General features: G+C 33.7%; 104 protein-coding genes (1 of these 104 only partly in view). 36 read left to right on the top strand and 68 right to left on the bottom strand.

The window, feature by feature from the left end; genetic code table 11:
- The 4 genes in view from ACFSC2_RS23130 to ACFSC2_RS23145 are tightly spaced (at most 17 nt apart) and all read right to left on the bottom strand, a layout consistent with a single transcriptional unit that may run on beyond the window.
- A protein-coding gene (locus ACFSC2_RS23130) for a CheR family methyltransferase (RefSeq protein ID WP_379813469.1) crosses the window boundary here: on the bottom strand, window positions 1-559 show its 5' portion. The gene continues 251 nt to the left of window position 1, outside the view; 559 of the gene's 810 nt are visible here — the first part of the coding sequence; the start codon lies at window positions 557-559; its stop codon lies off the left edge, out of view.
- A gap of 7 nt (window positions 560-566) precedes the next feature.
- Window positions 567-932 carry a response regulator gene (locus tag ACFSC2_RS23135; RefSeq protein WP_379813470.1) on the bottom strand — a complete coding sequence of 122 codons (366 nt, stop codon included), beginning with the start codon at window positions 930-932 and terminating at the stop codon, window positions 567-569.
- 17 nt (window positions 933-949) lie between these two features.
- Window positions 950-4522, bottom strand: coding sequence for a response regulator (locus ACFSC2_RS23140; RefSeq protein ID WP_379813471.1), 3573 nt, complete (start codon window positions 4520-4522; stop codon window positions 950-952).
- A 16-nt stretch (window positions 4523-4538) separates the two neighbouring features.
- Window positions 4539-5753 (bottom strand): hybrid sensor histidine kinase/response regulator, encoded by a 1215-nt coding sequence (locus ACFSC2_RS23145; protein WP_379813472.1) that lies wholly within the window; start codon window positions 5751-5753, stop codon window positions 4539-4541.
- A gap of 391 nt (window positions 5754-6144) precedes the next feature.
- On the opposite strand from ACFSC2_RS23145, the gene ACFSC2_RS23150 reads away from it, so the two are divergent.
- Window positions 6145-6993 (top strand): SDR family oxidoreductase, encoded by an 849-nt coding sequence (locus ACFSC2_RS23150; RefSeq protein ID WP_379813473.1) that lies wholly within the window; start codon window positions 6145-6147, stop codon window positions 6991-6993.
- 274 nt (window positions 6994-7267) lie between these two features.
- Window positions 7268-7528: a SemiSWEET family sugar transporter gene (locus ACFSC2_RS23155; RefSeq protein WP_379813474.1), complete on the top strand. Its 261-nt coding sequence runs from the start codon at window positions 7268-7270 to the stop codon at window positions 7526-7528.
- A 97-nt stretch (window positions 7529-7625) separates the two neighbouring features.
- On the opposite strand, the gene ACFSC2_RS23160 is transcribed toward ACFSC2_RS23155, so the two are convergent.
- A complete protein-coding gene (locus ACFSC2_RS23160) occupies window positions 7626-8453 on the bottom strand; it encodes a hypothetical protein (protein ID WP_379813475.1) in 828 nt (275 codons plus the stop codon).
- A gap of 258 nt (window positions 8454-8711) precedes the next feature.
- Window positions 8712-9053 (bottom strand): hypothetical protein, encoded by a 342-nt coding sequence (locus ACFSC2_RS23165; RefSeq protein WP_379813476.1) that lies wholly within the window; start codon window positions 9051-9053, stop codon window positions 8712-8714.
- Between the two features lie 216 nt (window positions 9054-9269).
- Between ACFSC2_RS23165 and ACFSC2_RS23170 the strand changes: the two genes are divergently transcribed.
- Entirely contained in the window at window positions 9270-12479 is a 3210-nt protein-coding gene (locus ACFSC2_RS23170) for a PAS domain S-box protein (protein ID WP_379813477.1), read from the top strand.
- Here the strand turns inward: ACFSC2_RS23170 and ACFSC2_RS23175 are convergent.
- The gene (locus ACFSC2_RS23175) at window positions 12476-12904 is read right to left on the bottom strand and encodes a response regulator (protein WP_379813478.1); all 429 of its coding nucleotides are present in this window, start codon (window positions 12902-12904) and stop codon (window positions 12476-12478) included. The two genes, ACFSC2_RS23170 and ACFSC2_RS23175, sit on opposite strands and share 4 nt — an antisense overlap.
- A gap of 210 nt (window positions 12905-13114) precedes the next feature.
- Between ACFSC2_RS23175 and ACFSC2_RS23180 the strand changes: the two genes are divergently transcribed.
- Window positions 13115-13615, top strand: coding sequence for a pyridoxamine 5'-phosphate oxidase family protein (locus ACFSC2_RS23180; protein WP_379813479.1), 501 nt, complete (start codon window positions 13115-13117; stop codon window positions 13613-13615).
- Window positions 13616-13717: 102 nt separating this feature from the next.
- Here ACFSC2_RS23180 and ACFSC2_RS23185 read toward each other — a convergent pair whose 3' ends face one another.
- From ACFSC2_RS23185 to ACFSC2_RS23195, 3 genes are read right to left on the bottom strand one after another with little or no spacing between them, the layout of a single operon-like run.
- Window positions 13718-14434 (bottom strand): DUF72 domain-containing protein, encoded by a 717-nt coding sequence (locus tag ACFSC2_RS23185; protein WP_379813480.1) that lies wholly within the window; start codon window positions 14432-14434, stop codon window positions 13718-13720.
- Window positions 14431-15162 carry a DNA-formamidopyrimidine glycosylase family protein gene (locus ACFSC2_RS23190; protein WP_379813481.1) on the bottom strand — a complete coding sequence of 244 codons (732 nt, stop codon included), beginning with the start codon at window positions 15160-15162 and terminating at the stop codon, window positions 14431-14433. The genes ACFSC2_RS23185 and ACFSC2_RS23190 overlap by 4 nt, the downstream gene beginning before the upstream one ends.
- Window positions 15163-15219: 57 nt before the next feature.
- On the bottom strand, window positions 15220-15795 hold the full coding sequence (locus tag ACFSC2_RS23195) for a YciE/YciF ferroxidase family protein (protein WP_379813482.1): 576 nt from the start codon (window positions 15793-15795) through the stop codon (window positions 15220-15222).
- A 190-nt stretch (window positions 15796-15985) separates the two neighbouring features.
- Between ACFSC2_RS23195 and ACFSC2_RS23200 the strand changes: the two genes are divergently transcribed.
- Entirely contained in the window at window positions 15986-16531 is a 546-nt protein-coding gene (locus tag ACFSC2_RS23200; protein WP_379813483.1) for a hypothetical protein, read from the top strand.
- A 74-nt stretch (window positions 16532-16605) separates the two neighbouring features.
- On the opposite strand, the gene ACFSC2_RS23205 is transcribed toward ACFSC2_RS23200, so the two are convergent.
- The 7 genes from ACFSC2_RS23205 to ACFSC2_RS23235 all read right to left on the bottom strand — a co-directional run bounded on the left by ACFSC2_RS23205 (window position 16606) and on the right by ACFSC2_RS23235 (window position 22206).
- On the bottom strand, window positions 16606-17253 hold the full coding sequence (locus tag ACFSC2_RS23205; RefSeq protein ID WP_379813484.1) for a DUF5661 family protein: 648 nt from the start codon (window positions 17251-17253) through the stop codon (window positions 16606-16608).
- A gap of 83 nt (window positions 17254-17336) precedes the next feature.
- Window positions 17337-17498, bottom strand: a complete 162-nt coding sequence (locus tag ACFSC2_RS23210; protein WP_134146008.1) for a DUF1328 domain-containing protein — start codon at window positions 17496-17498, stop codon at window positions 17337-17339.
- A gap of 66 nt (window positions 17499-17564) precedes the next feature.
- Entirely contained in the window at window positions 17565-18662 is a 1098-nt protein-coding gene (locus ACFSC2_RS23215) for a DNA topoisomerase IB (protein WP_379813485.1), read from the bottom strand.
- 40 nt (window positions 18663-18702) lie between these two features.
- Window positions 18703-18942, bottom strand: coding sequence for a DUF7218 family protein (locus tag ACFSC2_RS23220; protein ID WP_379813486.1), 240 nt, complete (start codon window positions 18940-18942; stop codon window positions 18703-18705).
- A 326-nt stretch (window positions 18943-19268) separates the two neighbouring features.
- Window positions 19269-19814 carry a hypothetical protein gene (locus ACFSC2_RS23225; protein WP_379813487.1) on the bottom strand — a complete coding sequence of 182 codons (546 nt, stop codon included), beginning with the start codon at window positions 19812-19814 and terminating at the stop codon, window positions 19269-19271.
- 16 nt (window positions 19815-19830) lie between these two features.
- Window positions 19831-21267, bottom strand: coding sequence for an FAD-binding oxidoreductase (locus tag ACFSC2_RS23230; RefSeq protein ID WP_379813488.1), 1437 nt, complete (start codon window positions 21265-21267; stop codon window positions 19831-19833).
- Window positions 21268-21333: 66 nt separating this feature from the next.
- Window positions 21334-22206, bottom strand: coding sequence for an XAC2610-related protein (locus tag ACFSC2_RS23235; RefSeq protein ID WP_379813490.1), 873 nt, complete (start codon window positions 22204-22206; stop codon window positions 21334-21336).
- A gap of 147 nt (window positions 22207-22353) precedes the next feature.
- Here ACFSC2_RS23235 and ACFSC2_RS23240 point away from each other — a divergent pair, with 147 nt between their 5' ends.
- Window positions 22354-22941 carry a DUF4142 domain-containing protein gene (locus ACFSC2_RS23240; protein WP_379813491.1) on the top strand — a complete coding sequence of 196 codons (588 nt, stop codon included), beginning with the start codon at window positions 22354-22356 and terminating at the stop codon, window positions 22939-22941.
- 230 nt (window positions 22942-23171) lie between these two features.
- Here the strand turns inward: ACFSC2_RS23240 and ACFSC2_RS23245 are convergent, their stop codons facing one another.
- The 7 genes from ACFSC2_RS23245 to galA all read right to left on the bottom strand — a co-directional run bounded on the left by ACFSC2_RS23245 (window position 23172) and on the right by galA (window position 32553).
- Window positions 23172-24521, bottom strand: a complete 1350-nt coding sequence (locus tag ACFSC2_RS23245) for an amidohydrolase (protein WP_379813492.1) — start codon at window positions 24519-24521, stop codon at window positions 23172-23174.
- 85 nt (window positions 24522-24606) lie between these two features.
- The gene (locus tag ACFSC2_RS23250; RefSeq protein ID WP_379813493.1) at window positions 24607-25479 is read right to left on the bottom strand and encodes a helix-turn-helix domain-containing protein; all 873 of its coding nucleotides are present in this window, start codon (window positions 25477-25479) and stop codon (window positions 24607-24609) included.
- Window positions 25480-25624: 145 nt separating this feature from the next.
- Window positions 25625-26608, bottom strand: coding sequence for an aldo/keto reductase (locus ACFSC2_RS23255; protein WP_379813494.1), 984 nt, complete (start codon window positions 26606-26608; stop codon window positions 25625-25627).
- 98 nt (window positions 26609-26706) lie between these two features.
- Window positions 26707-27759, bottom strand: a complete 1053-nt coding sequence (locus ACFSC2_RS23260) for an NAD(P)-dependent alcohol dehydrogenase (RefSeq protein WP_379813495.1) — start codon at window positions 27757-27759, stop codon at window positions 26707-26709.
- Between the two features lie 208 nt (window positions 27760-27967).
- Window positions 27968-28372: a cupin domain-containing protein gene (locus ACFSC2_RS23265; RefSeq protein ID WP_379813496.1), complete on the bottom strand. Its 405-nt coding sequence runs from the start codon at window positions 28370-28372 to the stop codon at window positions 27968-27970.
- 309 nt (window positions 28373-28681) lie between these two features.
- Complete coding sequence (locus ACFSC2_RS23270) at window positions 28682-29551, bottom strand: helix-turn-helix domain-containing protein (RefSeq protein WP_379813497.1); 870 nt, start codon at window positions 29549-29551, stop codon at window positions 28682-28684.
- Window positions 29552-29739: 188 nt separating this feature from the next.
- Entirely contained in the window at window positions 29740-32553 is a 2814-nt protein-coding gene (gene galA / locus ACFSC2_RS23275; RefSeq protein ID WP_379813498.1) for a beta-galactosidase GalA, read from the bottom strand.
- A 212-nt stretch (window positions 32554-32765) separates the two neighbouring features.
- Here galA and ACFSC2_RS23280 point away from each other — a divergent pair, with 212 nt between their 5' ends.
- Window positions 32766-33146 carry a hypothetical protein gene (locus ACFSC2_RS23280; protein WP_379813499.1) on the top strand — a complete coding sequence of 127 codons (381 nt, stop codon included), beginning with the start codon at window positions 32766-32768 and terminating at the stop codon, window positions 33144-33146.
- Window positions 33147-33407: 261 nt separating this feature from the next.
- Here the strand turns inward: ACFSC2_RS23280 and ACFSC2_RS23285 are convergent, their stop codons facing one another.
- Window positions 33408-33896, bottom strand: coding sequence for a TlpA family protein disulfide reductase (locus ACFSC2_RS23285; protein ID WP_379813500.1), 489 nt, complete (start codon window positions 33894-33896; stop codon window positions 33408-33410).
- Window positions 33897-34168: 272 nt separating this feature from the next.
- Here ACFSC2_RS23285 and ACFSC2_RS23290 point away from each other — a divergent pair, with 272 nt between their 5' ends.
- The 3 genes from ACFSC2_RS23290 (at window position 34169) to tyrS (ending at window position 37223) form a co-directional block, all read left to right on the top strand.
- Window positions 34169-34471, top strand: coding sequence for an ArsR/SmtB family transcription factor (locus ACFSC2_RS23290; protein ID WP_306157868.1), 303 nt, complete (start codon window positions 34169-34171; stop codon window positions 34469-34471).
- Window positions 34472-34478: 7 nt separating this feature from the next.
- On the top strand, window positions 34479-35585 hold the full coding sequence (locus ACFSC2_RS23295) for an NADH:flavin oxidoreductase (protein ID WP_379813501.1): 1107 nt from the start codon (window positions 34479-34481) through the stop codon (window positions 35583-35585).
- Window positions 35586-36017: 432 nt separating this feature from the next.
- Window positions 36018-37223, top strand: coding sequence for a tyrosine--tRNA ligase (gene tyrS, locus ACFSC2_RS23300; protein ID WP_379813502.1), 1206 nt, complete (start codon window positions 36018-36020; stop codon window positions 37221-37223).
- 41 nt (window positions 37224-37264) lie between these two features.
- Here the strand turns inward: tyrS and ACFSC2_RS23305 are convergent, their stop codons facing one another.
- From ACFSC2_RS23305 to ACFSC2_RS23335, 7 genes are all read right to left on the bottom strand, one after another.
- Window positions 37265-37786, bottom strand: coding sequence for a hypothetical protein (locus ACFSC2_RS23305; RefSeq protein ID WP_379813503.1), 522 nt, complete (start codon window positions 37784-37786; stop codon window positions 37265-37267).
- 110 nt (window positions 37787-37896) lie between these two features.
- Complete coding sequence (locus ACFSC2_RS23310; RefSeq protein WP_379813504.1) at window positions 37897-39042, bottom strand: acyltransferase family protein; 1146 nt, start codon at window positions 39040-39042, stop codon at window positions 37897-37899.
- Window positions 39043-39165: 123 nt separating this feature from the next.
- The gene (locus ACFSC2_RS23315) at window positions 39166-39813 is read right to left on the bottom strand and encodes a DUF1349 domain-containing protein (RefSeq protein ID WP_379813505.1); all 648 of its coding nucleotides are present in this window, start codon (window positions 39811-39813) and stop codon (window positions 39166-39168) included.
- A gap of 290 nt (window positions 39814-40103) precedes the next feature.
- A complete protein-coding gene (locus tag ACFSC2_RS23320) occupies window positions 40104-42320 on the bottom strand; it encodes a glycoside hydrolase family 3 C-terminal domain-containing protein (protein ID WP_379813506.1) in 2217 nt (738 codons plus the stop codon).
- Between the two features lie 206 nt (window positions 42321-42526).
- Entirely contained in the window at window positions 42527-44113 is a 1587-nt protein-coding gene (locus tag ACFSC2_RS23325; protein ID WP_379813507.1) for a DUF6377 domain-containing protein, read from the bottom strand.
- A gap of 235 nt (window positions 44114-44348) precedes the next feature.
- Complete coding sequence (locus ACFSC2_RS23330) at window positions 44349-46610, bottom strand: acyl-CoA dehydrogenase family protein (protein ID WP_379813508.1); 2262 nt, start codon at window positions 46608-46610, stop codon at window positions 44349-44351.
- Window positions 46611-46848: 238 nt separating this feature from the next.
- On the bottom strand, window positions 46849-47763 hold the full coding sequence (locus ACFSC2_RS23335; RefSeq protein WP_379813509.1) for an EamA family transporter: 915 nt from the start codon (window positions 47761-47763) through the stop codon (window positions 46849-46851).
- Between the two features lie 110 nt (window positions 47764-47873).
- Here ACFSC2_RS23335 and ACFSC2_RS23340 point away from each other — a divergent pair, with 110 nt between their 5' ends.
- Entirely contained in the window at window positions 47874-49295 is a 1422-nt protein-coding gene (locus ACFSC2_RS23340; RefSeq protein ID WP_379813510.1) for an aminotransferase-like domain-containing protein, read from the top strand.
- 228 nt (window positions 49296-49523) lie between these two features.
- On the opposite strand, the gene ACFSC2_RS23345 is transcribed toward ACFSC2_RS23340, so the two are convergent.
- From ACFSC2_RS23345 to aspA, 5 genes are all read right to left on the bottom strand, one after another.
- Window positions 49524-50471 carry a bestrophin family protein gene (locus ACFSC2_RS23345; RefSeq protein WP_379813511.1) on the bottom strand — a complete coding sequence of 316 codons (948 nt, stop codon included), beginning with the start codon at window positions 50469-50471 and terminating at the stop codon, window positions 49524-49526.
- Between the two features lie 33 nt (window positions 50472-50504).
- A complete protein-coding gene (locus ACFSC2_RS23350; protein WP_379813512.1) occupies window positions 50505-51242 on the bottom strand; it encodes an adenine nucleotide alpha hydrolase family protein in 738 nt (245 codons plus the stop codon).
- Between the two features lie 83 nt (window positions 51243-51325).
- Window positions 51326-52708 (bottom strand): ATP-binding protein, encoded by a 1383-nt coding sequence (locus ACFSC2_RS23355; protein ID WP_379813513.1) that lies wholly within the window; start codon window positions 52706-52708, stop codon window positions 51326-51328.
- Between the two features lies 1 nt (window position 52709).
- Complete coding sequence (locus ACFSC2_RS23360) at window positions 52710-53384, bottom strand: response regulator transcription factor (protein ID WP_379813514.1); 675 nt, start codon at window positions 53382-53384, stop codon at window positions 52710-52712.
- 486 nt (window positions 53385-53870) lie between these two features.
- A complete protein-coding gene (aspA, locus tag ACFSC2_RS23365) occupies window positions 53871-55280 on the bottom strand; it encodes an aspartate ammonia-lyase (protein WP_379813515.1) in 1410 nt (469 codons plus the stop codon).
- A 157-nt stretch (window positions 55281-55437) separates the two neighbouring features.
- Between aspA and ACFSC2_RS23370 the strand changes: the two genes are divergently transcribed.
- Window positions 55438-56016, top strand: coding sequence for a pentapeptide repeat-containing protein (locus ACFSC2_RS23370; RefSeq protein ID WP_379813516.1), 579 nt, complete (start codon window positions 55438-55440; stop codon window positions 56014-56016).
- 298 nt (window positions 56017-56314) lie between these two features.
- Here the strand turns inward: ACFSC2_RS23370 and ACFSC2_RS23375 are convergent, their stop codons facing one another.
- From ACFSC2_RS23375 to glyA, 4 genes are all read right to left on the bottom strand, one after another.
- On the bottom strand, window positions 56315-56812 hold the full coding sequence (locus ACFSC2_RS23375; protein WP_379813517.1) for a GNAT family N-acetyltransferase: 498 nt from the start codon (window positions 56810-56812) through the stop codon (window positions 56315-56317).
- A 1-nt stretch (window position 56813) separates the two neighbouring features.
- Complete coding sequence (locus tag ACFSC2_RS23380) at window positions 56814-57854, bottom strand: GMP reductase (RefSeq protein ID WP_379813518.1); 1041 nt, start codon at window positions 57852-57854, stop codon at window positions 56814-56816.
- A 239-nt stretch (window positions 57855-58093) separates the two neighbouring features.
- Window positions 58094-58687: a MiaE family protein gene (locus tag ACFSC2_RS23385; RefSeq protein ID WP_110346392.1), complete on the bottom strand. Its 594-nt coding sequence runs from the start codon at window positions 58685-58687 to the stop codon at window positions 58094-58096.
- A gap of 148 nt (window positions 58688-58835) precedes the next feature.
- Window positions 58836-60110 carry a serine hydroxymethyltransferase gene (gene glyA, locus ACFSC2_RS23390; protein ID WP_379813519.1) on the bottom strand — a complete coding sequence of 425 codons (1275 nt, stop codon included), beginning with the start codon at window positions 60108-60110 and terminating at the stop codon, window positions 58836-58838.
- A gap of 109 nt (window positions 60111-60219) precedes the next feature.
- Between glyA and fahA the strand changes: the two genes are divergently transcribed.
- Entirely contained in the window at window positions 60220-61503 is a 1284-nt protein-coding gene (gene fahA / locus ACFSC2_RS23395) for a fumarylacetoacetase (RefSeq protein WP_379813520.1), read from the top strand.
- A 190-nt stretch (window positions 61504-61693) separates the two neighbouring features.
- Here the strand turns inward: fahA and ACFSC2_RS23400 are convergent, their stop codons facing one another.
- Complete coding sequence (locus ACFSC2_RS23400; protein WP_379813521.1) at window positions 61694-62878, bottom strand: endonuclease/exonuclease/phosphatase family protein; 1185 nt, start codon at window positions 62876-62878, stop codon at window positions 61694-61696.
- 204 nt (window positions 62879-63082) lie between these two features.
- Window positions 63083-64123 carry an agmatine deiminase family protein gene (locus ACFSC2_RS23405; protein ID WP_379813522.1) on the bottom strand — a complete coding sequence of 347 codons (1041 nt, stop codon included), beginning with the start codon at window positions 64121-64123 and terminating at the stop codon, window positions 63083-63085.
- 167 nt (window positions 64124-64290) lie between these two features.
- Here ACFSC2_RS23405 and ACFSC2_RS23410 point away from each other — a divergent pair, with 167 nt between their 5' ends.
- The 3 genes from ACFSC2_RS23410 to ACFSC2_RS23420 all read left to right on the top strand — a co-directional run bounded on the left by ACFSC2_RS23410 (window position 64291) and on the right by ACFSC2_RS23420 (window position 67960).
- Entirely contained in the window at window positions 64291-64836 is a 546-nt protein-coding gene (locus tag ACFSC2_RS23410; protein ID WP_379813523.1) for a hypothetical protein, read from the top strand.
- A 137-nt stretch (window positions 64837-64973) separates the two neighbouring features.
- A complete protein-coding gene (locus ACFSC2_RS23415) occupies window positions 64974-66491 on the top strand; it encodes a choice-of-anchor I family protein (RefSeq protein ID WP_379813524.1) in 1518 nt (505 codons plus the stop codon).
- Between the two features lie 203 nt (window positions 66492-66694).
- Complete coding sequence (locus ACFSC2_RS23420) at window positions 66695-67960, top strand: OmpA family protein (RefSeq protein ID WP_379813525.1); 1266 nt, start codon at window positions 66695-66697, stop codon at window positions 67958-67960.
- A gap of 131 nt (window positions 67961-68091) precedes the next feature.
- Here the strand turns inward: ACFSC2_RS23420 and ACFSC2_RS23425 are convergent, their stop codons facing one another.
- A complete protein-coding gene (locus ACFSC2_RS23425; protein WP_306157815.1) occupies window positions 68092-68982 on the bottom strand; it encodes a carbon-nitrogen hydrolase in 891 nt (296 codons plus the stop codon).
- Window positions 68983-69164: 182 nt separating this feature from the next.
- Here ACFSC2_RS23425 and ACFSC2_RS23430 point away from each other — a divergent pair, with 182 nt between their 5' ends.
- Window positions 69165-72173, top strand: coding sequence for a DUF7619 domain-containing protein (locus ACFSC2_RS23430; RefSeq protein ID WP_379813526.1), 3009 nt, complete (start codon window positions 69165-69167; stop codon window positions 72171-72173).
- Between the two features lie 93 nt (window positions 72174-72266).
- Here ACFSC2_RS23430 and ACFSC2_RS23435 read toward each other — a convergent pair whose 3' ends face one another.
- The 3 genes from ACFSC2_RS23435 to clpB form a co-directional block, all read right to left on the bottom strand.
- Window positions 72267-72677, bottom strand: coding sequence for a hypothetical protein (locus ACFSC2_RS23435; RefSeq protein WP_379813527.1), 411 nt, complete (start codon window positions 72675-72677; stop codon window positions 72267-72269).
- A gap of 339 nt (window positions 72678-73016) precedes the next feature.
- Complete coding sequence (locus ACFSC2_RS23440; RefSeq protein WP_379813528.1) at window positions 73017-73901, bottom strand: DUF808 domain-containing protein; 885 nt, start codon at window positions 73899-73901, stop codon at window positions 73017-73019.
- Window positions 73902-74323: 422 nt separating this feature from the next.
- Window positions 74324-76924: an ATP-dependent chaperone ClpB gene (clpB, locus tag ACFSC2_RS23445; protein ID WP_379813529.1), complete on the bottom strand. Its 2601-nt coding sequence runs from the start codon at window positions 76922-76924 to the stop codon at window positions 74324-74326.
- 205 nt (window positions 76925-77129) lie between these two features.
- Here clpB and ytxJ point away from each other — a divergent pair, with 205 nt between their 5' ends.
- Window positions 77130-77519 (top strand): bacillithiol system redox-active protein YtxJ, encoded by a 390-nt coding sequence (gene ytxJ, locus ACFSC2_RS23450; RefSeq protein ID WP_379813530.1) that lies wholly within the window; start codon window positions 77130-77132, stop codon window positions 77517-77519.
- A 108-nt stretch (window positions 77520-77627) separates the two neighbouring features.
- Here the strand turns inward: ytxJ and ACFSC2_RS23455 are convergent, their stop codons facing one another.
- Window positions 77628-78791 carry a hypothetical protein gene (locus tag ACFSC2_RS23455; protein WP_379813531.1) on the bottom strand — a complete coding sequence of 388 codons (1164 nt, stop codon included), beginning with the start codon at window positions 78789-78791 and terminating at the stop codon, window positions 77628-77630.
- On the bottom strand, window positions 78788-79774 hold the full coding sequence (locus ACFSC2_RS23460; RefSeq protein ID WP_379813532.1) for a DUF2157 domain-containing protein: 987 nt from the start codon (window positions 79772-79774) through the stop codon (window positions 78788-78790). The genes ACFSC2_RS23455 and ACFSC2_RS23460 overlap by 4 nt, the downstream gene beginning before the upstream one ends.
- Window positions 79775-79994: 220 nt before the next feature.
- On the opposite strand from ACFSC2_RS23460, the gene ACFSC2_RS23465 reads away from it, so the two are divergent.
- Window positions 79995-81047: a pectate lyase family protein gene (locus ACFSC2_RS23465; protein WP_379813533.1), complete on the top strand. Its 1053-nt coding sequence runs from the start codon at window positions 79995-79997 to the stop codon at window positions 81045-81047.
- A gap of 50 nt (window positions 81048-81097) precedes the next feature.
- Here ACFSC2_RS23465 and argH read toward each other — a convergent pair whose 3' ends face one another.
- The 11 genes from argH to ACFSC2_RS23520 all read right to left on the bottom strand — a co-directional run bounded on the left by argH (window position 81098) and on the right by ACFSC2_RS23520 (window position 95060).
- A complete protein-coding gene (gene argH, locus ACFSC2_RS23470; protein ID WP_379813534.1) occupies window positions 81098-82378 on the bottom strand; it encodes an argininosuccinate lyase in 1281 nt (426 codons plus the stop codon).
- A 186-nt stretch (window positions 82379-82564) separates the two neighbouring features.
- Complete coding sequence (locus tag ACFSC2_RS23475; protein ID WP_379813535.1) at window positions 82565-83635, bottom strand: M20 family metallo-hydrolase; 1071 nt, start codon at window positions 83633-83635, stop codon at window positions 82565-82567.
- 266 nt (window positions 83636-83901) lie between these two features.
- Window positions 83902-84675, bottom strand: coding sequence for an acetylglutamate kinase (argB, locus tag ACFSC2_RS23480; RefSeq protein WP_379813536.1), 774 nt, complete (start codon window positions 84673-84675; stop codon window positions 83902-83904).
- A gap of 87 nt (window positions 84676-84762) precedes the next feature.
- Window positions 84763-85716, bottom strand: a complete 954-nt coding sequence (locus ACFSC2_RS23485; protein ID WP_379813537.1) for an N-acetylornithine carbamoyltransferase — start codon at window positions 85714-85716, stop codon at window positions 84763-84765.
- 91 nt (window positions 85717-85807) lie between these two features.
- A complete protein-coding gene (gene proB, locus ACFSC2_RS23490; RefSeq protein ID WP_379813538.1) occupies window positions 85808-86569 on the bottom strand; it encodes a glutamate 5-kinase in 762 nt (253 codons plus the stop codon).
- A 173-nt stretch (window positions 86570-86742) separates the two neighbouring features.
- Window positions 86743-87936, bottom strand: coding sequence for a glutamate-5-semialdehyde dehydrogenase (locus tag ACFSC2_RS23495; protein WP_379813539.1), 1194 nt, complete (start codon window positions 87934-87936; stop codon window positions 86743-86745).
- Window positions 87937-88093: 157 nt separating this feature from the next.
- Window positions 88094-89233 carry an aspartate aminotransferase family protein gene (locus ACFSC2_RS23500; RefSeq protein WP_379813540.1) on the bottom strand — a complete coding sequence of 380 codons (1140 nt, stop codon included), beginning with the start codon at window positions 89231-89233 and terminating at the stop codon, window positions 88094-88096.
- Window positions 89234-89381: 148 nt separating this feature from the next.
- Window positions 89382-90359, bottom strand: coding sequence for an N-acetyl-gamma-glutamyl-phosphate reductase (gene argC, locus ACFSC2_RS23505; RefSeq protein WP_379813541.1), 978 nt, complete (start codon window positions 90357-90359; stop codon window positions 89382-89384).
- The gene (locus ACFSC2_RS23510; protein WP_379813542.1) at window positions 90352-91545 is read right to left on the bottom strand and encodes an argininosuccinate synthase; all 1194 of its coding nucleotides are present in this window, start codon (window positions 91543-91545) and stop codon (window positions 90352-90354) included. Before ACFSC2_RS23510 ends, argC begins: the two co-directional genes overlap by 8 nt.
- A 61-nt stretch (window positions 91546-91606) precedes the next feature.
- A complete protein-coding gene (locus ACFSC2_RS23515; RefSeq protein ID WP_379813543.1) occupies window positions 91607-92242 on the bottom strand; it encodes a GNAT family N-acetyltransferase in 636 nt (211 codons plus the stop codon).
- Between the two features lie 553 nt (window positions 92243-92795).
- The gene (locus tag ACFSC2_RS23520; protein WP_379813544.1) at window positions 92796-95060 is read right to left on the bottom strand and encodes a M1 family metallopeptidase; all 2265 of its coding nucleotides are present in this window, start codon (window positions 95058-95060) and stop codon (window positions 92796-92798) included.
- A gap of 183 nt (window positions 95061-95243) precedes the next feature.
- Between ACFSC2_RS23520 and ACFSC2_RS23525 the strand changes: the two genes are divergently transcribed.
- The 3 genes from ACFSC2_RS23525 (at window position 95244) to ACFSC2_RS23535 (ending at window position 97318) form a co-directional block, all read left to right on the top strand.
- Window positions 95244-96095: an aldose 1-epimerase family protein gene (locus ACFSC2_RS23525; protein ID WP_379813545.1), complete on the top strand. Its 852-nt coding sequence runs from the start codon at window positions 95244-95246 to the stop codon at window positions 96093-96095.
- A gap of 9 nt (window positions 96096-96104) precedes the next feature.
- The gene (locus ACFSC2_RS23530; protein WP_379813546.1) at window positions 96105-96653 is read left to right on the top strand and encodes a GNAT family N-acetyltransferase; all 549 of its coding nucleotides are present in this window, start codon (window positions 96105-96107) and stop codon (window positions 96651-96653) included.
- Window positions 96654-96763: 110 nt separating this feature from the next.
- Window positions 96764-97318, top strand: a complete 555-nt coding sequence (locus ACFSC2_RS23535; protein WP_379813547.1) for a DUF3575 domain-containing protein — start codon at window positions 96764-96766, stop codon at window positions 97316-97318.
- 2 nt (window positions 97319-97320) lie between these two features.
- Here ACFSC2_RS23535 and ACFSC2_RS23540 read toward each other — a convergent pair whose 3' ends face one another.
- Both ACFSC2_RS23540 and ACFSC2_RS23545 read right to left on the bottom strand, forming a co-directional pair.
- Entirely contained in the window at window positions 97321-97545 is a 225-nt protein-coding gene (locus ACFSC2_RS23540; RefSeq protein WP_379813548.1) for a VF530 family protein, read from the bottom strand.
- A gap of 106 nt (window positions 97546-97651) precedes the next feature.
- Window positions 97652-98290, bottom strand: a complete 639-nt coding sequence (locus ACFSC2_RS23545; protein WP_379813549.1) for an outer membrane beta-barrel protein — start codon at window positions 98288-98290, stop codon at window positions 97652-97654.
- A gap of 141 nt (window positions 98291-98431) precedes the next feature.
- Here ACFSC2_RS23545 and smpB point away from each other — a divergent pair, with 141 nt between their 5' ends.
- The 3 genes from smpB to ACFSC2_RS23560 all read left to right on the top strand — a co-directional run bounded on the left by smpB (window position 98432) and on the right by ACFSC2_RS23560 (window position 100698).
- Window positions 98432-98887, top strand: a complete 456-nt coding sequence (smpB, locus tag ACFSC2_RS23550) for an SsrA-binding protein SmpB (RefSeq protein ID WP_193845178.1) — start codon at window positions 98432-98434, stop codon at window positions 98885-98887.
- Between the two features lie 80 nt (window positions 98888-98967).
- Window positions 98968-99606, top strand: a complete 639-nt coding sequence (locus tag ACFSC2_RS23555) for a hypothetical protein (protein ID WP_379813550.1) — start codon at window positions 98968-98970, stop codon at window positions 99604-99606.
- Between the two features lie 84 nt (window positions 99607-99690).
- Complete coding sequence (locus ACFSC2_RS23560; protein ID WP_379813551.1) at window positions 99691-100698, top strand: helix-turn-helix domain-containing protein; 1008 nt, start codon at window positions 99691-99693, stop codon at window positions 100696-100698.
- Between the two features lie 28 nt (window positions 100699-100726).
- On the opposite strand, the gene ACFSC2_RS23565 is transcribed toward ACFSC2_RS23560, so the two are convergent.
- Window positions 100727-101368: a protein-L-isoaspartate(D-aspartate) O-methyltransferase gene (locus ACFSC2_RS23565; RefSeq protein ID WP_115886796.1), complete on the bottom strand. Its 642-nt coding sequence runs from the start codon at window positions 101366-101368 to the stop codon at window positions 100727-100729.
- Window positions 101369-101692: 324 nt separating this feature from the next.
- Between ACFSC2_RS23565 and ACFSC2_RS23570 the strand changes: the two genes are divergently transcribed.
- The 11 genes from ACFSC2_RS23570 to ACFSC2_RS23620 all read left to right on the top strand — a co-directional run bounded on the left by ACFSC2_RS23570 (window position 101693) and on the right by ACFSC2_RS23620 (window position 110709).
- On the top strand, window positions 101693-102658 hold the full coding sequence (locus ACFSC2_RS23570; RefSeq protein WP_379813552.1) for a Gfo/Idh/MocA family protein: 966 nt from the start codon (window positions 101693-101695) through the stop codon (window positions 102656-102658).
- Window positions 102659-102746: 88 nt separating this feature from the next.
- Window positions 102747-103634, top strand: coding sequence for a 3-hydroxyacyl-CoA dehydrogenase family protein (locus ACFSC2_RS23575; RefSeq protein WP_379813553.1), 888 nt, complete (start codon window positions 102747-102749; stop codon window positions 103632-103634).
- A 6-nt stretch (window positions 103635-103640) separates the two neighbouring features.
- Entirely contained in the window at window positions 103641-104126 is a 486-nt protein-coding gene (locus ACFSC2_RS23580) for an HIT family protein (RefSeq protein ID WP_379813554.1), read from the top strand.
- Window positions 104116-104775: a YggS family pyridoxal phosphate-dependent enzyme gene (locus tag ACFSC2_RS23585; protein WP_379813555.1), complete on the top strand. Its 660-nt coding sequence runs from the start codon at window positions 104116-104118 to the stop codon at window positions 104773-104775. Before ACFSC2_RS23580 ends, ACFSC2_RS23585 begins: the two co-directional genes overlap by 11 nt.
- Before the next feature lie 50 nt (window positions 104776-104825).
- A complete protein-coding gene (locus ACFSC2_RS23590; RefSeq protein WP_379813556.1) occupies window positions 104826-105224 on the top strand; it encodes a four helix bundle protein in 399 nt (132 codons plus the stop codon).
- Between the two features lie 52 nt (window positions 105225-105276).
- On the top strand, window positions 105277-106638 hold the full coding sequence (locus ACFSC2_RS23595) for an exonuclease domain-containing protein (protein ID WP_379813557.1): 1362 nt from the start codon (window positions 105277-105279) through the stop codon (window positions 106636-106638).
- A gap of 28 nt (window positions 106639-106666) precedes the next feature.
- Complete coding sequence (locus ACFSC2_RS23600; RefSeq protein WP_379813558.1) at window positions 106667-107506, top strand: ion transporter; 840 nt, start codon at window positions 106667-106669, stop codon at window positions 107504-107506.
- A gap of 154 nt (window positions 107507-107660) precedes the next feature.
- On the top strand, window positions 107661-108584 hold the full coding sequence (gene miaA, locus ACFSC2_RS23605; RefSeq protein WP_379813559.1) for a tRNA (adenosine(37)-N6)-dimethylallyltransferase MiaA: 924 nt from the start codon (window positions 107661-107663) through the stop codon (window positions 108582-108584).
- A 48-nt stretch (window positions 108585-108632) separates the two neighbouring features.
- Window positions 108633-109328 (top strand): peptidase associated/transthyretin-like domain-containing protein, encoded by a 696-nt coding sequence (locus ACFSC2_RS23610; protein ID WP_379813560.1) that lies wholly within the window; start codon window positions 108633-108635, stop codon window positions 109326-109328.
- A gap of 2 nt (window positions 109329-109330) precedes the next feature.
- Window positions 109331-109924 carry a hypothetical protein gene (locus tag ACFSC2_RS23615; protein ID WP_379813561.1) on the top strand — a complete coding sequence of 198 codons (594 nt, stop codon included), beginning with the start codon at window positions 109331-109333 and terminating at the stop codon, window positions 109922-109924.
- A 38-nt stretch (window positions 109925-109962) separates the two neighbouring features.
- Window positions 109963-110709, top strand: a complete 747-nt coding sequence (locus ACFSC2_RS23620; RefSeq protein ID WP_379813562.1) for an acyl-[acyl-carrier-protein] thioesterase — start codon at window positions 109963-109965, stop codon at window positions 110707-110709.
- A 196-nt stretch (window positions 110710-110905) separates the two neighbouring features.
- Here the strand turns inward: ACFSC2_RS23620 and ACFSC2_RS23625 are convergent, their stop codons facing one another.
- The 5 genes from ACFSC2_RS23625 to ACFSC2_RS23645 are packed head-to-tail and all read right to left on the bottom strand — an operon-like array spanning window position 110906 to window position 114906.
- A complete protein-coding gene (locus ACFSC2_RS23625; RefSeq protein ID WP_379813563.1) occupies window positions 110906-111445 on the bottom strand; it encodes a hypothetical protein in 540 nt (179 codons plus the stop codon).
- Window positions 111432-112121 carry a peptide chain release factor H gene (prfH, locus tag ACFSC2_RS23630; protein ID WP_379813564.1) on the bottom strand — a complete coding sequence of 230 codons (690 nt, stop codon included), beginning with the start codon at window positions 112119-112121 and terminating at the stop codon, window positions 111432-111434. The genes ACFSC2_RS23625 and prfH overlap by 14 nt, the downstream gene beginning before the upstream one ends.
- Window positions 112109-112714 (bottom strand): hypothetical protein, encoded by a 606-nt coding sequence (locus tag ACFSC2_RS23635; protein WP_379813565.1) that lies wholly within the window; start codon window positions 112712-112714, stop codon window positions 112109-112111. Before ACFSC2_RS23635 ends, prfH begins: the two co-directional genes overlap by 13 nt.
- A gap of 16 nt (window positions 112715-112730) precedes the next feature.
- Complete coding sequence (locus ACFSC2_RS23640; protein WP_379813566.1) at window positions 112731-114122, bottom strand: RtcB family protein; 1392 nt, start codon at window positions 114120-114122, stop codon at window positions 112731-112733.
- Between the two features lie 4 nt (window positions 114123-114126).
- Window positions 114127-114906, bottom strand: coding sequence for a hypothetical protein (locus ACFSC2_RS23645; protein WP_379813567.1), 780 nt, complete (start codon window positions 114904-114906; stop codon window positions 114127-114129).
- Window positions 114907-115343: the final 437 nt, after the last annotated feature.

Below are 115343 nucleotides of genomic sequence, written 5' to 3' on the forward strand. Positions count from 1 at the left end.
CTGATAGTTCTTCGTTAAACTTAGCAAAACCGTAATTGGCAATATAATAGTTCGAAAAATCTTCTTCGCCTCCAGAATCGCGATAATTGTCGGCATAATCTTTTATCATTCTCAACGGAAAAATCCCGCTTTTGGCTGTTTCTAAAACCGCAGCATTTATATCTGTAGCATACAAAATAGATTTGTGCAGCAATCCAGATTCTTTTAATAAAATAGCCATAGAATAGACTTCTTCGCCAGTAGAACAACCGGCGTGCCAAATCCTGATAAAAGGTTTTGTTCCTAATAAAGGCAGTATTTCTTTTCGCAGTGTTTTATAAAAAGAGGGATCACGAAACATTTCTGTAACATTTACTGTAATCTCGTCGATCATTCTTTTATAATACTCAGGATCAGTACGTACTCGCGAAAGAAAATCGTGAAAATGCTTAAATCCATCTAGTACATAAACCCTGCTGACGCGTCTTTTAAGCGACGCTCTGGAATAACTTCCAAAATCAAAGCCATAATATTCGTACACGTCATTTATAAGAGCTTCCAGCTCAATATCTTCAATCATAATTCACTCAAATTTCTCCTAAAACCTGCAATAATTTATCTACATCTACAGGTTTTGAGATATAGGCGTCTGCCCCAGCCTCTAAACATTTTTCTTTATCTCCCGTCATTGCCTGCGCCGTTACTGCCACAACAAATGTGTTTTCCTGCGAAGGAATGGCTTTTATCAGCGGAATAGCTTCGTAACCATCCATTTCAGGCATCATCATATCCATCAAAACAGCGTCGATTGCTGTATCTTCTTTTAATATTTTTAAAGCTTCTTCTGCGCTTAAACACGACAAACAATCAAAGGATCTTGCTTTGAGTGTATTTACTAAAGCAAAAATATTCCTAGAATCGTCGTCTACAATCAACACTCGTTTCTTTTTCATTTACAGCACTTTAAAAATTAGATTTTATCATATAACCAAACTCGCAATAACGATAAAAGCTGATCGACATCGACAGGTTTCGTGATATAATCTGAAGCTCCCGCTTTGATACATTTTTCTCTGTCGCCTGTCATGGCTTTGGCTGTTACCGCAATAACTGCTAAGTTAAGGAATTTAGGATTACTTCTAATCTTTTCCGCTGTTTCATAACCATCCATATTTGGCATCATCATATCTAATAAAACGACGTCTGTATCTGGATTTTCGTCAAGAATCTTAATCGCTTCTTTTCCGTCAAAAGCCGTAATTACATTCATTTTAAAAGCTTCAAGCGCTTTAGAAAGCGAATATATATTTCGTACATCGTCGTCTACAATTAATACTTTTTTATCAAATAAGATATTATTTAATGAATTGAGCTTTTTGCTGCTTTCTTTTTTGCCGTTTGCTTCTTTTTTCTCTTCAACCAAATGAAGGAAAAGCGAAACTTCATCCAGCATTCTTTGGTACGAATGTGCTGTTTTAACGATTATAGAATCGGCGTATTTTCTAATTTTTAATTCTTCTTTAATTGAAAGACTTTTCCCTGTAAAGACAATTACTGGCAGATTTTCTAAACCTGGGCTTTTTTTCACGCCGTCCAAAATTTCGTAAGCCTGTTTATCTGGAATTCCCATATCAAGAATTACGCAGTCTACTTCGTCTTTATTCAAAGCAGTTAATCCTTCTGAAACTTCACTTTTTATTTCTGAATTGATGTGGTACGTTTCTAAGAAATAAGCCAATGCTTTAGCATGTTTTGGATTGTCTTCAATAATTAAAACCTTTTGGGATTCTTTATTAATGATGTGTTCTATACGTGTAAAAACTTCTGGAATTTTGTCAAACGCAACTGGTTTATCTAAGAAATCGACAGCGCCTTTTAACAAACTTTCCTGTTTCAGTTTGTGCGAAGACATGATATGAACTGAAATATGTTTTGTATGTGAATTGTTTTTCAATTCTTCTAAAACTTCCCAGCCGCTTTTTACAGGCAGTTCAATGTCTAATAAAATTCCAACTGGTTTATAAATCAGCGCAAAGTTTAGCGCATAATCGCCTCTTACGGCTACGACCGCTTTATAACCTTTTTTCTGAGTGAAAGCCAATAATGATTTTGCAAAACTGATATCGTCTTCTACAATCAAAATTACTTTATCATCTTCTGTTATATTATTTCTATCGTCTTCAATCTCATCTGGAATTACTTCGCTGATGTATCTTGTTTTAACCTCTTCCGTTTCTTCCTCTTCTTCAGAAATCACTTCGGCATGCGGAATTTTATCTACGGAAATTTTATTAATCGCAAATCCTAATACGGGAAGGCAAAGTGTAAAAGTACTTCCTTCGTTTACTTTACTGTGCAGGATAATTTCCCCACGAAGTAATTTTGCCAATTCACGACTGATTGATAATCCTAAACCTGTTCCGCCGTATTTGCGTTTTGTAGAACCGTCTGCTTGTTGAAAAGCTTCGAAAATTAAAGGCTGTTTTTCTAACGGAATTCCGATTCCTGTGTCTTTTACAATAAAACAAATGATTTTATCATCGTCTGTATCTACTTTAATTTCAAGACTTACGGTTCCTCTTTCGGTAAATTTAATGGCATTCGAAATCAGGTTTTTCAAAATCTGCTCCAAACGCATTTTGTCTGTTTTAATAACAATTGGCGCATCTTTAGAGATAATTTCAAAATTGATTCCTTTTTCTTTTGCTACTAAATAAAATAAGTTATGAAGGGTGTCTGTAATTTCTTTTGTCGAAATATCTAAAAACTCCAGATCCATTTTTCCGGCTTCAATTTTAGATAAATCCAGAATTTCATCAATTAATCCTAATAAACTGTTTCCAGAACTCTGAATTACTTTTGCAAATTCAATTTCTTCACTGTTCATATTTTTGTTGTTGTTTTCAGACAACAAACGGCTTAAAAGTAAAATCGAATTTAAAGGCGTTCTTAATTCGTGCGACATATTGGCCAAAAACTCCGATTTGTAACGTGTAGAAACTTCTAAAGCTTCTGATTTTTTTTGAATTTCGGTATTTTTTTCTTCTAATAAAACACTTCTTTCCGACAATTCTTCGTTGGTCTGCTCCAGTTCTTCCTGCTGTACACGAAGTTCTTCTTCAGAAGCCTGCAGTTTTTCTGTCTGCGCTTCTAATTCGGCATTAATCGCCTCCAATTCACTGTGTTGGATTTGCAATTCTTCCGATTGTGCTTTGGTTTCTTCTAAAAGCTCCACCACTCTTTTTCTATTTTGAGTAGCTTTTATTGCAATTCCGATATTATTGGCAACTAAGTTTAAAAACTCTAATTGTAAAACAGAAAATCCATAAATGCTGGCTAATTCTATCGCACCTTCAACTTTAAAATCAATCAGCGGAAGCGCCACAATATGCGTTGGTTTTATTTGCCCTAAAGCATAATTAATTTGAATATCATCTGGAGATAAAGCTTTCAATTCAAGCATTTTACCAGATGAAATCGCCTGTCCGATTAGCCCCTCACCTTTTTTAATTCTTTCGCGGTTTTTACTCGGAATATAGCTGTAACCGCCAGAAACTGCCAGTTCTTCTCCATCTAAAACATATAAAACCCCAGCGCTGCTGTTCGTATATTGACATAAAAATTCAATAACGTCTTTTGATAATTTCTGGATTGTTTTTTCTCCCAGCATTTTATCATTCAAAGTAGCAACACCTGTCTGAAGCCATTCTTTTTGAGACAAAAGTTCAAAAGAATTTTTAAGAGAATCTTTCATTTCATGAAGAGAACCGCCTAAAACACCCAAAGTGTCCGATTTTCTATCATCGATCTGTACATCGTAATTTCCTTTAGAGATCTGAGATGCAATACCGCTGATTACTTCTAGTCTATCTGCAGTTTCAATATCTTTTCGCTGCAGCTCATTTTGCAATAGAACACGTTCGTTATGATCTCGCAGAATTCTGGCAAAAAATACCACCGTAATAATTAATGCAACAATAAAAGCCACAATAATCAAGATGAAGCTGTAATTACCAAAACGTTCTGAGTTTTCTATGCGTTCTCTAAGTAAATTTTGTTCGCTTTTTTCGATACTTTTAAATTTACTGCGAAGGTCATCCATCATTTTTCTTCCTTCGGCCAAGTCAAAATTGACACTTTCATTTTGATGAAGTTTCTTTTTAACCGTAAGATTGTTCAAGTATTTGAAAAAGTTTGTGCGAAGTGGTTTTAATTCGTCCAGTCTTTTTTGTTGTACAGGATTGTCTCCCGTAAGCTCTTCAAGCTTTTCTAGATACTCAGAAGAAACCTTTTCTGCGATACTATATTCATCCAGAAAATCTGTGTTTCCTGATATGAGATAACCTCGCATACTCGTTTGTGCATCTGTTACAGTAGCCGACGCTGCATTCAAATTGTAAATAACTTCTTGAGTATGATTGACCCAGGCATTACTATCAAGAAGACTTTTAATACTTAAAAATGATGCTGTAGAACTGATCATGAGAATAATCAGTGAAATAGACGAACTGATTAATAGGTTACGTTTAAAATTACTGTCCATGTTTTGTTTTTGGGTATTATTTATAACTTAAAGGAAGCACAATAATAAAGCTTGCACCTTCTCCTAATTTACTTTTAGCGGTGATTAATCCGTTATGTTTTTCAATAATTTTTTTTGCGATTGCGAGTCCAATTCCTGTGCCTTCGTAAGTTTGGCGATCATTTAGACTTTGGAAAATAACAAAAATTCTGTCCAGATAAATTTCGTCAAAACCAATTCCGTTATCTTTTACCGTGATTCTGCAGAATTTTCCATCTGGCGCTGCAGGACTGTCAAATTCTTTAGAGATAATATTTTCAGAACTTATTTCGACTACAGGATCTCCATTTGCTCCAGAAAATTTCAGGGCATTTCCGATCAGATTCTGGAAAACCTGACGCATCTGACTCGGAATACTATCAATAGTCGGCAATTCGCCTGTTTTTAAAGTCGCTTTTTTATTTTCGATTAGATAATCAAAATCGGAAATAACTTCCTGAAGTACTTCATTCAAATCGGTTTTTTCGGGTTTAACCTGCGCCGAAAGTCTTGAATAAGCTAATAAATCGGTAATTAAAGTCTGCATTCTTTCGGCCGATTTTATAGTTCTGTCTACATAATCAACGGCTTTGTCGTCTGCTTTTAAGTAAAGGTCTTTTATAATTTTGATGAAGATTTGAATTTTACGAATAGGTTCATTTAAATCATGTGAAACAACCCATGAAAACTGCTGCAGTTCATGATTCCGAAGTTCTAATTCTTCGTTTTTCTGCACCAGTTCTTTGGTTCTTTCAGCAATTTTGATTTCAAGATTATCCTGCGCTTCTTTCCTGATTTTAATCTCTTTAGACAATAAATCTTTTATCGCTTTGAGCTCGTTTTGCTGTTCATAGATTTTGATGAAGGTTTTTACCTTTAGAATCAATAAATCAGAATCCACTGGTTTTGTGATGTATTCTACAGCTCCGGTTTCATAACCTTTAAAAATATATTTTTTCTCAGTATTAAGAGCCGAAAGAAAGATTACAGGAATGTCTTTGGTTCGTTTATTTCCAGATAGGATTTTTACAACCTCAAAGCCATCAAGTCCCGGCATTTGAACATCCATTATAATCAGAGAATAATCTGTTTTTAAAATTTTCTTTAAAGCTTCTTCTCCCGATTCGGCAGAATCTACATCGATATTATGCAGCTCTAATGTTTTCTTTAAGGCAATAATATTTGCCCTTATATCGTCTACAATTAATACCATGCTGTTTGGAAGCTAAATGGGTTATGAATCAAAACTTTATTATTTAAAATGTTGTATTTTTTTATGCCGTTTTTTAGAAAAAACATAAGTTTCCCTATTAAAACCTGTGGAAATTCTCAAATGTATAAAAAAAATATCCAGCGACTTTTTTATCCAAATCAGAAATAGTTACAAAATTCCCATGTGAGAAACCGTAAATGTGTAACATTTAACAGATTTAAGAGAAATGATTTTTTCTTGGTATTTTAACATTTTTTACTTTTAAAGGTATTTTCATACAATAAAAAGCAATTAGGTTTTATTGAGGCAATCATAAGTTCATTTAAGGCAGTTAAAATGTAAGTTTCTTTCTACTTTTAAAATAGTATAACTGCTTTTAATTGAAATTAGGATGAAAAACATAAAGACATTCCCCGAACAAAAACAAAATCTTCCCGGCAACGAACATCAGATGAATCCTGAACCGGAAATTATTAGAGAGAATTATGCAGGAAGCGGTAAACTTTTGGGTAAAGTTGCTTTTATCACAGGCGGTGACAGCGGTATCGGCCGAAGTGTCGCCGTACATTTTGCCCGAGAAGGCGCAGATGTTGCGATCGTTTACCTGAAAGAAGATAAAGATGCAAAGGACACAAAAGCTATGGTAGAAAAAGAAGGTCGACAATGTCTTTTAATAAACGGTGATTTGAAAGATGAAAAATTTTGCAAAACTGCGATAAAAAAATGTCATACGACTTTTAAAAAACTAAATATTCTGGTGAATAATGCAGCGGTGCAATTTCCTCGGAATGAAATAGAAAAGATAACGGCCACACAGCTTCAAAAGACTTTTGAAACGAACATTTACCCTTATTTTTATATTACTAAAGCGGCGCTCGCATTTTTAAAAGAAGGCGATGTAATTATAAATACAAGTTCAGTTACTGCGTATAGAGGCAGTGAACATTTAGCAGATTATGCGAGTACAAAAGGCGCGATTGTGAGTTTTACAAGATCGCTTTCGGGCATGCTTGCGAAAAAGAAAATAAGAGTAAACGGCGTCGCACCTGGGCCAATCTGGACACCGCTGATTGTGGCAAGCTTTGATAAACTTTCTGATTTCGGAAAAGATAATCCGATGGAAAGAGCCGGACAGCCTTCTGAAGTTGCTCCTGCTTATGTTTTCCTAGCTTGCGAAGACAGCAGTTACATAACAGGGCAGTTTATACATATTAACGGCGGTGAATTAATTGGGAGTTAATTTTTTTTTTTTAGCTTCTAAGATACTGAGGCTCTAAGTTTTTTTTTAATGGTAAAATTTATTTGTCTCACGCAGATTTTAAAAGATTTAAGCAGATTCTACAGATTATTAAATCTGCTCAATCTCCTAAATCTGCGGGAAAATATTTTTTTTACTCTCGCAGATTTAGCAGATTTTATGGATTAAAATGAATCTGCTTAAATCTTTTAAAATCTGCGTGAAACAAAACTTAGTACCCTAGTGCCTTTGCAACCAAAAAACTTAAAAACAAACTATGAATTTTATTGATATTATCGGTCTTTTTGCTGGAACTTGTATTACCCTATCAACAATTCCGCAAATTTTAAAGGTTTGGAAAACCAAAAAAGTAAAAGAAATTTCGCTTAAAATGTTTAGCATTCTGACTTTCGGAATCGCAGTGTGGATTGTTTATGGAATTTTGAAAAATGATCTTCCCATTATTATTACCAACAGTATTTCGCTGTGTTTAAATTTAATAATGGTTTATTTTATTATTTATTACGAGAAAGAATAGGTTTCTAGTTTTTCTTTTGATCAAAAATAATTTAAAATAAAAAAACAGCTTGTTTTAAGCTGTTTTTTTTGGAAAAATGAAGAATATAAGGTGCTTACTAGCTAGCTAATTTTTGGTTGTATGGTTCTAATTCTAAATGGTATTTTGCTTTTAAACTGCGAGACTGCAGACTTTTCTTGAAGAATAACACTGGCGCAATGATCTCTGAAAAATTCAAATTCGAGATTTTTTTGATTTCTCCCATTTGTTTTACTGCAAAATTCACAAGCGGATCAAATGAATTTAAGTAGTTATAACTGTGCTGGGCTATCTCAAGTTCTAAAACTTCTTTCAGAATATCATTCATCAATAAATAACGAACAGTTCCTTGCTGCGGAATTGCTTTTAATTCCTCAAACTTCTCCTCTATTTCATGATTTTCTGAGCCTATATAAAGATAATTTCCAGATTCGCTGATAAATCTTTTCTTTACTTCTGAAGCAAAATCGAAATCTGTTTTTTCAGCCGCCAAAGTGGGAATTGCAATTAAAGAAAACTGAATCTGTTTATGGCTTTCAAAATATAAAACACTATTGATTGCCGTAGAATTACTCATGATACCAGACTGTCCGTTTTTTAGATTTTTAATTTCGCCGTTGGCGCCAAAACTGTGTCCTAAATTTCCTTTTTCGCAATACGCAAAAAATACAGGTGCAAACGGATTTGCTTCTACGCTTAAAGTAACATCTTGATTAAATGTCAGGTCAAAATTCAGATAAGTCATTTCTTTTTCAAATCGAATTCCTGTAATTTCTCCTTTTGCCCATCTTGAGTTCACTCTCAATTTATATTCGTTGAATGTTATTTGAAGTTCACCTCCAAAACTTTCTTTTAGATTATCAAAAACAGCTTCAAAGCCGCCATTATTTAAGTAAAGTTTTTTCATTTCGGTTGGGTTTTAGCTAGACATTTTTTTTGTAACTATTTACGTATAAAATCCAGCTTTGGTTTTTTCTTAATTTCTATAAGACAAATTTCGTGCAGATTGCCTCTCAATACTTTATACAATTTCGGAGCAATATTTCATAATTTTTATTTACAGCATTTTCTTATATAAAATTGTTTAAAAATGAAAAAGCAGCTGCTTCAATAAATTGAAACAACTGCTCATCAGCAAAATAAAAATACTAATCTATTTTTATCTCTATGTTAGTTCGTTTATATCCGAATTTTTGGTATAATTCGATTTCGGGATATCTTTAAAAAATTCTGCTTCATCTAGATCTGCCGTCGGGCCGTAACCCAAAAGATGCGTTCCTTTTCTTTGATCTTTAGTTTCGATTATATAAAGAATCGACATATCGTCTGGATCGCTCATTCCTTCGTAACGGTGCTGGGCTACGATATAGATTTCGTCAGGCTGATATTTGTACTTTGTATCCGTATCCATTAGACAGCCGTCTTCAAATAGATAATTATCTGTATAACCTTCATTTTGATACTTCTCTATATAGTCGGTCTCATGTTTTGAATATTCTCTTTTCATGATATTTTCTTTTTAAATCTGTTAGTTATTCAAATTTCATCATTCAAAACCATTAAAATTAACTCGATTGATTTTAATCTTAGCTCATTCAAAAAATGAAAATAGAGGTAATTATTTATTTTACTAATTTTAATTATCTAAAATCTATTGTAAGAATTACTATCTTTATTGAGCAAGTTCTCAAGTGGTATTCTAGCAAACAAATTTTTAATTTTAATGAGCAATAATAATTATGCATTCTTAGCGAATGGAGGAGAAATGGGACAGCTTACCCGCGAAAAAGATTGGAGCAAAACTCCAGTTGGGTCTCCAGATTCCTGGCCGCAAAGTCTGCGTACTACTTTAGGAATTCTTTTAAACTCTAAATTCCCCATGTTTTTGTTTTGGGGTCCCGAACATATTTGTTTTTATAATGATGCGTATCGTCCGAGTTTAGGAAACGTCGGAAAACACCCAGCTATATTGGGAGAAAAAGGCGAAGAATCCTGGCCGGAAATCTGGGATTTCATTAAACCTTTAATCGATCAGGTTTTAACGCAGAATGAAGCGACTTGGCACGAAGATCAGTTTTTGCCTATTTATAGAAACGGAAAACTGGAAGATGTTTACTGGACTTTCAGCTATAGTCCTGTAAATAATGAAGAAGGTGAAACGGCCGGCGTTCTCGTAATCTGTAACGAAACGACCGATAAGATAAATATTTTAAAAAAGCTGGAAGATACTAATGAGCGTTACCGCAATAATATCTTGCAGGCTCCTACTGCAATGTGCATTTTTAGGGGTCCGACGTACGAGGTTGAGATTGTGAATACCTTAATGCTCGAAATTTGGGAACGAAATGAAAATGAGGTCCTAAATAAACCCATTTTTGAGGTGCTTCCAGAAGTATCGGGTCAGGGCTTAGAAGATATTTTGCAAAAGGTTTATAAAACAGGCGAAAAATTTACCGCCCAAGAACTTTTGATAAAACTCACTCGAAACGGTAAAATTGTCAATACGTATATTAATGTTACGTATGAGGCACTGCGCGAGCCCGACGGCAGGATTTCTGGAATTGCTGCTATTGCAAATGATGTAACATTGCAGGTTTTGTCCCGCAATGCGATTGAAGAAAGTGAAAAACGTTTTAGAGATACGATAAAACAATTACCTCTCGGAATTGGAATTTTGCGCGGCGCTAATTTGATTATCGAAATGGTCAATCCGACTTATCTGCAGATTATTGATAAAGTAGAAAACAAAGTAATTGGAAAACCCATTTTTGATGTAGTCCCAGAGGCTGAAGAAATTGTGTATCCGCTTCTTTCTAAGGTTTATAATGAAGGAAAACCCTATTATACAGACGAATTAGAAGTAACTTTAAACCGTTACGGAAAACAAGAATTGTGTTATTTTAATTTGGTTTTTCATCCGTTAAGAGAAGACAATGATAATGTTTCTGGAATTATTATCATTGCTTACGAAGTGACAGAAGAAGTAAAAGCGAGACATCTTTTGACAGAAAGCGAAAAGGCTTTTAGAAAAATTGTAATGGAATCTCCAATCGCAATGGCAGTGTTTAGAGGCCGGGATCAAATCATCGAAATGGCAAATACCACTATGATGAAAACTATTTGGCAGCGCGAAGAAAAAGATACAATCGGGAAATCGATCGTAGAAGTTTTTCCTGAACTTATAGATCAAAAATATCCTAAAATCCTAGACAACATTTTGACTACGGGTGAAACTGTTAGAGAAAATGAATCTATTGCGTATGTTGATATTCAGGGAAAACTTAAAAAGTTTTATCTCGATTATGAATATACGCCGCTTTTTGAAAAAGACGGAAATCCTTCTGGAATTATGGTTACCGTACACGATGTGACCGCTAAAGTAAAAGCCCGAAAAAAACTTGAAACAGCAGAAGAAAGAGCACGTTTGGCTGCAGAAATTGCCGAAATTGCAACTTGGGATTTGAATCTTGAAAATAGAAAATTAATTTATTCTGAAAACATTCTTGATATTTTTGGTTTTGAAAAAGGAACAAAAGTCATTCATCAGGATATCAGAAATCGTATACATCCAGAAGATGAATCAATTTTGGAAGCCGCTTTCGCGAATGCATTAAAAACGAGCATTTACAAATATGAAGCCCGAATTATTAAATTCGATCATTCTATAAGCTGGATTAGAGTACACGGAAAAATATTTTTTGATGATTTTGGAGATCCTGCCAAAATGATTGGAACTGTTATGGACAATACCATTGAGAAAAACAGTTTACAGGTTTTGGCCAAAAGTGAACAGAAATTCAGACTCCTAGCCGACTCTATGCCTCAAATTATCTGGACCAGCGATACGTTAGGAAATATCAATTATTTTAACAGCACACTTTATGATTTTGCTGGTTTGAGCAAAGATGATATCGAACAAAATGGCTGGCTTCAAATTGTGCATCCCGATGATCGTGAGGAAAATGTAAATGCTTGGATGAAATCTGTTAAATCTGGGGAGGATTTTTTGTTAGTGCATCGCTTTTTACGAAAAGACGGCGAATACCGCTGGCAGTTGAGCCGTGCCATTGCGCAGCGAGATGAACAGGGAACTATTCAGATGTGGGTTGGAACGAGTACAGATATTGAAGATCAAAAGAACTTATCTAACCAATTGGAAAATCAAATTATTGAACGTACTACACAATTGGAACTTAAAAACAGAGATTTGGTCAATATGAATATTGAGCTTCAGTCTTTTGCTTATATCTCGAGCCACGATTTGCAGGAACCGCTTCGTAAAATTCAGACTTTTGCCAGTCGTTTAAATGATTTGGATGATGGAAATATTTCGCCAAATGCCAAGACTTATTTGTCTAGAATTGAAGTGTCGGCCAAACGAATGCAGAATTTAATTCAGGACCTTCTTACCTATTCTAGAACCAGTTCGGCAGAAAGAGTTTTTACAATGATTAAACTTGATGAAATTGTCGAAGAAGTAATAAGCGATTTCTCAGATCGAATTGAAGAAAAGAAAGCACGGATTCATTATAGTTTATTGGGTGAAGCAACTCTTATACAGTTTCAGTTTAGACAGTTAATGCATAATCTGATTGGAAATGCATTGAAGTTTACTAGAAAAGATGTATCGCCTGTAATTGAAATTTCGGCAAGAAAAGTTAAAGGAAAAGAAATTGGTTTAGAAGTAGAATTTCCGAATAAAATTTATCATCATATTCAAATCGCGGATAACGGAATTGGTTTTGACAACGCTTATAAAGACCGAATTTTTGAAGTTTTTCAGCGTTTGAATACCGAAAGCGAATTTTCTGGAACTGGTATCGGTCTGGCAATAGTGAAGAAAATCGTTGAAAACCATAATGGTCTTATTACGGTTTCCAGCGAAAAAGGTTTTGGCTCTGTCTTTAATATTTACATTCCAGATCTGGCCTAATATCTGTAAACAAAGTTGGCATGTGTTGGTGTAAAGTTTTTCCAATCTACTTCTAATGCATGCTGAATTGATTTTATAATATCGCTCATTAAAATAGGCTTGGTTACAAAGCAATTGGCGCCAAGCGTACGGCATTTTTCAATAATTCCAGGTTCGTTTGAAGTCGAATAGATAATTACAGGAATATCTTTTTTATCGGAACTTCTGATTTCTTCTAAAACTTCAAAACCATTTTTTCCCGGCATATTTAAATCTAAAAACACTACATAAGGTATTGGCGGCGGGTTAAAAATTGCCTGCAGCAATTTCTCTCCGCCAGTGTACGTTTGAAGTATGACTTTTTGAGAAACTGATTCTACAGCATCAGCAAAAATACTCAAGTCATCGTCATCGTCGTCGGTGTAAAAAATGGTATAGTCTGTCATGGTATTTTCGAGTGAAATTTTAATCTCTCAAATATAAGGCATTTTACAAAGCAAACCAATACATCTTTAAATTCTTACAAAACAATTAGTAATTGAAATCTCATAATTTATAAGTCTAATTATATAAGCTGTTTTATTTTAAAAAAGAGAATTTTACTACTCTAATAAATTAGAGAAAAATAGAACTATTAACTACTAATAAATAAAGTCATGGGAGATCATAAAGACCTTGAAAATGAATTTGCTGTAGATAAAATAAAAGATCTGGCAGAGAACATAAAAACATGTATGTTTTGTACTTATAATGATATTAAATTGCAATCTCGTCCGATGTCGGTACAAAAAATTGACGATTACGGACAACTTTGGTTTTTATCGGACCGAAACAGCAGTCAAAACGCAGATATCACAATGAATCCTACGGTAGAGATATTCTTTTCTGAACCGCACGATAAGTTTTTGACGCTTCACGGAACTGCAACCATTTTATACGATCGCAATAAGATTGAAGAGTTATACAGTCCGGTAGTAAAAGTATGGATGCCAGGCGGTATTGACGATCCGAATTTGAGTGTTATAAAAGTGATTCCAGAAGATGGTTATTACTGGAATAACAAAAACGGAAAAATGGTCGCAATTGCAAAAATGGCTGCCTCTTTGGTTACCGGAAAAACAATGGACGATGGTATTGAAGGAAGTCTAAAATTGTAATAATTTTAAATTAAGATTGAACCACAAAGTTCGCAGAGAATTTCGCAGTACATCAAATCATACATTTGGCTACTTCGTGAAATTCTCTGCGAACTTTGTGGTTTAAATATTCATTATTTTCTGCAATTCTAAGGCATTTAAAATTCCTGCTTCGCTTGCAGTATTATTAAAGTATACAAATCCATTTTTTGATTTTATTTCTTTGCTTACAAACAGCAGTTCTTCAGTAGAATAAGAAGAATAAAACATTTTTGGAACTCCATGAAATCGTATATAAACTAATGGAAAATCTTTAAAAATAGTTTGAGGTAAATTTGGATGACTTACACTGCAAAAAGTGATCTTTTTTTCTTTAAAAAGATCCCAAACCTCATCATTCCACCAGCTTTCATGGCGAAATTCAATCACATTCTGAAAATCATAATTCAGGATATTGATTATGGTTTCTAATTTTTCTTTGGTAAAAACATAACTTGGCGGCAACTGAAATAATATTGGTCCGAGTTTTTCTTTCAATCCTAATCGACAAACATCGTAAAACTCTTGTAAACGATTTTCGCAATCATTTAGTTTCTTAAGATGTGTGATTTCTTTTGGGACTTTCACAGAAAATAAAAAATCTTTTGGTGATTTATTGTACCAATTTTCAAATATTCTGAGAGTTGGAAATTTGTAAAAACTTCCATTAAACTCGTAGGTATCAAATTTTTCGCAGTAATAATCGAACCATTTTTTTGAAGGCAGATTTTCTGGATAAAAAACGCCTTTCCAAAAACGATTATTAAAACTGGAACATCCTATTAAAATTTTATTTTTCATGTATGTAAAACTTGACAATTGGTACAAAAAAAGCTTCTTCGCTTTTTATTACCAGTTTGTTTTTTATGAAGGGGAATATTGCATCTTGGACAGATTTTTTTGGTATGTGCCTGCCAATGTTTTTTGAGTTCAGATTTTTTCTTCCAATACAAAAACTCAAAACTATAGACAGAACATTCGCTGATTAATTGATTCAGATCGTCCGTCGGAATTTTACCTGTCAACGATTCTGGATGAATAAAACATCGAAAAAGGACTTCGTTTTTAATGATATTTCCAACGCCAGAGAAAATATTTTGATCTAAAACGGCATCGCAGATCATGGTTTCTGGAATTTTTTCTAAGCTTTCTTTTGCCTTTTTTGGATTCCAATTTTCATTCATCACATCTCTGCTCCAGTCGTAATGTTGCTCAATATCGCCTTCGAGAACTTTAATAGAACAAGTATAAAAATTCAGTTCTCCTTTTTTAAAAGTAAGACTTAGTCTGGGTTTAAGTTCTTTTTGATCGTTAATCAAATAAGTTCCAAACATGAGGAGATGGATTTTTACAGTAAAATCGTCAAAACAAATCAGGAAATGTTTACCCCAGGTTCTAAATTCTCGAATCTTTTTGTGTTCTAACCTTTCGATATCGATATTACTAGTTCCCGAAGCTGCAATAATTTCCTGTCCTGCAAACTGCTGCACTTCTTCTTTTAAAATTACTATGGATGGACCTTCTGGCATAATGCTTTTTTTAAGAAAAAAGTGCAGTTTAGAACTGCACTTTTTTAGTATTAATTTTTATTCAATTTCTGCGGCTTCAAGATTTACTGCATTTACAGCCACTTCTGTAAGGGTTTTATCGGCTCCTTTTTCTTCATCAAGTGTAAGTTCGAGTAAAGAAGCTGCTTCTGGAAGTCCAAGCGTTTCTGCAAACTGTCTCAGCGTTCCATAAGTAGCAATTTCGTAGTGTTCAATTTTCTGACTTGCAGCAATAATTCCGGCATCACGCACAACTCCAACTTCAGTTTCTTCTAACATTCCTTTGGCTTCTTCAATCAAACCTTCCATTGCATCGCATTTTTTTGCGGCTGCTTTTTGTCCAATGATTTTAAAAACTTCTTCAAGACGTGTAATTTGCTCTTCAGTTTCAGTTAAGTGATTGTTGATCGCGTCCTTCAATTCTGGCGAAGTTGCATTTTTAACCATAACCGGTAACGCTTTTGTTAAGGCTTTCTCTGCCCAATAAATATCTTTCAATGCATCTTCAAACAACTCTGTTAATCCAGAAGCGGCATCTTTTTTAGGTTTTGTAACTCCTCTAGGCGTTGTTTCTTTTTTCGCAGTAGTTGTTGTTTTCTTATCTGTAGTTTTCATGGTAATACTATTTATGATTTCTAATAACCCAAAATTACAACCTAACGTTTGGAAAGGGTTATAATATTGCATTCCAAAATTTCCATTCTAAACATCTGTTAATTAAATAATTATGAAGACAAATTCTATAAAGAATTTCTTTACAATCGGTTCTAGCTTTGTAGTATATAAACATTTAAAAATACACGTCATGAGCACTACAGATAAAAACATAGTAAGAGATCGAAATTCAAGATTTGAGGATTTCAACAAAAATAAAAGCGGTCAAATTAATGACTACTTCCAAGATGTAGAAGATCATAAAGAATCGGACACTGACAATCGCGAAATTGCAGAACGAGGTTATACGGTTCGAAACGGCCATAATCCGAATCATCCGAATCCCGATGAAGATTTGAGCGATGATGATCTAGATGATTTAAACGATGATTTTCACACTGACAGAGACCTTGAAGACAATAATGATGATATTTATGAAGTCGAATTGGAAGAAGAAAATGATGAATTAGATAATCCTAAGGACGAATTGAATTTCGATTTTAACGAAACTGAAGACGTTCTAGAAGATATCGATGACGACGAGGATGAGGATAATGAGGATGATGAGGAAGAAGAAGACGATGATGATGATTATATCGAAGAAGATATTGATGAGGATAACGATTATGTTGAAGATGATGTCCAAGAAGATGATGATCCAGAAGAATATCCTGAAAACGATCCTAGAAGATTATAATTTTCGCTTTCAAAAAATATAAAAAAAACCGTTAAGTATTGAACTTAACGGTTTTTTGAGTTTAAAATCTAGTGTTAATCGCCAATAATTTTCAATACTGGAATATCGTCCATCTTTGCTAAGCGTTCAGCCAATCCTGCTTTTGCTTCACTAAGTTCTTGTTCTGCTTTTGCTAATTCTTTGTACCAATTTTCTTTTCCGACTGTTGAATGTTCTATTTTTCTTAGGATTTCGTAAATCTCCCCTTCTGCTTCCATGACTTTCAATCTTTTATAATACGTCAGACTTTCAGTCATATGCGCCAAAGCAATCATTGCGGTTAAAAACGGATGGTTGTTGGTTACGTTTACATCTTTTATTTTGCCATGTTCTAGTTCTACTTTTAACGCAAAAGCAAATTCTTCCATATTAAAAGCAGCATGCTTACTTTTAGGATCTAAATAGGCTTTTATAGCATGAACATTATTCATGGTCGAAAGATCTACGTCTGTATGGTTTTTATCATTTAAATCTTTAAAAACGACATTGGCAATCGCTCTTGCTTCTGCATTTGTTGGATCATTTTCAGGATTATCAAAATCACGAATTGACCAATCCCAATTCATAGGATGCACAGGTTTTATATATTTTTCGCAAAAGTCTGTTACATCATTTTTCAAACTTACCATGACGTCGTCCCGTTTTACGTAAACATCTTGATAAGCACCGCTTTGTTTTCCCATGACTAGTTTTTTACTTGAAACTGCAAACGACACACCAAGATTGATGTGCCGTTTTTGTTTCTGATTTATTTACTGATTCGAGCTTAAACTCTTGTTCTTCCTGTAATTAGTGATATTACAAATAATACTAAAAATATAAAGAATAAGACTTTAGCGATACTAGCGGCTCCAGCGGCAATTCCACCGAAACCAAATATTCCCGCCACTATGGCTAGAATAATGAATGTGACTGTCCAACGTAACATAATAATAGTTTTTTAGTTAATAATGATCTTGTATGAGGCTTTTAAAGAGAGCCTTAACTCTTTTATTTAGGCGCATTCCTGGTCAAGATTGATTTCGTAATTCTGAATCAATTCTGAGAATGCGGTTTCTGTTCTTGTAAAATATTTTTTATTGCTTCGGCTTTTTTTAACGCTGTCAAAATACTTTTGGATCGATCCGTCTTCGTAAGTCGAAATCAATAAAGGATGAACGTAATAATCTTTGCATACTTTTCTAGTATTTCCCAATGCTTCGGCAGTTAGATCAAAGGCGGCGATGACATTTTTCTTAGCTTCTTTTTCGTCTGCTGTAATTCCCATTTCCATTAAACTTTCAAAAAATATAATTGATGCCGCCCAAGTTCTAAAATCTTTGGCACTGAAATATTCTCCAGATATGGCGTGTAGATATTCATTTACCATGTGACTGTCCAACACTTTCTTTTCGCCGTTTTTATCGTAATATTTAAAAACTTCCCAGCCTGGAATTTCTTCGCATCGGCTGACTAATTTTATCAATTGTTTGTTTCGTGTTGTAATCGTATGCTGTTTTCCTTTTTTACCAACAAATTCAAATCGAAGTGAATTTTTATTGATATTGATATGACGTTTTCTCAAAGTCGAAAGTCCGTACGATTTATTGTCTTTGGCGTATTTTTCGTTTCCAATTCTAATGTGTGTCTCTTCCATTAAACGAATCACCAAAGCCACTACTTTATCTCTGCACCATTCTTTTTTTTCTAAATCCAAATCAACTTGTTTTCTTATTGATGGAAGTTTGGCGCCGAACTCTGCTATCTTATAAAACTTAGTCTGATTTCTAAGCAGATTCCATTTTGGATGATAGCGATATTGTTTTCTCTTTTTATCGTCAATTCCAACTGCCTGCAAATGTCCGTTTGTACAATCTGCAATACGAACATCTTCCCAAGCCGGCGGTAAAACCAAGCTGTTAATTCGTTCCAATTCCGATTTTGATTTTACATCACGTCCATTTTTTTTATATACAAAATTTTCACCTTCGCGGCAGCGTACAATCGTAAGCTGATTATCATTAACGTATTCCAAATCTAGTTTGTCAATCACTAAATGAGGCGTCTTAATCAACTGGTTCATTAAATTCTCTTTTCTCGCTGCAGCATTCATGACTTTGGTTCTATTTTAAGTTGAATTATAAATTTGAATATTAATTGGTTCTTAAAGAATGAATAAGCTTTTCTTTATTCATATAAGAGCGCCCTTTTATCCCAACTTTTGTGGCTTGTTTTTGAAGTTCTTCTTTCGTCCAATCTTCATATGGTTTTGCATTTCCGCCTTTCTTTCCAGAATCTGGCGTATTGGCAATACGAGCCGATTTTTCTTTACTGTAGCCCTTTTTAACAAGAGCTTCGTATTGTTCTTCGTTTTTAATTCTTGGATTTGGCATGACTTTAAAATTTAAGTAAATGTTCCGAAATCTGTTATGTCAAAGTTCCTCAAAAAGTAAAACTATTCTGTTATAGAATTTTAGTTTGAAATTTCAAATTTGTAGGATGGGAATTGTGAAAGGGAAAATAAAATTTTCATGAAAATAAAAAATCCCAATTCTATCGAGTTGGGATTTTTTATTTTAGAATGAATAACTACAGGATTCTCTCTTTCATTATATTTTTATTTTTTTTTGTAATCGGATCCAAATAAGATATTTCAAATTTAGTTTTGCCAGCACTTAAAGTCAGAATAGAAATGGCTGTTTTTTTTATCTTTTTTCCTTTAATAACCCTTAAAATTAATTTCTAAGCTTGTTTTATCAATTTTATATTCCATTTTTTCAATCCTAAATTCTGCTTTATCATTATTAATCGATGCTAGGTCTCCTGCCCAGACTTTGATAAATTTTAGATCAAATGCCAAGGCAATACCAGGATTCATTTGCAGTTCTATCCTGCCCGACCCGCTTTTTTCTTCCTTTTCTATAAATTCTTCAAAAGTAGCTGGAAACGAAGCGTGCTTTTGACTTTTATTCACATTGATTTTTAAAAATACTCCAGAATTAAGAAAATTATATTCTTCAATTTTAGGAACTACTTTAAAACCATAAAAAGCAGAAGTATTATCTTGAGAAACTGAAGTCTGAATATCGCCTAAGAATAGCTTGGTACTTATTAATTTTAATTCATTTCTAAAATAGTTAAGATCTGCACTAAAAAGCGATTCGTCTTCGTCATTTAAAAACAGCGTATTAAAACTGGGATAGTAGCCTTGCGCAGAAGCAGAAAACGTTAAAATAAAAAGTAAAACGATGATTTTAATTTTCATGAATTATAGGATTTGATCATTTATAATGCTCATAAAACTGATTTCTAAATATTTCTTTCGAATCATATTTCTTCTTCAACTCAAAAAAGTTGTCTGTCTGCGGATAAACTTTCCTCATTTTTTCTTTATCAATATGAAGACGATAGGGCAGATAAAACGTTCCATTGTTTTTAATTGCCGCGTCAACTAGTTTATTGGTCAATATTTTCATTTCTTTCTCTTCTTTTTCAGTTTTCTTCTGATTAAAAAGAAACACAAAACCAAAAACATCTTCTTTAGCGTAATTCATAAATGTATCTTCATCTTTATTTACAGCACGAATCGTAATGTTTAATAAATCTATTTTGGATTGAAGTAAAATGGGTTTTATATCTTTAAGATATTGATTGAAATCTTTTTCTGGAATAAAATATTCGTGAAGCAGATCTGTAGAATTTGGATCTTTGTTTTCAATTAATGAAACATGATCGTTTAGTAATTCATTGCGTGAAAAAATAGAATGCTGTGTTACTTTATTCATTCCTGTTTCTAAATCCCAACGAAGTCTTTTTCCGTATTCACTTCTTACCGAACTTCTAAAAACCAGTCGTTTTGTTTCCTGATTCTTTTCATTTTGTTTTTGAAGTGAAAGCGGTTTTTCATCTGTTTCTTCAAAAAAATTAATAGTCGCTTCTTCTAAAAATTCCTGATTTGCAATTTTTAATCTTCCAAAAACCAAATTCACTTTCGGATTATTGGTAATTAGTTTTTTATAATAACTAACATATTTATCAGGGCTAAGACGGAAATATTTAAACTTCAAAGCTTTGTTATCGACCACTTTTAGTTTTATATCTAAAATCACTCCGAAAAGGCCGTAACCTCCCAAAACAAGTTTAAATAATTCTGGATTTTCGGTTCTGCTGCAATTTAAAATCGATCCTTTATCATTCAATAAAGTAAAAGAAACTACCGAAGAAGAAATTGGCGGCGAATCTTTTTGCCAGCCATGTCCATTAACACTAATAGAACCTCCAACAGAAAACGAACTAAATGCCTGCATCACACTAATTGATTTTCCATTTTTGTCTAAATATTCAATAGCATCCTGCCACAGCGCGCCAGAACCAATTGTTAGAATATTATTGGCTTTATCAAGCTCCATATGATTGTATGGAAGCATATTTAATAAAATTCCATCCGGATATATAGTATGTCCGCCCATACTGTGTTGAGCGCCCGCAATGGAAATTTTTAGATTTTTCTTCTGGGCATATTTAAGAATATCCTGAAGCTGTTTTACAATAGTTGCTTTATTACCGGGAACTTTTATAATAGTATCTACTTTAGTCAAATTAAGCTGACTTGCATCATTGGTATATCCTTTTGTAATATCTGATTTACTGCCTGTTTCGCTCCATTTTGTCTTTAAAACATGACCAATTGGAATGGCAATTAGAATCAGAATAATCAAACTTAATAGTAACCAAATTTGCTTTTTTTCATATCAAGAAATAAGTTTTAATAAGAACTCCTATTATTAATTACATTTTACTTTTTTCATTTTTCCAGTTTTGTCATCAAATTCTACACAGGTTCTTTTTAATAAAACCATTTTGTTATTCACTACTTTATATTCTGCAGTCATAACTTTTCTGCCGGCACAGCATTGATTATGCTCTGAAATAATTTTTGTTTTACTGTCAAATTCTAATGAACTGCCGCTAAAACTGCTTTCAAAGTATTTTCCTGTTTTAGGATCATATAAAAAATACAAACTCGTACTATCGGGACCAGCCGTACCTCCTTCATAAACAGAAAAATCTGGAATCCCATCAAAATTATAATCGTCGATGCTAATATTACCTATTCCCAAAAGCTGACATTCTACATCAAACTTTTGAATTAGCTTATCAGTCTTTTTTTCGAAAATTTTTACACATACAACACTTGCTTGATATCTATCTTTTTCTCTGGAAAGTACCAATTTGAAATATTTATCTTTTAACGAAGTAGTTTGCAAAATTTCTCTGTTAGACCAAACCGCGTTGTTTTCATCTTGAAGATCAAATTCTTTGGTTAAGCTCACTATTAGCTCTTTACCAGAATTAATATCCTTCCAGGTTCCGTTTAACTCTTTATTTTTAGGGTTATAATTCTGAAGGATAAACTTACCACTAATCTTATTATTTTTGTCTTTTTCTGCTAATACCAAATTCTTTCCTACAAGTTTAGCGCTTAAAAAAATTGGTGTATCAAAATTTGAATAAGCATATACAGCAGAACCTGATTCTTCAGAATAAATATCGGCAACTAATTCAATTGGATATTTATATATAAAGCCTTTGTAGCTTATTTGAGCTGATAATAATGTAGTTACAAGAAAAAATAGTAAAGTAATTTTTTGTTTCATTAGGTGCTGTTTTTCTTAAGTATTACAAACATACATTTTCTAATAATTAGATGCATCCAAATCCTATAACTTTTCTTTAAAATCCTGTAAAGCTTTTCTGCTTCTTCTGGAATAATTTTACATTATAACATTTAAACCATATAAATCATGAAAAAGTTATTATTAGCCGGAAAAGCCATTTTAGGAGCAGGACTTATTATCTTATTCCTTCAATCTTGTAAAAACGAAACGAAACAAGAAGATCCAAAAGAAGTTGCAGAAGATGCTAACGAAGCAAAATTTGACACTATAGATAGTAAAGAAGATGATTCTGAATTTTTGGTTGATCAAGCAGAAATTAACTTAGCTGAAATCGAAATTGGTAAACTAGCTCAAACAAAAAGTACGAATCCAGAAGTACAAAAATTTGGTAAAATGCTTGTTGATGAGCACACTAAATCAGCATCTGAAGTGAGTGCTTTAGCAAAAACAAAAAACTTTACATTACCAACTACTTTAACTGAAGAAGGTAAAGATGAATATAACAAACTGAATGAAAAATCAGGCGTTGATTTTGACAAGAAATTCGCCGATATGATGATTGACGGTCATGAAAAAGCGATCGACAAACTTCAAAAAGCTTCAAAGGATGCTACTGATGAAGATGTAAAACTTTGGGCTACTAACAATATAGCTGGTTTAACAGCACATTTAGAACATGCCAAACTGCTAAAACAGAAATTGGATAAAAAGTAAAATAAATTTAATTGGTTATTATTTATTTTTAAAAACCCCTCAAGAGTTGAATTGCTTGGGGGGTTTTACTTTTTAAGTTACTAAGGTTCTGAGATGCTAAGCTTCTAAGCTACTAAGGCTCTAAGCTTCTAAGATTCTGAGATAGGTAGATTCCGAGAGTAAAGAATCTTTTATCTTAAAGCCTTAGAAACTTTAATTCTTAGCATCTTAGTACCTTAGTAGCTCAGAAGCTAAGAATAAATCCTTTTTCCTTTAAAGAAAACTGCTTCTCTTTTTGGAAGACGTGCAACAGCTTCGGCAGAACAGCTTGCTTTTACCAAAATAAAGTCGGCATCGTTTCCTACTGCCGGCCAAACTCTGGTTCCTGCATCATTAAGCGGTAAAACCTCATCTTTTGTGGCAATATGCAAGGCACGGCTTAGGCTAAACTCATCTGTCCATCCGTAAAGTTGTGCGCATAATTTTGCTTTTTCGAGCATATCGCAGGTTCCAAACGGCTGCCAATGATCTACAATACTGTCTGTTCCCGTCATAAGTTTTACACCGTATTTTTTCAAAGTTGGAATTGGCATAATGGTTTTCCCAAACGGAATTGTTGAAATTACTCCTATTCCTAAATGCCCCATTTGCTCGGCAATTTTTTCCATATCTTTTGGATCCATTCTTGCCAAAGCAAAACCATGACTTATATAGCTTTTACCTTGTAATTCTTTATTCTCTTCAATTCTTTTAATCATGTGCTCGATCGCCGCTTTTCCAGATGGAGGCGATTCGTGCAAATGTATATCGATGCCTTTTTTGTTATCCAGCGCAATTTGAAACATGGTATCCAGCGATTTTTCCATGTTGCCATCCACATTTGTCGGATCGAGTCCTCCAATAAAATCAATTCCCATTTTAGCCGCTTCACGCAGCAAAGGTTCTGATTGCGAATATAAAATTCCGTGCTGCGGAAAAGCAACAATTTCCCATCCAAAACTATCTTTATTATTTTCTAATGCCAATAACAAATGTTCTAAGCTTTTTAAACCGCTCACAGGATCAATATTGCATTGGCATCTGGCAAAATAACTTCCCTTACTTTGCATCAATTTGATCGCTTCTTCGGCTTTGCGTTGTGAATCGGGTAATAACTGCGGAATCAGCTTTTGTTCCAGCGTTATCATATCTTTTACCGTAAAACCTTTTCTAGGCGCTGCATTCCAAGTACTGCCATAGTACGTTTTATCAATATGAATGTGCATATCTCTTAAGCCAGGAAGCATTAAAAGTCCTTTTCCATCTATTGATTTTATTTTTAAATCTGATTTTCCTGAAATGATATTTTTGATTTTTCCATTCGAAATATGCAGATTATACAAATTCGTTTTTGTAGCAGCAACTTCATTTTTTTCGTTGTATTCAAAACCGTCTTCCAACCGTACATTAGTCAAAATATAATCTCCTGAGGTTTTATCTTCTTCTATATCAGGCAAAACTTGTGCAGCCGCTTTTGCTCCTATTCCAGAAAATAACGCAGCTCCCGTTGCTGCGGCTCCAAGACCTAAAAATTTCTTTCTGCTTATTAGATTTTCTTCCATAACGTAATTTTACATTTCAATCTTGATTCTATTGAAGATATTGTTATGCAAAAATCGTTTAGAAACTTAAAAGAGAACGGTAAAATTACGGAGAAGGATGGTAAAATTTATAACTTTCTTTAAAATCGCCAGGTGTTTTTCCAGCATATTTTTTAAATACTTTAGTGAAATAGGTATTATCATTAAACCCCAATTGGTAAGCGATTTCTTTAATTGATAAATCGGTACTGGTAAGCAGACGTTTTGCTTCGAGTATGGTTCTCTCTTTTATAACATCGCCTGCGTGGATTTTTAAATAACGCTGTGAAAGAATATTAAGATAGTTAGGTGTAATATTTAATTTATCGGCATAAAAATGCACCGAAGATTCTGTATTAAAATAACGATCGATCAAGAGATTAAAATTCTTGATGATTTTTTCTGGTTTTGAAGATGAATCATGTTCGGGAAACTGAGCCAAATAATCTTTCTGCAATAGTTTTAATACTAAATGCAGATGAAGCAGCGTAGTTTCTTTTGTAAGCAATTCTTTTTCTGGAATTATCAATTCAATTTCGAGAAGATGCTTTTTAAATTCCTGAAATCTATTTTCGGTTAACGTTAAGCAGTACGGAACGTTTTGTTCAAAAAAGGAATAAGCGCTTAAACCTGAAAAAACAGTAACAATTTCTGGCGAAAGCATCAATTGAAACCCCGTCGTATCTTCATTAAGCACCCAATTATGGACTTGTCCGGGTCTCACAAAATAGACCTGATTATCGTATACATTGTATTGTGTAAAATCGATATTGTGAATTCCTGATCCTTTTTCAACAAAAAATACGAGAAAAAAATCATGTTTATGAGGCTGTTCAAATGCGTTTCGTCCTTTAACGCTATGGCGAAATAAAGTAATACATAAAGTTTCTTCTCCAAGTATACTGCCGACAGATAAAACAGGAATCGAATCTTTATTCATTCAAGTTACTAAGTTTTGAGATGCTAAGATAAAAAAAAAGCTTCTAAGCTTCTGAGATGCTAAGCTTCTAAGCATCTTCTTTTACAAACTTAGCATCTCAGAAGCTTAGACTCTTAGCATCTTAGTATCTCAGAAGCTTAGAATTTTATCTCCCCACTGTGTTCTGCAGATGCTGTGGATATCTGGAACCTTCTATTGTAATTTTTGAAGCCGCTTCTGTTAAAGCTGCAACATCTTGTGCTGAAAGTTCTAAATTTACTGCTCCCAGATTTTCTTCTAAACGATGTAATTTAGTCGTTCCTGGAATTGGAGCAATCCAAGATTTTTGAGCTAAAATCCATGCAAGAGCAATTTGTGCATTGGTTACGCTTTTCTCAGAAGCCATTTTTGTAATTAAATCCACAATCGTCTGGTTGGCTTTTCTTGCTTCTGGAGTAAAACGTGGTAACGAATTTCTAAAATCGGTGCTGTCAAATTGCGTTTTTTCATCAATTTTTGCAGTCAAGAAACCTCTTCCCAATGGACTAAAAGGCACAAAACCAATTCCTAGTTCTTCTAAAGTTGGAAAAACTTCTTCTTCGGGATTTCTCCACCAAAGTGAATATTCACTTTGTAATGCCGTTACAGACTGAACTGCATGCGCACGGCGAATACTTTCTGCTCCAGCTTCCGACATACCAAAATGTTTTACTTTTCCTTCCTGAATCAAGTCTTTAATCGTACCGGCTACGTCTTCAATCGGTACATTTGGATCAACTCGGTGCTGATAATACAAATCGATTACATCGGTATTTAATCTTTTTAATGAACCTTCAATACTTTTTCTAATCCATTCTGGACGGCTGTCCAATCCTTTTTTAGAATCGCCTTCCAAAAAACCGAATTTAGTAGCAATTACAACTTCATTACGAAAAGGCGCCAGAGCCTCTCCCAAAAGTTCTTCATTCAAAAATGGTCCGTAACATTCTGCAGTATCAAAAAAAGTAATTCCTTTTTCATACGCCGAACGAATCAGATTGATCATTTCGTTTTTGTCCTGAACTGGTCCATATCCAAAACTCATTCCCATACAGCCAAGCCCCAATGCTGAGACTTCCAGACCGCTATTTCCTAGTTTACGTGTTTTCATTTGTTGCTGTTTATTAGATGCAAAGGTTCAGAGGAACAAAGGTTCAAAGATTTCTTCATTAAGAACCTCTGTACCTTTGAACCTTTGTCACTTTGAACCTATTTTAAAGACGCCATATCAATCACAAATCGATATTTTACATCTCCTTTTAATAATCTTTCGTAGGCATCATTTACGTCATTGACACCAATAACTTCAACATCAGATGTAATGTTGTGTTCTGCACAGAAATCAAGCATTTCCTGAGTTTCTGCTAATCCTCCAATTAACGAACCTGAGAAACTTCTTCTTCCTAAAATCAAACTGAAAGAAGTTACAGGAAGCGGATCCATTGGAGCTCCAACAAGTGTTAATGTTCCGTCTACTTTAAGTAAGTTTAAGTACGCATCAATGTCATGTTTAGCAGAAACGCAGTCTAAAATAAAGTTTAAACTTCTGGCGTGTTGTGCCATTTGTGCTTCATCTGTAGATAATACAACCTCATCTGCTCCTAAACGTTTTGCATCTTCTGTTTTTGATAAAGACGTAGTAAATACTACAACGTGAGCACCCATTGCTTTTGCTATTTTGATTCCCATATGTCCAAGTCCGCCGATTCCAACGATTCCCACTTTCTGCCCAGGACCTACTTTCCAGTGTTTTAATGGAGAATATGTTGTAATTCCTGCACATAATAACGGCGCAACAGCAGAAAGATCTAATTTGTCTGAAATATGCAGAACGAATCTTTCGTCAACTGTAATACTCTCAGAATAACCTCCATAAGTTTGTCCGCCTAAATGTTTATCTGGCGAATTAAAAGTCTGTATATTTCCTTCATCACAAAATTGCTCTAAATCATTTTTACAATGTTCGCATTCTCTGCACGAATCTACCAGACAGCCAACTCCGGCTAAATCGCCTACTTTGAAACCTTTTACATGATCGCCCACTTTTGTAATGCGTCCTACGATTTCGTGTCCCGGAACAATCGGATATATGGTGCCATGCCATTCATTTCTAGCTGTATGCAAATCAGAATGACAGATACCGCAATATAAAATTTCGATTTCGACATCGTGCGCCAATACTTCTCTACGTTGAATGTCTAATGTTTTTAATGGTGCTTCGGCAGCTTCTGTACCAAAGGCTTTGATGTTTTTTGTTTCCATTTTTTATAGTTTGTTATTTTTTTGTTTCAGGTTTCAAGTTTACTTTACAAAAAGGCAATAGAAATCCAGCCTATCTATATTGACTTTCAGATATTTATATAAATTTCGATTATTTTAGCTTAATCAAAAAATAAAATCTGCCTTAATCAATAAAATCTGCGTGAAAAAATCTCAATCCAACTGCTTACCAACTAAGCATCCTAGAAACTTAGAAGATTAAAGAATAATATTCTTCATCAGTAACGCTTTCCATCCAAGTTCCTGAACCTTTGTCAATTTCTGTTACGATGGTAATATGCGAATACGAGCTTTCTGGTGTCGCTCCATACCAATGTTCTATTCCCGGAAGAATCGTTAAAACCTGACCTTTTTGTAATAAATTAATTTTTCCGCCTCTTTCCTGATAATATCCTTCGCCTTGCGTTACAATAATCAATTGCAGGCTTGCATTACTGTGCCAGTTGGTTCTTGCGCAAGGTTCAAAAGAGACGTCTTTGATTGTCGTGTTTTCGGGGTGAATTTCGCTGGTTTGTTTTTTATATGACACCTCACCTGTCATATAAGTGTTTGGAACTTTACCTTCTTCTGTTACGGCTGTGAATTGTGTCGACATAATTTCGTTGTTTTTCGGGTTAATAATTTGTTTGAATTTTATTGATAAACTTATTTCAGTAAAATAATCAACGGATCGAATCTCTTTTCGAATGAGAATTTGAGTTTAATTAATGCGTAAAAATGTAAATGTTAGGCTGTAATCAAAATTTAAAACTAAACAGTAAAGCTGACGCCGCTTTATGAAGTGTTTATTTAGTCATTCAAAAACTGATACAAAGATTCGTTGTTATTTCAGGGACAAATGTAGTGCAATACTAAAGTCCTGAAATAATAAAATTCAAACAAAAAATTATGAAATTCAAACAATTTACATTCGAAGCGATTTTGGAACCGTTCCAGTAAGTCTTTTGAAGTAATTATTAAAGTAACTCGGATATTCGAATCCAAGCGAATAACCAATATCCGAAACGCTCCAATCGGTATGCTGTAATAAAGCTTTTGCTTCGTTGATAATTCTGTCGGTAATATGTGCCGTTGTGGGTCTTCCTGTAATTTCTTTTACAGAACGATTTAAATGATTGACATGTACGGCAAGACTTTGCGCATAATCCTGAGGCGTTTTTAAAGTCAAAGGCTGATCTTTGGTCTCAATAGGAAATTGTCTTTCTAATAATTCTAAAAATAAGGAAGTAATTCTGGAAGAAGCATTTTTATGTTTAAAGAAATTATCCGAAGGCTGCATTTTCATCGACTCGTGAATGATCAGATTGATGTAACTGCGCATCAAATCGTCTTTAAAAACATAATCGGTTTCATATTCTGTTATCATTTTTTGGAATAATGAATCAATAAAAACCTTTTGTTCAGCATTTAAAGAAAATATTGGTGTTCCTCCGATTTTAAACAAAGGCGACTCGTGAAGTGTTTCCGAACGATCGTTTGTTTTTAAAAACTCTTCGGTAAAAACACAGGCATAACCTTCAAATTTCTCCGAAACTGTTTCCCAAGAATACGGAATAATCGGATTGCCAAAAAACAGAATTGTCCCGTCGGTTTCTATACCGCGATCGGCATATTGAATGATGCTTTTACTGGTGTTGATGCAGATTTTATAAAAATCTCGTCTGCTGTAAACCGGAACCTTACTAAAATCCCCATTTATAGGATAGACTCTAAATCCTTTCATCTTCAAATCTGAAGTGAAATCGCAATTCTGTATATCTGTCTGATTATTCATTTTGCAAAGTTATGAAAATCAAATAATATTTTATTGATGTTTTTGTTTCAGGTTTCAAGTTTTTTAACCGCAAAGCACGCAAGGATTTACGCAAAGTTTTTTTTAGAATCTCGCAAAGTCGCAAGGGCGCAAAGTTTTATTATTCTTTGTGTACTTTGCGTAAATCCTTGCGCTCTTTGCGGTTAAAATTAATTTTTAAAACTTCCGGCTCGTAATCCTTTTGCAGAAGCAGACAAAACAACTTCTTTAGCATTCTCATCTTTCTGAATAATGATTTGCGCATAACCATTAAAAAGCTTTCTTTTCCATGATTCTGCCGGCGTAATAACTTGAATAATTCCTGGATCGGTATTCATTACATCCCAATCTTTTATTTTTTGTAAAGGCGTTGTGATAATATAAATCGAATTATTTCCTTGTTTTAAAATTTTAGCATCCAAAACATATTTCTGAAGATCTTCTGCGCTTGGATTTATTTTATTTCCGTTAATGTAAACTTCGGCTGCAATTCCGATTTTTTTATAAAAGAAATGTACTTGATTTTTATCTGAAACTGATTTCAATTCAAAATTTCCTTTGTAGATATAAGATGGCGCCTGATTTTTATAATTGCGATCTTTAAAAGCGGTTATCCATTCATTTTCATTATAATTTGATTTTAAAGAAAGATCTGTGGTATTCCCTTTTTGCTCTTGCAAATTCATAATCGAAACCATTTCTAAGTCATCAATAAACTGGTCATTTTCTAGAGAAGTTGGATTTCCGTTTCCAACACCTAAAATTTTTCCTCCTTTTATATCAAATGTAATTTCATTATCAGCTGTTGGAACATGAAGTCCTTTTTTATCGGTAACTTCTACTGTAATCACACTCACTTTTGAATTTGGTTGATTTTCTTTGTCCAAAGATAATTTTACAGCTTCAGGATTTCCAGTTGTTTTTTGGATCTCCATTAAAACTTTTTTACCGTTTTTATAACCTATTGCTTCAAGCGTTCCGGCTACGTATTTTACTTTCCATTCTAAATGACCGTTCAATTCCATTTTCTTTTTTCCTAGACTTTTTTTGTTTAGAAAAAGTTCGACTTCATCACAATTCGAATACGCCCAGACATCAATTTCCTGACCTTCTTTCCCACTCCAATTCCAGTGTGGCAATAAATGCAAAACAGGTTCTTTTCCCCACCAAGATTTCAGATAAAAAACATTGTCTTTCGGGAAACCGCAGACATCCATCATTCCGAAATACGAAGTTACAGACGGCCAGCCGTACGGAGTTGGTTCTCCTCGGTAATCAAAACCTGTCCAGATAAACATTCCGGCCAGATAGGGTCTTTCGGCATAGAATTTCCATCCTTCTTCAATACTGTAAAACGTCGGACGCGGTTTTTTATCGTACGCACTTTGATAGTGCTTGACATCATCTGTAAAATAAATACCTCGCGTTGCAAATGTTGAACCTTCCTCAGTTCCCATTCCCGGCTGATTTTTAAATTGGTTTCTGTGTGCATCAATATCACCGTTGCCTAAATAATTATAGCCCATAATTTCAACAACAGACGAAATCCCGCTTTTAAATCCGCTGCTGATTCCTACCGTAACTGGTCTTGTCGGATCAATGCTTTTAGCAAAATGCTGCATCACTTGGGTGATTCTTTCTCCTGTGATACCGCCTTCAATCTGCCATTCTTCGTTACCAACCGACCAGCAAAAAATACTCGGATGATTACGGTCACGTTCCATCATTTGCTGTAAATCATTCAAATGATAATCGTTTATTCCCATCAAACGGGTTTCATCAATAACCAGCATTCCGAGTTTATCGCAAGCATCCAAAAGTTCCGGAGTTGGTGGATGATGCGAACAACGATAGGCATTTGACCCCATTTCTTTCAGTTTTTTAATTCTGTAATACTGAATTTCATCTGGCACCGCCGTTCCGATTCCGGCATGATCCTGATGATTATTGGTTCCTTTTAGCTTTACCTGTTTTCCATTCAAGAAAAAGCCCTTTTCAGGATTCAATTCAATTGATCGAATTCCGAAAGAAGTCTCATAATTGTCAATTACTTTTCCGTCCTGTTTTATTTGGGTCTGTAAATGATATAAGTTTGGCGAATCAAGATCCCACAAAAGCGGTTTTTTTATATATAATTTCGAACTGTAATTTGCCTTTTGATAAAATTCCGGAGCCAAAACATTTTCCGATCCAAGAGCAACTTGTTTATTATTAGAATCAAAAACAGTTTGTGTAATTTCTATAGCACCTTTAAAATTTCCTTTATTCTCAATTGTGACAGCTGCAATCACATCAGCGTCATTATTTTTAAGTTCAGAAGTTACGTATGTTCCATTTGCCACAACGTGAATCGGATTTGTTTTCTGCAAATAAACATGTCTGTAAATTCCCGCTCCTTCATAAAACCAACCCTCTTCCATCGAAGCATCAACGCGAACAACTATTGTATTTTCTCCGCCGTAATTTACATAAGCTGTAACGTCATATTCAAATCCGTTGTAACCGCTTTCGTGAGTTCCTAAATAAAATCCGTTGAAAAATACTTTTGAATTTCTAAAAACACCATCAAATTTTAATGAAATAATACGCCCCAAATCTTCATTCGGAATCGTAATTTTTTTTCTGTACCAGCCGATGCTTTTTTCTGGATAGTTCTTTCCCGCTGCTTTAAATCCGTGGCTGAAACTTGCGCTTTCGCTAAAAGGCTGTTCTACTGCCCAATCGTGAGGAAGATCCAATTTTCGCCACGCGCGATCGTCAAAATCTTTCGCGGCAGGTCCGTCTCCAAATCCTGTTTTAGTTAAATAAGAGAAATAACCTTCGGCATGACCGAAATCTTTTTTTGTATCGTATAAATGTCCGAAAGAAAACCGCCAGTCTTTGTCAATCAAAATCAGTTCTCTTTCTGATTTTTTTTGAGCCAAAACTGTAAAACAGATTAAAAAAGAAGTATAGAAAAGCAGTTTCTGAAATGTGGTTTTCATAAAAAGGGATTGTTAGTAAAAATCAGTAATGATAAAATTAAAGTTTTCGATTTTGATATAGTAATAGTATTTTATCAAAATCTGATAATCCATTCATATCAATGCTTTTAATATGGTTTTCAAAATTTAGAATGAATCTAACGGCATAACTTTCAAAAATGATTTTCTTTTGATGTAATTTTATATCTAAATCTTAAAAAGCAATTACCATTATGAGTACTATTATTAATGAAAATAGGCTCCAAAGTACTTTTAAATCCCTTGATCATAAGATAAATAAGCTTAATGATCAAAAGATTATGGCTTTTTTTGAATCTTTAGGATTGTTAGAAAGAAAAGATGTTCCGAAAGACTTTTTAAATTGGGAAAATATACTAATTGTAGTTCCTAATCGACATGTGTCTCACGAACTGAAATATTATAAATACACGATTTCGAGGATTTCATTTGTAACGAATCCTTACGCAGATCAAATTCATATTTATGATCTTAAAGATTGGAAAAAGGCCGCAGGAAACAAGACTCAGTTTCAAATCAGAGAAATGATGAAAACGAGTTTTGGAGGTGTAAAGAAAGTTATTAAAGAGTCTTAAATTCGAAAATTCCAAGATTAAAAATCCAAATTCCAATTGAAGTTACAATTTCGATTGGAATTTTTCTTTTTTTTTTTTAACCGTAAATAACGTAAGAGTTTACGCTAAGTACGTAAAGATTGAGCGAAATAATCTAGCAAAGTCGCTACGCAAAGTTTTTTTTAAAACCATAAAAGTAATATAAGATAATTTAAGTTTGTCTAAAATGAACTTATATTACTTATATGGTTTAATTTTATTGCGCTCTTTGCGGTTAAAAAACTATTGCAACAAACTAGTTATCTTATCCTCTAAAGCCTTACCATGAATATTTTTTGCTATAATAATTCCATTTTTATCAACTAGAAAGTTTAACGGAACAGACTGCAGCATATAATCTCCAACAACTGGTGAAGTCCAATATTTTAAGTCGCTTACGTTTATCCAAGGCAATTTTCCTTTTGCGATTGCTCCTGTCCACAATGGCTTTTTAGTATCCATAGAAACTCCGTAAATTGATAATTTATCAGGGTAAGCATTGTGTAGTTTTATTAACAAAGGCTGTTCTTTAATACATGGCCCGCACCATGAAGCCCAAAAGTCTATTAAAACCAAAGAACCTCTTAAAGAAGAAACTGCTATTTTTTCTCCTTTTGCATCTGGCAGGTCAATTTCTGGAGCGATATCTCCAATATCAGTTCCTACGACTTGTGCGTTGGCTATTAATAAATTGAAGAATGTCAAGGTTAACACGAAGTAGATTTTTTTCATAATTTGATTAAGTTTATTTGTTTGGGGCTTTTTCTTAACCATATAAGTTATATAAGGAAATTTAAGTTTTTCTAAAATGAACTTATATAACTTATATGGTTTAATTTCTCTTCACGCCTCTGTGGCTTTGCGAGATTTATCAAAAAACAAATATAAATTTTCTTTTATAAAATTCTTTTCCTCAACAGCACTTTCTCCCACTCCAATCATAAAATTTTCATAAAAGCATATCGGGAAATTGGTATATCGGGAAAAGTCGATATATTTGCGGCATGGAAACGATAGAAATATTCAAAGCTTTATCCAATAAATCCAGATTGCAAATGCTGGAATGGCTTAAAGAACCCGAAATTAACTTTCCCGATCAGTTGCAACACGCCGGATTTGAGCATGGAGTCTGCGTTGGGCAGATTCAGGCAAAGGCTGGTTTAACACAATCTACAGTATCAGAATACCTGTCTATTTTACAGCGCGCTGGTTTTATCGAAGCCAAACGCGTTGGACAATGGACTTATTATAAACGCAACGAAGGTGCCTTTGAAGCACTTAGTAAATTAATTCAATCTAATTTGTAAAATTACTATGAGTACAAACAACCTGTTTTCTCCATTTAACTTAAAAACGTTAAATCTGAAAAACCGAATCGTAATGGCGCCAATGACGCGCTCTTTTTCTCCAAACGGATTTCCAACTGACGAAGTAGCGGCTTACTACCAAAAAAGAGCTGAAGGTGAAGTTGGTTTAATATTATCTGAAGGAACTGTAATCGACAGACCTTCATCATCAAACGACGCTAATGTTCCTCATTTTTATGGCGACACAGCCTTAAATGGATGGAAAAAAGTTATAGATGAAGTTCACGCTGGAGGTGGTAAAATGGGACCGCAGATCTGGCATATGGGAATTATGGACAACCATCATTCTGGATGGGTACCGCCAGTTCCGTTTGAGGGACCGTCTGGATTAAACCGTCCTGATTTTAGAAATGGTATTTCAATGACTGAAAAAGATATTGAGGACACCATTCTTGCTTTTGGTAAAGCTGCCGCTGATGCTAAAAGATTAGGTTTTGATACTATCGAAATTCACGGTGCACATGGTTATTTAATTGACCAATTCTTTAGAGCCGAAACCAATCTTCGTGAAGATATTTACGGAGGAAAAACACTTCCAGAACGTAACCGTTTTGCAATTGAAGTTGTAAAAGAAATTAGAAAACAAGTTGGGAATGATTTCGCTGTAATTATGCGTTTTTCTCAATTTAAACCTTCTGATTATAATTATAAATTGGCTAAAAATCCGCAGGAATTAGAAGCGTGGCTTACTCCTCTTGTTGATGCCGGAGTCGATATTGTACACGCTTCGCAGCGTCGTTTCTGGGAACCGGAATTTGAAGGTTCTGATTTAAACTTTGCCGGCTGGGCTAAAAAAGTTACAGGAGCACCGACTATTACTGTTGGTTCTGTTGGTTTATCAAGTGATTTCTTTGGTGCTTTTGCTGGAGAAAGTTCAGAACCAACTTCGCTTGACGAATTAAACAGACGTTTTGATAGAGGCGATTTTGATTTGGTTGCTGTTGGAAGACCGCTTTTATCAGATCCAAATTGGGTGGCTAAAATTAAAGCTGGAAAAACTTCTGAATTAAAAGGTTTCAGCAAAGAAGCATTAGGAGCTTTAGTTTTAGAATAAGTTTTTTTTAAAGAGACAAAGTTACAGAGGTTCAAAGGGACAAAGTTTTTCCTTTGGACCTTTTTTATTTTTTTTTAGATTTAAATCTGTGCAAATCTGCTTAAATCTTTTAAAATCTGCGTGAAATACTTTTGCGCATCAATTTTTCACGCAGATTTATACAGATTAAAGCAGATCAAATTCGATTTTATTTATTGTATTTCACCCAACGAATTAAAAATTTAGAATAAAACATTTATCTTTGCAGTCTTATGAAATTCTTGAACAGCATATTACGCCTTCCATTTTTCAGCACTTATTATCACCAAGTAATAACTGCTCGGATTGGCTATGCTTATAATTCAACGTATTTACTATCGTAAAATAACAGATATAAAATTATATAACCTTAAAGCCCGGGCATTTTGTCCGGGCTTTTTTATTTTCAAAAAAATGGAAACAATTCAAAAATTAAAAGAAAATGCAGCAATCTTTCTTCCCGAAAATGGTCTGGAAGAAAAATTAAATCAAGCGGAAAAAGAAAACAGGAAATTAGTGATCAAACTGGGTTTTGATCCAACGGCTCCCGATTTACATTTGGGTCATGCTGTTGTTTTAAAAAAGCTGAAAGAATTTCAGGATTTAGGACATCAAATCGTTATTCTGGTCGGAAGTTTTACAGCTAGAATTGGCGATCCTACGGGAAAAAACAAAAGCAGAAAACCTTTGAGTGCCGAAGATGTACAGCTTAACGCCGAAACGTACATTAAGCAGTTATCTAAAATTATCGATGTAGAAAAGGCTAAAATTGTTTTTAATTCTGAATGGCTTGATACACTTTCTTTTTCTGAAGTGATTCAGATTATGTCTAATGTTACAGTGGCGCAGTTAATGCATCGAAATGATTTTAATAAACGTTTTGTAGAAAATACACCGATCGCTATGCACGAATTGGTTTACCCAATTCTGCAAGGTTTTGACTCGGTAAAAATTAATGCGGATATCGAAATGGGCGGTACAGATCAACTTTTTAACTGTACAATGGGAAGACAATTACAGGAGAATTTTAAAATGTCTCCACAGATTGTCATGTGTATGCCTTTATTGAAAGGACTTGACGGCAAAGAAAAAATGAGTAAATCACTAAATAATATTATTGGTCTGACTGATGAACCAAACGAAATGTTTGGTAAGACGATGTCGATTCCTGACAGTCTCATTTTAGAGTTTTTAGAATTGACAACTGATTTTTCTTTAGATGAAAAACAAAATTTAAAAGAGCGATTGGAGCAAAATGAAAATCCAATGAACATTAAAAAACTGATTGCAAAAAACATTATTACACAATACCATTCTGAAGAAAAAGCGACAGAGGCATCATTGTTTTTTATCAATCAGTTTCAGAGTAAAAATGCTGAAGCGAAATCTTTTGTGCCGATCATGATTCATTCATTAGAAATAAAAACAGAAACTATTTCTTTGATTGAATTGTGTTCGAAGATTAAAACCGAAATTAGTAAATCGGCTAACCGCAGATTGATTGAAAGCGGTGCCGTTCAAATCAATTCTATTAAAATTACAGATCCAAATGCGGTTGTTGAAATTAAAGCGAATACCAAAATTAAAATCGGAAAAAGGGATTTTTACGAATTGAAATAGAAAAAAAGGGATGAAAAGTAATTTTTCATCCCTTTTGATATTTAGAAATCATCGTCGTCATCGTTATCATCGTCATCTCCCAACTCTAAAAATTCGTTGAGATTGAACGGAATATCTTCGTCTGGATCTTTATCATGTGCATATACTCCCGGCGGATTAAATAATCCCCAGCTGTCTTTAATGTAATTCCATTGATCAAATCCTGCAACCCAGTCTATAAACAAAAGTCTAAATTCATCGATTGTGCTTCGCAGTAATTCGATGTAATCTTTGTCGCGAATTCCTTCTGCAAAACGAAGGCTTCCTGCTTGTACATATAATTCTCTCGCGGCTTTTCGAATTATGGCCGCGTTTTCCATTCTAAGATCATATAAATCACCGCCTTCTGCACCAGCGATCTTTACCGGAATAAGCATGGCATTTTCTGCCATAAATTTTACAACTGTTTCTTGCAAAAATTCATCTTCTAACGGAACGATCTGAATAAGTCCCTGTGTAAGCTGAAAAATTTGTTCTGCCTTTTGATAAATCGGCATATTATGGGTTTCTTCTAATGGAGACATTTTTTTATTTTTAAAAACGCTATAAATTTAAATTAAAAAAGGGATGAAATACAGTATTTTCATCCCTTTTAACAATTTGTAACTAACAAAAATTACAAACTCTAAAAAAATTATAAAGCCGAAGCCGGTTTTTGCTTTTGAAATTTATTCTGAAGCCAGTTGCGTACAGGTTCGTCATATATTTTTAAACATACAAAAGCTAAAATTATACTAGCCAATAAAACACTTAATCCAACGTAATAACCATCTGCCAGCGAAACTTTATTGTCTACAACCCAAGCCGTGTACCAGTAAATAAGCGGATAATGTGTGATGTAAATTGGATACGAAATATCGCCAAGAAGTTTGCAGACTTTTAATGAAAACGGATTTTTGATTTCTCCTCCTGCTCCTATTGCTACAATTAGAGGAAATACTAAAATAATAACAAAAGATTCGTAAAGACCATTCATCCACAAACTGTTTTCATCTCCAATTCTAGGCATTGCCAAAACAGCAGTAATCATTAAACTGCAAATCCAGAAAGCGCCTTTTAAATGAATTAATTTTCCTAAACGGCATAACAATACGCCGGCAAAAAAGGGATACAATAAACGCGTAAAACCAACATTCATTTGTTCTAAGTTTAAAGACCAGCCTCCGATTACGTCACCTTTTGGTCCAAAAACGGTGTAATTGATTAATAATCCTGCGAAGATTAAAACAAAGATTGTCATTACTTTATTAGAAAATTTTCTAAATAATACGGCATAAAGTATATTGGCAATATATTCAAAGAAAAGTGACCAGGCGGGACCGTTTAACGGATGCATTTCTCCCCAGCCTCTAATTTCTAATGAAGGCGGAATTGGAAGTAACGTAAAACCAATTATCATTGTCAGGATAACTTTCCAAAGTTCCATTCCGGCAATCATCGGAAATAAAATATCAGAAGCCTGCAGATAGTAAAAAACAGCTCCGATAATCATTCCCATAATTACCATTGGCTGTAAACGAATTAATCTTCGTTTATAAAATTCCCATTGTGTCATTTTCTCCCAACGATCATCGTAAGCATAAGCAACAACAAATCCTGATAAAAGGAAAAAGAAATCAACGGCAAGATATCCGTGATTGATAATTTGCACAAAACGATTTCCGCCGCCGTGCGCTTCAAAAATATGAAAAGCAACGACTAGAATAGCAGCAACGCCACGGAGTCCGTCAAGTATTTCATAATGCTTCTTTGGTTTAATATCAGATGAAATTGAACTCATTTATATTTAGTTTTGGTTAAGTTTTTTAATTGCAGCTATTAGATTGAAAATTTTAGATTTTCGACATTTTTACAGCACCACAATTGAGTTTGGAATTTGGAATTTTAAAAATTGGAGCTTAATTTACTGATGATTCTTAAGCCATTCCAGTCTTCTTTGGTCTGGAAGATGTTTTACAGTAAAGTTTTCAAATTTGGCTTCAAAACCTTTTCCGTCCGGCGATGCAGCCATTAATCCAACCATAACTGGAGTGTTGTCTTGCAACGGTGCATTTCTCGTCATGATGTAATTTTTATCATCAAAAGAATAAAACACTTCTACGGCATCTAATCTTCTAACAACTTTAATCCAGATAAAAGGTGGTGCTTTGTCTAACGTCGTTACACTCCAATCGCTTTTGTCGTGTGTAACTACTGTACTTACATTAAATTTTCCGTCAACAAATTCGACGCCGGTTTTTATATAGTTTTTTTCGTCTACGCGAATCATTAATCCCATTTGATCAAAACGGGCGATATAATTTCCAGTCAATTTTACTTTTGCTTCAAATTCACCGCCATACGTAGCGTAATAAAATGGTGCATCATCAACAGTAAATCCGTAGTGCGAAATACGCCAGTAATCACTGTTTGCAGTAACATTCATAATTAATGCATTGTTTTTAATTTCCCATTTTTCAGGTTCATTAAACCATTGCATTTTATTCAGAGTCTGCGCTGCAATATGCTGCGCAAAAAATAAAGTCAATAGTGCAAGTGTAATTTTTTTCATGTCGTTTTATTTTTTTTAACCATTAAGAGATTAAGAGAATTAAGCTGGAATTCATAAATAGTATTGCCTAAATATTTCAAGAAAACAAAGCTTTTCTTGAATGAATACTAAGTTTGAGTTAATGAATCTTATCCTGGAAATATTCAAAAATAAGGCTTTCTTAATGAAACTTAATGTCTTAATGGTAAAACTAATATTAATGTATTAATGGTAAAATCATTTTAAAAATAAAGCTGCAACTTTTACCATTGCAGCTCTACCAACCAACCAAAGTTTAGAAATAATAAAAACTATTTAAGCGAAAAATTCACTTTAGATTTTATATCTGTAGAAGAAGCTCCAATCAAAGCTTCAAAATCTCCAGGTTCTGCAACCCAGTCATGTTTTTTATCGTCAAAGAAACTTAAAGCTGTTTTATCAACTGTAATGCTTACTGTTTTTTCTTCTCCCGCTTTAAGCGAAACTTTTTCAAATCCTTTTAATTCTTTTATCGGACGTGGTAATGAAGATTTTAAATCTGTGATATACAACTGAACAACTTCTGATCCTTCTCTGCTTCCTGTGTTTTTAACCGTTACTGAGAAAGTGATTTTATCTCCAGCCGTAATTTGTTTTTTATCAGCAGTAACTTTTCCGTAAGCAAAAGTGGTGTAACTTAATCCGTGACCAAAAGAGAATAACGGTTTAATTTTTTGTTTGTCTGTCCAACGGTATCCTACAAAAATACTTTCGTTGTATTTTACCTCATCGCCGCCTGGAAATTCGCCTAAAGCGTGTGCGCCATTATCAGCTAATTTTACAGGGAAAGTAAAAGATAGTTTTCCAGAAGGGTTTACATCTCCAACTAAAACATTTGCCAAAGCATTTCCAGCTTCTGTTCCTAAAAACCATCCTTGAACAATTCCCGGAACTTCTTTAATCCAAGGCATTGCAACAGCATTTCCAGAAATATTTACGAAAACAATGTTTTTATTTACTTTCGCTAATTCGCTGATTAATTTATCCTGACCATATGGCAATTCTAAATGTTTACGATCGTGTCCTTCATCATCTTGGTTTTCACTTTTGTTCAAACCTCCAATAAAAAGAACGATATCTGCATCTTTAGCAATTTTTAAAGCTTCTGCAGTTAATTCTGATTGAGGACGTTTTTCTTCTAAACTAACTTTAGCCACAACCCCATTATAATTACTTGTAGGATCTCCTACATAACCTCTTGCATAAACAATTTCAGCTTGGTTTCCGATTCTTTTCTTTAAACCTTCTAACGGTGTGATTTCGTATCTTGCTTTAAGCGAAGAACTTCCTCCACCTACAGTCATCATTTTAATCGCATTTTCCCCAATTACAGCAATCTTTTTTGTTTTAGAAAGATTGATTGGCAGAATATTATTTGTGTTTTGAAGTAACACAATTCCTTCTTCAGCAATTTTACGGCCAGCATCAGCATGTTCCTGAGTTCCAAAAGAACCAAAAGGTCTGTTTCTGTCCATTGTAGTTAAGAAAGATAAACGAAGAATACGACGAACTTTTTCATCTAATTCTTTAGTTCCAACTTCTCCTTTTCTGATCATTTCAGAATATGGTTTTGCTAAATAATAGTTGTCATAAGCGTTGCTTGTTCCCCAAGAAAGTCCGTTTGTCCAAGAACCAAACTCCATATCCAAACCATTGTGGATAGCTTGTTTCGTATCATTTACACCTCCCCAGTCTGAAACCACAACTCCTTTAAACCCCCATTCTCCGCGAAGAATATCGTTTAACAAATATTCGTTGTGGCAGCATTGCTGTCCTTTGTATTTGTTGTAAGCTCCCATAATTGCCCAAGCATCACCTTCTTGAACGGCTGCTTTAAAAGCTGGAAGATAAATTTCATATAAAGCACGATCATCAACCACTACGTTTACAGAGTTACGATTGGTTTCTTGATTGTTTAATGCGAAGTGCTTTACACATGCTGCAACTCCGTTTGCTTGAACTCCTTTAATATAAGGAACTACCATTTTTGAAGTCAAAAACGGATCTTCTCCCATATATTCGAAGTTACGACCATTTAATGGAGATCTGTAAATATTTACTCCTGGCCCTAACAATACGTTTTTGTTACGAAAACGAGCTTCCTCTCCAATTGATTTTCCGTAAAGAGAAGCCAATTCTTTGTTCCAAGTTGCAGAAAGTGCTGTAAGCGCGGGAAAAGCAATACAAGAATCGTTTGTCCATCCTGCTTGATCCCATTCGTCCCATTTTACTTCTGTACGAATTCCGTGTGGTCCGTCTGTCATCCAGTTTTCTGGAATTCCCAAACGCTTAACACCTGGAGAACTAAATTTTGACTGCGCATGAATCATCGCAATTTTCTCTTCGGTTGTCATTCTTTTCAGCGCATCTTCTACACGCTCACTAATCGGCTTTTTATCATCTAGATAAACTGGAACTTTGTTTTGGGCATTTGCTCCCAAAGAAGTCAGCAAAAGTAAAACAACAATTGTTTTAACGTTTTTAAACATAACAGTATTTATTAAAGCATTATAATTTACCAAAAAAGTACTAGTGGTCAAAAGTACCTTTTAATCATAATGTAAAACTAAAACGTTATCGTACATGTTAGAATTTTAAACGCAAAAAAGTAGTGACTTAAAAAATTAAAATATTGATTTACAATTATTTAAATATATTTTTAAATCAAAAAAAGTAGTGATTTTGAAATAAATTTTTAAATTTTCAATGCTATTGAACCTATTTTCATGACCATTTCTTCGAAATCATTTCGCGAAACTGCCGCTTTATTTCGAGCCCTTGTTCGATAGTTGTAAATCGTGCTTAATGAGTAACGCAAAAATGCCGCTATTTTTACACTGTCGGTAATACCGAGACGAATGAGTGCAAAAATTCGAAGCTCGGTATTTAAAAGTTCATTTTGTTTTAATACAATTTGTTCTTCAGGAATCAGCAGCGCATTAAAGTCTTTCACGAAAGTGGGATATAAATTCAGAAAGATAATATCAAAATTCTTGTATAATTCTTCCAATTCATTATCAACCAAAGTCGTTGATTTTAATATTTTATAAATTTCGTCAAACTGTTTGGCAGTGGCTTTTTTGTTTAGAATAATGCGGTAATTTTCTAATTTATTGATGTATGCCGAACAAAGACTGAAAAAGTGTGCTATATATTCTTCTTTTACATGATTGGACTCCGACAATTGTGAGTTCTTTTCCTGAAGCTGTTGATTGGTTTCGGTAATATCTTTGTTTAATTCTGCTAATTTTTGACTGGTTTCAAACAATTCTGATCGAATTTTGGAAACTTTTTTCATTTGAATATAAACGTAAATGACTGCAACTATTAAGAATAGCGAAAGTAAACTAATACACAATAAATAAATTTGCAATTCGGTTTTTCGCTTTGCTTCCTTTTCTAGATATACGGTATTGATAATCGAATATACTTCAGACATTAAAAGCGTCCTGAACTGGACATTACAATAAAGTGCATCTTCAATTGCCGACTGTGTCAGTTTGTACGCCATGTCGACATCGCCAATTTCATAAAAAACGGAGGCTAATTCCTGCAGCGAAGCATTATCTTTATTCGCATTTTTTAAATCTGATGTAGCAGAAAGCGCATAATATGTTTTTCTGAGTTCCAGATTATTCGTCGCTTCATATATTTTTGCTAAAAGATAAGTAATCATCGCATATTGCGGATTATCTTCTTTCGTAACCTTCAATAAATCTTTTAGCTGTTTTTCCGTATTGACGTATTTTTTTAAAAAGATATCTTGCGTAATCCTATTAATTTGATAATCTAAAGTATTTGGTTTTAAAACCATTAAAAGCGAATCACGATATTTTGCAATTTGCTGACGATATTCATCATTATAACTGTTGGCAGCATAATGCTCAAAAAATTCCCGATAAGAAATGTAATAATTTGGCAATAAATCCTGAGGCAAATCTTTCTTATTGATGCTTTTTATAAGTGTTTCGGACTCACGATATTTTCCAGAAGAAGAATAAAGCGTAACCAATTCCAGTTTTGCCAGATTTAAAAGTGCTGTATTCTGAAGTGCTTCAGCAATGCGAACATTCTTTTTTACATATCGAATAGCCGAATCTGAATTGAATTTCTGATACTCTATATATAATGTTTTATTGTAATTATATTCTTGTTCGGGGGTTAAACTTTCCGATTTTATTTTCTTAAAGTTTAAAATTCGCTCTTCTTTGAGCTTTACGTAATGTTGTTTGTTTTTGAGAGCGTCATTTAGTTTCGCCAAAATAACATCTTCGCTATCCAATGCGAAGGTTGGAATGCTAAATAAAAAAGCACAAAACAGTAAAAGGTGGTTCTTCACTGGAAAAAAAATAGATAGTTTAGGAAAACAAATATAATGATTTTAGATGCTAAGATACTAAGTTGCTAAGGTTCTAAGTTTTTTGTTTTGCCACGAATTACACGAATTTACACGAATTATAATTTAAAATCGGTGAGAAAAATTAGCGCAAATTTGTGTAATTTGTGGCAAAGAATACTTATTGTCTCGCAATCGGTGCCGATAAACAGCTTTCTGGAATATCAAATGCATTTACCAGAGCAACGGCATCTGGACGAATATCCCAACAGAGCTGATTAACCAATTTGCGGACAGCTTTGGTTTTTACAGCCTCCATATAACCGTCTTCTAAATACCAGCCTTTATTTTTTTCTATTTGTGAAAGCGCGTACAGTTGATATAATTTAGTCAAAATTGCTTTAGAGTTTTCATCTTCAACCGATTTTAAAGCGATTTGAAATTGCTCTAAAACAATTCGCTCTAAATACGCCTGCGCTACATCAATCATTTGGTGCTGCACAACGTTGAAAGCATCATAAGGTTCTAAACCACCGTCAATCAATTTTTTGATACGTCTTGCTGCCGAAGCTAAAATTGTTTTTTCTCTGTGAACAAAAGCTTGTAAATGAAATTCGCCGTCTAGTAAATGCTCGTCATCACTTCTGCGTGTTGCAATTGGGTTTTTCTCTGCGATTGCTGTTTTAGCATTTTCATACACATAATTAATGATTCCAAGCGAACCCATTTCTCCGAAAGATTTCCTGAATTCTGCCAGACGATTTTTGGCAACCAACTGCATTAAAACAGTGTTATCCCCTTCAAAAGTCGTATAGATTTCTGTATCGTTTTTTAAGGCATCGATTCTATTTTCAGACAAATATCCTTTTCCGCCGCACGCTTCACGACATTCTTGCAAAATATCTCTGGTACTCCAGGTAGAATACGATTTCATTCCCGCAGCCAAAGCTTCTATTTCTTGCATTTCGGCTTCGGTTCTATTTAAAAATCTGCTGGTTAAATATTGTAATGCAAAATGAACAGCATAAGTTTTCGCTAAATGCGGTAACAATCTACGTTGGTGCATTCTATAATTTAAAATCGGAACTTCAGAACCTCCTTCTGGCCCAAATTGTCTTCTTTGATCGCTGTAGCGAATGGCAATCGTTAGTCCAGATTTTGCTGCTGCTAAAGCCGAACGCGGAATCCCGATTCTTCCTCCAACCAAAGTACCTAACATGGTAAAAAATCTACGATTATCACTTGGAATCGGACTCTCAAATTCACCTTTATCATTCACAGAAGCAAAACGATCTAGCATATTATCTTTCGGAATTACAACATTATCAAAGCTAATTGTTCCGTTGTCAACACCGTTTAATCCCATTTTATGACCGCAGTCTCCGATGGTTATACCGTCTAAAACATTTCCGTTTGTATCTCGCAAAGGCACTACAAAGGCATTAACACCATAATCATGTCCGTCAATAATTAGTTTCGCAAAAACCGTTGCGGCTTGACCGTGAACAGCAGCATTTCCGATATATTCTTTTTGGGCATTTTTATAAGGCGTGTGAATCGTAAAAGTTTTATCATTATGATTGTAAGTTGCTGTAGTTTCAAGACCTTTTACATTAGATCCGTGGTGTGTTTCGGTCATGGCAAAACAACCAGGAAGTTTTAACGAACCAATATCTTTTAAGTATTTAGCATAATGTTTTTCGGTTCCTAAAGACTGAACGCTCATTCCCCAAAGTCCGAACTGAACACCGAATTTAATTACCAGACTCAAATCGTGGTAACTCAACGTTTCCATTATGGCAAAATAATCTTCTACATTTCCTCCTCCACCATATTCTTTGGGATAAGCCATGCTTCCGAGGTTTTCATCAGCTAAAATTTTACACCAATTGTAAACGGTTTGTCTGAAAACATTAATATCAGTAGAAGTTTCATAAGCAAATTCAGGTCTTGAAATAACCGATTTTACTTTTTTAATGATTGAAGCTTCTTTCCCATCCAGCAATTCTGTGATTTTCTGAATATCAAAACTGGCATTTGTTTCTGAATTTGCTGTAAATGAACCAGCTTTGGTTTTGAAGTTTTGTAATGCTTCTTCACCCAAAATTCCCAAATCATTTTCTAATTTTGTAAAATCAGATTCTATCGGTGTTAAATCTAATTCGCTTCCTGAAAGTGCTTTAGCAATATCAAAAATCGATTTGATAGAAGATGCATCTTGAATACTTTTTTCAATGTCTAATTTCCATTGTGCAAGTTCATTTCGCGAAGGCGGATTCGAAATATCCACTTTGGAAAGTAAATAGTCTTTATCATCAGCAGACAAAACATTCAAAGAATTGATAAAATCTTTTAAAGTTGAAAATTCTTTCTGTGTCAATAAATCATCTGACCACACTAAATAAAATAATGGCGTAAAGGCTTGAAGTTTGGTATTTTTCATATCAATAGTATTCGGTTTTTAATAGTTTTTTTGCCACAGACTACACTGATTATATGGATTACTGTCTTTTCGCATTTGTGGCGGAAAAATCCTTTAATCAGTGTAATCTGCGACTATTCTTTTTACACTTTATCGCATAAAAAAACAGGAATGAAAAATAATCATTCCTGCTTAAATATCCTGTTAAGATTCTGGTAATTTTCGATTTTAAACCAATAAAAAATATGAAAACTAAGAGTTAAGAACCCTTGGATATTGTGGTTAATTTCTGCTTTATGGCAAAAATATGATGTGAATTAAAAACCAACACTGCCGCAAAAATAATTCCGTATGCTGTTATTTGAAGCGGAGTAATATTTTCTTTAAAAACAAAAGCCGCTAATCCAAAAGCAATCATTGGATTGATATTCAACAACATCCCCACTGTTGACGAATTGATTCCCGAAAGCGCGTACAGGTTTAAGAAAAGCGGCACTATTGTAAATACGATTGCGATCGTTTCTATGCAGAAATAAAATTTAAATTCAGTTGGAACTGGTCCGCCGTATGCTGGATAAAAAGGCAGTAAAAACAAAGCTGCTAATGTGATGTGAAAAGTCAAAACGATAAACTTGTCAAAACCTTTATTGGCACGCTGACTTACTAAATAAGCTGCATACGTTAAACCAATAATGATACTAAAAAACATATCCATTATATCGCTGTATGAAAGCAATATACAGCCTGAAATACTTAACCCTACAGAAAGCCATTGCGTTTTCAGCAGTTTTTCTTTTAATATAAAATAAGCCAGTAAAGTCGTTAAAATTGGGCAAACCAAATAGGCCAAAGAAGCTGCTTTTACGCTGACATGATTTACCACATAAATAAAGGTGAACCAGTTTGCCATCAAAAATGCGCTTCCGCCAATATTAAGCAAAATCGATTTCCTTTTTTCTGATTTTGGTAAAGCTCTAAAAATGACAGCTGTTTCCTTTATTTGTTTTCTTTTGAATAAAAGAGCAATTAAAACCATTAAAATACCACAGCTAAAAACACGAAAAAACAAAATATCTAATGATGGATAATCGTGTATTGGTTTTAAAACCAAACTGAAAAGTCCCCATGTAATAAAGGCCGAAATTGCTGCTATGTAATACTTTGTTGTTTTCACAAAAAATTGCTTTTGATTTTATTTCTTTTGATGAAGCAAATTTCTAAAAAATAAAACAGCAATACAGATACAGTTTTTGTAAATTGCACCATAACAGTTTTTTATTTTTTATGAAAAATTCTCATTTCTTATACCTGCAATTTGCCGACCGAATCGAAAAACAGATAAAATCCGGCGTATTAAACGTGGGCGACAAACTGCCTTCTATTCGCGAAGTGTGTGCCGAAACGGGTTACAGCATGAGTACTGTGAGTAAAGCATATTATGAAGTAGAGAGCCGTTCGCTTATAGAATCAAGACCGCAGTCGGGTTATTATGTGAGTAATATTTCGGCAAGAATTATTGCAGAACCTTCGTCCAGCAGACCTGCATTGAGCCTCGAAAATATAGAAAGTGAAGATTTGATTGATTTGGTTTACGGTGACATGAAAAAAGACGTAACGATGCTTTCGCTTGGTTTTCCGTCAAACGAACTGCTTCCAATTGCCAAATTAAATAAAGGAATGCTTCAGGCGATGCGATCGCTTCCAAACAGCGGAACGAGTTATGAAGATATTCAGGGAAATCCGAATCTGCGAAAAGAAATTGCACGCTGGTCTTTTTCTTGGGGCGGTTCGTTGACAGAAGAAGATATTATCACAACTCCGGGCTGTATAAGCGCAATTTCGGATTGTTTAATGACTTTGACAAAACCGGGAGATACAATAATTACAGAAAGTCCTGTTTATTTTGGGGTTTTACAATTGGCAAAATCGCTTGGATTGTATGTAATGGAGCTTCCAACAAATATGACTACGGGAATAGAATTGGAAGCCCTGAAAAAAGCACTTTCTACTAAAAAGGTAAAAGTTTGTTTTTTAATGAGCAACTTTAGTAATCCATCGGGAAACTCTATGCCTGCTGAACACAAAAAAGAAGTAGTTAAATTAATGGAATTTTATAATGTTCCGTTGATTGAAGACGATATTCACGGCGATTTGTATTTCGGTTCAAGCCGTCCGACAAATTGTAAAACTTACGACGAAAGTGGCATTGTACTTTGCTGCAGTTCGGTTTCTAAAACTTTAGCACCGGGTTATCGTGTCGGATGGGTTTCACCAGGAAAATTCAAAAAAGAAATTCTGCGAACAAAATTGTATCATACAATCTCCTCGCCTACTATAACACATGAAGTTGTGGGGGATTTTCTAAAAAATGGACGTTATGAAAATCATCTGCGTAAGATTCGTCAGATTTTAAATCGAAACTGTACCAATTATATTAATACGGTGTTAGAATCTTTTCCGCCGGGAACAAAAGTGAGTCAGCCTCAAGGCGGATTTTTTCTTTGGGTTGAATTGGATAAAAAAATTGATACGGCTGCATTTTATCATCAGGCATTACAGCATAATATCAGCATTGCACCGGGAAGAATTTTTTCTTTTCAAAATCAGTTTTCAAATTGTATGCGCTTGAGTTTTGGACTTCCTTGGTCTAATGAATTGAGAATTGCGATTCAGACTCTGGGGAAATTGGCTCACAAACAGTTGTAAATGAATTTACAGTTTTTGACAAAGTATTTTTCTCTCGCAGATTGAGCAGATTTTGAGGATTTCCTTGACTTTAAATATTTAAAAAAATCTGCTCAATCTGCGAGAGAATTTAATCCTTTTTCAACTCTTTTTAAATCTCGACAGAATATAACTTTTATAAAATAAAAAAAGCCGGACAGCACAATGGAATACTGTCCGGCTAACAATAAAGAAACCAAAATTAAACTCTTATAATACGTAATACGCTTCTTTTTCTGTTTTTTGAGAATCCTCTTTTAATTCAAATTCTTTTAGAATATCAAATTCACTTTGATACTCGTTGAGCATTTGTTTAATATTTCTCTCAATTGTATTTGAAATTGTTGTTACAGGCGTATCTGTTGGTCTGTTTTCGAAAGGGTCCTGCAGGTGAATAGCCATTCTTTCAATCAAAAAGAAGGCTGCGGCAATTGCGGTAATCAACGGAATGGCAAACCAACTCAATACACTTGTTAATCCAAATGGTAGTAATAATATAAATAGACATAAGGTAAGACGAATGTACATACTGTATGTTGTTGGAAAAATGGTGTTTTTAATTCTTTCACATTTTCCCATTTCATCGCATAATCTTGATAAAGTGTTATCAATTTCTACCTGTTGGTACATGTTGATGCGTTTATCATTTTTTGCATTTCTAAGATCTCTCGCATGAAGCATCAAAATAGCATTTGGTACGTTTTGATGATTTTTTATAAAACGAATTTCTTCTTCGCTCACCAATCCTTTCAAGGGTTTTACAGCGTCTCTATTTCTAAGTGACTGTCCTAAACTATAACACCAGGCAATTTGTCTTTTAGCAAAATTTTCTTTGAATTCGCTTGCTTCAACAGAAAAATCAGGATCTTCATAAAACGTTAATACTTGACGGATTAAAGTTCGTGAATCGTTTACAATAGCGCCCCAGACAATTCTGGCTTCCCACCATCTGTCATAAGCCTGATTGGACTTAAAGGCAAGTAAAAGTGAAATAATCGTTCCGATCATAGTCGGAATCGCAATCGGTATATCTACAGGAAGTGTAACAAAATAATGATGAAAAATTTCAAATATTATTGTGTAAGCCATTACAAGGGCAATTTCTACTTTAATTTTCCCGAGAACGTACTTCATTGGTATTCTTTTCTTTAATAACATATTATCGGTTTTAAAATTAAATTCTTACTTCTCTCAACATACAAATGGTTTACCCATTTCTTCATATAATGAAAGTACCGGAAGTCCGAGTTTTTCATTAATATTCTCTTTTTTAATTTTCTTAAATTTGATTTTTTCGCCTTTTCTAGTTTCAACCAGCATATCAATGTTGTGTTTTGAAATGGCTTCTGATAAAAATGGAGCTGCATTTTCGTAATTATCATCAAAGTTGGAAGTCTGGCTGACAATTTCGAATGAGAAATTATCGCTCAAAAATTGCTGTACATCTTTTACGTGAATGCTGGCGTCGGCATTTTCGATATAAAGTGCTTTTGTAAAAACATCTTTATTAATTTCTGTACTTAAATGAAGGATTGGACATTTTTGGTTTCCAGCCAATTGTACAAAATATTGGTGTATTTTTTTAGTTTCCTGTTTATAAGAATGTGTCAGAATAACCAGTTTTACGGCAAAAACTTCGATAATACGTTTTAATATTGGAGCTGATATTCCGTATTGATTGTGTACTTTAAGTTTACAATTTGGCGTGTGATCTATAATATATCTGCACGTTTCTAGAACTTCTTCCTGACTTCTGGTAAGTCCAGATCTCATTTCTCTTAAAAAACTTGAAGACGAAAAAGTGTCTGGTGCTTCTGAAACTAAAACTAAAATAATTTCTGCATCAGTATTTTTCGCCTGATTAACCGCTGATTTTACCGCACAAATCGTATCATCTTTTAAAGTCGTAGGTATTAGAAAATTTTTCATATGTATAATCTTTTAGTTTATACATACAAAATAAGCGCAGTCAAATTAGAGACTTCTTAATCTAAAATTAGAATTTTCTAAGATTAAACATTAGATTTTTTAATGTTGGATTTTTTAAAGATAATTGTCACAATAGTTCCTTTATTCTGTTCAGACTGAACTTGCATTTCACCATCGTGCATTCTGATAATTTTGGATGCTAATGGAAGTCCCAAACCATAACCGATATATTTTGTCGCAATTTTTCCTCTAAAGAAAGGCTCGTATAAATGCGGAATATCTTCTGGCGGAATACCGATTCCGATATCGTTGATCGCGATTTTGATCATTTCATGATTGGCAGAAAGGGTTACAAAAACCTCATTATTATCCGAATATTTAACGCCATTTGTAATAATGTTATTAATTGCCAATTCTAACAAAGGTTTATTACAAGGCAATAATAATAAATTTGAATCTTCTGGGGCGAAATTAAGTCGAATGCTTACACGGTTATCCGGATAGATTTTATCTAAATCCGATTTTACTTCCAATAACAATTCATCAATTCGGGCAACGTCAGAAACTTGTTTTTGTCCGTCATAACCCGTTTGTGTCAATTTCAAAAGGCTTTCGGTTAAATTTCCTAATCTTGAAGCCTGACTGTAAATATTCTCTAATGACTCAACATATTCATGCTTTTCGCGCTCTTTTAAAAGCATAATTTCGGCCTCGGCAATAATTGTCGTTATTGGTGTTTTTAATTCGTGAGAAGCATTATTAATAAAATTGGCCTGAATTTCAAAAGACGTTTCCAATCGATCCAGCATATTATTAAAGGTATTCGTCAGATCTGATATTTCATCAGAATTTCGAACCTCAGGAAGTCTATTATGAAGATTAGAAGCACTGATTCTCTTTACTTCTTTGGTAATTCGCGCAACAGGATTAATAACGCGTTTGGCTAAAAATCGTCCTAATAAAAAAGCTAAAATAACAAAACCAATACCGCCAAAAACCATGATTTTGACAATATATACGATTGTGTCTTTTCCTTTTCTGTCTCTTGCGCCAACAATTACAATGTATTTTTGTTCGTTTTCCTGAAAAATCTGACCGAGATAGTACTTGTTATCTCTTTCAAAGGAATCCTTGCCCGTACTTAAAATATTGGTATAAAATGAATTGGGAAGATTTAAATTGGTATTATAATCAAAACTATTCTGGCTGTTGATTTTTAATACATATTCTTCTTCCTCGATTAATTCTTCGAGTCCGTTTTTTTTAAGATTCTTATAATACCTGATTTTTTCAGGATCTTTTTGAAAATGAATAGAAGCAACAATTTTTGACCTGTCATCTAAACGCTTTAAAAAGTGGTATCGGTTGTTTTCTCTAAATAAGAAAAACACGATAATACACAAAAGCGAGGTGCTAAAGGTTGAAAGAGCTACGTAATTAAAAGTAATTTTTTTTCTTATATCCATTTTATGGCTTTATAACATACCCCAAACCTTTCATAGTATGAATCAGTTTGGTTCCAAAAGGCTTATCAATTTTTCTTCTCAAATAAGTAATATATACATCTACAACATTGGTATTCATATCAAAATTAATATCCCATACATTGTCCAGAATCTGATCTCGGGAAACAATTCGATCTTTATTTTTTGCTAAATAATACAAAAGTTTAAACTCTTTGGCAGTCAAAATAATGTTTACACCACCTCTTTTAACCGATTTTGCGCGTCCGTTAATCTCTAAATCTGAAATTATAATGGTATCAATTTTTTCTGTGTCTTGATTTGATCTTCTAAACAATGCGTTTACTCTTGCATCTAATTCACCAAATTTAAAAGGCTTTACAAGATAATCATCGGCACCAGAATTAAGGCCTGTTACAATATTTTCGGACGTTCCTAACGCGGTCAAAAGTAAAATAGGCACAAAATTCTTTGCTGCTCTCAATCTTCTGCAGATCTCGATTCCGTTAATATCTGGAAGCATTACGTCTAAGATTACAACATCAAAAGTATAATTGTGGATCATCTCTAAGGCAGTTTTCCCATCCATGGCCACACTTACTTCATTATTGTTCTCGGCAAAACCTTTTCGCAGTATAGATAATAGATTTGGTTCGTCTTCGACTATAAGTAATTTCATCTCCAGAAGTTTGTATATACAACAAAAATAAGGATTGAATTTAACATAACCATCACGACTTTAGAAATTATCCGCAATTTGTGCAAATAAAAAAAGCAGACTCGTAAGTCTGCTTCTTTATAAATTATTTTTAAGAATAAAATTCTTAATTTTTAAAATTAAAGCTCACAACAGCCCCAAGTCCAAATTGAAAAGTTGATATATAATCATCGACAACAACTGGTCCAACCCAATATGACCAATAATAGCTCTCCCCGACCGCCGCCGACATAGATTGCAAATATGCATTAAGATTTACGGAAACCGATGAAGCAGTTTTAATTTTTACACCGCCTTTTATATCCTAGGCAAAATAAGTACCACTTCCTCCTTGGGGATTTTCTACAATACCAACCCCTGCACCTTTTCAACATATTACATATTAAAAAACATAAAAAAAGCCGTCAATAAAATGACGGCTTGTTATTAAATTATTTATATAAAAATCTATTTTGTTATAAATTTAGGATGGATCAAGTTTTCTAAAGAATAGATTTCATCCCATTTTTCCTGCGTGATTAATTTTCTTTCTACAACCGTAATTTGGTGAACACTTTTTCCAGTTTTTAAAGCCTCGCCAGCAATACTAGCACTTTCTTCATAACCCAAAATCGGATTCAATTGCGTAACGATTCCGATACTGTTCATCACCAAGTTATAACAATGATCTACGTTTGCTGTAATACCGACGATACATTTGTCAATTAAAGTCTGAATTGCATTAGAAAGATAATCTAACGAAGTAAACATTGCAAAAGCAATAACGGGTTCCATTACATTCAATTGCAATTGTCCTGCTTCTGCTGCCATTGTAACAGTTAAATCCTGACCAATAACATAAAAACAAGTTTGGTTAACAACCTCAGGAATTACAGGATTTACTTTTCCAGGCATAATTGAAGATCCTGGTTGACGAGCTGGAAGATTAATTTCGTTAAATCCAGTTCTTGGTCCAGAACTTAACAAACGTAAATCGTTACAGATTTTCGAAATCTTAACAGCAGAACGTTTTAAAGTTCCCATAATCTGCACGTAAGCACCTGTATCTACAGTTGCTTCGATTAAATCTGGAGAAAGCGTTAAAGGAATTCCAACCTCATCGGCCAGATATTTTACGCACAATTCTGGATAACCTTCTGGCGCATTGACTTTTGTACCAATTGCCGTTGCTCCCATATTGATTTCTAATAATAATTCCTGCGCATTTTTAAGACGAATAATGTCTTCTCCAATGGTAGTGGCGTACGCTTTAAATTCCTGACCTAAAGTCATCGGAACAGCATCTTGCAATTGCGTTCTTCCCATTTTCAAGACTTCTTTGAACTCTTCTCCTTTTTTAGCGAAAGCAACTTCTAGACCTGCAAAAGTTTTAATAAAGCTTTCCATTTTAAGATACAAAGCAATTCTAAAAGCCGACGGATAAGCATCGTTTGTAGATTGTGAACAGTTTACGTGATTATTTGGATGTAGAAATTGGTATTCTCCTTTTTTATGACCTAAATATTCCAAACCAATATTAGCGATAACCTCATTGGCATTCATGTTTACAGAAGTTCCAGCACCACCCTGAATCAAATCGCTTACAAATTCCTGATCAAATTTTCCCGCAATAACCTGATCGCTTCCGTGACAAATTGCTTCTGTAAGTTTAGGATCTAAAGCGCCACAATCTTTATTTGCCAAAGCAGCTGCTTTTTTCACATAACCTAAAGCTTTAATAAACAAAGGTTCTTTTGAAATTGGAATACCGGTAATATTAAAATTCTCAACCGCTCTAAAAGTCTGGATTCCGTAATACAAATGATTCGGAATTTCTAATTCTCCCAAAAAATCATGTTCTTTTCTTGTTGCTCCCATATATAAAAATAGATCAATTTTAAAGTAAAAAATAAGTGTAAAGCTACAGTATTTTATGCATTAAAAATGTGAATGAAATCAAAATGATTTTTAATTTTCTAGGGCTTTTTTTATTCTAAAGTAGTACCTTTTCACTCTCAAATAATTTTTGAAAAAGTTGAAAAAAGAGAGTGAATATTTTCTTGATAAAGAATACAATACAATTATTTACGCCAAAGACGATCTGAATTTTAAGGATTTTGAGTGCTGCGTTTTTAATAATTGTAATTTTTCTGCATGCACTTTTCTAGCCGTAACTTTTATTGACTGTACTTTTAATGATTGTATTTTTAGTGAAGCCAAAATTAATTATGTTGCTTTTAGAGGTGTTACTTTTTATCGTTGCGAAATCAAAGAAGTTAATTTTGCAATGTGCGATAAATTGATTTTTGAAGTTCATTTTTATGACTGCATTTTGGACTTTTCGAAATTTTATACTTTAAAAATAAAAGGTACAACTTTCAACAGCTGCAGTCTTATTGCCGTTGATTTTATGGCTGCAGATTTAACCGAAGTTCTTTTTGATAATTGCGATTTATACCGCTCAGAGTTTTCAAAAGCAATTGCGAATAAAGCTAATTTTAGAACAAGTTTTAATTATACTATTGATCCATCAAAAACAAAATTAAAGAAAGCTGTTTTTTCTTTGAAAGAAGTAAAAGGGTTATTGTTTAAACATGATGTGATTGTGACGTAGTAAATAATACGCGAATAAAACGGATTTGCTATCGCAAAGACGCGGATTTACACAGATTTTAAAAATCTCAATTGCCTCCAGCTTTAGTTGGAGGTTTTTCAAATAAACAAGAAGGGCTTTAGCCAAATATAAGTTTTGGCTAAAGCCTTTTTTGCATTAAAATTCTATACCCACAGCTAAAGCTGTAGGCAATTCATATATTCAATTAAACAATCGTTTTTAAATCAGTGTAAATCCACGCCTTTGCGATAGCAAATCTGTCTTATCCGCGTTCAAAATTTGGCAGTTTTTCAAAAAATCAAATTCGCTTTCCCATTACATAATCCTCCATTAAGTACCCGTTTCCAATTTCTATATCAACGGTTTCTTTAATTTCGAATCCTAGTTTTTTATAGAAATTCAAAGCAGTATTAAAACGATTTACATTTAATAAAAGTTCTTTTGAATGGTTTTCTAAAGCCATTTTCTCAATTTCATCAAAAACAATTTTGCCGAAACCTTTTCCTTGCGTTTCTGGTAGAAGATAGATTTTATGAATTTTGGTTACAGCTTCGTTTTTATAATTATGTTCGATTCCGATAAAACCAATTATGCCATCAGCATCTGAAATTAAATAAAATAACTGTTCTTTATTCTGAATTTGTTTCGTTAGAGCTTCATCAGAATAAATTAAATCTAACATATACTCTAATTGTGCAGCGGTTAGAATTTCGCCATATGTTATAGGCCAAGTAATATTTGCAATCTCTTGAATTATAGCAATATTTTCAATTGATGCTTCGGTAATTGTAATCATATTATTTTGTAAAAACTTGATTTTCTTGTTCGCTTACGCGGATGAAAGTCGTTCGTTTTGTTAATTCCTTTAATCTTGAAGCGCCGACATACGTACACGTGCTTCGAATTCCTCCTAAAATATCTAAAACCGTATAAATCACATCGCCTTTAAACGGAACCTGAACTGTTTTTCCTTCGCTTGCGCGATATTCTGCAACGCCGCCAGCATGTTTATCCATTGCTGTTTTCGAACTCATTCCGTAAAATTGTTTGAATTTTTCACCTTTAATCTCGATTAATTCACCACCGCTTTCGGTATGTCCAGCAAGCATTCCTCCTAACATTACAAAATCGGCTCCAGCGCCAAAAGCTTTAGCAACATCGCCTGGAGTTGAGCATCCGCCGTCACTTATGATATGCCCGCCTAAACCGTGCGCAGCATCAGCACATTCTATAATAGCCGATAATTGCGGGTAACCAACACCTGTCTTAACACGTGTAGTACAGACAGAACCTGGACCAATCCCAACTTTTACGATATCGGCTCCAGCCAAAAGCAATTCTTCGGTCATTTCGCCTGTAACGACATTTCCTGCAATGATAATCTTATCGGGATATTGTTTTCGGGTTTGTTTTAAAAACTGAACAAAATGCTCTGAATAACCATTTGCAACATCAATACAGATAAACTTTAATAAAGGATTTGCAGTAATTATTTTTCCGATTTTATCAAAATCTTCTTTTCCTGTTCCCGTACTAACGGCAATATAATTATAGAAATCTGGGCTTGCATCATTTAGAAAATGATTCCATTCTTCTAAAGTATAATGCTTATGAATAGCTGTAAAAAGCTTTTCTTTTGCCAAAACCTTGGCTATTTCAAAAGTTCCAACGGTATCCATATTGGCCGCCATAATCGGAATTCCTGTCCAATTTGCCGTGCTGTGCAAAAACTTAAAATTTTGTTCTAAACTAACTTCAGATCTACTTTTAAGCGTTGATCTTTTGGGTCTAAACATGACATCTTTAAACCCTAATTTTAAGTCCATTTCTATTCTCATAGTTCGAGATTTTGGTTACTCTCAAATATAGGGAATTTTAGATTTTAGAATGTAGATTTTAGATTAATATACTAAACGTTTATTTTGAACGCGGATTAAACTGATTCGCTTTCGCGAAAACGCGGATTTGAAACTGATTTTTTAAAATTATTTCTCAGAGATTCGCAGAGATTACTCAAAGATTCACAAAGTTTTTTTAACTTGAAACCTGAAACCAAAATAAACTTGAAACACAAAATTTACCCGTGAATCGTTTCTCCTTTTCCGTAATTGGTAATGATTGATTCTTCAAATGCTAACCATTCTCTCCAGCGTTTTTCTACATCGATTCCAACTCCATATTTACGTGCGTAAGTGATAAAAGTTGTATAATGTCCTGCTTCACTTTCCATTAATTCTCTATAGAAAACAGCTAATTCTTCGTCTTGAATATTTTCAGATAAAACTTTGAAACGTTCACAGCTTCTGGCTTCGATCATGGCAGAGAATAAAAGTCTTTCAACAAGACCCGAAACACGGCTTCCGTCGCCGCTTTTCTTCATGTATTGGTACAATTCGTTAACGTAATCGTCTTTACGCTCGCGTCCTAATTTTAATCCGCGTTTGATGATGATATTATGAACCTGCTCAAAATGATCGATTTCTTCTTTGGCTAAAGCCAATAAATCTTTCACTAAATCTTGATGTTCAGAATTGTTTGTGATAATCGTAATCGCGTTTGTTGCTGCTTTTTGCTCGCACCATGCGTGATCGGTCAGGATTTCTTCAATGTTTTTCTCAACAATATTTACCCATCTTGGGTCGGTTGGTAATTGTAATCTTAATACGCCCATGTTATATTTTGTTTCAGGTTTATTTTGTTTCAGGTTTCAAGTTTCTGCTTCATGTTAGTTAAAACGAAAAAAGTTTAAAGTTTTGCTCTACGTTATATTTCCGCATTACAAAACTTTAAACTTGAAACCTGAAACTTTAAACTTTATCTTAGTATTTGAAAATCGGTCTTTCGCTCATCATTTCGTTTACTTCAGCAGCTACTTCTTCGATAAGATCTTCGTTGGTATGATCAGAAATAACTTTATCGATTAAAGCTACGATAGTTTCCATATCAGCTTCAACTAAACCACGAGTTGTGATTGCAGCTGTTCCTACACGAATACCAGACGTGATAAATGGTGATTTATCATCAAATGGAACCATGTTTTTATTTACTGTGATTTCTGCTTTTACTAATGCATTTTCTGCTTCTTTACCAGAAATATTTTTATTTCTTAAGTCAATAAGCATCATGTGGTTATCAGTTCCGCCAGAGATAATTTTGTATCCTCTTTTTACGAAAGCATCTGCCATTGCATTTGCATTTTTCTGCAATTGCATAGCGTATGTAAAGAATTCATCTTTTAATGCTTCTCCAAATGCAACCGCTTTAGCAGCGATAATGTGCATTAAAGGTCCACCTTGATTTCCTGGAAAAACAGCTAAGTCTAATAATGAAGACATCATTCTGATTTCTCCTTTTGGAGTTGTTAATCCTTGTGGATTTGGGAAATCTTTCCCCATTAAGATCAAACCTCCACGTGGTCCTCTTAATGTTTTATGCGTTGTTGTAGAAACAATATGACAATGTGGAATTGGGTCATTCATTAATCCTTTTGCAATAAGACCTGCTGGGTGCGAGATATCTGCAAATAAGATAGCTCCAACGCTGTCAGCAATTTGTCTGAAACGAGCAAAATCCATATCACGAGAATAAGCAGAAGCTCCAGCGATGATTAATTTTGGCTGCTCTTTTGTAGCAATTTCTTGAATTTTATCATAATCTAAACGACCAGTTTCAGCATCTACACCGTAAAAAACCGGGCGGTATAAACGACCTGAAAAGTTTACAGGAGAACCGTGAGTTAAGTGACCTCCATGAGATAAATCAAAACCTAAAATTGTATCACCAGGATTTAAACAAGCATGGTAAACAGAAGTGTTTGCTTGAGAACCAGAGTGCGGCTGTACATTTGCGTATTCAGCACCAAATAATTCTTTGGCTCTGTCAATAGCAATCTGCTCAATAACATCAACTACTTCGCAGCCACCATAGTATCTTTTACCAGGATAACCTTCAGCATATTTATTAGTTAAAACAGACCCAGCTGCTGCCATTACTTCATCACTTACAAAATTTTCAGAAGCAATAAGTTCTAGTCCATGAATTTGTCTTTCTTTTTCCTCTTGGATAAGATCAAAAATTTGTTCGTCGCGTTGCATTTTTTCGTTTTTCGTTAATTTCCTGCAAAAATACAAAAAAACGTTTGCCATACTGCTAGATTATGATATATTTGACATGTATTTTTTCAACAAATAATTAACACAAGACATGCCGATAACCGCCAACGATACCAAAAGAAAATCATGGTTAGAAGTGCCAGAAAATAGCGACTTCCCTATTCAAAACATCCCTTTCGGTGTATTTCTTACCAAAGAAAATGTCGTTACTGTAGGAACTAGAATTGGCGATTATGCTATAGATTTAGGGGCTTTACAACAATTAAACTATTTTGAAGGAATAGATTTAACCGATGATATGTTTATGCAGGACACGCTGAATGATTTTATTTCTGACGGAAAAAAAACATGGCGTTTGGTCCGAAATCGCATCGCAGAAATTTTTGATGCCGAAAACCCACAATTAAGAGATTCCACAAAACATCGCGATATTGTTATATTTAAAATAGAGGATGTAGAAATGCAATTACCTGTTTTAATTGGCGATTATACCGACTTTTATTCTAGTAAAGAACATGCTACAAACGTAGGTAAAATGTTCCGCGATCCAGAAAATGCTTTATTGCCAAACTGGTTACACATTCCGGTTGGATATCATGGAAGAAGTTCTACAATTGTTCCGTCTGGAATTCCGGTTCACCGTCCAATGGGACAAACTTTACCAGTTGGACATGATACACCAGTTTTTGGCGCATCTCGATTGGTAGATTTTGAATTAGAAACTGCCTTTATTACGACTGATGTAAATGTAATGGGTGAAAATATTCCTACTTACGAAGCAGAAGATTATATTTTCGGAATGGTTTTATTGAATGACTGGAGCGCGCGCGATATTCAGAAATGGGAATATGTACCTCTTGGGCCATTTTTAGCCAAAAACTTTGCGACATCTATTTCGCCTTGGATTGTAACAATGGATGCTTTGGAACCTTTTAGAACTAAAGGTCCGAAACAAGATCCTACTCCACTTCCATATCTTCAAACAAAAGGAAAAAAAGCTTTTGATATTCATTTAGAAGTTTCATTAAAACCTGAAGATCAAGAAGAAACTGTTATTTCGAGATCAAATTTTAAATATTTATACTGGTCAATGAGCCAGCAATTGGCGCATCATACGTCTAACGGATGCCGTATCAATTCTGGTGATATGATGGGTTCTGGAACTATTTCTGGTCCAACTCCGGATAGTTTTGGCTCTATGTTGGAATTAACTTGGGGCGGAAAAAATCCGTTAAAGTTAAACGGCGGTGAAGAACGTAAATTTATTGAAGATAATGATACGGTTATTATTCGTGGTTTCTGCGAAAATAAAGAAGTAAGAATTGGTTTTGGAGAAGTTTCAAGTCAATTATTACCTCCTTTTATCAGACAATGAAGAGAAGATAGCATACATTAAAATAAAAAAGCTTGTTAGAATAAAAACTAACAAGCTTTTTTATTTTAGAATTATCTAAAGTTTTATTTCACGCAGATTTAAAAAGACACAAGCAGATTTAGCTGATTTTTTTAAATATATGATCAAAAAACTAATTAGATCTGTAAAACAAATATACAGAAAGAGTCCTTTAGTCCAAAAGCACTTTTACCCAAACCAATCGATGATCTGAACTTGATTCACGTTTTTCGACCAATTCTGACATTGGCTCACCTTTAGCTGGCCAGAATACACCATTATTGATTACCTTAAAACCAAGTTTAGAAGGCAATACATAATCAGCGCGCATTCTCCAAAATGCAGTATGATTAACTGCCAAAGGATTTTGAGGACTATGTTCAGCACCTCCTTTACTGGCAGGTATAAGTTCGCTATTTACTTTCGGGTTTTCAAGCAGTGACTTTATTCCTTCTGCGATTGCGTTTCCTTCAACCGGAGAAGCATTTTGGTCACCGACTATAACAAATTGAGAATTCGCGGGCAAGCCTCCTTTTACACCTTTATCATCATAAATGTACGAAGCAGCATCATCCGAAATATAGTCTTTCCAGAAGCGAATTTCATCATGATTTCTTTTTCCATTGCGATCTTCTGGACCATCAAAAGAAGGAGGAGTCGGGTGACTGGCTAAAATATGAACCGTTTTTTTGCCAATTTGAACAGGAACGTCCCAATGAGATTTGGATGATAACGGAAATTGTGCCCATGCCACTTTGCTATACCAATCTGATCCATCCGCCTTTTTAGTAAGTAATACGCCAGGCATATCTTTCCATTTAAAATTTTGAAAAGTACGAACCGCCTTAACATCAATAGGATATTTTGACAAAAGCACCATCGCGTATTGACCTGGATACATACCAAATCCCCAAGCATCACTTCCAAAATCTTCCAACTTTCCGTCATCGTTCAAATCGAAAGGACTTGGCTGACCCGTATTTACAGTTGAATAATAATAGTAAGGATAATCAATTGCCTCTGCACCGCCTTGCCCTACTTTTAAATAATTTTTAATAAAAGCCTTTACGCCAAGTTTAGGATTTTCAATATAATCAAACTCGTTTAGCAGAATAACGTCAGGCCTTACGGTCTGAATAATCTGCGCGATATTTTTGATTTGAGGATTTTTTCCTGAATTAAGTTCATTGATCAATATCTGCTCTGAGTTTCCTTTTGTTCCTCTTGGCGAATAATTCTCAGATTCCATACTTACATTGTAGGTAGCAAATGTAATTTCAGGATTTTTTTGTGAATCAATCTGTGAGAAAATTGCTCCGGAAGAAAGCAAAGAAAGGACGAAAAATATTTTATTCATATAATAATTAAAGCTGCATTTCTGCATTGTTGAATGCACGAATATAAGAAAGGTTGTTGAGACCCTCGATAGTTTATTATGTTAAGTATATGTCAAAAAAAAGCTGCCACTAAAAGTGACAGCTTAAATATTATAAATAGTTTTTATTGGTAAATGAAAGAAATCCTTCATTTATCCAAAATCTATTTCATTATCAGTAAAAATTTACGCTGGAATTTGTTGACTTAAACAATGTAAAGTTCCAAATCCCCAGATAAAATCAATACAACTTATTCCGATTACTTCACGGTCTGGGAAACATTCTGATAAAATATTCAATGCCACTCTGTCATTGCTGTCGTTGAATGTCGGCACTAAAACGCAATTATTCAAAATTAGGAAGTTAGCATAACTTGCCGGCAAACGTAAATCTTCAAAATCAACACGTTTTGGCATTGGCAGCGCCACGATTACTGGTGATTTTCCATTTTCTAATTTTGCATTTTGAAGACGCTTCAAATTATCTTGCAATGGTTTGTAATTTGAATCGTTTTTATCAGTTTCTACAATCGTTACAATAGTATCTTCGTTTACGAATCGGCATAAATCGTCGATGTGTCCATGTGTGTCGTCTCCTTCAATTCCGTCTCCTAACCAAATTACATTTGTAACTCCTAGATATTCTTCAAAAACAGCTTCATAATCTTCTTTTGTAAACCCTGCGTTTCTAACCTGAATTGTTGGATGCATTAAACACTCTTCAGAAGTCAATAACGTTCCTTTTCCGTTTACATCGATCGCTCCGCCTTCTACAATTACTGGTTTTCCTTTGTACATAACCTGCGTTAACGGTACATCAATAAAATCAGCTACTTTACCTGGAACAAATTTATCTAATTGATAGTTTTTATATTTAGCCCAGCCGTTGAAATTAAAATTTAAAGCTTCTCTTTTTGAACCGTTTTTTACAATAATCGGCCCAGAATCACGCATCCAGCTTCTGTTGGTTTTATGAATAATAAAAGAAATATTTGCAAGATTAACGCGAGCTCTTTCAAGCATTTCGGCTACTTTTTCTTTTAGTTTTTCATCGGCAACAACCAAAAAAACAGTTTCAAAAGTCGCTACTTTTTTAATAAACTCTACAAAAGCCCACTGAACAGCCTCGTATTTTCCCGGCCAGTCATTCCCATTATGCGGAAAACATAATACAATTCCTTGTTGCTTTTCCCATTCTGCTGGAAATCTTCTATTATTTGTTGACATAAATTGATTTCTATTTTTAAGAGTTTACAAAGATAATCATTCGTAAGGATTATGAAAACCAAGCTTAATAAAACCGCGAATAAATTAATTTTAAAGACTTGTTTGGAATTTATTTTTCAATATGAAATGTAACTATATTTGTTCCAATCGCACTTGTATATACACTCATGAAAATACTCGATTTTTTAAAAAACACATTTAGCAAAAACAATAAAAATTATAAACGAAATTTAGCGTTACTACTATTCTTTGCGCTATTTCTTCTTTTTAGCAACATTGAAATTGCATCATTATTTTTTGGAGGCGGATTTATTTATGGTGGATTTTATATGAGAAATTATACCAAAAAGATCGAAAAAAACGGAATCAAAACCAAAGCTAAAATTGTTGATTTTAAAATTGTGGAAGTAAAAAAAAGAAGACGATCAAACTATCCTGGAAAAAGTGGTTATGAAAAAATCAAACTTTATTTTCCAATTGTAGTGTTTAAAGATAAAAATGAGAATGAAATAACTCATGAAGTGGATTCAAATACAAATTTTAGACAAGTCAACGATTTAATTGATATTATATATCTAAATAGCAGTAATGGATATCAAGTACTAATTGACAGCAATTGGAGAATGTCACAATTCTATATTATATTGATACTAATTGGTTTTTATTTTTTCGTAACTGGTTTATTTGCTGCGATAAGCTGGCTTTCAATGTGAAAAATTTAAAAATAGTTTCTTCAAATTAACTTTTCCCTTGAAATATCTTCCTAAAATTAAGTTAAAGATTAAATAATAAACTCTTAATATTCACTCTATTTCTCGTTGTTATTTTTGGCAAAACTAAAAACTAACACATGAAAAATTTATCAATCTCATTATTAGCTGTATTATTTATACTTGCCAGCTGTAATAATGACGAGAACTCAAACAACGAACCAGAAGTTGTTGTAAATGAGAATCCAGCTACTTTTAAAGAAATTGGATCAATCACTATCGGCGGAGAAGCTGCTGCTGAAATTTCTGCATACTGCGAAAAAACAAAAAGACTTTTTACTGTAAATAACAGCGGTGTAAACCAAATTGATGTTATAGATATTACAGACCCGACAAAACCAGTAAAAGTTGCAAAAATAGATTTAGCTGCTTACGAAGGTGCCGCAAATAGTGTTTCGGTTTTCGACGGGAAACTTGCTGTTGCTTTAGAATCGACTGCAAATAAACAAGGAAATGGAAAAGTCGTAGTTTTCAATACTTCTGATTACAGCTTAATCAAACAAGTTACGGTTGGGGCTTTACCTGACATGGTTACTTTTTCTCCTGACGGAAAATTTATTATGACAGCTAACGAAGGCGAACCAAACACCGATTATTCTCAAGACCCTAATGGAACGATTTCTATTATCGAAACAGCTTCATATTCTGTAACAACTTTAGATTTTTCTTCTTTCAGCAGTCAGGTTGCAGCTTTAGCCAAAGACGGATTCAGAATCTCAAAGGTTGCTAAAAGTTTTGCTCAGGACATTGAACCAGAATACATTACTATTTCTGACGATTCAAAAACAGCTTGGGTAACTTTGCAAGAAAATAATGGCGTAGCAAAAGTAGATTTGACTTCTAAAACTATTACAGCTATTTATCCTTTAGGTTTAAAAGACTTTAATACGACTGAAAACGCAATTGATGTAAGTGATAGTGATGATAAAGTTGCATTTAATCCTTGGAAAGTAAAAGGAATGTATATGCCAGATGCTATCAGCCATTTTTCTGCTAACAATGTTCCTTATTTCGTTACTGCAAATGAAGGTGATGCAAGAGAATATACTGCAAATACTGACATTAAGAGAATGAAAAACATGAAATTGGACGCTACTGTTTTTCCTGATGCTGCTACTTTAAAATTAGATGCTAATTTAGGAAGATTAAATCTTGTTGCTGATATGGGAGATACAGACGGCGATGGTGATTTGGACGAAATGGTGAGTTTTGGTGCGCGTTCTTTTTCTATCTGGAACGGAAATACTGGAAAAATTGTTTACGACAGTAAAAATGATGTTGATAAGAAAACATACGAATTAGGCACTTATGACGATAAACGAAGCGACGACAAAGGTTCTGAGCCTGAAGCTGTAGTTGCAGCCAAAATGGGAAGCCAAAATATATTATTTGTAGGTTTAGAAAGATCTGATGCTTTTATGACTTATGATGTTACAAATCCAGCTTCTCCTCAGTATTTACAGACTGTAAAAACAGGCGATGCACCAGAAGGAATTTTATTTATTCCAGCTTCTAAAAGTCCGACTAAGAGGAGTTTACTGGTTGTAAGCAGTGAAGGAGACGGGTCTATAAAATTCTATCAGCCTGATTTGAAATAATCTAAATTTTATCAAAAATTAAAAAAGAACAAAATATTAAATTTTGTTCTTTTTTTTGCTTTTTATTGTGCTTTATTTAAGCATTTTACATAATTAAAAGCCAAAACATGGAAATTATGTAATAGCATATAGAACACATTCTAAAACACGTGGTCTAATTTTGCTCATGAGTTTAAAATAAAAACAATTAAATTTTTGATATCATGAAAAAGAAATTAGTATCCGCCTCATTATTATTACTATCATTCGCCGCTGGCGCACAAAATATGGCTACCACATCTGCAAAGCCTTCTGTTGATCAGCCAGAATACAACAAATGGTCTATTGAACTTAACGGAGGTGTTAACAAACCAACAAGAACAATGACTCCTGGATACACTACCGAAACTGCAAACTTCTTTCACGGAGATTTAGGTGTAAGATATATGTTCAATCCAAAATTCGGTTTGAAATTAGATGTTGGGTATGACCAATTTAAAGAGAAAAAAAATACTCCAGATTTTGAAAGCAGATATGTTAGAGCTAGTTTGCAAGGTGTTGTAAACGTTGGACGTGCATTGAACTTTGAAACATGGACCAATACTTTAGGACTTTTAGCACATGGTGGTTTTGGAGTTGCTCAAATCAGCACTGAAACTGGTTTTGGAGGACAAGATTATGTAGCTCACGGAATCGCTGGTTTAACTGGACAAATCAGATTAAGCAACAGAGTAGCTTTAACTGGGGATCTTACAGGAATTGTTAACGGTAGACAAAACTGGAACTTTGATGGAATGGGAAATACTACAACAGGTTCTTTTGATGGAGTTTTATTGAATGCTTCTGTTGGTTTAACAGTTTACTTAGGTAAAAATCAAAAACATGCTGACTGGTATTCTGAAGAAAATGAAAGACTAAACAAATTAGAAGACAGAGTTACTACTATCGAAACTAATCTTATTGATACTGATAAAGATGGTGTTGCTGATTTGTATGATTTAGAGCCAAATACAATTGCGGGAGTTGCTGTTAACACAAAAGGACAGTCTATTGACACTAATCAAAATGGTGTGCCGGATGAATTAGAAAGTTATTTAGACAAAACTTACGAAAAGAAAGGTGCTGGAACTGCAACAAACAATACTGTTGAAGAATTAATCAACGGTGGTTATGTGAATGTTTATTTCGATTTTAATTCGTCTAAACCAACAAACGCGTCACTTTCTGGTGTTGATTTCTTAGTGAAATACTTGAAAAACAATCCTGGAAAATCTGCTGATATTATTGGTTATGCTGACGAAATTGGAAACACTAACTACAATACTGAATTATCAAGAAAAAGAGCTGAAGCTGTGAAAAAAGTAGCTGTAAATGCTGGAATTGATGCTTCTAGATTAAATGTAGTTGCTAATGGTGAAGATACTTCTGTGAATAAAAATTCTAAAGAAGCTCGTCAAATCGTGAGAAGAGTTACTTTCCAAGTAAAATAAATTCTTGTTATATATATTTTTTTGAAAGGACGGTTTCTAGTTTGAAACCGTCTTTTTTTATTGCATTTGAAAGACAAAAAAAAAGGACAAAATGTATATTTTGTCCTTTTACTGTTTAAAATAAATCGATATTATTTATCAATTGCTCTTTTTGTAATATCTCCAAAAGCATCAATTCTTCTATCTCTAAAGAAGGGCCAGTTTTGACGAACATTTTCTTGTAAATCTAAATCAACCTCAGCAATTAGGATTTCTTCTTTATCATGAGAAGCCTGAGCTAAAATTTCTCCTTGCGGTCCAGCAATGAAAGAAGCTCCCCAGAACTGAATTCCTTCTGTTCCGTCGATGTATTTTTCAAGACCGATTCTATTCGCTGCTGCAACAAAAACTCCATTTGCAACTGCGTGACCTTTCATTACATTCATCCAAGCACCATATTGGTTTTCTCCGTATTGTTCTTTTTCTTTTGGATGCCATCCAATTGCTGTTGGGTAAAATAAAACTTCTGCACCTTTAAGCGCTGTAATACGAGCCGCTTCTGGATACCATTGATCCCAGCAGATTAATGTTCCAACAGTTCCTTTTTTAGTTTCAATTGCTTGAAAACCTAAATCTCCTGGAGTGAAATAGAATTTTTCATAGAAGTGCGGATCGTCTGGAATATGCATTTTACGGTATAAACCAGCTTCTGTACCATCAGTATCAATGATATAAGCACTATTATGGTAAATTCCAGCCATTCTTTTTTCAAAGAAAGGAACAATAATAACTACTCCAAGTTCTTTTGCCAATTCGCTGAAAGCAATAAATGAAGTACTGTACAATGGCTCTGCTAATGCAAAATTATCTACATCTTCACTTTGACAGAAATAATGACTGCTATATAATTCTGGAAGTAAGATCACTTCTGCACCTTGACTCGCAGCATCTCTTACCCAGCTGATACATTTCTTAAGATTATTTTCGGCAACATCATTCAGATTTAATTGAATAACCGATACTTTATATTTTCTTTTCGCCATGACATAAAATTTAGAGTGCAAAAGTAGTAAATTTTGAAGGAATGGCAAAGTATACTGGAACATCAGATTTCTAAGCAACATTTTTTATTAACAAAAATTACATTACATAAAACAAAACAATTATTAATTACTATATATTTGTTCAGTATTTTAAGGTTAATTATCAATATTCTATTAAATCTATGGCAAAAAACTACTTTTTCACATTATTAATTACATTTATATCCTTGTGTGCTTCGGCGCAATGTCCTAACGGCATCATTTTCAACAATCAAGGAATGGTTGACTATTTTGCAGTTCAATATCCAAACTGTACAACTATAAACGGAGATTTAATTTTAGATTCGGATGCGAGCGGTCATATAAACAATTTAAATGCCCTAAATAAAATCACAAAAATAACAGGAAATCTTATTGTTACACAACATAACATCACTGTACATAGTCTCTCTGGATTAGAAAATCTGACTTATGTAGGTGGGAAAATTTATATTGTTGATACTTGGATGGACGATATTTCTCCTTTAAAAAGCCTTAATTATGTAGGTGGAGATGTTGAAATTAGCGGTAATCATATTCGCGATTTTTCTCCATTAAATACTCTTACCTACATCGGCGGCAGTCTAACGTTGACTAATGATTCAAATTACTGCAGTGCTACTGGATTAAAATTAAAAGTAACTAATATTCCAGGCAATTTGTCTTATTATATTGAATGTATTAATGATACTGACGCGAGTCCACTGGCTTCAATAAAAACTGTAGGAGGAGATTTCAATATTGCTCATCAAAAAATCACTGCATTAGGTTTAAATGCCCTAGAATCAGTAGGAGGCATTTTTAGCATTCAATGCCCGTCATTAAATACTTTAGACGATTTAACTTCTCTAAAAAGTCTTGGCGGACTAAGCATTCAAGGTTCTAAGATTACTACTTTGAATGCATTCAATAAAATTACAACATTACCAAAGGGTCTATATCTTTCGTCAAACGAAAAAATAAACTCACTAGCAGGATTAAACAACATAAAAACAATTAACAATCGATTAGATATTGAAAATAACAACACATTAACTTCAATCAACGAACTGGCTAATACAGATTTTAAAGGTCTAACTTATTTAGAAATTTCATCAAATAAATCTCTTTCTATGTGTCAGGAATTAAATGTATGCAATTATTTGGCTTCTGGAAATGAAAGTTACATAAGAGGAAATGCAGGCGGATGTGCTGATTTTGACAAATTGATAGAGACCTGTAATTCAACATGGAAAAACACAATATCAGGAACGGCTAAAATTGATCTTGACGGAGACGGATGCGGCGGATTAAATGATCTGCCGATGGCAAACAAAATGATTCAAGCCACAAATGGCACAGACACCTACAGCACTTTTACAGATTCTAAAGGAGCTTATAAAATGTATGTTCCAACAGGCAGTTATACAGTTTCTACAACTGTTTCTCAGATTAATTATAGCTTAACTCCTCCTAATATACGAGTTAAATTTCTTGGAGTTGGAGAAAAGGCAATAGCTGATTTTTGTGCTGCTCCAATTAAAATTTTTAACGATGTTAAAGTAACTATTGCACCAAATGTGAGTGCACGTCCGGGATTTGAGATATCATATATTATAACATATAACAATAAAGGCACTAGTGTCATGAACGGAAATGTCGATTTTTCTTTTGACAATACAAAAATGACTTACTTAAATTCATCTGAAGAAGTAAGCGCAGAGTCAACTGATAAATTATCTTGGAATTATACTAATCTTTTACCTTTTGAATCACGAAAAATTATTGTAAAATTTAAAATTCTTCCTCCGCCAATTGTAAATAGTAATGATATTATTAAAACATCAGCTGTAATAAGTCCACTTCAGGATGATTATATCATAAGTGATAATACATTTACACTAAATCAGCGAGCTGTCAATTCTTACGATCCAAATGATAAATTAGCTTTGGGAGGTGATACTTATATAAAAGAAAGTTCTCCAGCTATCGTTTACATGGTTCGTTTTCAAAATACGGGGACAGCATCTGCCATAAATATCAAAATTGAAGATGTATTTGATGCACAATTATCGGCTAGTTCAATTGATATAATAGCAATGAGTCATCCCGGAAGAATTGAAATTAAAAATAATAAAGCCGAATTTATATTCGATAATATAAATCTTCCTGACAGCAAAACAGATGAACAAAATAGTCATGGTTATGTCATTTTCAGCATTTATGCTAACTACAATATTCCTCTTGGCTATACCATTAACAATAAGGCTTCCATTTATTTCGATTATAACGCACCAATAATTACCAATACTTTTTCGATTTTAGTCGGCAAAGATACCGACAAAGACGGTATAATAGATGCAAGGGATAATTGCCTTTTAACAGCCAATCCAGATCAAGCAGATGTAGATAGTGATGGTGTTGGTGATGTTTGTGATGATAATTTTGAAGTTTATCCTCCTTATTCTATCGGTTTCGATGCTGAAACTTTAGATTCTTTCTGGAAAACATATAAACAAAATGCAACGTATGCTAAAGTAAGTGTTAGTAATTTAAACGATGTTGATGGCAACGGAAAAACAATTGAATTAAACTCAAGCTCATCATACTACTATCAAGCAACGCTTATCAGCCCGAGATTATTTAAACTAGCGGCTTCAAGCCAAATTTCGTTTTGGGGCAAGTCTACTAGTACCCAATATAACGATTATCAATATCTTTCGTTCGGATTTATGACGAATCCTGCCGATCCTGCAACATTTACAAAAATGGGCAACATTTCTCCTAAAACAGATATGACGCTCTATACTGTCGACATGAAAGATTATAAAGCTTCTTATGGACAGTATTTTGCTATAAAGGCTATTGGTAAAACTTTTTATGTAGATGATTTTAAATATGTAGATCCTACTTTGAATAATATTGAGAATCAACTAAGAACATTTAAGATATACCCTAACCCAGTACAAAATGTTCTTTATATTGAAAGTCCTGAAAATAAAATTGACCTCATAAAAATTTATAGTATAGATGGAAAAGAAGTAATCAGATTGAAAAATACAGAACACCAGTCTTCACTAGAAATTTCGACTAGCAGTTTAAGCCACGGAATGTATTTATTAGAAATAAATTCTGAGGAGAAAAAAGAAATTCAAAAGTTTATCAAAAACTAAAAATTTTATTATAAACATAAAGAAACCATTTTGCAAATTAGTCAAAAACTAAGCAAAATGGTTTCTTTTTTTAATACCTAAATCTTACTAAAACTATTGAATAACCACTTTTTGAGTCAAGAATTCAGTTTCTGATTTTTTGAATTTGATTTCGATAGTTCCTTTTGCAGTTGCTTTGTATTTGTAAACTGTCTTTTTTGGTTCTGGAACTTGCTGCGTGCAAACTCCTGTTGGATATTTTGCAATTACCTGCAATCCTTTTACCGCTCCGATTGTAACCTCTGAAATTTTATCAAATTCTCCGCAAGCATTATCTACTGTATACGTTACTTCATAACTCAACTCGTCATTTACTTTCCCTGTTGCCGGCCCTTTGATTTCTGTTACTAAAGCTGCTTTTGTAGTTGTTGCAGGTGTTTTTTCGTCGTCATCGTTACTGCATGAAACTAATCCAATTGATAAAAATAATACTACCAAAACTGATTTTAATCTAAAACTTTTCATATAAAATAATAATTAATTGTTAATTACTATGAAGATGTCGCAGGGTTGCAATGGTTGCTTATAACAAATGTTAAAATGTTTTACCTTAGTATTAAACATTTATAAATCAATAATTTATTTATTGAAAAAATATTTAAAAAATACCGTCTTTTCTTATGAATATAAAAAATCATTACCTAGCCCCGGTAGAAGCGGCATCCTTTTTATCCGCTTTTTGCGGATAAAAAGATATAGCGGATAACGGGACAAAACGTTCTTATGAAAATGAATTAATATGCTGCTAAAACAAAAAAACACCAGCGTTAACTGATGTTTTTTAAATTATATATTTTAATTGCACTAAGCTGTTTTCTTTTTGAAAATCTTTTTAAATAAATTGACCACTGCCAAAACAATAAGTCCCAATACTAGTCCAATGGTAAATTCTTTAAGAATTGCCGGAAGTTTAATTTCAGGTACATAATGATGAAAAAATGGAATATAGTGCACGAAAATACCTCCTGCAACTAAAAGCAAAGCAATAGTTCCAACAACAGTTAAACCCTTTATAACTAAAGGCAGTGCTTTTACTAATAAATTCCCGATAAATCTTGCAGGGCTTTTTTCACTTTTACTAAATTTTATAAGCCTATATCCTGCTTCATCCATTCTCACAATTAGCGCTACTATTCCGTAAACACCTACTGTTGCCACTACAGCAATTATTGAAGTAACAATTATTTGTTGTGTTAATGGTTCTTCGATAACAGTTCCTAAAGCTATTATGACTATTTCAACAGATAAAATAAAATCAGTAATAATAGCTGATTTTATTTTTCCTTTTTCAATCTCCAAAATTTGTTCTTCGGTAAAAGTCTCATTTGTGATACCTTCTGATTCTTCATGTGTATGAGGGAATATGAATTCGTAAATTTTTTCAGCACCTTCATAGGCTAGAAAAAGCCCTCCGAGAACAAGAATTACTATAATTGCAATTGGTAAAAACGCACTTAACAAAAATGCAATTGGAAGAATAATAATTTTATTCAATAATGAACCTTTACTGATTGCCCACAAAACCGGCAACTCTCTTGATGATGCAAATCCAGAAGCTTTTTCTGCATTTACGGCTAAATCATCGCCAAGAATTCCAGCTGTTTTTTTGGCTGCAATTTTACTCATTACTGCTACATCATCCATAATTGCAGCGATATCATCTAATAGTGCGAAAAAACCTGAACCCATTTTTAAATTTATTTTTAGTGACGCGAATCTACTACATTTTGTTTGAATCTAACCAAAAATATCAGACCAAATTAGCGTTTTTTTATTCCGTTTTTCTGTACAGTTTACCTAAAAGTATTTCTAACTGCACTGACCTAGCAGCACCCAAATAATTATAAATACCAAAATAGTTCCGAAGCATCCTCCGCCTAATTTCTTAGCTCCGTAACCTGCAATTAATCCTCTAAATATATTGTTCATGATCTCTTTTTTAATGAATTAGTAAATAAAATTTATGCTTTTTTCTATGACGCTAATTTGAAAATAAATACAATACAGTTTGTTATATCAATTTCTCGAAAAGTTTCAGGATTTACGGATAAAAAAAACACCAGCCTTTCGACTGATGTTTTCTCCAATTAATAATTAACTAAATAAAATTATTAACCATTATGCGTTTGGTTTCTAAAAACCAATTTACCGTCAAAAGCATCCAATAAAATAATGCTTTCTGTTGTAATATTTCCTGCTAAAATTTCTTTTGACAATTGATTTAGAACTTCTCTCTGTACGACACGTTTTACTGGTCTTGCACCAAATTGAGGATCATATCCTTTATCTGATAAATAAGCAATAGCTTCTGGAGTTGCATCCATTGTAATGCCTTGCAATGCCAGCATTTTGGTAACACTCTTCAACTGTAAACTTACAATTCTAGAGATATTATCTACTGTAAGCGGTGTAAACATTACGATTTCGTCAATACGGTTAATAAACTCTGGGCGAACAGTTTGTTTTAATAATCCCAAGACTTCGTTTTTCGCAGCTTCTGTTGCTGCCTCAACGCCGCCTTTTAGATTTTCAAATTTCTCCTGAATAATCTGGCTTCCCATATTAGAAGTCATGATGATAATCGTGTTTTTGAAATCTGCCAGACGCCCTTTATTATCAGTCAATCGACCTTCATCTAGAACCTGCAATAAAATATTGAAAGTATCTGGATGCGCTTTTTCGATCTCATCCAGCAAAATCACAGAATATGGTTTTCTACGAACCGCTTCTGTCAATTGACCGCCTTCATCATAACCTACATATCCTGGAGGCGCACCAACCAAACGGCTCACACTGTGACGTTCTTGATACTCACTCATATCGATACGAGTCATCGCATTTTCATCATCAAAAAGATATTCGGCCAATGCTTTTGCTAACTCGGTTTTACCAACCCCAGTTGTTCCTAAGAATAAGAACGTTCCAACAGGTTTTTTCATATCCTGTAAACCAGCGCGGCTTCTACGAACTGCGTCACTTACTGCTTCTATCGCTTCTTCCTGACCTACAACACGTTTGTGTAATTCGTCTTCCAGATGCAATAATTTTTCTCTTTCAGTCTGAAGCATTTTCATTACCGGAATTCCAGTCCATTTTGCCACAACTTCTGCAATATCTTCGCGAGTAACTTCTTCTTTTATTAAAGAGTTTCCTTGCTGATATTCCTGTAATTGTTTTTGCAGCGTTTCTTGTCTTTCCTGCGCTTCTTTTATTTTTCCATAACGAATTTCAGCTACTTTTCCGTAATCTCCATCACGTTCTGCGCGTTCTGCTTCGTATTTAAAATCTTCTATTTCGTGTTTAACAGCCTGAATTCCGTCAACGATATCTTTTTCCGATTTCCATTTTGCATAGATTTCATTGCGCTCTTCTTTCAGGTTGGCCAAATCCATTCCTAAAATTTTCAGTTTGCTTTCTTCTTTTTCACGTTTAATGGCTTCAATCTCAATTTCTAACTGCATGATCTTACGATCTAAAACGTCTAATTCTTCAGGTTTCGAGTTGATTTCCATTCGCAGTTTAGAAGCTGCTTCGTCCATCAAATCGATCGCTTTATCTGGTAAAAAACGATTTGTAATATATCTTTGCGAAAGCTCAACCGCTGCAATAATAGCCTCATCTTTGATCTGAACTTTATGGTGTGTTTCGTATTTTTCTTTGATTCCACGCAGAATAGAAATTGCACTTTCTGTGTCTGGTTCGTCAATTAATACTTTTTGGAAACGTCTTTCTAACGCTTTATCTTTTTCAAAATATTTTTGATATTCATCTAAAGTTGTTGCTCCAATTGCTCTCAATTCTCCACGAGCCAAAGCTGGTTTTAGGATATTGGCAGCATCCATTGCGCCTTCACCTCCACCCGCTCCTACAAGTGTATGAATCTCATCGATAAACAAAACGATATCACCTTCTGCAGCTGTAACTTCTTTTACAACCGATTTAAGACGCTCTTCAAATTCTCCTTTGAATTTTGCCCCAGCGATCAAAGCTCCCATGTCTAATGAGAAAACGATTTTATCTTTCAGATTTTCTGGAACGTCGCCATCCACAATTCTATGGGCTAAACCTTCAGCAATGGCAGTTTTACCAACTCCAGGTTCACCAATTAACATCGGATTGTTTTTGGTTCTACGAGTCAGAATCTGAAGCACACGGCGAATTTCTTCATCACGGCCAATAACTGGATCCAGTTTTCCTGTTCTTGCTAATTCGTTTAGGTTTTTGGCATATTTATTTAATGAATTATACGTTTCTTCAGCCGATGCCGAAGTTACTCTTTCACCTTTTCTTAATTCTTCAATAGCTGCTTTAAGTCCTTTTCCAGTTACCCCCTGATCCTTTAAAATCTGGGAAACTTTACTTTTTGAGTCGTAAATAGCTAAAATTAAATGTTCGATCGAAACATATTCGTCGTTCATTTTTTGTGCGATGATTTCTGCTTCATTCAACGCTTTATTGGCGTCTCTTGAAAGTAAAATATCACCTCCAGAAACTTTTGGAAAACTCTGAATTGTTGCATCTAGAAGCTGCTGAAACAATGGCACATTCACGTTTAATTTTTTTAATATAAATGGCGCTACGTTTTCATCAACTTCAAAAATGGCTTTAAAAATGTGTTCATTTTCAATTTGCTGCTGACCATTTCGTTGTGCTAATTGCTGCGACAACTGAATGGCTTCCTGCGATTTAATAGTAAACTTATTAATATTCATATTTATTTGATTTGATTGATTTTTAATTTTTAAAATTTATAAGATTAAAGTTACGATTTATCGAGTTACGTAATTCCCTCAAAAAAGTTAACTTTGTATTCGAATAGACAAATTATATTCCACAACAAAAAAACAGACAAAACGGCATTAAAAACGTATTTTGTATTATTTTTAAATGCCAAAAAGTCATAAAACAAGACAAATTATGAGTTTTTTAAATTCAATCTTCGGAAGTTCAGAGAACTCAGAAGCTCCAAAAAGTAAAGTAAATTGGACAGAATTAACCGATATTCTTCAGTTAACGGAAGTTGAAGCAATTTCTAATGAAAAGCCAGTTGTCATTTTTAAACACAGTACAAGATGCAGTATCAGCCGAATGGCTTTAAAGCAATTTGAAAGAGAATATGATCTTGAAGGTGTTGTTGACGCTTATTTCTTAGATTTAATTGCGCACAGAGATATTTCAAATGAAATCGCACGCCGATTTGGTGTGTACCACGAATCACCACAATTGATTTTAATTAAAAATGGAAAAGCTATTTACAACGTTTCACACAGTGATATTGATGCTGGAGCACTAAAAAGTAAAGTATAATTTTTTTTGCCACAGATTAAGAGAATTAAAATGATTTTTTGCCACGAATTTCACAAATTGACGCTAATTAATTAGTGCAAATTCGTGGAATCTGTGGCAACTTTTTCTTTAAAAACTTCCTCCAGAACCTCCTCCGCTATAACCTCCATCGCCAAATTCCATTGGAGAGTCTGGTTTCATTTCAGGTTTCATTCCGAAAGTTGAGGCTACAATTAAAGCTTCTGCATTTAAAATGGAATCCGAATGATTGATTCTATCTGGTTTAAACGTTAATCCGCTTTCTTTTTCTTTTAATTTCCTAATAGAAAAATAAGCGATTACAAACAAGACAATGCCGCCTAAAGTTAAAGCAATTTCAATCGGCATCACCGAATAATAATATCTAATCGTATAAATAGTAAAAGCAATAACTGCAAAATTGATCCAAAGCATAATTCTGTCTTTGGTTCTTAAAGCTTGAACTAAATATACTACTGGCACAATAAAGGTAAAAGCATAAAAGAAAAAGGCGAACGGAATATCGCTTCCAGGTTTCACTTCGGTGCCTAAAAGCTCCGCTGAAAGTTCTCTTACAACCAAATAATTACAAGAAAGATAAAACAAAATCAAACAAAAACTGTTGGCTGACAAAAGTCCGTTGTAGTAATAATGTTCGTTTAGATTTTTGATTAATTTCTTCGTTCCAAAATAAAAAACAGCTGCAAAAATCATGGCTCCAAATGGTAAAAGAGCCTTTCCTGCTTCACCCAATTCGAACATTCCATAAAACAACAAAGCTGTTATTGCAAAACAAAAAACCAGCATCGACAATACATGCAAATATCTTAAATACATAAATAATGCGGCAACAGACACAAAAAAAGCAATAACCATTTCATAGCCTTCTGTTGTAATAGCAATAGCAATTCCAAAAGTTAAAAGTCCTCCTAAAATAAAAGCATCATCCAAACCGTGATTATGATAGTTTTGTTTAGCAAGAAATTCTGCACCGGCAAATCCTACAATCGCAAAAAGATAGCAGCATATTTTTAGAAATGTATGTTCACTGTTCAAACCAATCAAAGAAATCACGCCACATATAGAGGAATATAAAAAGCTTCCTAAAAGAAAAAAGCCAAGCCGAACCAATATATTGCTTTGACTTTTAAATCTTGGCAACTCTTTTTCGATTAATTTCTTTTGTTCTCTATTGATAAAACCGCCTTTGTATAAAGTGTCCGCTTCATCAACTAAAGCCTCATTGTCAAGTATTTGTTTATCATATACTATCATGCCGTAACTTTTTTATTAAAATTTTTAATAAGCTTAATAAACATTACAATCGAACCGATAAAATAAATCGGAAGAAGTAACACCAATAATTCCCATAAATCAGAGAAATCTACGTCTTCAAATAGTCTAAATAGAAAAATATTCAGGCCGATATAAGCGTAAATAATCATAAAAACATAAAGTGAAATGGCCTTATACTCATAACTTATTTTATAGAAATAAAAAGTTGATCCCGCTAAAACCAACGCAAAAAGCATCCATGTTAAAACATCATAATTCGTTAAATTGCTTATTGATGCAATACTAATGATGTGGAGTGCAAAAGTTAAAAAGATCAATCCAAAATGAGTTTTCAGGGAAATTCGGCGGCTGTAAATAGTCCAAAGAATCAATAAAACACCTAACATTACAGCAGAATAACTCAAACTTTGGCTGGAATAAAAGTCATTATTACTCAACAAAGTCTGCGGTGTTACCGAAAGTCCGACATAGGCCGCCAAACCTGTTATGGCAATTGTCAAAACACTTTTATTATCAAAATAATAAGCGCAAAAAAAACTGACAAGCGTAGGAACCAAAGTTGCCAATCCGTAATGATTTCCAAATGGTTCGTATTGAAATTGCAGATAGCCAATAAAAATACACGTTAAAATATTTGCTGCTAAAACCAAATATTCTAAAACTGGATGATCAAAAGCAGTTTCGTTTTTTTGAAAGCCTTTTGAATTTTTGAAACAGTAATAAAAACAAACCGCAATCACGATCAGTAATAAAGAAAGAATCGCAATATGCCCAATGGTGTCAATATTTTCATAAATTAAAACTCCAATTCCCGACGTAAAAGCCACGACAGAAAGGTATATTAAAAATTTGAGTTCCGCGTTTAAGGAAAAAATATTTAAACTCCTATATATTTTAATTTCGTCGAATTGGTTTTGAGTGATAAAACCTCTTTCAAGAAGATCTTCTTCAGATTTTTTCATTGGCATAAATGTTGAGATTTTCAAATATAAGTATTTTATTATAAAGCTTAATTTCTCGTTATTAAAATAAGTTTTTTAGTGTAAAAACAACACTTAATAAACATAGAATCAAAACATTAAAAGCTTAAATAATTGATAAATTAATTTGAAATTCTTTTTATTCTTTTACATTTGTGCAATCGATTACATTAACTATTATAACCACTTAAACCACTATTTGATGAAGACTTATTTTTTGTTCTTGGCATTATTACTGCCTTGCACTTTTGCTTTTGCCCAAAATTATGTTATGAACAGTCCTGAGGGATTTGGTGCCTCAGCGACCGGAGGCGGAAATACTGCTCCAGTAACTGTTTCTAATTACGCCGATCTAACTGCAAAATTGAAACTAAATACTCCTCAGGTAATTCTTGTCTCTGGAATAATAAACTGTAACTACACAAGTCTTACTGCAAAAGACAAAACATTGATTGGTTTACCTGGCGCGCGATTGGTCAATCTTGATCAAACAGTTGCAGGTTCAGGAATTTTAAATTTAAAAGAAGGTTCGAACAATATTATTATTCGTAATCTTATTTTTGAAGGCCCCGGCTCTTATGATGTTGACGGCCACGATAATCTGACTTCTGAAGCTACAAATCTTTGGGTGGATCATTGTGAATTTCAAGACGGAATGGATGGTAACTTTGATAATAAAGGAGCTGCAGATAATGTAACTATTTCTTGGACAAAATTTACTTATTTAAAATCTCCAAAGTCTGGAGGAACCGGCGGAGCCGACGATCATAGATTTAGTAATCTTATTGGTTCTGGAAAAAATGATTTCCCTGCTGACGGCCATTATAGTATTACTTTTAAAAACTGCTATTGGGCTCAAGGATGCAGACAAAGGATGCCTCGCGCCAGAAATGCAGAAATTCATGTCTTAAACTGCTATTACAAAACTTCAGAACAAGGCTCTCTTGCTATAGGTTTAGGCGGTGGACAAAAAAATGCTACCTGTTATGTTGAAGGAACAGATTTTGAACAAGTAGAAAAAGTTTTTAAAGAATATATAAGTACAGACGGCGGTACTGTCGGAATCGTATTTGACCATTGTCGTAAAGGACCTTCAGATTTTGGAACCAAAGTCAACAAACCAAATTACTCATATACTACTATACCTTTGGGAAAAGTGGAAGAATTTGTTTCAAATAAATCTTGCGGTGCTGGTGCTACTTTACAAGTAAGTCAAACTGGTGTTGTTAGTACAAGTTGTACAGTAAAAAGCTAAAAATATTTTTATAAAAAAACCGATTTGAATACAAATCGGTTTTTTTATTTTTAAAATGCAGCATTCATTTTCTGCTTAATATTGTCAAGGCATAAATTATTAATACTGCCTTCGTGCGTATGTTTCGTTTCTTTTGGAGATTTATATGTTCCTGCTTCTAATTGTTCGGCAACAGCTTTGTAAGCATCTCTAAACGGCATTCCTGCAACCACCATTTCGTTTAAAGTATCTACCGTAAACAAATAATCGTATTTTTTATCTTCTAAAATATGATCTTTTACTGTGATATCTTTAATTGAGAAAATCGCTATATCCAAACAAGCTTTCAGGTTTTGAATTGCTGGAAATAATCCTTCTTTTAAAAGCTGTAAATCTCTGTGATAACCGCTTGGAAGATTATTTGTAATTAAAGTGATTTCGTATGGAAGCGCCTGAATCTTATTGCATTTTCCTCTGATTAATTCAAAAACATCTGGATTCTTTTTATGAGGCATAATACTTGAGCCTGTTGTAAGATGTGCAGGAAGACCTATAAAATCAAAGTTTTGACTCATGTATAAACACACATCCATTGAAAATTTAGCCAACGTAGCTGCAACACTACTCATTGCAAAAGCAACTGTTTTCTCTGATTTTCCGCGGCTCATTTGAGCAGCAACCGAATTGTATTTTAAAGTTTCAAAACCTAATTCCTGCGTTGTAAAAGTTCTGTTGATTGGGAAAGAACTTCCGTAACCTGCAGCAGATCCTAACGGATTTTGATCCACAATTTTCAAGGCTGCATTGAGCATTGTAATGTCGTCAATCAAAGTTTCGGCGTAAGCTGAAAACCACATTCCGAAAGAAGATGGCATCGCGATTTGTAAATGTGTATAACCTGGCAATAAAACGTTTTGGTGTTTTTCTGCCGATTCCATCATTAAGTCAAAAAGTATTTTTACTTGTTCTTTTAACTCTTTTACAACATCTTTAAGATATAAATTTACATCTACTAAAACCTGATCGTTTCTAGAACGTGCTGTGTGGATTTTCTTTCCAGCATCGCCTAATTTTACCGTTAACAGATATTCAATTTTAGAATGCACGTCTTCAAAACTGTCTTCGATTTCGAAATTACCTACTACAATATCAGCAATGATTTCGTTTAAAGCATCAACCAGAGATGTTGTTTCTTCTGAAGTCAATAAACCAATTTGTCCAAGCATTTTAGCGTGTGCAATTGAACCTAAAGCATCGTATTTTGCTAAAACCAAATCCAGTTCACGGTCGTTTCCAACGGTGAATTGTTCGATTTGTTTATCTGTTGGTATTCCTTTTTCCCAAAGTTTCATAAGATGTTTGTTTTTTTGTTTCACAGAGATACTCAAAGGGCATCAAAGATTCACAAAGTTTCTTTTTTAACTTGATGTTTCTTATTTCCTGAGTGCCCTAGCCCCGATAGTAGTGGAAATCCTTTTTCTGGCTTCTTTAGCCAGAAAAAGATTGTAACGGATAGCGGGATTAGCTCCTAAAAAATATTATAATTTAAAGAAATCAGTTAGTATTTTAACATACAAATCGACTCCTTCTACAATTTCATTTACAAAAATAAATTCGTCTGCCGAATGTGAACGCAACGTTTCTCCTGGCCCTAATTTTAAAGACTGACAGCTTAAAACTGACTGATCTGAAAGTGTCGGCGAACCATAAGTTGTTCTTCCTAAAGCAATTCCTGCTTCCACTAAACCGTGTTCAACCGGAATTGAAGAAGCATTTAAGTGCATTGATCTTGGCATTACTTCAGCGTTTACATTTGCTTTTACCACTTCCAAAATTTCAGCATTCGTATAACGATCTGTTACACGAATATCGACAACCAAATCACATTCTGACGGAACAACATTATGCTGTTTTCCAGCATTGATCTGCGTTACGGTCATTTTTACAGGACCTAAAACGTCTGATATTTTATCGAATTTATAATTTTTAAACCATTCCATTACCGGAATTGATTTGTATAAAGCATTATCATCGTTTTGGTGCGCGGCGTGGCTTGCAGTTCCTTTTACTTTTACATCTAAAACTAGTAGCCCTTTTTCCGCTACTGCTAATTGCATTAAAGTCGGTTCACCTACAATTGCACAATCTAATTCTGGTAAGTGCTTTAAAACGCTGTTTAAACCATTTTTTCCGCTGCTTTCTTCTTCTGCCGAAGCAACGATAACTATATTATGCGATAAATTTTGATTTTCGTAAAAATGAACGAATGTTGCTAATAGCGAGACCAGACATCCTCCTGCATCATTGCTTCCTAATCCGAAAAGTTTACCATCTTTTTCTATTGCTTTAAACGGATCGTTGGTGTAAGCCTGATTCGGTCTTACGGTATCGTGATGTGAGTTTAGTAAAAGTGTTGGTTTGTTTTCGTCGAAATATTTATTGAAAGCCCACACATTATTATTTTCTCTCTTGAAAGGAATCTCATTCTGATTGAACCAATTTTCTATTAAAAGAGCCGTTTGATCTTCTTCACTTGAAAATGAAGGGGTTTCGATCAGGCTTCTCAACAAACTAATTGCTTCCTGGGTAAGCGTATCTATATTTTTCATAGGTTTGGTTTCTTTGCCGCGAAGGCACGAAGTCACAAAGTTTTTTTCAAATCTGTGACATTTTTTGTTTGCGCAAATTTCTAAAATTTAATCTTAAAAGTACTGCGCAATTGTGTTTTTTTGCCACTAATTACTCGAATTTTCACGAATTATTTTTTTGTCACAGATTTAAAATCAAAATAACTTTTTAATGCGCGACTGAAAATTATTTTCTCTTTTGACAGAAAAAATTAGAGTCAATTTTTTGTGGTTCGTGGCAACATCTTTTATAACGTAATTGTTGTATGCGGAACATCTGCGTTTTGAAGCATTTTGTGATGCCCTATTTTTATTTTCTGCACACCTCTTGATAAACTGTTGAAGCAGTTATCCAGCTTCGGAATCATTCCGGAATGGATTACTTTTTCTTCTTTTAGTTTGTTATATAACGCTTCATTAATTTCTGTAATAACCGAAGAATCGTCTTCTGAATCCATCAACACACCTTGTTTTTCAAAACAATACGTCAGCGTAACATCAAAAACTTCAGATAATGCGATTGACAATTCGCTTGCAATAGTATCGGCATTTGTGTTTAATAATTGTCCGTTTTTATCGTGTGTGATTGCACAGAAAACGGGTACAATTCCTGCTTCTAATAAAGTTGCCAGTAATTTGGTGTTGACTTTTTTTACATCGCCTACAAATCCGTAATCGATTGTTGGATGATTTCTTTTTGTGGACTGAATTAGATTTCCATCGGCTCCAGAAAAACCAACTGCATTATTGTCTTTTGCCTGCAATTGCGCCACAATATGTTTGTTGATCTGACCTGCGTAAATCATTACTACAACATCTAGCATTGGAGCATCTGTGATTCGGCGTCCGTCAATCATTTGCGGAACTAATCCAATACTCTGCGCCATTTTAGTTGCCGATTTTCCACCGCCGTGAACTAATACTTTATGCCCTTCAATTTTAGAAAAATCAGTTAAAAATTGTTCTAATTCTGCTGGATTGTCGATGATGTTTCCACCAATTTTTATTACTTGAACGTTCATTTCTTATAAGGTTCAAAGGTTCAAAGGAACAAAGGTTCAGAGGTTTTTCCTTTGCCCCTCTGTAACTTTGTGCCTATGTACCTTAATTTATATCTTCTTTAGAATCTTTTGTAAAACTAATTGTGCTGAATACGTTCTATTATTCGCCTGTTCAATTACAATTGAATTTTCTCCATCTAAAACTTCATCCGTTACAATTACGTTACGACGAACTGGAAGACAGTGCATGAATTTTCCGTTGTTCGTTAAAGCCATTTTTTCGGCTGTAACCGTCCAATTTGGATCGCTGTTGGTTACTTTTCCGTAATCTTTGAAATTACTCCAGTTTTTAACGTAAACAAAATCAGCGTTTTCGAAAGCTTTATCTTGGTCGTATTCAATTACGCAGTCTTTTGTAATTTCTGGACTTAATTCATAACCTTCAGGATGTGTGATTACAAAATCCATGTCTTTTTGCATCTGCATCATTTCCACAAATGAATTAGCAACTGCTTGTGGCAAAGCTTTTGGATGCGGTGCCCAAGAAAGCACTACTTTTTGTTTGTTTTTGTGTCTAGGTTTGAATTCTTCCATTGTAATCGCATCTGCCAATGATTGTAATGGGTGACGGATAGCACTTTCCATGTTTACAATCGGCACTGTAGCATATTTCAAAAATCCTGAAATTACAGTTTCCTGATAATCTTTTTCTTTATCTACCAAACCAGCAAAAGCACGGATTGCGATAATATCACAATATTGCGAAACAACTTCTGCCGCTTCTTTAATATGTTCGGAAGCACCAGAATTCATTACTGCTCCATCTTCAAATTCTAATGTCCATCCTTCGTTGGTAAAATTCATTACCATAACATTCATTCCTAAGTTCATAGCCGCTTTTTGAGTACTCAAACGCGTTCTTAAACTCGGATTGAAGAATAACATTCCTAATGTTTTATTCTTTCCTAAACTTTGATTTTTAAGCGGATTCTTTTTGATTTTTATCGCTTGATTTACCCATTTTGACAATGAGTTAATTTCTTTTATTGAGATATAGTTCATATTTTTTTTAATTAGAAAATGTGAAAATGTGATAATGTGATAATCTGATAATTAGATAATTGTGACACTATCTAATTTTCTAATTGACTCATTAGATTATTTTTGTAAATGGAATTTCGTCTTTCAGTGCCCGCAGAATAAAATTATCATTTAATCCGTTCACAATCCAGGTTTCTATGTTGGCTGCTTTTGAAATTCCTGCTGCTTCAATTTTGGACTGCATTCCTCCTGTTCCGTGTGATGATTTTGAATCTCCAATTTCTTTTTCAAGCGATTTTAAATCATTTACCAATTTTATTGTTTCCGGAACTTCATTATGAATAGATTCTTTCGTGTAAATTCCGTTTGTATTGGTTGCAATAATCAGAATATCAACATTTAGCAGCACTGCCGTTAAAGCTGCTAATTTGTCGTTATCTCCAAACCGAATTTCATCTGTTGCAACGGTATCATTTTCATTGATAATTGGAATATAATTGTTTTTAACCAATACATTAATCGTATTTACAATGTTCTTTTTGGTCTGCTCTTTTTCGAAATCCGAATAAGAAAGTAAACACTGCGAAGTATTTAATCCTAAATCCTTAAAATTCTCATTGTAAATCCGCATTAAATGAGGCTGTCCGATTGAAGCTAAAGCCTGTTTTACAAAAACATCTTTATCCTGATTATCCAGCTTTACGAATTGCTTTGCTGCCGCAATTGCTCCTGAACTTACGATGATAAATTCATATTCGTCGTTTAAAGCTGCAATCTGTACTCCAAGATCTTCTATCTTTCCCCGCGAAATATGATTGGTTTCTTTGGTTAAAGTATTACTACCTATCTTTAATAAAATCCGTTTTTTTGCCATGTTTTTTGTTTTTGCCACGAAGGCGCTAAGGCACTAAGTTTTATGTTTTTTTTGCCACGAATTACACTAATTCTCACGAATTATTTTTTACCAAAATGCTGAATAAATTAGTGGAAATTAGTGTAATTCGTGGCAAACCAATCCTTTATTATCTAATTGACTAATTATCTCAATTATCGAACTTGTCCTTCTCCGTACACATACCATTTATTCGTAACCAAATGCTGTAAACCAATTGGCCCTCTTTGATGCAGTTTATCAGTGCTTATTGCTAATTCTCCGCCAAGACCAAATTGACCTCCGTCTGTAAATCTGGTTGATGCGTTTTGGTAAACCGCTGCCGCATCAATCGATTCCATAAACTGTTGCGCAGTTTCGTTATCTCTTGCAATAATTGCTGCAGAATGACCGCCACAGTATTTATTAATCATATCAATAGCATGATCCTGAGAATCTATTGTTCCGATTACGATTTTATAATCTAAAAACTCTTCGTACCAAATATCTTCGTTTTCGATTGTTTTCGTATTCTCGAAATTCTCTAACGATTTGTCGACAATAACTTCTACTTTTGATTCGATTAAAGCTTCAATTAACATCGCTGTAAATCCTTCAAAATTTGGAAGTTTCGAACTTATCAAAACTTTATCCAAAGCATTACAAGCAGAAATTTTCGCGGTTTTAGCATTTAAAATTACTTTTAAAGCCAAATCTGTATCAGCATCTTCATGAACGTAAACAAAATTATTGCCGCGTCCGCTTACAATTACTGGGCAAGTTGCGTGTGCTTTTACAAACTCAATTAATTTTTCTCCTCCTCTCGGAACAATTAAATCTACTTTTTGAGTTGGTTTTTCTAAAAATGCCTGCGTTTCGGTTCTATTATAATTCAGATATTCTACCCAGTCTTTTGAAACTCCATTTTCTTCTAAAGCTTTGTGCCAAAGACTTACGATCTTTAAATTTGATTTTAGAGATTCTTTTCCACCTTTTAATAAAATCTTATTTCCGGATTTAAAAGCAATTCCGCCAGCTTCAATTGTAACGTCGGGACGAGATTCGTAAATAATTAAAATTGTTCCGAAAGCTGCGGTTTTATTCACCACTTTAATTCCATTATCATGAGTAAAATGAAAACGCTCAATGCCAATGGGATCTTCCTGCGAAGCTAATTGATTCAATGACAAAATCATTTCATCAACTTTTTTATCATCTACTTTCAGGCGTTCTTCCATCGCTAAATCTGAACCGTCGTAATCACTAAGATCTTCCTGATTGGTCAAAATGATCTGATTCCGCTCTTGTTCTACCAGCTTTGCCATAGTCCGCAAAACCGCATTGCGTGTTTCAATTGATAATGGTTTCATAATTTCAAGTGGTTGGTTGTTTTTTGGTTGTTTCTTTCTATCGAAACTTTATTCATCCTAACAGGTTTTAAAAACCTGTTAGGTTTGTTACTTGATCTATTTCAAGTTGATTTTAATACCTAACAGGTTTTGGAAACCTGTTAGGATAATCGCGTGCTTAGTGTTTTAATTCCTCTAAACTTTCTTTCAAAGCTTTTACAAACGTATCAATATCCGCTTTTTTCACTGTAAGCGGTGGCAAAATTCTCAATAGATTTTTGTTGTTTGCGCTTCCTGTAAAAATGTGTTTTTCGATAATTAATTTCTTTCTTAAAGCTGCTACATCAAAATCAAACTCCACTCCTAGCATCAAACCTTTTCCTTTTACTTGTTTGATTCCGTCAACTTCTTTGATTTTTTCTAAGAAATATTCGTAAACTTCATTTACATTCTTTTGTAAATCAAGCTTTTCAATTACATCTAAAACTGCGATTCCTGCTGCACAAGACAAATGGCTTCCGCCGAAAGTAGTTCCTAATAATCCGAAACTTGCTTCGAATTTTGGAGAAATTAAAATTGCTCCAACTGGAAAACCGTTCCCCATTCCTTTTGCAACTGAAATAATATCAGCGTTGATTCCGTGATGTTGGAAAGCGAAGAATTTTCCGCTTCTTCCGTATCCTGATTGTACTTCATCTAAAATCAAAACAACATCGTGTTTTTTACATGCTTTTTCTAAAGCCTGAAAAAACTCCGTTGTTCCTTGGTCTAAACCTCCAACTCCCTGAATTCCTTCAATAATTACAGCCGTAACATCTCCTTTTGCTAGTTCCGCTTCAACCAATTCAATTTGGTTTAAAGGTAAAAATGTTACTTCTTGCTGTGCATTTATTGGCGCAACAATCTTTTTGTTGTCTGTAACCGCAACGGCAGCAGAAGTTCTTCCGTGGAAAGAATTATCAAATGCCACAACTCTTGATTTTCCGTTATGGAAAGAAGCTAATTTTAATGCATTTTCGTTTGCCTCAGCACCAGAACTACATAAAAACAATTCATAATCTTCTAATCCTGAAATTTTTCCTAATTTCTGTGCCAATTCAACCTGTAAAGGATTCTGAATCGCATTTGAATAAAATCCTAAATGATCTAATTGATTCTTCAGTTTTGCTACATAATCCGGCTGTGTATGTCCAATAGAAATCACACCATGTCCGCTGTATAAATCTAAATATTCTACTCCTTTGTCGTCGATGATTGTACAATCAATTGCTTTTACTGGAGTGATATCGTATAATGGGTAAACGTTGAATAAGTTCATTTTTGAAAAAGTTAAATGTTATTTGTTAAAAGTTAGAAGTTCAATGCAATGCGTATATTACATCTAATTTCATTTTTAACTTAAAAATTAATTGTAAAAATTCAGAAGTGTAGACGTTTAACATCTAACTTTTAACTTCTTACTTTCACTAGAATCCGCTTGGTTTCAAATGTAAACCTGTGGTTTCTTCTAATCCGAACATTAAATTCATGTTTTGAATCGCTTGTCCTGAAGCACCTTTGGTTAAGTTATCTATAATTGATGTTATGAGAACCCGGTTTCCTTTTTTCAATAAACTAATGATACATTTGTTCGTTTGAACCACTTGTTTCATGTTGATGTTAGTAGTTGTAACGGTTACAAAAGGCTCGTTTCTATAGAACTCTTCGTATTTTTCAACTAATTGCTCCAAACTGTCATCACATAATGTGTAAAGCGTTGCAAAAATCCCTCTTGGAAAATCTCCTCTGTTGGGAATAAAAAGCAATTCACTGTCAAAATCATCTTGCAGCTGAACCAAACTTTCTGAAATTTCACCTAAATGCTGGTGCTCAAAAGCTTTGTAATGTGACATATTATTGTTTCTCCAGCTGAAATGAGAAGTTTCTGAAAGACTTACGCCTGCTCCTGTACTTCCTGTTGTCGCGTTAATGTGAACATCATTATTCAACAAATTGTGCTCTGCTAAAGGCAATAAAGCCAACTGAATAGCAGTTGCAAAACAACCTGGATTGGCAATATAATTTGCTTTTTTAATTTCTGCTTTATTGATTTCAGGCAAGCCGTAAACAAAATCTTTTCCTTCGAAATGTGCATCTTTATTCAATCTGAAATCGTTTCCTAAATCGATAATTTTAGTATGACTCGCAAACTGATTTTCTTTCAAAAATGAAATCGATTTTCCGTGACCTAAACACAAGAAAACGACATTCACATTCGGATTGATTTCGGCTGTGAAATTCATTTCGATATCGCCCATCAAATCGTGGTGCGCTACAGAAAGTGGTTTTCCGGCATTTGTTGTACTGTAAACAAAATCGATGTTTACTTTTGGATGATACATTAAAATTCTGATGAGTTCTCCAGCTGTGTAGCCCGAACCACCAATAATTCCGACATTAATCATGTTCTAAATGATTTACAGATGAAAATATATTTTGTGCGTTTCCTAAAATCTTAATAAATCCTTTTGCATCTTCAGATGTCCAAGCATTGTTCATTTCGCCATACTGACCAAAACCAGTATTCATCAAATCATTTTTAGATTCGATTCCGTCAAGCGAAAAATGGTATGGTTTTAATGAAACAGTTACTGTCCCATTTACTGTTTTTTGAGTGTCTTGCAAGAAAGTTTCAATGTTTCTCATTACAGGATCCAAGAACTGACCTTCGTGAAATAACATTCCGTACCAGTTTCCTAACTGTTCTTTCCAATATTGCTGCCATTTTCCAAGAGTGTGTTTCTCCAATAAATGGTGCGCTTTGATGATAATTAATGGTGCAGCGGCTTCAAAACCAACTCTTCCTTTAATTCCGATAATCGTATCACCAACATGAATATCTCTTCCAATTGCGTAAGCGTTTGCTAATTTTTCAAGCGCTACAATATTGTTAGATGGTTTATCGGTTTTTCCGTTTAAACCAACTAATTCTCCTTGTTCAAAATGAAGCGTTACTTTTTCTTCACCTTCTTTTTGTAATTGTGATGGATACGCTTCACTTGGTAATGGCTGTCCTGAAGTTAGAGTTTCTTTTCCTCCAACACTTGTTCCCCAAAGTCCTTTATTGATAGAATATTGTGCTTTTTCCCAAGAATAGTGAACTCCGTTTTGAGCTAAATAATCTACTTCTTCTTGTCTTGAAAGTTTTAAATCTCTAATTGGCGTAATGATTTCAATTTCCGGAGCAATAGTCTGGAAAATCAAATCGAAACGTATTTGGTCATTTCCTGCACCTGTACTTCCGTGTGCGATTGCACTTGCTCCTACTTTTTTAGCGTATTTAATCGCTTCAATTGCTTGGAAAACGCGCTCTGCACTAACTGATAATGGATAAGTATTGTTTTTTAATACGTTTCCGAAAATCAAATATTTTATAGCTTTATCATAATATTTGTCTACGATTGTAAGATTTGCGTGTTGTGCGCTTCCTAACTCGTAAGCTCTTGATTCAATAGCTGTTAATTCTTCAGCAGAAAATCCTCCTGTGTCTACAAGAACAGTGTGAACTTCGTATCCTTTTTCATTTTTTAAATATTTCAAACAATACGAGGTATCTAATCCTCCGCTATAAGCTAATACTACTTTTTTCATTTTTTATAATTTAGGCTAATACTTTCGTATGCAGCAGTTGAGATTTTTTCTAATTAATTTGTTAAACAAAAAATGCTATTATTTTATTTAAAAATAAAGCTTGTTTGATTTTTTTAAGTCTGCTTAAAACAGCCTCGTTAAAAGGATGTCTCGGCGGTGTTTTTTGTTTTTCTTTCGGATCGTATAACATTCCTGTACAAAGACACATTTTATTTTCTTTGCTTTGTAAAATTGGGAAATTTGTACACGTTTTACATCCAGCCCAAAAACTTGGATCGGTTGTTAATTCTGAGAATGGAACTGGCTTATAACCCAATTCTGAGTTAATTTTCATAACCGCCAAACCAGTTGTAATTCCGAATATTTTTGCGTCTGGAAATCTTTTTAAAGAATAATCAAAAACTTTCGCTTTGATCTTTTTAGCCAAACCATGACTTCTATAATCCGGATGTACAATTAATCCTGAATGCGCCACGAATTTTCCGTGCTGCCAGCTTTCTATGTAACAAAAACCAGCAAACTTTCCATCAGCTATTGCAATCATTGCATCACCGTTTGCCATTTTTTTCTGAATGTATTCAGGAGTTCTCTTAGCAATCCCCGTGCCTCTTAATAAGGCAGATGATTCTATCGTATCGCAAATTTCTTGTGCGAATTTGAAGTGTTCTTCCTGAGTTACAACAATAGAGATCTTCATTTCAATTATTGAAGTTAGAGTTAAAAATTAAAGCATATTGTTTGTTTTGAAATCCAGAATTGAATCCAATAAAAATAGACAAAATAGAAGTAACTTTCTCAAAATCAAAAACTTGATCAAGAAAATTCACAAAAAAGTATATAGTTTTAGGATATGTTTGTCCAATGGACAAATTATATGATTTCAAAATGAAAAAGGGATATGAATAATATACGGTTTAAAAACTCAGTGGATACTATAGAGATAGTGTCCGTACTTCGGGAGAAGCAATCGGTGAGTTTGTCCGTGACAAAGAAGTTATATGTAAACTAATTTTATTCATCGCTGCAAATGTACACTATTTTTTATTTCACAAAACAAAAAAATCAAATTCTAACATTTTTTTTACGTTTTGTTATTATAAAAAGCTACTAAGATGCTAAGCTACTGAGTTACTGAGTTTTCTTTCTTTGAAAATCCATCTAGAACCTTAATCCTACATAGATAAAAAACAAAAATTCCAAACCCAATAAAATTGGAATTTGGAATTTTTTGATATTTTTAATTTAAAATTTTACTTTTTAGTAAACGGAATTACTTGTCCATTTCCTGTAAGTGTCATATCAAAACCTGTTTTGGCCTCGTTAAATTTAAGTTTTACTCCAGCTCTGCCCGATTCAAATGTATCTTTTTCGTTTGCAACAGGATCTAAAGAAAATTTAGGATAGTTTGGCAACTCAGCATTTAAAACACTGTTTTTCTCTGACAATTCAACTGTAAGCGGTGAATTAGCAGTAACATATTTACCAATATAAGCATCCAAAACAATGTCTTTTTCAATTTTTCCGTTTCCCGCTTTCCACACATTATTGCTTTCGTTATAATCTGGGAAAACGTGATCTGGATCTAACGTTACACTTTCAATTTCTTCTGTAGAATTATGTTTGAAAGACCATGAATTATTTCTCTGCCAAATTTCTACTGGTAACTTTACTCTTGTTACTTTACCACTTTTCGTTTTAACATCTAAAACAATCGGCATCGGAATTTTATCAAAATTCTCAACTGTAATTACAACACCTTTTGCAGGATCATTTTTTACATATTTAATAGAGTTAATTCCTTGATCAAAACGCCAGTTATTGATAAACCAGCTTCTCCAGAACCAGCTTAAATCTTCTCCCGCAACATTTTCGATTGTTCTAAAGAAATCATCTGGAGTTGGATGTTTGTAAGCCCATCTTTCTACATAAGTACGAAGTGCTTTATCAAAACGTTCTTCGCCTAAAATCTGCTCTCTCAACATTACTAAACCAGCACTAGGTTTTGCATAACACAATACACCAATATTACGTTCTTTCATATTATCTGGAGAACTTAATACCGTTTCTAACTTCGGACTTGTATAATATTCTGCATTCTCGTGTAAATCTTCTGCTTTTTGTTTGTACTCACCTTTATTAAAATCAACTGAGCTTACTGAATTAATAAAAGTATTAAACCCTTCATCCATCCAAGCAAAATAACGTTCGTTTGAACCTACAATCATAGGAAACCAAATGTGTCCAAATTCGTGATCCGTAACTCCCCATAAATCCTCGCCTTTAGATTCCCATCCGCAGAAAACAATTCCAGGATATTCCATTCCTCCTTCGTTTCCAGCTACGTTTGTTGCTGCAGGATAAGGATATTCAAACCATCTTTTTGAGTAATTTTCAATTGAAGCTTTTACATATTCTGTAGAACGGCTCCAAGCATCATTACCAGAACTTTCAACTGGATAAGCAGATAATGCTAATGATTTTTTACCGCTTGGTAGATTAATTTTTGCTCCATCTAAAATAAATGCTGGTGAAGATGCCCAAGAAAAATCACGCGCATTTGTAATTCTATAATGCCATGTTTTTTCTGCCGTTGCATTTGTATTCGCTGTTGATGCAACTTCAGCAGCAGAACGAATTACAACTGTTTTATCACTTTGTTGTGCTTCTTTATAACGCTTTAATTGTTCTGCAGACAATACTTCTACGCCGTTTACAAGTTCTCCAGAACCTACAACATAATGATTTGCCGGAGCAGTAATTTTTACATCAAAATTTCCGTATTCCAAATAGAACTCAGATGCTCCTAAATAAGGCGCTGTATTCCATCCTTTTACGTCATCATATACGCACATTCTTGGATACCATTGTGCGATTGTGAAGATTTTACCGTTTTTAGTTTCTAAAACTCCCATTCTATCCGATCCTTCGAACGGAGCGATGAACGAAAACTCAATTTTCACTTTTACAGAGCCGCCTTTTGCCGCCAGTTCCTGCGGTAAAAAAATCTGCATTCTTGTATCTGTAATAATATATTTTGCAGTAACCTCTGTTTTGGTTTTTCCTCCAGAAATTATTTTTACAGATTTAATTTTATTACCTCCGTCAAAAACCTGACCTTGAGCTCCGTTACGGCTTCCTGTCAAAGGCACAACTGCATTTCCTCTTGAATCATTTTTAAACAAATTCTGATCTAAATACAGCCATAAAAAAGACATTTTATCTGGACTATTATTAGTATACGTAATTTCGTCTGTACCTACAAGTTCGTTTGTTGTGTTGTTTAATTTTACCGTTAACTGATAATCAGCTCTGTTCTGCCAGTAATCAACTCCTGGCTGTCCGCTGGCTGTGCGGGTTGAAGTACCATTTTTGGTGTAAAAATTTGGTGCAAATGCATCGTGATAATTGTAATTATTAACTGGAGTACCTGTTGAAGCAGGTGTCTGCGCCCAGACAGAAGAAATTCCTGTAAACAAAGCCATGGTTAAAAAGGCTTTAAAAGCGTGTATTTTCATATTTTTTAGCTATTTGTATAGCAAATTAATGAAAAAAAAAGCTATTCACAGAGAAAAATAAAAACATAAATTGAATTTTAGCAAAATTTTATCAATAAAATAAATTGAGAGATTTTCTTAAAAACTTATTTTTATAAAATATATTTACATTAAAAACAGAACATTCATTTTACTTACAATATTTTGATCACAACAATCTCAAATTCAAGACTAACAGCTTCTATCAAACACGCAGGAGCCGAATTATTTTCTATAAAAGACAATCAAAACAAAGAATATATTTGGGAAGGCAATCCTGATTTTTGGGGAAAACATTCTCCAGTTCTTTTTCCGATTGTCGGCACTTTAAAGAATAATACTTACACTATTAACGGAAAAGAATATCAGCTGCCTCGCCATGGTTTTGCACGCGATATGGAATTTGAATTGACTGAAAAAACAGAAAATAAAGCAATTTTTTCTCTACAATCTTCTGATGAAACATTAAAAAAATATCCTTTCGCTTTTGAATTGCAGCTTATTTATACTTTGAATGAAAATGCACTTGAAATTGCATACAATGTAATTAATAAAAGTGACGAAAAAATGCCTTTTTCGATAGGCGCGCATCCGGCAATTGCACTTCCTGAAAATTTTGAAAACTATGCTTTTGAATTCGAAAAAGAAGAAATTTTAAAATATTATCTTTTAGAAAATGATTTAATTTCTAATCAGACCAAAATTCTTGAAACCAAAAATAATTTAGTCCCTCTAAATTATGAGCTTTTTAAAAATGATGCTTTGATCTTTAAAGCTTTAGAATCAAATTCTTTGACGATTCTAGAAAGCTCCAAACCTTATATAAAAGTTGATTTTGAAGATTTTCCAAGTTTAGGAATTTGGACAAAAGAAAATGCTCCTTTTGTTTGTATTGAACCTTGGTTGGGTTATTCGGACACGCTTGAAAACTCTGGAGATTTATATAAAAAAGAAGGGATTTTGATTTTGGATGAAAACAAAACTTTTACTTCAAAATTTAGTATTACAATATTATAATCTATCAAAATGTTAGAATTTAATTTTAGTCCATTTCCTGTTATCGAAACTGAACGTTTGCTTCTAAAAAGAATTACAAACGAAGACGTTAAAGAAGTTTTTGAACTCCGTTCGAATCCAGAAACAATGAAATATATTCCGAGACCATTGGTAAAAAACAATGAAGAAGCTCTCGCACATATTGCTCTACTGGACGAAAACATTAATAACAATACCGGAATAAATTGGGGAATTACGATAAAAGGTGATCCTAAACTTTTAGGGATTATTGGTTTTTACAGAACGCAGCCTGAAAATTATCGCTCAGAAATTGGTTATATGCTTTTGCCTGAATTTCACGGCAAAGGAATTGTCCCAGAAGCTGTTAAACGATTAATTGAATATGGCTTTAAAGATTTAAAACTCCATTCGATCGAAGCGGTAATTGCACCTGAAAATATTGCTTCAGAAAAAGTACTGCAAAAATGCGGTTTTGTAAAGGAAGCTCATTTTAAAGAATCAGAATTTTACGATGGAAAATTTCTCGATAAGGTAATTTACTCATTACTAGAATCGTAGTGATTTATTCTTATTAAAAAGAATTTCTTAACAATACTTCCGTAAGATTATGCGTTATATTTGCGCTCGAAATCAGCTAAAAAAGCTTGTTTTGATTGAAAACATTTAATATGAAAAAAATACCAGCCTTAATCGTTCTTTTATTTTGTATACAATTACAAGCTCAGACTTTTGTAAAATTTAATGGTCTGACAGCCTTAGCGGGCGTTCCGAATGTGGGAATTGAAACTAGCATTGGAGAAAAAACAACTTTCAGTGTTGACATAATGGCTTCTTTCTGGGAATCATTTAATGGACATCACCCTATGAAATTTGTTACTATAACTCCTGAAGTTCGTTATCATTTTAAAGAAAAATATAACGGATTTTATGTCGGTGGTCATGTTGGAGCAGACAAATATGAATTACAGAAATGGAATTATTGGAATTCTAATATGTATGAAGACGGCTTTGGTTATCGAATTGGAGCAACTGTAGGGTATAATGTTAAATTAAGTGACAAGTTATTATTAGATATTTTTGTAGGTGGAGGCTGGCATCAAGGTTTCTACCATGGGTATTACAATGACGGAACTCCAGGAAGATACGAAAAAACAGTAAACTGGAACAAAAGCGGTGAATGGCTTCCGTATCGTGGAGGCGTTATGATTTCGTATAAATTATAATATCAGCTTAATTTTGGAAGGGTTTTAATATACAGCTCTTCTACTTTTTTACGCGCCCAATCTGTTTTTCTTAAAAAAGTAAGACTTGATTTTACACTTGGGTTAGAATTGAAACACTTAACCGGGATCAATTCTCCTAAAGTATCAAAACCATAATAATCGACTAATGTTTCGATGATTTTTTGAAGTGTAATTCCGTGTAAAGGATCTTTGGATTGATTTTGCATTTTATACTTTTTAAATTATATCAAAAAGACCATACTTCAAAAAAGTATGGTCTTTCTTTTTTTGCAAAATTACTAAATTGAATTTTACCCTAATCAAATAAAATATTTAAAGTATTAATTTAAAACCGACAGAGATTGGAGATGTCAAGTTCGGATTACTACCACCTAATGCAGTGTTATAATATCCGTCAACATTTGCAGCGTGTGCCAATCCAAAGTTTGTAACTGTTGTTTTTTCTCCCGTTTTAGGATCAAGAGTTGTTGAAGTAAAATTAGCCAAGTCATAAGAAAACTCAACTGAGAAATTTTTAGTAACAAAATAATCAAAACCTCCAGAAAGCGATAATCCAACTTGATTTACTTTTAATTCACTTTCTTTTTCTTTACCCGTAATAACAGGAAGTGCTAACTGCCCGAAAAAATAAAGAGAACCTGCAACATTCCAATACTTTCTTGCTAATGGCTGTATAACAATTAAATCTGTTTTAGCCGCCGTTCCTGCATCAGAATCTGCTTTAATGTTAATATAACCTACCGCAGCCCCAACTGCAACTGACGGAGTTACAAAAGTACCAACAATTGGCAAAACAGAGATACTGGTATTTTTTACATCTGCCGATTTAGTCTGCTGATAACCAAATTGAGAAGTTACAAACCAAGCCCCTTTTAAACCTTGACTTGAATCCTGAGCTTTTGCTGCAAAACCAATTAATACGATACTTAACAGTGTTACAATTTTTTTCATTTTTAAAGTTTATTTTAAATTACAGAACAAACTTAGGCCGAAGTGATTTTCACAAGGATGATGAAAATCATAGATTAAAAAAAATCTTTAATTATCTTTGGCCATACAGAAGTTTTTCAATTTTGTCTTACATTTGCCATTATGTTAAAATCAGTCAATATATTAAATAAGAGAGCCCGTTTTGATTATGAAATAATCGATACTTACACAGCCGGAATTGTTTTGGCGGGTACCGAAATCAAATCAATTCGATTAGGAAAAGCGAATATTACGGAGAGTTTCTGCGAATTCAGCGGTATGGAACTTTTTGCAATTAATACCTATATCGAAGAATATTCGTTTGGAAATCAATTCAATCATAAATCTAGAAGTGAAAGAAAGTTGCTTTTGAATAGAAAAGAGTTAAAAACACTTCATAAAAGCGTACAAGCAAAAGGATTAACTATTGTTCCGCTAAAGCTTTTTACCAACGAAAAAGGATTGGCAAAACTGCAGATTGGTTTATGTAAAGGAAAGAAAAACTATGACAAACGCGAGTCTTTAAAAGAACAAGATACAAAAAGGGATTTGGACAGAATTAAAAAAGCATATAACTAAAGTTTTTAATTTCACACATAAACAACTGTTTATTAATATTTTATAGTTATTTTTACTTATAATCAACTTAACTTTAAAATATGAAAAAGTTTTTAGTTTTATTATTCGTTCTATTTCTTGTAAGTTGCAGCAGTAACACTTCTATTGTAAACAGCTGGAGAGATCCAAATATAACTGTTGCGCAGGAAAATTTTAAAAAAGTCTTAGTTGTGGCGCTGGTGAAAGATGAAGCCTCGAGAAGAACTGCAGAAAACCGAATCGCTGCCAGTAATCCGATTTTTAAGACTTCTTATCAATATCTTAATGAGTCGACAAATTCGCTGACGAAAGAACAAAAATTAAAAATTTTACAAGACGAAAATTTTGATGGTGTCATAACCATGAGACTTGTTAGTAAAGAAAAAGAAACCACCTATGTTCCTGGAACTTATACCGGAATGTATTATGGAGGTTTTGACGGAATGTACACGGGTATGTACGGTTATGGTTTTGGAAATTGGTACGGAATGTATTCACCCAACTTTTATGATCCCGGATATTATCAAGAAACAACATCTTATATGGTCGAAACTAATATTTTCTCTTTAAAAGAAAACAAATTAATCTGGACTGGAACTACAAAATCTGAATATGTGACCGATTTAGGACAAACTGTTGATGCCATTATGCAGGCGGTTGTCAAAGAAATGAGAAAAGACGGCTCTTTGCCTCCAAAATAAGATACTTTAAAAGCAACTATTTAAAGTTGCTTTTTTTACAATCATAAAATTGACCAATTTTGTCAAGACTAAAAACTTCATAAAGTGAAATCGCTTTTAAAAAACGCAAGAGAAAATAAAGGTTTAAAAACCCGCGAACTGGCGCAACTTGCTGGAATCGATCAGGCTTTAATAAGTAAATTTGAATCGGGAACCAGAAAACCTACCAAAGATCAAATCATTAAATTATCACAGCTTTTAGAAATTGATTATGAAACTTTAATGGTCGCCTGGCTTAAAGAGAAAATTCTTTATGAAATTGGCGATGATGAATTTGCGTTGAAAGCTTTACTTCTTGCTGAACAGGAAATTCAGAAAAACAAAAAGGAAATTGACTCTGCAATACTATCTGCTAATCAAATTATTTTAGATGAAATAGAAAAATTAAAGAATAAACTTCAATCTTTTAATCATTTCGAACTACGTCAAATTTCCAAAACATTAGAATTAGAATTTATCTTTAAAAGCATTTATTCAAATGGAAATTCTCTATCATTAGAAGAAACGAAATCGGTTATTAATGATGGAATTACCATTTCAGGAAAAAGTATGCAAGAACATCTCGAAGCAATCAATTTTCAAGAAATAGCAGCCTATATAAAAGATTTAAGTCTGAAGAAAACCAGTTTAAATGAAAAAGATTTTCTCTTAATTCATAATTTAATTTTTAAAGGGATTGAGTTTGAAAATGCAGGAAAATATAAAAAAGAGTCTCTAATTTTACGCGAAATGAATTTGCTCTTTAGTTGGTATGAAACTCATAAAAACAATCTAAACCCAATAATTCTAGCATCTGAAATATATTTAAAAATTCTTGATATCAATCCTTTTGAAAAAGGAAATTCTCTAGTAGCAAACATTATAATGAATTGGATTTTATTTCAAAATAACTATGTCTACGCAGTAGCACAAAAAGACAAAAACAGTTCTAGTGAATATTTTTCTTCTCTAGATGAATATAAAATCAAAAATGACAAATCCGTTTTTATAAATTATATTCTTAAAACTGAAAAAGAAAATCTAATACATGCAATTCAATTGAATAACAAATAAAAAAGCCCGTATAAAACGGGCTTTTCTTTTAATTTTTATCTTCTAATAAAGGAACAAATCGAAACTCTCCAAACTCATGTTTTTCAAATTGAGTTTCGTTTTTCCTGATTAACAATGTCATAATCTGAACATCTTCTCCTAACGGGATAACAAGCCTTCCTCCTATTTTTAACTGCGCCATCAACGGCTGCGGAATAAAAGGCGCACCTGCTGTAACTATAATACTGTCAAACGGAGCAAAATTTGGCAATCCTTTATAACCGTCTCCAAAAGTAACATGTTTTGGACGGATGTTCAATTTAGGAAATAAGTTTGAAGTCGTTTTAAACAACTCATTTTGTCTTTCAACTGTATATACTTTAGCACCAAGCATAAACAAAACGGCTGTTTGATAACCAGAACCAGTTCCGATTTCTAAAACCTTATGATCTTTCTTAACTTCAAGCAATTGCGATTGAAAAGCAACTGTATAAGGTTGCGAAATAGTCTGGCCAGCACCAATAGGAAACGCTTTGTCCTGATAAGCGAAATCTTCAAAACTAGAATTTAAAAAAAGGTGTCTTGGGATTTTTTTTATTGCATCCAAAACAGCTCTATCAGTAATTCCTTTTTGCTCTAAAGTGGTTACTAATTGATTACGAAGTCCTTGATGTTTGGCAGTGTCTTTCAAAATGGGTAGGTTTTATTTTCGCAAAAATAAGAAACAAAACAGGATTTCAAATATTGATTTTAAATTAAAAAAGGTTAAAGGCTAAAAGTTATGAATTATGAGTTATACGTCACTCTTTGTCAGGCTTAGCGAAGTCGAAGCCTTTTGTGTCCTAACTGTCCGCGTTGCGACTTCGTTCAGGGTGACAACAGAGATGGCGAAGTGAAGTGAGCAACAAACAACAAGCGACAAACGACAGACAAGCAACAACAAACAACTAACAATTACCTAAATTCATTTTCACGTTAAACAAATAAATTATATTTTTGTTTAAAATACATTCTCATGTTAAAAGTAGGAGTTTTAGGTGCTGGTCATCTTGGTAAAATACATTTACGCTTATTACAACAATCTGACAAATACGAATTAGTTGGATTTTACGACGAAAATCAAGAAAATGCCGAAAGAATCTCAAAAGAGTTTGGCTATAAAAACTTCAGCACAATCGCAAAACTTATCCACGCTGTGGATGTTATCGATATCGTTACTCCAACTCTTTCGCACTATAAATGTGCAAAAGTAGCGATCAAATCAGGAAAGCATATCTTTATAGAAAAACCAATTGCCAATACTGTAGAAGAAGCTGAAGAAATAATCGCTTTAGCAAAAGAATACAATGTAAAAGGGCAAGTTGGCCATGTTGAGCGTTTTAATCCTGCATTTATTGCAACAAAAAACATGATCGAAAATCCGATGTTTATAGAAACGCATCGTTTAGCAGAATTTAACCCGCGTGGTACAGACGTTCCTGTGGTTTTAGATTTAATGATTCATGATATTGATGCTATTTTAAGTGTTGTAAATTCTAAAGTCAAAAATATTAATGCAAGCGGAGTTTCGGTTATAAGTGAAACCCCAGATATTGCAAACGCTCGAATCGAATTCGAAAATGGATGTGTTGCCAATTTAACAGCAAGTAGAATTTCATTGAAAAATATGCGTAAATCTCGTTTCTTTCAAAAAGACGCCTATATTTCGGTTGACTTTTTAGAAAAGAAATGCGAAGTAGTTCGTATGAAAGATGCGCCAGAAGTTCCTGGAGATTTCGATATGATTCTTCAAAATGCAGAAGGTGTAAAAAAACAAATCTATTTTACGAATCCAGATGTTGAGCAAAACAATGCAATTCTGGACGAATTAGAGTCTTTTGCAAATGCAATTAACACCGATACAACTCCTGTCGTAACGCTGGAACAAGCCACAGATGCTTTGAGAGTGGCGTATCAAATTATTGATTGTTTCAGTAAGTAATAAAAATTCACAAAAATAAATTAGCCACGAATTCACAAAATAAAGAGTGAATTCGTGGCTAAATCATAAATATAATATCAAATAAAATATGAAAACAATAGCTGTAATTGGAGCTGGAACAATGGGTAACGGAATCGCTCACACTTTTGCTCAAAGCGGTTTTACCGTAAAACTTATTGATATTTCTGAAAAATCATTGGATAAAGGAATGGCAACTATTGCTGCCAACTTAGAGCGTATGTTGTCTAAAGGAACTATTACGCAAGAAGATGTTGCCAAAACAATTACAAACATTATCACTTATACTGATATTAAAGATGGTGTAACTGGTGCCGATTTGGTAGTTGAAGCCGCTACAGAAAACTTAGAATTAAAACTGAACATTTTTAAACAATTAAATGAAGCTTGTTCTCATAATACGATTTTAGCAACCAATACATCTTCCATTTCAATTACACAAATCGGATCTGTTGTGGCGCATCCTGAGCGTGTTATTGGAATGCATTTTATGAATCCGGTGCCGATTATGAAATTGGTAGAAATCATTCGCGGTTATAATACGAGCGATGAAGTAACCGAAATCATTATGAAATTGTCTGAGAAATTAGGCAAAGTTCCTGTAGAAGTTAACGATTATCCAGGTTTTGTTGCCAACAGAATTTTGATGCCAATGCTAAACGAGGCAATTGAAACATTATACAATGGTGTTGGTGGTGTTTACGAAATTGACACTGTAATGAAATTAGGAATGGGACACCCAATGGGACCGCTTCAATTGGCTGATTTTATTGGCCTTGATGTTTGTCTTGCCATTCTTAATGTAATGTACGACGGATTTAAAAATCCTAAATATGCTCCTTGCCCACTTTTAGTAAATATGGTAAGAGCTGGAAAACTGGGTGTAAAATCTGGAGAAGGTTTTTACGATTATAGTGAAAGTAAAAAAGCAGAGAAAGTTTCGAAGCAGTTTATTTAGTTTGAAATGGAAGAATGTCGTTTTTGTAAAATAATTGAAGGAGATCGAGAAAATGAAGAAATTATTTTTGAAGATGATTTATTTATAATTGTTGCTGATAAATATCGTCAAACAAGCATTGGGTCAATTTGTTTATTAATTCCGAAAAAGCATTATAAAAATATCCTAGAGCTTTCAGATGATCATTCAAAGAGACTAATTCCAATTCTAAAAAATATTAATTATGCCATGCAAAAGGCATACAATTGTAAAGCAATTAGAATATGGACAGCAGTCAATAAAGAAGCTGGACAATCGATCTTTCACTGCCATATTCACGTAGTGCCTTGTAATTCTTTAAAAGATAGAATTATAGCATCTTTTCCAGGAATTTATGACTTGAAAAGACGAATTTTGAGGTTCGGAAATAATCAAATTAATTCAAAGAAAAATTTTGAACTAGCCGATAAATTGCGATTAGAAATGATAAAACAACATCATAATGCGTATTAAATCTAATTTACAAAATATAAAAAAAAGTTTACCTGAACACGTAACCTTAGTTGCCGTTTCAAAAACAAAACCTGTTTCAGACTTAATGGAAGCTTACGAAGCCGGTCAGCGTATTTTTGGAGAAAACAAAATCCAGGAAATGACTGAGAAATGGGAAGAAATGCCAAAAGACATTCAATGGCATATGATTGGTCATGTTCAAACGAATAAAGTCAAATTTATGGCACCGTATGTGACTTTGATTCATGGCGTTGACAGTTTGAAACTATTACAGGAAATAAACAAGCAAGCTTTAAAAAATAACAGAATTATAGATTGTCTTCTTCAAATATATATTGCAGAAGAAGAATCTAAATTTGGTTTGGATGAAAACGAATTAAATCAACTTTTAACATCTTCAGAATTTAAAGAGTTGAAAAATATTCGTATCTTAGGATTAATGGGAATGGCAACATTTACAGAAAACCAAAATCAAATTAAAAAAGAATTTACACATTTAAAATCTATTTTTGATTCCATAAAATCGCTGAAAACCGAAAATCTTGAACTGACTACCATTTCAATGGGAATGTCTGGAGACTATCAACTAGCAATTGAGTGCGGCAGTACAATGGTAAGAATTGGAAGCAGTATTTTTGGAGGACGCTAAATTTTCAAAAATCAATATCAATTGCAAAAGTCAAAAATCAATAATTTTATATGGAAAAAATATTCAATTTTGAAGATCGATTGGTTCGATTCGCTGGGGAATGTATTTTCTTTACAAGGAAGTTAGAAAAAATATTTGAAAACGAATATTATAAAAATCAACTAATTAGATCGTCAGGAAGTGCTTCTCTAAATTTTGGAGAAGCGCAAGGAACAATAACAGATAAAGATTTTGTTTTTAAAGTTTCATTAGTTGTTAAAGAACTTAAAGAATCAAGAAACTCTTTAAAAATTTTAGATTACATTAAAGAAGGCGATAGCGAAAAAAGAAATAAACTTCTAATCGAGGTAGAACAACTCATCGCTATTTCATCAAAAATGATAATAAACAAAAAAAAATTTTTCAACATCAATGACAATTGCAATTACAATAACAATTTTCAAAATTGATATTGATTTTTGATATTGTAATTGCCATTGATTTTTGATATTGAAATTGAACATGTACGCAATACTTGACATAGAAACCACTGGAGGACAGTTTAATGAAGAGGGAATTACCGAAATCGCCATTTATAAATTTGATGGTCATGAAGTAGTTGACCAATTCATCAGCCTTGTTAATCCCGAAATTCCGATTCAGCCCTTTGTAGTAAAGCTGACTGGAATCAATAATGCTATGCTGCAATCGGCGCCCAAGTTTTACGAGGTGGCCAAACGCATTATCGAAATTACTTCAGACTGCATAATTGTAGCTCATAATGCTTCTTTTGATTACCGAATTCTACGAACAGAATTTCGTCGTTTAGGTTATGATTTCGAAGCGCGAACACTTTGTACAGTCGAATTAGCCAAAAAATTAATTCCAGAACAAACCTCTTACAGTTTAGGAAAATTGGTGCGTGCACTTGGCATCCCGATGGCAGATCGACATCGCGCAAGCGGCGACGCAATGGCAACTGTGAAGCTGTTTAAAATGCTTCTTGAAAAAGATTTAGAAAAAACTATTGTAAAAGATTTCATTAAACTTGAAATTGAAAAAGGAATTGCACCAAAACTTCTGGATTTATTAGGAAAAATGCCAAATAAAACCGGAATTTACTATATCCATAACGAAGGTGGCAACTTAATTTACATTGGCAAAAGCCGAAATATAAAAAAGAGAATCAATCAGCATTTTACGGCTACGAATAAAAAAAGTAAAAGAATTCAGGCTGAAGTTTTTACGATTACTCATGATGAAACTGGAAGCGAATTAATTGCGCTTTTAAAAGAAAGTCAGGAAATTAAAGTAAACAGACCAAGATACAATCGCGCACAGCGCAAGACGATATTTCCTTTTGCTATTTATGTTGAAAAAGATGCAAACGGCTATCTCAATTTAAAACTTGAAAAGGCAGACGGACGTAAAAAAGAAATTGGTTCATATGCTTCATTACAGGATGGTAAAAATGCACTTTTTAGATTTACTTCGCAATATCATTTGTGCCAAAAACTAACTGGTTTGTATATCACCAAAAAAGAGTGTTTTCAGTACAAAATAAAAGAATGTGACGGCGCATGTATCGGCGAAATTTCTCCAGAAGAATACAACCTTCGCGTACAGCTTTTTATGGAGGAAAACAGCTTTGAGAACAAAAGCATGATCATTATAGATAAAGGACGCAATGTAAACGAAAGAAGCGCCATTTTAATAGAAAATGGAGTTTACAAAGGTTATGCATACTACGACCTTAATTATCAAATTAATAACATCGAAATTTTAAAGAATATTTTAATTCCAATGCAGCACAATCGCGATGTAAAAAACATTATTCAAAACTACATTCGCAAAACCAAATCGCTCAAAATCCTAAACTTTTAGTACGATAAACTTTACGTATATTCGCGAAATGGGAAAACAGAAATCAAAATACGAGATTTTTAGAGAGAAGATAAAAATCATCCTTTACGGAACTAATACTTTGGCCGGAAGAATGTTTGATTTGGTTCTCCTCGGGCTTATTTTGCTCAGCGTTCTCTTGGTGATGCTTGACACTGTAGAAGGCATCAGTAAGAAATATCACGAGCATCTATTAATTTGCGAATGGGTAATAACCATATTCTTTACCATAGAATATATTTTAAGAATTATTTCCATTCAAAAACCAAGAAAATACGCCATCAGTTTCTACGGAATAATCGACTTATTGGCGATTCTTCCAATGTATCTATCTATATTTTTTCCCGCAACAACTGTTTTAACAATTGTAAGAGTATTACGTTTTCTTAGATTATTCAAAATCCTTCATATTCCGCAGATATCACATCAATCATATCAATTAAAGGAAGCTCTAGAAGCCAGTAAAGAAAAAATATTGGTTTTTATTTACTTCGTTGTAATAAGCGCTATCATTATTGGCTCCTTAATGTACGTTGTAGAAGGAAAAGAAAGCGGTTTCACAAGTATTCCCGTCAGCATTTATTGGTCAATTGTAACATTGACAACAGTCGGTTACGGAGACATTTCGCCAATAACACCTTTAGGGCAATTCCTGGCTTCGCTTGTCATGATTATGGGTTACGGAATCATCGCTGTACCAACTGGAATTGTAACTGCAGAATTTGCCAAAGCAAGCCTGAGAAACAGTTCGGTAAGCGGTAAAAAAACATGCACACAATGCAATGCACAATTGCACTTTGACAATGCAAAATACTGCTATCAATGCGGAAAAACATTACCAAATAATTAATTTATGAAGCTATTTCCAGCTATACACTGCAACTCCTCCTTATATTTGTTATTTTTTTAAGTCATAAAAAGAGCTTCCGCTGGTCGCTTTTTTATGCCAAAAAAAATTAACAACTATAAGTCCGGGGTTTTCGTTTCTATCTGGGCTAAAAAATATGAAATACTTAATTACTATCGTCGGACCAACAGCTATAGGCAAAACAGCCTTAAGCATTGCTTTGGCACAACATTACAATTGCGAAATAATTTCCTGCGACAGCCGTCAGTTTTTCAAAGAAATGACCATCGGAACAGCCGTTCCAAGTCAGGAAGAATTAGCTTCAGCAAAACATCATTTCATTCAAAACAAATCGATTTTTGAAAATTATACGGTTGGCGATTACGAAAAAGAAGCACTTTTAAACCTAGAAGAATTATTTCAAACCAATGATTTTGCTATCCTAATTGGCGGATCGGGGTTATATGTAGACGCTGTTTTAAAAGGCTTTGACGAATTTCCAGAAATAGCTCCAGAAGTTCGTCAAGAAGTAAATTCAAATTACGAAAAACTCGGAATAGAATATCTTCAAGAACAATTAAAAAATTTAGATCCAGAATATTATCAAAAAATAACAATCGAAAATCCGCAAACGTTACAAAACCCACAGCGAATGATGCGGTTCGTAGAAGTTTGCATAGGATCACAAAAACCTTATTCTTCATTTTTAAATCAAAAGAAAAATAATCGAAACTTTACTCCAATTTTAATCGGTTTAGATGCCGATCGCGAAATTATTTACGATAGAATTAATCAGCGCGTCGATATTATGATGAACATGGGATTATTGGAAGAAGCAAAAACTCTTTATCCTAACAAAGAGCTAAATGCTTTGCAAACCGTTGGTTACAGAGAATTATTCAGCTACTTTGATGGAGATTTTACCCTAGAATTTGCCATTGAAGAAATCAAAAAAAATACGCGAAGATTTGCCAAAAGACAATTAACGTGGTTCAAGCGAAATGAAAACACAAAATGGTTCGATTTTAATGAAAATAGACAGATAATATATAATTACATAAATTTAAAACTGAAAATATAATTTTATCAGGTAATTACTTATATTTAGACTCAATCAAAATCAGTCTAAATGAAAAAAACGCTACTTTTATTACTTACTCTCTTTACAATCTACTCTTGTGATATTCAATACGATGGAGAAACTCGAATTGTAGTTCAAGGTCAAGTTGTCGACAAAGATAACAACCCAATTGCAGACAAAAGAATCGAAATCAACACCCATTCTAGTAGTGATTATGTCGGTTCAGATTTAATCAGTTTTACAAATACAGATTCAGAAGGAAAATTTACCTTAATTTTTCCTTCACCAAAAAGTGATGAAATTGATATTGTAACTACAATTAATGGCAGCTACGAAATAGATTATCAAAATATTCAAACTCCAACTTCGGGCTATCAATCTAAAAGCATACGTGCAACAAAAAGAAATTTTGCCAATTATAAATTAGATTTTAATAAAATCGTTTTGTACAAAAGTGAGGAGATCACAGAGCTTGAGGTAGCTTTAAACCAAACATCGAACAACAAACAAATTACTGATATTCATATCGAAGGAAATTCAGCAGAAAACTTCATAGACCTTAAAAAAGAAGATGAAAATAAAAATCAATATTTAAAGACTCTATTTGATGTCGCAAAAAATCAAAATCTAAAATTAAGTTATAGTATTAGAGATTTTTCTAATCCAGCAAATGTTGTTATTTCACAACATGAAGCCATTGTAACCATCAATTCAGAAAAAGTAATCCACACTATAACTTATTAATCATGAAATTTAAAGTTCTCTTCTTCTTATTCTTTCTTCAATTTATATACAGCCAAGAAACCGAAAACAAAAATCTAGTAAAATTCAATCACGATATTCGATTTAATGCCATTGTTCCTTTAAATTTTGGTGCTAATTTTTTAAACGAATCTAATGATTCTAATGTAGGAGTCGGAACCAACTTTAGCTTTTTGAGAATCGATAATTTCAAATTAGGAGCTGGTTACGATTTTATATATTACACAACATCTGATATTACTAGAGCAGGAAATGTAAACGGCGCTGCGCTTCATACTTTTTACGGGGATGTTTCGTATGAAATAAAGGTATTAGAAAAACTAAATATTGAACCTTACTTTGGTTTTGGAGGTGCAGAACTAAAATTCCGATCTACAGGCAGAAATTTTGGAAAACAAACGGGAAACAATTTACGTATCGGATTTAACACCGATTACAAACTTGCTAAAAGACTTTCAGCATTTGTTGGTGTTTGCTATTCACATTATAACTTAGACATTAACACTTCGCCGGAGTTTGTTTCATTTTATGACAATGCAAAAATGATTCAGATTAATATTGGTTTGAAAATTCATTAATTTTGTAACAATTAAAATCAATAAAAGAATACAATCTCATGCCAATTTCTCCCAATTTCACATCAGTTTTAAGTAAAGACTGGGAAATCAATTTCACACAATGCACACCAACGGGTTATTTAAAATACACCGATTTGTGCAATCTTTTACAACTTACTGCCGCAGCTCATTCTGAAGTTGGAGGCATCAGTTTTACGGATATGCAGGAATTTGATCAAGCTTGGGTTCTAAGCCGTATGCGTGTCGAAATTAAGGCTTTACCAAAATGGCAGGATATTGTAACAGTAAAAACATGGATTAACAGTCTTGAAAATTCACGTTCTGTTCGTGCGTTGGAAATGTATGTAAACGGAGAAAAAATAGTAGGAAGCGAAACATTTTGGGCCGTTTTTAACACAAAAGCCCGTCGTCCAGAAGCTTTGGCGCTTCCATTTGAACATTTCGAATTGTATCCTGAAAACAGGGCTACAGAAGAAGGTTTTTCTAAAATCAATATCAATCCTGAAAAAGAATCTGTTTTCGAAAAAACGGTTTATTTATCCGATTTAGATATTGTAAATCATGCCAATAACGTCAAATATCTCGAATGGTGTCTGGATCATGTTAACCCGAAAAAAATCTTAAAACAGGAAGTAAAAAGTTTTGAAATGAATTTTCTAAAAGAACTTTCTCTAAACGACAAAGTTATCATTCACGAAAGTGATAACGAAGAACAAACAGAAACTACTTTTAGTATTACAAAAGGCGAAAAAACCTGTTTCGCATTAGAATTACATTGGAAATAAAAATTTTCGCCACAGATTAAAAGATTCGAAATGATTTCTTTTTAGCCACAAATTACACCAATTAGTACAAATTTTTAAAACTTTAAATGCTACTATTTTCCGTGGCTAAAATAATTAGTGCTAATTTGTGTGATTTGTGGCAAACAAAAAACGATGCAATTCAAGCAGAATCACATCGTTTTCATTTCAATCAAAATCATTTCGATTTCTTTTTAGAATCTTTTTTAGATTTCCCAGACTTCTTTTTCTTGTCTTTAAGCAAATCTATTTTGTCTTTGATTCGCTTTTCTATTTCACTAATTCCTGAATCGTAATCATGCTGAATAGAATAAATCTTAGCTGATTTAATTTCTTTTAAAGCTTCTTTAAATTTGTGCTGAACTTCTAAAAGTATTGCCTTTTGTACAAAAATCCCAGCCTTATTAATTCCTTTTACAGTCAAAGCAAAATCGGCTAATTTAAGCGCTTCTTCATAATCTTCGTTTAAAATCAATGTTCTAAGATAATGCGGATACACTTCAAGTGCATGAATATTAATGGCTAAAGCTTCTTGAAAATAGCTTTTTGCATCTTCATAATTAGTTAATTGCTCTGCTTGAATTCTTCCGTATAAACACAAAACCATTGTATTTTTTGAATCGTATGAAAAAGCGTAATCTAAAGATTCGATTGTTTCTTCAAGCGAAAACGGATAACTATCCAAAGCCTGAAATACGTATTTATCAATTGTTTTCATTTCGTAAGTCGTTTTTTAATTTCTGACGAGTTCCTTTGTAACTCTTCTCTATTTTATTCTTCTTAAAATCAGTGCCCGAAAAAACCCGAATCGGATTCCCACGTTCGACATTCAGCTGGTTTTCCCATTGTTTGCCAACATGATTTTTAAGTTGGAGTAATTTCTCGTCTTCTAATTTTTTAATTAATCTTTCTGTTGCCAGTTTTTTGTTTTGATGCTGCGAACGGCTGTCCATAGAAACAACTGCAATTCCTGTTGGAATATGAGTTGCACGAATAGCAGAACTCACTTTGTTAACATGCTGACCACCAGCGCCAGAACTTCGCATTGCCTGATACTGAATATCATTTTCTGAAAATAGTTCATTCTTATTTTGCTCAATTTCAAAAATTCCGATAAACCAGTTTTTGCGTTTGTGCATTTTCCTAAACTGACTTTGACCGATCCACTGAATGGTTCCGATCCAGGATTTCACAAACTGCTCTGCGTTTTTTCCTTTTACAGCAACCGAAGCCGTTTCTATAGTTCCATTTTCTTCACCTGCCTCTCTTTGCAGTAAAACGGTTTCCAGATCCTGTTCGCGCGCTTCATCCAAAACTTTTTTAAGCACTTGGGCGACAACCCAAGTGCATTCTGCAGGTCCGCGACCCGCTGTTATCTGAATTATTTTTTCCATTTTTCTATTATTTTTAGAAGCTTCTCTCTGTTTTTTGCTTCTTTTACAAACATTGGTAATCGAGTTACCATTGTACCACCGCCATTTACTTTAGAGTTACGTTCTCTTAAACCTGCCTGAATATATCTTTGCAGATAATCAATATGGTCCAGATTATAAGCCCAAAAAACATTTCCAGCAATTTCTCTCTGATACCATAATTCTGTATTAAACCATCTTTCTGTCTGACTGTTGCCATCTGCACAAAACTCAAAAACAACCTCTTCAATTTTAGGTTTAAAGTCTTTTATCTTATTACAAACAGGACATTTTAATTTGACTGTCTCGGGTTTCTCATTTATAATCTGTGATTTAAATATCACTTTATCTACGTTATTACAGCAATAAGAATCAACATAAGCAATGTATTTTATAGAATTTTCTTTTTTAGAATAGTGACAATTTTTACATTCCAAAACTTTCTTGTCATAATAGTACTGCTGGCTCTCAAAAGTTCTGCGAACAATAGCTTTTAAACCGCACTTAGGACATTTCACGTCAATCGAATCTCCAAAACTTCCCAGCCATTTATTTTCATCTTGAAACCTTTCCATCTTTTAAGTTTTTAAATTAACGATCCATTCTAACAATCTTTGGCGTAAAAGTTCCAAGAACTTCAACCAATTCAGTTTGATTTGCCATCACTTTTTCAATATTCTTGTAAGCCATTGGTGCTTCATCAATATTACCGCCAATTAAGGTCACATCGTGCTTCTTCAGCTCTTTGCTAATCAAACTTTTAGTAAAAGTGCTTTTACATTTGGCTCTCGAAAACAAACGTCCTGCACCATGCGAAGCTGAGTTTAAACTCTCAGCATTTCCTTTTCCTTTCACAATAAAACCCGGCGCAGTCATCGATCCTGGAATAATTCCAAGCTGACCTTCGCCTGCAGGCGTTGCTCCTTTCCTGTGCACAATACATTCCTGACCATTTACGATTTCTTTCCAAGCAAAATTGTGATGATTTTCAATCGTTACCACTACCCTTTTCCCAATCGCTTTGGCAATTCTTCTATGAATATCGTCGTGGCAGGCTTTTGCATATTCTCCAGCCAAATTCATTGCCAGCCAATATTCTTGACCATCGTGTGTATTTAAATCCAACCAAGCCAAATGCTGCACATTTTTAGGTAACGGACACTGTTTTGTTGCCAAATATGTATAATGTTTCGCAATATTAGCACCAAATCCGCGTGAACCACTGTGTGACAGAACGGCAAAGTATTCGCCTTTTTCTAATTTCCATTCGTTTTCTGGATTATCAATTTTTGCAATTCCAAATTCTACAAAATGATTTCCTCCGCCCGAACTTCCTAATTGTTTATATGCTTTAGGCAAAAGATTCTTTAGCAATGGAATATCTTGGAATTCACTTTTATAAAAAACATCATGATCTACTCGGTTTGCATGTATTTCATTCATTCCAAATTTGGTATTATCTTTTAAAATGGCTTCTAATTGATGCTCTCTTCCTTTAAAATGTGAAGCTGGTAAATCAAAAATGGACAAACTCATTCGGCATCCAATATCGACACCAACACCGTAAGGAATCACGGCATTATCAGTTGCTAACACACCGCCAATAGGCAGTCCGTAACCCGAATGCGCATCCGGCATTAAAGCTCCTGCAACTGAAATTGGCAATTTCAAAGAATCATATAATTGAAATTTTGCCTGCTGATCAATTTCATTTTCACCAAAAATTGTAAACGGTGCTCTTGTATTATTAAGCTGATGCATTCTTACCTGAACCGGTTTAATTAAACCTTCAGCCACTTTTCCCCAAGTCCCGTTTCCTTCATATTTTTCAGGATTTAAGAGAACGTCTTTTGCTTCTGTTAGAATAGCTTCTTTTTTTTCTCTTTTTCTATATCTATTTATTTGCCCTAAAGCGATATTTATTGAATTGTTTTTTGGAAAACCTAATTTAATCAGGTCTTTTCCAGATAATTTATTTCCCATGATTTTATATCATTTCATCTACATATTGCTGATACAATAGATGTAGACTTTTATTTTTTATTGGACTTGTCTCTCTTGGGTTTTCACTTTGAAAATACCTCCAGTTATAAGAGTGCCCCTTTACTAATCTGTTTATTTTTCCTCTAAGATTATAATTTGAAGTATAATTTAAAATAAGCTGGATTTCACTTTCTAAATCAGAATCCAAAAGCCTTTTGTGCGTAATCATGTAAGGTTTTACGTGAAGTACATAGCGCCAAGGCTCGTTAAACACATAATGAATTCTATATCTCTCAAAAACTTTACTCCAACGTTCTTGCCTGCTAAAATGTACTTTTTCTCTTTCTGACAATTCCAATTTTGGACTGTTCCATTCACTTTCAGTAAATTCTTTCAGTCTTTGAATTTGCACAGAAGAAGCATTTTTTCTCTTTTTACTTTTCCTTTTTTTAAAGGTTTTATCCGAAGAAAATTGCCAAGTATTTATCTTTTCCAACAGCGTTTTGTAAAATTCTGCTTCATTTGATCTTACAACATCATCTCTTAATTTAAAATGACGCTGCCATCCTTTTTGATAAGGCTCATCAAGCAGGATCCAAGGCAAATTATTACGCTGTTTCCAAAGTTTTTTTTCAAGCTTATCCAGTTGGATTAATTGTTTTTCAAAATCTTCTTTTACTAATCTTTTCTTTTTTCTTTTACTTTTAAAACGAGTACATAAAGCATACTCATCTTCCGTATAATTTTCCATTAAAAAATTATCGTGCATTAAATTAACAGCCAATAAGGCCTAACCTTTTATCCTGACGGATAATTCTAAAAATCGATTTTCGGGAAAGTTTTGAAGTGTCTAGAATAAAAAAAGCCCGAAACTAAATGTCTTCGGGCTTTTTTATATATCTAAAAAGTATATTTCTAGGATTGAAATAAGCCACGAAGAATTGCTTCACCAAATCCGTTTGGTGTAAAGCTCTGAGATGTCAATGTAAGTACAAACACTATTTCTTCGTTTTAAAGGGTTATTAATTTTTTCGTGTGCAAATATTGTGAATTGTTTTTTGATTTTCCAAATTTATTTTAAGAAAAATCATTGTAAATATTTTTTAAACATCTAAAACAAAACGATAAAAATCTAAATATCAAAAAGATACAACACAAAATCAATAATACATTTTTTTTATTAACAGCAAAGAGCACACTAAAAAAACGCAAAGTTTACAA

Source organism: Flavobacterium artemisiae (assembly GCF_042678225.1).
GTDB classification, from domain to species: Bacteria; Bacteroidota; Bacteroidia; order Flavobacteriales; family Flavobacteriaceae; genus Flavobacterium; species Flavobacterium artemisiae.

Excerpts from the sequence above, each read along its gene's own strand:
- ACFSC2_RS23135 (WP_379813470.1), bottom strand. The coding sequence starts at position 932 with ATGAAAAAGAAACGAGTGTTGATTGTAGACGACGATTCTAGGAATATT.
- ACFSC2_RS23140 (WP_379813471.1), bottom strand. The coding sequence starts at position 4,522 with ATGGACAGTAATTTTAAACGTAACCTATTAATCAGTTCGTCTATTTCA.
- ACFSC2_RS23145 (WP_379813472.1), bottom strand. The coding sequence starts at position 5,753 with ATGGTATTAATTGTAGACGATATAAGGGCAAATATTATTGCCTTAAAG.
- ACFSC2_RS23150 (WP_379813473.1), top strand. The coding sequence starts at position 6,145 with ATGAAAAACATAAAGACATTCCCCGAACAAAAACAAAATCTTCCCGGC.
- ACFSC2_RS23155 (WP_379813474.1), top strand. The coding sequence starts at position 7,268 with ATGAATTTTATTGATATTATCGGTCTTTTTGCTGGAACTTGTATTACC.
- ACFSC2_RS23160 (WP_379813475.1), bottom strand. The coding sequence starts at position 8,453 with ATGAAAAAACTTTACTTAAATAATGGCGGCTTTGAAGCTGTTTTTGAT.
- ACFSC2_RS23165 (WP_379813476.1), bottom strand. The coding sequence starts at position 9,053 with ATGAAAAGAGAATATTCAAAACATGAGACCGACTATATAGAGAAGTAT.
- ACFSC2_RS23170 (WP_379813477.1), top strand. The coding sequence starts at position 9,270 with ATGAGCAATAATAATTATGCATTCTTAGCGAATGGAGGAGAAATGGGA.
- ACFSC2_RS23175 (WP_379813478.1), bottom strand. The coding sequence starts at position 12,904 with ATGACAGACTATACCATTTTTTACACCGACGACGATGACGATGACTTG.
- ACFSC2_RS23180 (WP_379813479.1), top strand. The coding sequence starts at position 13,115 with ATGGGAGATCATAAAGACCTTGAAAATGAATTTGCTGTAGATAAAATA.
- ACFSC2_RS23185 (WP_379813480.1), bottom strand. The coding sequence starts at position 14,434 with ATGAAAAATAAAATTTTAATAGGATGTTCCAGTTTTAATAATCGTTTT.
- ACFSC2_RS23190 (WP_379813481.1), bottom strand. The coding sequence starts at position 15,162 with ATGCCAGAAGGTCCATCCATAGTAATTTTAAAAGAAGAAGTGCAGCAG.
- ACFSC2_RS23195 (WP_379813482.1), bottom strand. The coding sequence starts at position 15,795 with ATGAAAACTACAGATAAGAAAACAACAACTACTGCGAAAAAAGAAACA.
- ACFSC2_RS23200 (WP_379813483.1), top strand. The coding sequence starts at position 15,986 with ATGAGCACTACAGATAAAAACATAGTAAGAGATCGAAATTCAAGATTT.
- ACFSC2_RS23205 (WP_379813484.1), bottom strand. The coding sequence starts at position 17,253 with ATGGGAAAACAAAGCGGTGCTTATCAAGATGTTTACGTAAAACGGGAC.
- ACFSC2_RS23210 (WP_134146008.1), bottom strand. The coding sequence starts at position 17,498 with ATGTTACGTTGGACAGTCACATTCATTATTCTAGCCATAGTGGCGGGA.
- ACFSC2_RS23215 (WP_379813485.1), bottom strand. The coding sequence starts at position 18,662 with ATGAATGCTGCAGCGAGAAAAGAGAATTTAATGAACCAGTTGATTAAG.
- ACFSC2_RS23220 (WP_379813486.1), bottom strand. The coding sequence starts at position 18,942 with ATGCCAAATCCAAGAATTAAAAACGAAGAACAATACGAAGCTCTTGTT.
- ACFSC2_RS23225 (WP_379813487.1), bottom strand. The coding sequence starts at position 19,814 with ATGAAAATTAAAATCATCGTTTTACTTTTTATTTTAACGTTTTCTGCT.
- ACFSC2_RS23235 (WP_379813490.1), bottom strand. The coding sequence starts at position 22,206 with ATGAAACAAAAAATTACTTTACTATTTTTTCTTGTAACTACATTATTA.
- ACFSC2_RS23240 (WP_379813491.1), top strand. The coding sequence starts at position 22,354 with ATGAAAAAGTTATTATTAGCCGGAAAAGCCATTTTAGGAGCAGGACTT.
- ACFSC2_RS23245 (WP_379813492.1), bottom strand. The coding sequence starts at position 24,521 with ATGGAAGAAAATCTAATAAGCAGAAAGAAATTTTTAGGTCTTGGAGCC.
- ACFSC2_RS23250 (WP_379813493.1), bottom strand. The coding sequence starts at position 25,479 with ATGAATAAAGATTCGATTCCTGTTTTATCTGTCGGCAGTATACTTGGA.
- ACFSC2_RS23255 (WP_379813494.1), bottom strand. The coding sequence starts at position 26,608 with ATGAAAACACGTAAACTAGGAAATAGCGGTCTGGAAGTCTCAGCATTG.
- ACFSC2_RS23260 (WP_379813495.1), bottom strand. The coding sequence starts at position 27,759 with ATGGAAACAAAAAACATCAAAGCCTTTGGTACAGAAGCTGCCGAAGCA.
- ACFSC2_RS23265 (WP_379813496.1), bottom strand. The coding sequence starts at position 28,372 with ATGTCGACACAATTCACAGCCGTAACAGAAGAAGGTAAAGTTCCAAAC.
- ACFSC2_RS23270 (WP_379813497.1), bottom strand. The coding sequence starts at position 29,551 with ATGAATAATCAGACAGATATACAGAATTGCGATTTCACTTCAGATTTG.
- galA (WP_379813498.1), bottom strand. The coding sequence starts at position 32,553 with ATGAAAACCACATTTCAGAAACTGCTTTTCTATACTTCTTTTTTAATC.
- ACFSC2_RS23280 (WP_379813499.1), top strand. The coding sequence starts at position 32,766 with ATGAGTACTATTATTAATGAAAATAGGCTCCAAAGTACTTTTAAATCC.
- ACFSC2_RS23285 (WP_379813500.1), bottom strand. The coding sequence starts at position 33,896 with ATGAAAAAAATCTACTTCGTGTTAACCTTGACATTCTTCAATTTATTA.
- ACFSC2_RS23290 (WP_306157868.1), top strand. The coding sequence starts at position 34,169 with ATGGAAACGATAGAAATATTCAAAGCTTTATCCAATAAATCCAGATTG.
- ACFSC2_RS23295 (WP_379813501.1), top strand. The coding sequence starts at position 34,479 with ATGAGTACAAACAACCTGTTTTCTCCATTTAACTTAAAAACGTTAAAT.
- tyrS (WP_379813502.1), top strand. The coding sequence starts at position 36,018 with ATGGAAACAATTCAAAAATTAAAAGAAAATGCAGCAATCTTTCTTCCC.
- ACFSC2_RS23305 (WP_379813503.1), bottom strand. The coding sequence starts at position 37,786 with ATGTCTCCATTAGAAGAAACCCATAATATGCCGATTTATCAAAAGGCA.
- ACFSC2_RS23310 (WP_379813504.1), bottom strand. The coding sequence starts at position 39,042 with ATGAGTTCAATTTCATCTGATATTAAACCAAAGAAGCATTATGAAATA.
- ACFSC2_RS23315 (WP_379813505.1), bottom strand. The coding sequence starts at position 39,813 with ATGAAAAAAATTACACTTGCACTATTGACTTTATTTTTTGCGCAGCAT.
- ACFSC2_RS23320 (WP_379813506.1), bottom strand. The coding sequence starts at position 42,320 with ATGTTTAAAAACGTTAAAACAATTGTTGTTTTACTTTTGCTGACTTCT.
- ACFSC2_RS23330 (WP_379813508.1), bottom strand. The coding sequence starts at position 46,610 with ATGAAAAATACCAAACTTCAAGCCTTTACGCCATTATTTTATTTAGTG.
- ACFSC2_RS23340 (WP_379813510.1), top strand. The coding sequence starts at position 47,874 with ATGAAAAATTCTCATTTCTTATACCTGCAATTTGCCGACCGAATCGAA.
- ACFSC2_RS23345 (WP_379813511.1), bottom strand. The coding sequence starts at position 50,471 with ATGTTATTAAAGAAAAGAATACCAATGAAGTACGTTCTCGGGAAAATT.
- ACFSC2_RS23350 (WP_379813512.1), bottom strand. The coding sequence starts at position 51,242 with ATGAAAAATTTTCTAATACCTACGACTTTAAAAGATGATACGATTTGT.
- ACFSC2_RS23355 (WP_379813513.1), bottom strand. The coding sequence starts at position 52,708 with ATGGATATAAGAAAAAAAATTACTTTTAATTACGTAGCTCTTTCAACC.
- ACFSC2_RS23360 (WP_379813514.1), bottom strand. The coding sequence starts at position 53,384 with ATGAAATTACTTATAGTCGAAGACGAACCAAATCTATTATCTATACTG.
- aspA (WP_379813515.1), bottom strand. The coding sequence starts at position 55,280 with ATGGGAGCAACAAGAAAAGAACATGATTTTTTGGGAGAATTAGAAATT.
- ACFSC2_RS23375 (WP_379813517.1), bottom strand. The coding sequence starts at position 56,812 with ATGATTACAATTACCGAAGCATCAATTGAAAATATTGCTATAATTCAA.
- ACFSC2_RS23380 (WP_379813518.1), bottom strand. The coding sequence starts at position 57,854 with ATGAGAATAGAAATGGACTTAAAATTAGGGTTTAAAGATGTCATGTTT.
- ACFSC2_RS23385 (WP_110346392.1), bottom strand. The coding sequence starts at position 58,687 with ATGGGCGTATTAAGATTACAATTACCAACCGACCCAAGATGGGTAAAT.
- glyA (WP_379813519.1), bottom strand. The coding sequence starts at position 60,110 with ATGCAACGCGACGAACAAATTTTTGATCTTATCCAAGAGGAAAAAGAA.
- fahA (WP_379813520.1), top strand. The coding sequence starts at position 60,220 with ATGCCGATAACCGCCAACGATACCAAAAGAAAATCATGGTTAGAAGTG.
- ACFSC2_RS23400 (WP_379813521.1), bottom strand. The coding sequence starts at position 62,878 with ATGAATAAAATATTTTTCGTCCTTTCTTTGCTTTCTTCCGGAGCAATT.
- ACFSC2_RS23405 (WP_379813522.1), bottom strand. The coding sequence starts at position 64,123 with ATGTCAACAAATAATAGAAGATTTCCAGCAGAATGGGAAAAGCAACAA.
- ACFSC2_RS23410 (WP_379813523.1), top strand. The coding sequence starts at position 64,291 with ATGAAAATACTCGATTTTTTAAAAAACACATTTAGCAAAAACAATAAA.
- ACFSC2_RS23415 (WP_379813524.1), top strand. The coding sequence starts at position 64,974 with ATGAAAAATTTATCAATCTCATTATTAGCTGTATTATTTATACTTGCC.
- ACFSC2_RS23420 (WP_379813525.1), top strand. The coding sequence starts at position 66,695 with ATGAAAAAGAAATTAGTATCCGCCTCATTATTATTACTATCATTCGCC.
- ACFSC2_RS23425 (WP_306157815.1), bottom strand. The coding sequence starts at position 68,982 with ATGGCGAAAAGAAAATATAAAGTATCGGTTATTCAATTAAATCTGAAT.
- ACFSC2_RS23430 (WP_379813526.1), top strand. The coding sequence starts at position 69,165 with ATGGCAAAAAACTACTTTTTCACATTATTAATTACATTTATATCCTTG.
- ACFSC2_RS23435 (WP_379813527.1), bottom strand. The coding sequence starts at position 72,677 with ATGAAAAGTTTTAGATTAAAATCAGTTTTGGTAGTATTATTTTTATCA.
- ACFSC2_RS23440 (WP_379813528.1), bottom strand. The coding sequence starts at position 73,901 with ATGGGTTCAGGTTTTTTCGCACTATTAGATGATATCGCTGCAATTATG.
- clpB (WP_379813529.1), bottom strand. The coding sequence starts at position 76,924 with ATGAATATTAATAAGTTTACTATTAAATCGCAGGAAGCCATTCAGTTG.
- ytxJ (WP_379813530.1), top strand. The coding sequence starts at position 77,130 with ATGAGTTTTTTAAATTCAATCTTCGGAAGTTCAGAGAACTCAGAAGCT.
- ACFSC2_RS23455 (WP_379813531.1), bottom strand. The coding sequence starts at position 78,791 with ATGATAGTATATGATAAACAAATACTTGACAATGAGGCTTTAGTTGAT.
- ACFSC2_RS23460 (WP_379813532.1), bottom strand. The coding sequence starts at position 79,774 with ATGAAAAAATCTGAAGAAGATCTTCTTGAAAGAGGTTTTATCACTCAA.
- ACFSC2_RS23465 (WP_379813533.1), top strand. The coding sequence starts at position 79,995 with ATGAAGACTTATTTTTTGTTCTTGGCATTATTACTGCCTTGCACTTTT.
- argH (WP_379813534.1), bottom strand. The coding sequence starts at position 82,378 with ATGAAACTTTGGGAAAAAGGAATACCAACAGATAAACAAATCGAACAA.
- ACFSC2_RS23475 (WP_379813535.1), bottom strand. The coding sequence starts at position 83,635 with ATGAAAAATATAGATACGCTTACCCAGGAAGCAATTAGTTTGTTGAGA.
- argB (WP_379813536.1), bottom strand. The coding sequence starts at position 84,675 with ATGAACGTTCAAGTAATAAAAATTGGTGGAAACATCATCGACAATCCA.
- ACFSC2_RS23485 (WP_379813537.1), bottom strand. The coding sequence starts at position 85,716 with ATGAACTATATCTCAATAAAAGAAATTAACTCATTGTCAAAATGGGTA.
- proB (WP_379813538.1), bottom strand. The coding sequence starts at position 86,569 with ATGGCAAAAAAACGGATTTTATTAAAGATAGGTAGTAATACTTTAACC.
- ACFSC2_RS23495 (WP_379813539.1), bottom strand. The coding sequence starts at position 87,936 with ATGAAACCATTATCAATTGAAACACGCAATGCGGTTTTGCGGACTATG.
- ACFSC2_RS23500 (WP_379813540.1), bottom strand. The coding sequence starts at position 89,233 with ATGAACTTATTCAACGTTTACCCATTATACGATATCACTCCAGTAAAA.
- argC (WP_379813541.1), bottom strand. The coding sequence starts at position 90,359 with ATGATTAATGTCGGAATTATTGGTGGTTCGGGCTACACAGCTGGAGAA.
- ACFSC2_RS23510 (WP_379813542.1), bottom strand. The coding sequence starts at position 91,545 with ATGAAAAAAGTAGTATTAGCTTATAGCGGAGGATTAGATACCTCGTAT.
- ACFSC2_RS23515 (WP_379813543.1), bottom strand. The coding sequence starts at position 92,242 with ATGAAGATCTCTATTGTTGTAACTCAGGAAGAACACTTCAAATTCGCA.
- ACFSC2_RS23520 (WP_379813544.1), bottom strand. The coding sequence starts at position 95,060 with ATGAAAATACACGCTTTTAAAGCCTTTTTAACCATGGCTTTGTTTACA.
- ACFSC2_RS23530 (WP_379813546.1), top strand. The coding sequence starts at position 96,105 with ATGTTAGAATTTAATTTTAGTCCATTTCCTGTTATCGAAACTGAACGT.
- ACFSC2_RS23535 (WP_379813547.1), top strand. The coding sequence starts at position 96,764 with ATGAAAAAAATACCAGCCTTAATCGTTCTTTTATTTTGTATACAATTA.
- ACFSC2_RS23540 (WP_379813548.1), bottom strand. The coding sequence starts at position 97,545 with ATGCAAAATCAATCCAAAGATCCTTTACACGGAATTACACTTCAAAAA.
- ACFSC2_RS23545 (WP_379813549.1), bottom strand. The coding sequence starts at position 98,290 with ATGAAAAAAATTGTAACACTGTTAAGTATCGTATTAATTGGTTTTGCA.
- smpB (WP_193845178.1), top strand. The coding sequence starts at position 98,432 with ATGTTAAAATCAGTCAATATATTAAATAAGAGAGCCCGTTTTGATTAT.
- ACFSC2_RS23555 (WP_379813550.1), top strand. The coding sequence starts at position 98,968 with ATGAAAAAGTTTTTAGTTTTATTATTCGTTCTATTTCTTGTAAGTTGC.
- ACFSC2_RS23570 (WP_379813552.1), top strand. The coding sequence starts at position 101,693 with ATGTTAAAAGTAGGAGTTTTAGGTGCTGGTCATCTTGGTAAAATACAT.
- ACFSC2_RS23575 (WP_379813553.1), top strand. The coding sequence starts at position 102,747 with ATGAAAACAATAGCTGTAATTGGAGCTGGAACAATGGGTAACGGAATC.
- ACFSC2_RS23580 (WP_379813554.1), top strand. The coding sequence starts at position 103,641 with ATGGAAGAATGTCGTTTTTGTAAAATAATTGAAGGAGATCGAGAAAAT.
- ACFSC2_RS23585 (WP_379813555.1), top strand. The coding sequence starts at position 104,116 with ATGCGTATTAAATCTAATTTACAAAATATAAAAAAAAGTTTACCTGAA.
- ACFSC2_RS23590 (WP_379813556.1), top strand. The coding sequence starts at position 104,826 with ATGGAAAAAATATTCAATTTTGAAGATCGATTGGTTCGATTCGCTGGG.
- ACFSC2_RS23595 (WP_379813557.1), top strand. The coding sequence starts at position 105,277 with ATGTACGCAATACTTGACATAGAAACCACTGGAGGACAGTTTAATGAA.
- ACFSC2_RS23600 (WP_379813558.1), top strand. The coding sequence starts at position 106,667 with ATGGGAAAACAGAAATCAAAATACGAGATTTTTAGAGAGAAGATAAAA.
- miaA (WP_379813559.1), top strand. The coding sequence starts at position 107,661 with ATGAAATACTTAATTACTATCGTCGGACCAACAGCTATAGGCAAAACA.
- ACFSC2_RS23610 (WP_379813560.1), top strand. The coding sequence starts at position 108,633 with ATGAAAAAAACGCTACTTTTATTACTTACTCTCTTTACAATCTACTCT.
- ACFSC2_RS23615 (WP_379813561.1), top strand. The coding sequence starts at position 109,331 with ATGAAATTTAAAGTTCTCTTCTTCTTATTCTTTCTTCAATTTATATAC.
- ACFSC2_RS23620 (WP_379813562.1), top strand. The coding sequence starts at position 109,963 with ATGCCAATTTCTCCCAATTTCACATCAGTTTTAAGTAAAGACTGGGAA.
- ACFSC2_RS23625 (WP_379813563.1), bottom strand. The coding sequence starts at position 111,445 with ATGAAAACAATTGATAAATACGTATTTCAGGCTTTGGATAGTTATCCG.
- prfH (WP_379813564.1), bottom strand. The coding sequence starts at position 112,121 with ATGGAAAAAATAATTCAGATAACAGCGGGTCGCGGACCTGCAGAATGC.
- ACFSC2_RS23635 (WP_379813565.1), bottom strand. The coding sequence starts at position 112,714 with ATGGAAAGGTTTCAAGATGAAAATAAATGGCTGGGAAGTTTTGGAGAT.
- ACFSC2_RS23640 (WP_379813566.1), bottom strand. The coding sequence starts at position 114,122 with ATGGGAAATAAATTATCTGGAAAAGACCTGATTAAATTAGGTTTTCCA.